The sequence below is a fragment of the Mesorhizobium sp. WSM4829 genome (assembly GCF_055811475.1).
Genome location: NZ_JBVVQJ010000001.1, coordinates 1 through 115,343, shown reverse-complemented (window position 1 = coordinate 115,343; position 115,343 = coordinate 1). Strand labels below are relative to the sequence as shown.

Annotated in this window: 71 protein-coding genes and 5 pseudogenes (1 of these 76 running past the window's edge); 42 read left to right on the top strand and 34 right to left on the bottom strand. The window is 61.1% G+C overall.

What is annotated here, in order from left to right:
• The 4 genes in view from AC0L17_RS00380 to AC0L17_RS00365 are tightly spaced (at most 56 nt apart) and all read left to right on the top strand, a layout consistent with a single transcriptional unit that may run on beyond the window.
• A protein-coding gene (locus AC0L17_RS00380; RefSeq protein WP_473514346.1) for a trypsin-like serine peptidase crosses the window boundary here: on the top strand, positions 1-1,490 show its 3' portion. Its footprint begins 139 nt before the window's first position; the window shows 1,490 of its 1,629 coding nt (coding positions 140-1,629); its start codon lies beyond the left edge, outside the window; its stop codon occupies positions 1,488-1,490.
• 56 nt (positions 1,491-1,546) lie between these two features.
• A complete protein-coding gene (locus AC0L17_RS00375) occupies positions 1,547-2,629 on the top strand; it encodes an AAA family ATPase (RefSeq protein ID WP_473514345.1) in 1,083 nt (360 codons plus the stop codon).
• Positions 2,629-6,906 carry a hypothetical protein gene (locus AC0L17_RS00370; protein WP_473514344.1) on the top strand — a complete coding sequence of 1,426 codons (4,278 nt, stop codon included), beginning with the start codon at positions 2,629-2,631 and terminating at the stop codon, positions 6,904-6,906. The genes AC0L17_RS00375 and AC0L17_RS00370 overlap by 1 nt, the downstream gene beginning before the upstream one ends.
• Positions 6,884-9,877: a hypothetical protein gene (locus tag AC0L17_RS00365; protein WP_473514343.1), complete on the top strand. Its 2,994-nt coding sequence runs from the start codon at positions 6,884-6,886 to the stop codon at positions 9,875-9,877. Before AC0L17_RS00370 ends, AC0L17_RS00365 begins: the two co-directional genes overlap by 23 nt.
• A 134-nt stretch (positions 9,878-10,011) precedes the next feature.
• On the opposite strand, the gene AC0L17_RS00360 is transcribed toward AC0L17_RS00365, so the two are convergent.
• Complete coding sequence (locus tag AC0L17_RS00360; RefSeq protein ID WP_473514342.1) at positions 10,012-11,646, bottom strand: hypothetical protein; 1,635 nt, start codon at positions 11,644-11,646, stop codon at positions 10,012-10,014.
• A gap of 171 nt (positions 11,647-11,817) precedes the next feature.
• On the opposite strand from AC0L17_RS00360, the gene AC0L17_RS00355 reads away from it, so the two are divergent.
• The 4 genes from AC0L17_RS00355 (at position 11,818) to AC0L17_RS00340 (ending at position 18,274) form a co-directional block, all read left to right on the top strand.
• Positions 11,818-14,601, top strand: coding sequence for a S8 family serine peptidase (locus AC0L17_RS00355; RefSeq protein WP_473514341.1), 2,784 nt, complete (start codon positions 11,818-11,820; stop codon positions 14,599-14,601).
• Positions 14,602-14,802: 201 nt separating this feature from the next.
• Entirely contained in the window at positions 14,803-16,047 is a 1,245-nt protein-coding gene (locus AC0L17_RS00350) for a DNA/RNA non-specific endonuclease (RefSeq protein ID WP_473514340.1), read from the top strand.
• Complete coding sequence (locus AC0L17_RS00345; protein WP_473514339.1) at positions 16,031-17,380, top strand: N-acetylmuramoyl-L-alanine amidase; 1,350 nt, start codon at positions 16,031-16,033, stop codon at positions 17,378-17,380. Before AC0L17_RS00350 ends, AC0L17_RS00345 begins: the two co-directional genes overlap by 17 nt.
• 147 nt (positions 17,381-17,527) lie before the next feature.
• Entirely contained in the window at positions 17,528-18,274 is a 747-nt protein-coding gene (locus tag AC0L17_RS00340) for a hypothetical protein (protein ID WP_473514338.1), read from the top strand.
• 336 nt (positions 18,275-18,610) lie between these two features.
• Here AC0L17_RS00340 and AC0L17_RS00335 read toward each other — a convergent pair.
• A pseudogene (locus AC0L17_RS00335) lies at positions 18,611-18,709 on the bottom strand (tetratricopeptide repeat protein); the annotation flags it as partial.
• A gap of 90 nt (positions 18,710-18,799) precedes the next feature.
• The gene (locus AC0L17_RS00330) at positions 18,800-18,997 is read right to left on the bottom strand and encodes a hypothetical protein (protein WP_473514337.1); all 198 of its coding nucleotides are present in this window, start codon (positions 18,995-18,997) and stop codon (positions 18,800-18,802) included.
• Positions 18,998-19,214: 217 nt separating this feature from the next.
• Between AC0L17_RS00330 and AC0L17_RS00325 the strand changes: the two genes are divergently transcribed.
• The 6 genes and pseudogenes from AC0L17_RS00325 to AC0L17_RS00300 all read left to right on the top strand — a co-directional run bounded on the left by AC0L17_RS00325 (position 19,215) and on the right by AC0L17_RS00300 (position 26,683).
• A complete protein-coding gene (locus AC0L17_RS00325; RefSeq protein ID WP_473514336.1) occupies positions 19,215-19,445 on the top strand; it encodes a hypothetical protein in 231 nt (76 codons plus the stop codon).
• A pseudogene (locus AC0L17_RS00320) lies at positions 19,376-19,915 on the top strand (transposase); the annotation flags it as partial. The gene AC0L17_RS00325 and the pseudogene AC0L17_RS00320, both read left to right, overlap by 70 nt.
• Positions 19,916-20,794: 879 nt before the next feature.
• A complete protein-coding gene (locus tag AC0L17_RS00315; protein WP_473514335.1) occupies positions 20,795-22,066 on the top strand; it encodes a hypothetical protein in 1,272 nt (423 codons plus the stop codon).
• Complete coding sequence (locus tag AC0L17_RS00310; RefSeq protein WP_473514334.1) at positions 22,020-23,783, top strand: pentapeptide repeat-containing protein; 1,764 nt, start codon at positions 22,020-22,022, stop codon at positions 23,781-23,783. Before AC0L17_RS00315 ends, AC0L17_RS00310 begins: the two co-directional genes overlap by 47 nt.
• 349 nt (positions 23,784-24,132) lie before the next feature.
• Positions 24,133-25,221, top strand: coding sequence for a trypsin-like serine peptidase (locus AC0L17_RS00305; protein ID WP_473514333.1), 1,089 nt, complete (start codon positions 24,133-24,135; stop codon positions 25,219-25,221).
• Positions 25,222-26,152: 931 nt separating this feature from the next.
• Entirely contained in the window at positions 26,153-26,683 is a 531-nt protein-coding gene (locus AC0L17_RS00300; protein WP_473514332.1) for a hypothetical protein, read from the top strand.
• 98 nt (positions 26,684-26,781) lie between these two features.
• Here the strand turns inward: AC0L17_RS00300 and AC0L17_RS00295 are convergent, their stop codons facing one another.
• Positions 26,782-27,318, bottom strand: a complete 537-nt coding sequence (locus AC0L17_RS00295; RefSeq protein ID WP_473514331.1) for a hypothetical protein — start codon at positions 27,316-27,318, stop codon at positions 26,782-26,784.
• A 79-nt stretch (positions 27,319-27,397) separates the two neighbouring features.
• On the opposite strand from AC0L17_RS00295, the gene AC0L17_RS00290 reads away from it, so the two are divergent.
• From AC0L17_RS00290 to AC0L17_RS00245, 10 genes are all read left to right on the top strand, one after another.
• Positions 27,398-27,778: a hypothetical protein gene (locus AC0L17_RS00290; RefSeq protein ID WP_473514330.1), complete on the top strand. Its 381-nt coding sequence runs from the start codon at positions 27,398-27,400 to the stop codon at positions 27,776-27,778.
• A 190-nt stretch (positions 27,779-27,968) separates the two neighbouring features.
• Positions 27,969-35,759, top strand: coding sequence for a SpvB/TcaC N-terminal domain-containing protein (locus AC0L17_RS00285; protein ID WP_473514329.1), 7,791 nt, complete (start codon positions 27,969-27,971; stop codon positions 35,757-35,759).
• Between the two features lie 75 nt (positions 35,760-35,834).
• On the top strand, positions 35,835-45,212 hold the full coding sequence (locus tag AC0L17_RS00280) for a Tc toxin subunit A-related protein (protein WP_473514328.1): 9,378 nt from the start codon (positions 35,835-35,837) through the stop codon (positions 45,210-45,212).
• A gap of 357 nt (positions 45,213-45,569) precedes the next feature.
• Entirely contained in the window at positions 45,570-46,049 is a 480-nt protein-coding gene (locus tag AC0L17_RS00275) for a hypothetical protein (protein WP_473514327.1), read from the top strand.
• 154 nt (positions 46,050-46,203) lie between these two features.
• Complete coding sequence (locus tag AC0L17_RS00270; RefSeq protein ID WP_473514326.1) at positions 46,204-47,475, top strand: metallophosphoesterase family protein; 1,272 nt, start codon at positions 46,204-46,206, stop codon at positions 47,473-47,475.
• A gap of 55 nt (positions 47,476-47,530) precedes the next feature.
• Positions 47,531-48,577 (top strand): esterase/lipase family protein, encoded by a 1,047-nt coding sequence (locus AC0L17_RS00265; protein ID WP_287291239.1) that lies wholly within the window; start codon positions 47,531-47,533, stop codon positions 48,575-48,577.
• Between the two features lie 10 nt (positions 48,578-48,587).
• Entirely contained in the window at positions 48,588-49,511 is a 924-nt protein-coding gene (locus tag AC0L17_RS00260; RefSeq protein ID WP_473514325.1) for an acetoacetate decarboxylase family protein, read from the top strand.
• Between the two features lie 109 nt (positions 49,512-49,620).
• Positions 49,621-50,592, top strand: coding sequence for an alpha/beta fold hydrolase (locus AC0L17_RS00255; protein ID WP_473514324.1), 972 nt, complete (start codon positions 49,621-49,623; stop codon positions 50,590-50,592).
• Positions 50,593-50,675: 83 nt separating this feature from the next.
• Complete coding sequence (locus tag AC0L17_RS00250) at positions 50,676-51,206, top strand: hypothetical protein (RefSeq protein WP_287291236.1); 531 nt, start codon at positions 50,676-50,678, stop codon at positions 51,204-51,206.
• The gene (locus AC0L17_RS00245) at positions 51,199-52,752 is read left to right on the top strand and encodes a patatin-like phospholipase family protein (protein WP_473514323.1); all 1,554 of its coding nucleotides are present in this window, start codon (positions 51,199-51,201) and stop codon (positions 52,750-52,752) included. Before AC0L17_RS00250 ends, AC0L17_RS00245 begins: the two co-directional genes overlap by 8 nt.
• Before the next feature lie 10 nt (positions 52,753-52,762).
• Here AC0L17_RS00245 and AC0L17_RS00240 read toward each other — a convergent pair whose 3' ends face one another.
• The 4 genes from AC0L17_RS00240 to AC0L17_RS00225 form a co-directional block, all read right to left on the bottom strand.
• Positions 52,763-55,147, bottom strand: a complete 2,385-nt coding sequence (locus tag AC0L17_RS00240) for a GMC family oxidoreductase N-terminal domain-containing protein (RefSeq protein WP_473514322.1) — start codon at positions 55,145-55,147, stop codon at positions 52,763-52,765.
• A 213-nt stretch (positions 55,148-55,360) separates the two neighbouring features.
• A complete protein-coding gene (locus tag AC0L17_RS00235) occupies positions 55,361-58,267 on the bottom strand; it encodes an ATP-binding protein (RefSeq protein ID WP_473514321.1) in 2,907 nt (968 codons plus the stop codon).
• Complete coding sequence (locus AC0L17_RS00230; RefSeq protein WP_473514320.1) at positions 58,264-59,352, bottom strand: hypothetical protein; 1,089 nt, start codon at positions 59,350-59,352, stop codon at positions 58,264-58,266. Before AC0L17_RS00230 ends, AC0L17_RS00235 begins: the two co-directional genes overlap by 4 nt.
• A 2-nt stretch (positions 59,353-59,354) precedes the next feature.
• The gene (locus AC0L17_RS00225) at positions 59,355-60,383 is read right to left on the bottom strand and encodes a trypsin-like peptidase domain-containing protein (RefSeq protein ID WP_473514595.1); all 1,029 of its coding nucleotides are present in this window, start codon (positions 60,381-60,383) and stop codon (positions 59,355-59,357) included.
• Positions 60,384-60,478: 95 nt separating this feature from the next.
• Here AC0L17_RS00225 and istB point away from each other — a divergent pair.
• Positions 60,479-61,204 (top strand): annotated as a pseudogene (gene istB / locus AC0L17_RS00220) (IS21-like element helper ATPase IstB); the annotation flags it as partial.
• Between the two features lie 30 nt (positions 61,205-61,234).
• Here the strand turns inward: istB and istA are convergent.
• The 4 genes and pseudogenes from istA to AC0L17_RS00200 form a co-directional block, all read right to left on the bottom strand.
• Positions 61,235-62,070 (bottom strand): annotated as a pseudogene (gene istA, locus AC0L17_RS00215) (IS21 family transposase); the annotation flags it as partial.
• Positions 62,071-62,221: 151 nt separating this feature from the next.
• Positions 62,222-63,350: pseudogene (locus tag AC0L17_RS00210) on the bottom strand (RHE_PE00001 family protein).
• Between the two features lie 457 nt (positions 63,351-63,807).
• Positions 63,808-64,569 (bottom strand): hypothetical protein, encoded by a 762-nt coding sequence (locus tag AC0L17_RS00205; protein WP_473514319.1) that lies wholly within the window; start codon positions 64,567-64,569, stop codon positions 63,808-63,810.
• Positions 64,570-64,682: 113 nt separating this feature from the next.
• The gene (locus AC0L17_RS00200) at positions 64,683-64,970 is read right to left on the bottom strand and encodes a hypothetical protein (RefSeq protein WP_473514318.1); all 288 of its coding nucleotides are present in this window, start codon (positions 64,968-64,970) and stop codon (positions 64,683-64,685) included.
• Between the two features lie 157 nt (positions 64,971-65,127).
• Between AC0L17_RS00200 and AC0L17_RS00195 the strand changes: the two genes are divergently transcribed.
• The gene (locus AC0L17_RS00195; protein WP_473514317.1) at positions 65,128-65,718 is read left to right on the top strand and encodes a hypothetical protein; all 591 of its coding nucleotides are present in this window, start codon (positions 65,128-65,130) and stop codon (positions 65,716-65,718) included.
• Positions 65,719-66,204: 486 nt separating this feature from the next.
• Here the strand turns inward: AC0L17_RS00195 and AC0L17_RS00190 are convergent, their stop codons facing one another.
• Positions 66,205-67,224, bottom strand: coding sequence for a PGN_0703 family putative restriction endonuclease (locus AC0L17_RS00190; RefSeq protein ID WP_473514316.1), 1,020 nt, complete (start codon positions 67,222-67,224; stop codon positions 66,205-66,207).
• 290 nt (positions 67,225-67,514) lie between these two features.
• Here AC0L17_RS00190 and AC0L17_RS00185 point away from each other — a divergent pair, with 290 nt between their 5' ends.
• Together AC0L17_RS00185 and AC0L17_RS00180 are read left to right on the top strand one after the other, a co-directional pair.
• Entirely contained in the window at positions 67,515-69,776 is a 2,262-nt protein-coding gene (locus tag AC0L17_RS00185) for a hypothetical protein (protein WP_473514315.1), read from the top strand.
• Positions 69,773-76,105: an AAA domain-containing protein gene (locus tag AC0L17_RS00180; protein ID WP_473514314.1), complete on the top strand. Its 6,333-nt coding sequence runs from the start codon at positions 69,773-69,775 to the stop codon at positions 76,103-76,105. The genes AC0L17_RS00185 and AC0L17_RS00180 overlap by 4 nt, the downstream gene beginning before the upstream one ends.
• On the opposite strand, the gene AC0L17_RS00175 is transcribed toward AC0L17_RS00180, so the two are convergent.
• The 13 genes from AC0L17_RS00175 to AC0L17_RS00115 all read right to left on the bottom strand — a co-directional run bounded on the left by AC0L17_RS00175 (position 76,088) and on the right by AC0L17_RS00115 (position 93,963).
• Positions 76,088-76,816, bottom strand: coding sequence for a hypothetical protein (locus tag AC0L17_RS00175; RefSeq protein WP_473514313.1), 729 nt, complete (start codon positions 76,814-76,816; stop codon positions 76,088-76,090). The two genes, AC0L17_RS00180 and AC0L17_RS00175, sit on opposite strands and share 18 nt — an antisense overlap.
• Positions 76,816-80,061: a hypothetical protein gene (locus tag AC0L17_RS00170; protein WP_473514312.1), complete on the bottom strand. Its 3,246-nt coding sequence runs from the start codon at positions 80,059-80,061 to the stop codon at positions 76,816-76,818. The genes AC0L17_RS00175 and AC0L17_RS00170 overlap by 1 nt, the downstream gene beginning before the upstream one ends.
• Positions 80,054-80,962 (bottom strand): hypothetical protein, encoded by a 909-nt coding sequence (locus tag AC0L17_RS00165; protein WP_473514311.1) that lies wholly within the window; start codon positions 80,960-80,962, stop codon positions 80,054-80,056. Before AC0L17_RS00165 ends, AC0L17_RS00170 begins: the two co-directional genes overlap by 8 nt.
• Positions 80,959-83,409 (bottom strand): helicase-related protein, encoded by a 2,451-nt coding sequence (locus AC0L17_RS00160; RefSeq protein WP_473514310.1) that lies wholly within the window; start codon positions 83,407-83,409, stop codon positions 80,959-80,961. Before AC0L17_RS00160 ends, AC0L17_RS00165 begins: the two co-directional genes overlap by 4 nt.
• 10 nt (positions 83,410-83,419) lie before the next feature.
• Positions 83,420-86,668, bottom strand: coding sequence for an SNF2-related protein (locus AC0L17_RS00155; RefSeq protein WP_473514309.1), 3,249 nt, complete (start codon positions 86,666-86,668; stop codon positions 83,420-83,422).
• A gap of 522 nt (positions 86,669-87,190) precedes the next feature.
• Complete coding sequence (locus AC0L17_RS00150; protein ID WP_473514307.1) at positions 87,191-87,757, bottom strand: VUT family protein; 567 nt, start codon at positions 87,755-87,757, stop codon at positions 87,191-87,193.
• Positions 87,750-88,487 carry a 7-cyano-7-deazaguanine synthase QueC gene (gene queC / locus AC0L17_RS00145; RefSeq protein ID WP_473514306.1) on the bottom strand — a complete coding sequence of 246 codons (738 nt, stop codon included), beginning with the start codon at positions 88,485-88,487 and terminating at the stop codon, positions 87,750-87,752. Before queC ends, AC0L17_RS00150 begins: the two co-directional genes overlap by 8 nt.
• The gene (locus AC0L17_RS00140) at positions 88,487-88,858 is read right to left on the bottom strand and encodes a 6-pyruvoyl trahydropterin synthase family protein (protein ID WP_473514305.1); all 372 of its coding nucleotides are present in this window, start codon (positions 88,856-88,858) and stop codon (positions 88,487-88,489) included. Before AC0L17_RS00140 ends, queC begins: the two co-directional genes overlap by 1 nt.
• Positions 88,858-89,490 carry a 7-carboxy-7-deazaguanine synthase gene (queE, locus tag AC0L17_RS00135; protein WP_473514304.1) on the bottom strand — a complete coding sequence of 211 codons (633 nt, stop codon included), beginning with the start codon at positions 89,488-89,490 and terminating at the stop codon, positions 88,858-88,860. The genes AC0L17_RS00140 and queE overlap by 1 nt, the downstream gene beginning before the upstream one ends.
• A gap of 6 nt (positions 89,491-89,496) precedes the next feature.
• Positions 89,497-90,585 carry a DGQHR domain-containing protein DpdB gene (gene dbpB, locus AC0L17_RS00130; RefSeq protein WP_473514303.1) on the bottom strand — a complete coding sequence of 363 codons (1,089 nt, stop codon included), beginning with the start codon at positions 90,583-90,585 and terminating at the stop codon, positions 89,497-89,499.
• A complete protein-coding gene (gene dpdA, locus AC0L17_RS00125) occupies positions 90,582-91,874 on the bottom strand; it encodes a tRNA-guanine transglycosylase DpdA (protein ID WP_473514302.1) in 1,293 nt (430 codons plus the stop codon). Before dpdA ends, dbpB (AC0L17_RS00130) begins: the two co-directional genes overlap by 4 nt.
• Positions 91,871-93,010, bottom strand: coding sequence for a DGQHR domain-containing protein DpdB (gene dbpB, locus AC0L17_RS00120; protein ID WP_473514301.1), 1,140 nt, complete (start codon positions 93,008-93,010; stop codon positions 91,871-91,873). The genes dpdA and dbpB (AC0L17_RS00120) overlap by 4 nt, the downstream gene beginning before the upstream one ends.
• On the bottom strand, positions 93,007-93,963 hold the full coding sequence (locus AC0L17_RS00115; protein WP_473514300.1) for a hypothetical protein: 957 nt from the start codon (positions 93,961-93,963) through the stop codon (positions 93,007-93,009). Before AC0L17_RS00115 ends, dbpB (AC0L17_RS00120) begins: the two co-directional genes overlap by 4 nt.
• 468 nt (positions 93,964-94,431) lie before the next feature.
• Here AC0L17_RS00115 and AC0L17_RS00110 point away from each other — a divergent pair, with 468 nt between their 5' ends.
• The 5 genes from AC0L17_RS00110 to AC0L17_RS00090 all read left to right on the top strand — a co-directional run bounded on the left by AC0L17_RS00110 (position 94,432) and on the right by AC0L17_RS00090 (position 96,959).
• A complete protein-coding gene (locus AC0L17_RS00110; RefSeq protein ID WP_473514299.1) occupies positions 94,432-95,172 on the top strand; it encodes a hypothetical protein in 741 nt (246 codons plus the stop codon).
• Between the two features lie 7 nt (positions 95,173-95,179).
• Positions 95,180-95,965: an HAD family hydrolase gene (locus tag AC0L17_RS00105; protein ID WP_473514298.1), complete on the top strand. Its 786-nt coding sequence runs from the start codon at positions 95,180-95,182 to the stop codon at positions 95,963-95,965.
• A 168-nt stretch (positions 95,966-96,133) separates the two neighbouring features.
• Positions 96,134-96,436 carry a hypothetical protein gene (locus AC0L17_RS00100; protein ID WP_473514297.1) on the top strand — a complete coding sequence of 101 codons (303 nt, stop codon included), beginning with the start codon at positions 96,134-96,136 and terminating at the stop codon, positions 96,434-96,436.
• Between the two features lie 8 nt (positions 96,437-96,444).
• Positions 96,445-96,828 (top strand): TIR domain-containing protein, encoded by a 384-nt coding sequence (locus AC0L17_RS00095; RefSeq protein ID WP_473514296.1) that lies wholly within the window; start codon positions 96,445-96,447, stop codon positions 96,826-96,828.
• A complete protein-coding gene (locus tag AC0L17_RS00090) occupies positions 96,828-96,959 on the top strand; it encodes a hypothetical protein (RefSeq protein WP_473514295.1) in 132 nt (43 codons plus the stop codon). Before AC0L17_RS00095 ends, AC0L17_RS00090 begins: the two co-directional genes overlap by 1 nt.
• Before the next feature lie 64 nt (positions 96,960-97,023).
• On the opposite strand, the gene AC0L17_RS00085 is transcribed toward AC0L17_RS00090, so the two are convergent.
• On the bottom strand, positions 97,024-97,668 hold the full coding sequence (locus AC0L17_RS00085; RefSeq protein WP_473514294.1) for a hypothetical protein: 645 nt from the start codon (positions 97,666-97,668) through the stop codon (positions 97,024-97,026).
• 355 nt (positions 97,669-98,023) lie between these two features.
• On the opposite strand from AC0L17_RS00085, the gene AC0L17_RS00080 reads away from it, so the two are divergent.
• Positions 98,024-98,386, top strand: a complete 363-nt coding sequence (locus tag AC0L17_RS00080) for a helix-turn-helix domain-containing protein (protein ID WP_473514594.1) — start codon at positions 98,024-98,026, stop codon at positions 98,384-98,386.
• 303 nt (positions 98,387-98,689) lie between these two features.
• Entirely contained in the window at positions 98,690-99,109 is a 420-nt protein-coding gene (locus AC0L17_RS00075) for a DMT family transporter (RefSeq protein WP_473514293.1), read from the top strand.
• A 106-nt stretch (positions 99,110-99,215) separates the two neighbouring features.
• On the opposite strand, the gene AC0L17_RS00070 is transcribed toward AC0L17_RS00075, so the two are convergent.
• From AC0L17_RS00070 to AC0L17_RS00040, 7 genes are all read right to left on the bottom strand, one after another.
• Positions 99,216-99,611 carry a hypothetical protein gene (locus AC0L17_RS00070; RefSeq protein ID WP_473514292.1) on the bottom strand — a complete coding sequence of 132 codons (396 nt, stop codon included), beginning with the start codon at positions 99,609-99,611 and terminating at the stop codon, positions 99,216-99,218.
• Between the two features lie 98 nt (positions 99,612-99,709).
• A complete protein-coding gene (locus AC0L17_RS00065) occupies positions 99,710-100,756 on the bottom strand; it encodes a tyrosine-type recombinase/integrase (protein ID WP_473514291.1) in 1,047 nt (348 codons plus the stop codon).
• Positions 100,753-102,477 (bottom strand): hypothetical protein, encoded by a 1,725-nt coding sequence (locus AC0L17_RS00060; protein WP_473514290.1) that lies wholly within the window; start codon positions 102,475-102,477, stop codon positions 100,753-100,755. Before AC0L17_RS00060 ends, AC0L17_RS00065 begins: the two co-directional genes overlap by 4 nt.
• A 1,057-nt stretch (positions 102,478-103,534) precedes the next feature.
• A complete protein-coding gene (locus AC0L17_RS00055; protein WP_473514289.1) occupies positions 103,535-103,864 on the bottom strand; it encodes a hypothetical protein in 330 nt (109 codons plus the stop codon).
• A gap of 404 nt (positions 103,865-104,268) precedes the next feature.
• Positions 104,269-105,273, bottom strand: coding sequence for a hypothetical protein (locus AC0L17_RS00050; protein WP_473514288.1), 1,005 nt, complete (start codon positions 105,271-105,273; stop codon positions 104,269-104,271).
• A gap of 46 nt (positions 105,274-105,319) precedes the next feature.
• Positions 105,320-109,165, bottom strand: a complete 3,846-nt coding sequence (locus tag AC0L17_RS00045) for a tetratricopeptide repeat protein (RefSeq protein WP_473514287.1) — start codon at positions 109,163-109,165, stop codon at positions 105,320-105,322.
• Between the two features lie 128 nt (positions 109,166-109,293).
• Complete coding sequence (locus AC0L17_RS00040; protein ID WP_473514286.1) at positions 109,294-110,724, bottom strand: LuxR C-terminal-related transcriptional regulator; 1,431 nt, start codon at positions 110,722-110,724, stop codon at positions 109,294-109,296.
• 164 nt (positions 110,725-110,888) lie between these two features.
• On the opposite strand from AC0L17_RS00040, the gene AC0L17_RS00035 reads away from it, so the two are divergent.
• From AC0L17_RS00035 to AC0L17_RS00005, 7 genes are all read left to right on the top strand, one after another.
• Positions 110,889-111,269, top strand: a complete 381-nt coding sequence (locus AC0L17_RS00035; RefSeq protein ID WP_473514285.1) for a hypothetical protein — start codon at positions 110,889-110,891, stop codon at positions 111,267-111,269.
• A 140-nt stretch (positions 111,270-111,409) separates the two neighbouring features.
• Positions 111,410-111,841 carry a hypothetical protein gene (locus AC0L17_RS00030; protein WP_473514284.1) on the top strand — a complete coding sequence of 144 codons (432 nt, stop codon included), beginning with the start codon at positions 111,410-111,412 and terminating at the stop codon, positions 111,839-111,841.
• Positions 111,828-112,202 carry a hypothetical protein gene (locus AC0L17_RS00025; RefSeq protein WP_473514283.1) on the top strand — a complete coding sequence of 125 codons (375 nt, stop codon included), beginning with the start codon at positions 111,828-111,830 and terminating at the stop codon, positions 112,200-112,202. Before AC0L17_RS00030 ends, AC0L17_RS00025 begins: the two co-directional genes overlap by 14 nt.
• Before the next feature lie 521 nt (positions 112,203-112,723).
• Positions 112,724-113,689, top strand: coding sequence for an ABC transporter substrate-binding protein (locus AC0L17_RS00020; protein WP_473514282.1), 966 nt, complete (start codon positions 112,724-112,726; stop codon positions 113,687-113,689).
• A complete protein-coding gene (locus AC0L17_RS00015; protein ID WP_287065731.1) occupies positions 113,686-114,378 on the top strand; it encodes a L,D-transpeptidase in 693 nt (230 codons plus the stop codon). Before AC0L17_RS00020 ends, AC0L17_RS00015 begins: the two co-directional genes overlap by 4 nt.
• Positions 114,379-114,544: 166 nt before the next feature.
• The gene (locus AC0L17_RS00010; protein WP_036263676.1) at positions 114,545-114,763 is read left to right on the top strand and encodes a hypothetical protein; all 219 of its coding nucleotides are present in this window, start codon (positions 114,545-114,547) and stop codon (positions 114,761-114,763) included.
• Between the two features lie 241 nt (positions 114,764-115,004).
• Positions 115,005-115,244, top strand: a complete 240-nt coding sequence (locus AC0L17_RS00005; protein WP_473514593.1) for a hypothetical protein — start codon at positions 115,005-115,007, stop codon at positions 115,242-115,244.
• The last annotated feature ends 99 nt before the right edge of the window (positions 115,245-115,343 follow it).

Genomic DNA, 115,343 nt, shown 5'->3' with positions numbered 1-115,343 from the left:
TCGGGCCCGATCTCGTCCTGACCAACTACCATGTCGTGGAGCGGCTTTTCCTGCCCGAGGGCACGCCCGGGGACGCCATCGTGCGCTTCGATTATCAGGAAAACAGCAACCTCAAGCTGGTCCCCCCGGGCCGCCCGGTGAAGCTTCACGCCGACTGGAGCCAGAACCTGCCCAAGAGCAGAAATGGCGAGGACGACGATAAGGACAAGGTGGACGGGTTCGATGCCAACCTCGTCGACTACGCTATCATCCGCCTGGCTGAGATGGTGGGCGACCAGGCCGTTGCAAACCCGGCCGACACTGTTGCGCCGCAACGCAGCTGGCTGACCATTCCCGACGCGCAGATCAACCTGGCGGAGGGCGACCCTATCCGCGTGCTGCAGCATCCGCTCGATGCCGCCCGCAAGGCCGCGATGCCGCGCCAGGTGAGCACCGGCAGGATCACGGCGATGCTGGAAGGCGGACTTCGCATGCGCCATACGGCAACCACCTTCGGCGGCTCTTCGGGCGGCGCCTGCCTCGACGCCGAGTTGAACCTGATCGGCCTGCATCAGGCGGGCAATGCGCGCGCCGAATGGAATCAGGCAATCCCCATCGCCGCGATCGTGCGCCACATGAAGGCGAACGACTTCGGCCATCTCGTCAACAAGCAGCCGCCGGCGCGCCGCGCTGGCGCGGCATCGGTCGAAACGATCACCGACACCGAAACGGCGCTCAAGGCCGAGCGCCGGCTGCGCAACGTCAAGCTCCTGATGGATCGCGACGAGCCCGAGATCAAAATCAACATCGCGCGCGAGAACAAGAAGCCCGGCCTCGTCCATCTGATCACCTGCCGCGGCGTCGACAACCACCCGAACTTTCTGGAAAGGCTGGCGCTGCTGCTGTCGCTGGAAGGTTTCGGCTTCGACGACGATCGGCGCAAGGCGGCGCTCAAGGGAGAAATGGGATCGAATGGCTTGCAGCCCTGGGCAAGGGGAACCCTGGCCTGGCCCAGCAGGGAGAACTCGCCGGCGCAGGCCTGGAGGGTGCTAGCCCAGCAGCTCGACGAGCATCTGCGGGCACGCCGGCGCATCATCCTGGGGTCGACCATCAGGATCGGCGACTGGGATTGGGAACGCGATCCGGCGCTGGTTGCCAGGCTTGCAACGCACCTACGCAAGGAGAAGACGCCGGCAGACCTCATGCAGATCTTCGTGGTCTGCAGCGACGCCGCGCTGCAGGGCATGGCGGACCAGTACAGGCCGATCCGCGAGAAATTGCGCAGGATCTGGGGCGACAAGCCCCCGCCGGGCTGCGGCGCGGCCATCGAGCTCACCGATATCGGTTTCAACGATCTGGGCAAATGGTGCGGCTCCCTGGAGGCGGTACTGGAGATCGACCCCGACAAGATCAGGAAGGCGGTGAGCCTGGCCCTGCCCGGCGAGCGGCGCCTGCCGATGCTGGCCGCCGAAGAGGAAGTCCTGAAGCAAGTCATTCCGCTTTTCAGGTAGAAATGAATGCCAGGGCCGCCCGGCCTTGCGGAACGAAACGACAGGAGGATGGCCCGATGTGGTTCAAGCGTTTCAAGGCGGACAAGCCGCAGGTGCCCCTCTTCGAGAACGGCCGCGAGGAGCCGCAGAAGGGCAGGAACTACATCTTCAACGACGACCTCGTCGCAGCGATAGACGTCGCTCTCGGGCTTGGCCGTCCGTTGCTGGTGTCGGGAGAGCCGGGCTGCGGCAAGACCGAGCTCGGCTATGCCATCGCCCGCCGGCTCGGCCTGTCGCGTGTGCATTTCTTCTCGACCAAATCGAACGCGGAAGCGCGCGATCTGTTCTACACTTACGACGCGATCGGCCGCTTTCGCCAGGCACAGGGCGACAAGGCCGACGACAGGTCGGCAGCCGATGTCGCCGACCATATCGAGTTCCAGGCGCTCGGCCGCGCCATCCTCGATGCTCACGAACCCGCCAATGTCGAACACCTGCTGCTCGGCAAGCGCCGTTACACGCTTCCGGAAAAGCCCAGCCAGTCGGTGGTGATCATCGACGAGATCGACAAGGCCTCGCGCGATTTCCCCAACGACGTGCTGCGCGAGATCGAGGACCTGACTTTCCGGGTGCCGGAGCTGTCGCAGCGCGTGGCGGAGGGAAAGCAGCCGGAGCCGAAGGGCAGCGTGCTGCCCGCCTGCCGTCCGATCGTGGTCATCACCTCCAACGAGGAAAGGCAATTGCCGGATGCCTTCCTGCGCCGCTGCATCTTCCATGAGATCGGCTTTCCGTCCGATGAAACATTGCGCGCCATCATCGCCAGCGGGCTGCAGAAGCGCTTCGGCAAGGACGAGCCGGGCGCATCCACGGAAGGCTCCGCCGGCGCCAAGCCAACCTATGAATTGCCGCCGGAGGATCGTGACCTGCTGGTCAAGCTGTTGACGCGATTCCGTAGCGAGCAGCTGGAAAAGCGGCCCGGCATATCGGAGGCGATCGACGCGGCTGCCCTGCTCGCCTGTCCCAAGGACAAGCACAAGCCGACCTTCCAGGAGCGGCTGCCGCACATTGCGCCGGCGCTCGCCAAGCTGAAGAACGACCGCACGAAACTGTCGCAGCTGATCGCCTCGCCAGTCTCGACCTGGGATACCAAGACGGCGTGATGGGCGAGCCGGGAGAAAACCTCACCAAACACCGCTTCAAGCCGAATGCGGTGCGCCTCGAAGCTTTTTTCCGGCGCTACGAAAACGAGCGTTTGTATTACGGCCTGGCGACGACGCTGCATCGCGTCTCGCCCCAGCAACGCATCGACGCGATGACTGCGATGCTCGGGCTCAACCGCGAGGGCTGGCTGAGCAACGGCACGGACGACGCGCAAAGCCTGTGGCTTCGCTATATGACGCCGGTGCTCGCCGAAACTCGGGAATCTGCCGCCGCCTTGTCCTACGCGCTCGATGCCGGATTGCCCGGCGCCTTCGAACCGCCTCTGGCGCTGCCGGATGACGATGAGGAGGAAGAGGCCGAAACGCCGAAAGAGGATAGGCACGACGATGATCAGCAGACCACGTCGGACGTCGGTAGTGACGGACCATCGGAAACGCGGGAAACCGAAGAACAGGCTTTGGCGCGAATGCGGCAATTGCGGCGCACCAGGCTGCGGGCGCTGGCCCTCCTGGCGCTCATCTTGCTGGCGATCACGCTCGCCACCGCGCTCCATTTCAACGGGGCCGATGCTCGGCTGCTCGCATGGCTTAACCCGCCCGCGCCGACATGCCCGCCGGACTGCACCGGCGGGGGTGGAGGAGGGCCGGGTCCTGTCCAGCCTTCACCGGAGCCACGGCCCGGTGGCGGGGGCGTGCCCCCTGCCGATCCGAACGACCCGGTGGGCGACGATTACAGGAGGGCGCTGGCGGTGACGATCGCCGCCGCCGCCCAGCACAACAACAACCTGACGCCGCGCGAGCTGGCGCAGGTCTATGCCGGGGAATCGGACGTCACCGACCGGCCCGAGATCTTCCTGGCGGCGATGATGAAGCGCTGGCCGGAGCCGGCCGACATTCCGATCCGGCGCAACGGCGCCAGCGGCTCGGTGCTGGGTCAATACGCGGCTGCCTTCGCCACGATCGAAACCGGCAATCCGGTCGCCATGCGCGATCTCGGCCGCAACGACGCGGAGGACCAACGGCTGGCCGGGCTGATCAGGACCTTCGCCGATGCAGCGCCATCGGACCAGCAGCCGCGCGCCTCGTCCAGCGAGACCTGGCCGCAATGGCTGCCCTATGCGGTTTTTGTCCTGCTCGTGCCGGCGCTGCTCATCGCGGTGAGGACGTTCCCTGCGGCCGTCGAGGCAAGCCTCGCCAATCCACCCGAGGGGCTGCGCGGCGCGATGTTCAGCCTGCCGCTCGACGACCGCCTGACAGCGCCCCTGCCCTCCGACCGCAAGCTGGCGCGCAACATCTCATGGCGCGAACCCGTCGAGGGGCGCCGCCTCCACGCCGAGCGCTCCATCCGGGCGACGCTAGCGCGCGGCGGCTTCCTCAGCATCGTCATGCGCAAGCGTTCCCTGCTTGCCGAATATGTGTTCCTGGTGAACCGGCGCAGGCTCAACGACCATGAGGCGGCCCGCGTCACCCGGCTGATCGAGACGCTGTCCAGCGCCGGAGCCATCGTCGCCACCTACGACTACGATCCGGATCCGCGCACGATCACGGCGCGCCAGCGCGACGAGAACGCGCCACGCAGGACCTTCGACCTGCGCGGCCTGCGCGAGCGCCACCCCGATGCCCGGCTGGTGCTGGTGACGGATGGCAGCGATCTGGTCGACTATTTCACACTCGACCCGCTGCCCTTCGTCGCCGCCACCCTTTCCGCTTGGCCGGGGCGCATGCTGCTGACGCCGGTCCCCATCGCGGAATGGGGCGAGCGCGAAATGAAGATCGCAAACGCGCTGGCCGCCCCGATCGGCCGGGCCACCGTCGCCGGCTTCCAGGAGCTGGCGCTGGTCTTCGGCGAACGCGGCCGGCCGCAACGGCGACGCACTTCATTGGCTGCCGGCGACCACAGCGACCTGAAGCGCACGGTCGCCTGGCTGGTCGACACGCGGCGACAACTGCGGGGCGGGCGGGAACCGGCGATGCGCCCGGCGGCGCTGCGGCTGGACGAGCCTTTCCTGCGCTCCGACCTGCCGCCGCCGCCGGAGATGGTCAATGCGCTGCTGCAGGACCTGCTTGGCTGGCTCGGACCGGACGGTTTCCACTGGCTCGCCGCCTGCGCGCACTATCCGGAGCTGCGCTTTACCGTGACGCTCTATGTCGGCCACAAGATCGAGGTCCAACGCGGCGGCGTCGCGGTGCCCCTCTACGATGAATCCCTGCTGGCGCAGCTCAGCCTGCTGCCCTGGTTCCGGGTGGGCCATATGCCGCCATGGCTGCGCCGCGCATTGCTGGATTCGCTCACCGACAAGGCCTTTGCAGGCGTCCAGCAGGCCGTGGCCGCCATGCTGGCGGGAAAACCGTTGCCCGGCGGCCGCCTTTTGCCGAAGGGGGCCAAGCTGCCGATCTGGCTGCCGGGCAATGCGGGACTGGAGATCCCACCGGATGCGGTGGTGGCCGATGTGCTGACGCCAGACCCCGATCCGCGCGCGCCGAAGCTCGACGACGCCACCCTTTCGACCGTGCTTGGACCGCACCGGCGGCATGCGTTCGTCATCCGCGCCGCCGCACTGGCCGGCGTAGCGGTGTGGTGCGCGGCGGCCTGGTGGTTGTGGCCGGACCCGCTGGCGGCGCCGCACGCGCCGGGCGCCTGGCTGCCGCTTGGCGCGCTGGTGCTCGCCACTGCGCTTGCCGCCGCCGGCTCGGCACTTTTCTTGCAGGGCCACCGCGTCCGGGCAGAACTTGCCGAGCGCGGCGCGCTGATCGCCGCGACAAAGGGCTTGCAAGGCCAATCCGCCGCGGCCGCGTCGGCCGAGGCTGCAACGCCGGGGCAGCCGCCCACCACACCGCCGCCTGAAGATGGTGGCACGACCGACGACATGCCAGACATCGATTTCGAGAAGCTGGATGGCGCCCAGATCCAAGCTATCGTCGAGGCCATCCGTCTGAGCTTCAACGAGGTCGAGCTCGATATGCTGCTGCGAAGATATCTCGACAAAAACCTTGCCGACCTTGCCATGCCGGGTCGCTGGCCAGATCGAGTGTTTATGGTTGTCGAGGAAAGTCAAAAGCAGAGGTTCGGCCGTCAGCTGATCGAGGCGATCGAGGCGGAGCGGCCGAATGCTCCGCGCATCACCGGCCTGCGCACCACGCTGGGGCTGGTGGCTCGCCCGGTACCGCCAGCCGAAGCGCCGGAGCCGGACCAGACAGCGCCGCGGCGGCACCCGGCCGGCGACATGCCCGACATCGATTTCGAGAGCCTGAATGGAGCCCAGATCGAAGCCGTCGTTGAGGCCATCAAGCTAAGCTTCGACGAAAGCCAACTCGCCATGTTGCTGCGCACGCGCCTCAACAGAGACCTTGCCGACCTTGCAGGGCCGGGTCGCTGGTCCGATCGAGTGGTCATGGTTGTCGAGGAAAGTCAAAGGCAGAAGTTCGGCCGTCCGCTGATCGAGGCGATCGAGGCGGAGCGGCCGGGCACGCCGCGCATCGCCGGCCTGCGCACCAGGCTCGGGCTGCTCGCGCGCCCGGTACCGCCGGCAGAACAGCCGGACCAAACACGCCGGCACCCGGCTCGCGACATGCCCGACCTCGATTTCGAGAACCTGAATGGCGCCCAGATCAAAGCTATCGTCGAGGCGATGACGATGAGTTTCGACAACGATCAGCTGGCTATGCTGCTCGACGGGCAGCTTGACAGGAACCTTGACGACATCGCTACCCGAGGCCCTTTGGAACACAGGGTGTTTCAGGTCGTGCAGGAGAGCCTGAAGCAGGGTTTCAGCAAACAGCTGATCGAGGCGATCGAGGCGGAGCGGCCGAATGCACCGCGCATCACCGGCCTGCGCACCACGCTTGGGCTGATGGCGCGCCCGGTGCCGCCGGCTGAACCGCCGCAGCCGGACCAGACAGCGCCGCGGCACCCGGCCGGCGACATGCCCGACATCGATTTCGAGAGCCTCAATGGCGCCCAGATCGAAGCCGTCGTTGATGCCATCAAGCTAAGCTTCGACGAAAACCAGCTCACCATGTTGCTGCGTACGCGCCTCGAGATAAACCTAGCCGACGTTGCCAGGCCCGGTCGCTGGCCCGATCGTGTGGCCATGGTTGTCGAGGAAAGTCAAAAGCAGAAGTTCGGCCGTCGGCTGATCGAGGCGATCGAGGTGGAGCGGCCGCGCTCGCCGCGCATGGCCGGCCTGCGTACCAGGCTGGGGCTGCTCGCGCACCCGCCGCCGGAAGATGGCGGCACGACCGATGAGGCTTCGCGTGCAGACCGATACAAATCCTGAGGCGGCGCCCGAAGCGGGCAAGCCGGAGCAACCGCTGGAAGAGCCGCAGGCGGTTTCCGCCGCGCTCCCGGCCAGCCCGAAACGCCGCCGCCCCGGCAGCCTCAAGCGCACGCTTTTTGCCGTCGCAGCCGTTGCGCTGATGCCGGTGCTGCTGGCCTTGGCTGCGCAGTTTTACCTGTCGCGCCTGCAGCTCGTCTTCGACGAGCGGGTGGTGCCGGCCGACGGCAGCACCGACCTGGTCACGGCGCTGCAATGGTCGCCTGATCCAGACGGCCCGCTTTACGTCGGCACGCGCGCCCAGGGTGTGCTGGCAATCTCCAGGGACGGCAGCGCTTCGACGCTTCGCGCTGCCGAGGCGCTCGACGAATTCCCGCCGCTGCCCATCCTTTCGTTCCAGGCCGCCGGCGCGGGGGTCCCGCCTTTCTGGTACCTGCACCAGCCGCTCGGCCTCGATTCCGGAAGCCTCGCGACGGTGTCCCCGCCAAGGCAGTTCGAGGTGTATCGCAAGCTCGTTGCCGTCGTGCCGGCAAACAATGGTTCGGCGGTGGTGGGACGTTATGACGACCGCGAAGGTCGCTTGCCGCCCCTCGCCCCGGCGCGCCTGTTTCTGTTGCGCGACCTCAACGGCCCAGTCGCCACGGAAGTCAGCGAGATCTTCGACATCGAGGATACTCGTGCGGTGGCGGCGCTGCCCGGCACCAGCACCGTCATTGCCGGCGACGGCCAGGGCAACGTCTTCGCCATCGACGCCTCGCAGCAGATTTCAGGCGTCAACCCCGACCAATATATCCGGCGCATAGGCGGGCACGATACTGCGATCGTCGAGATCGCCGTGTCGGCTGCCCCTGATCCCGGCGGCGCGCTTTTCACGACATTGGCGGCCAACCGCACGATCAAGATCTGGCGCCGCGCGATCGGCGACGGCAGCGACCTCCTGCCGCCCGGCGACTATGGCGCAACCGATGTGACATTGCCGGGATCGACATGGACCGAAGAGCCGGCGCTGCCGGAGGTCGAGGGCTTGATCGAGCTTCTGTCGATGAGCCACGACGGCAGGCGCCTGCTGGCGGCTCGCGATGTCGGACTCGCGCTCTACGATCTCCCGCTGCAAGGCTCGGGACAAGCACCGGTACAGAAAGCGGCTGACACTGCCGATCCGAGATTCTTGCGGCCTCCGGCGGTGCTTTCTCCGGATGGCAATCGCCTGCTGGCATTCGATGGGACTGATACACCCATCCTACTGCGCCTTTCTGATGTCGAGCTTGGAACTGTGGTGGTGGCGTTCGGCGAGGCAATCGATAGTTCGGTTCTCGCCAGCTTCCCCAACCTGAGGGGACAGCCCCTCACGCATCTAGCCTTCGACGCGGCCGGCGATCATTTCATCGCTGCCGGAGAGGACGGAACGGTTTTCGTGCAACCCGTCGCGTCGCCGGACGGCGCAACGGTGACGATCACGGAGTACGTCAAACAGAACCCCCAGGCCGCGATCAGCCCGGACGGCACGATCGTGGCGGTGTGCGACAGCAGCGGCGGAATCAACTTCCATTCCGCCAGCGACGGGCGCCTTTTGTCGCGACTTCAGTCCTCCAGCAGCGGGACAACGGGAGTGCCAGCCTTCGATGCGAGCGGTCGCAGGCTGCATGTCTACGATCCCGACACGACCTTGCTGACCACGTATTCGGTGCGTCGCGCCTTTGCGTTGAACGGGACATTTGAACCCCAGGGCCTAATACTGATCGACCCCGGCCGCCTAAATTACCTGAGCCCCGACGGACAACGATTCATTGCAAATCTCGGGATGGGACTGGCTATCGGCGACATCGAACGGCTGTTGCAACTCGGTAGCATTTCAGTTTCCCCCGACATCACTCAATGGGTCAGCGACTTCACTGCCCGTCGCATCGCCACGCTTGGCAGCACCCGTCAGATCCGGCTGTTCCGGGAATCCGATGACCTCTCGAAGGCCGGACCGATGCCGACCTTGCGCGAAGGCGCGCTGCATCTTTCGGCCGACGGAGGCGAGCTGTTTGTCGGCACGGCAGATGGGGACGTGCTGTTTGCCAAATTGACCGACTCCTCGCGGCTGTCCTTCCGGGTGCTCGATCGCATCCTGGACGGCCCGGTCCTGCAATTCGAACCCGGTCAAGGCGGAGACTCCATCATAAGCAGCAGTGCCGACGGCACCATCCGTGCGACTGGCATTTCCGTCGAAGCGGACCCTGCCCCCGGCGAGGCGGAACCGCGGCCGGACTCGCTGACCGAGGTCGTCGCCATCACCGGCCATGGCAGCCCGATCCAGGCGATGGCGCTGTCGCCCGACGGCCAGTTGCTCGCCACCGCCAGCCTCGACGGCCGGCTGCGCATCACCGATCTTGCCATGGCACGGCTCGTCAACCGGCTGCCGTTCTCCGCGCTGCCGGCCGGGCCGGCCGTCAAGAGCATGGTTGCACGACCACTCGTCAACTCACCATACGCGCCCGCCGCTGATGGATCTGCCGCCGCACCCGAGCCAGCCTGGCTGCAAATTGCCCGGGGCGAAATCGGCGTTCGGGAATCCGAGTCAGCCGAAAGCGGCACAAGGCTCCCCGAGAGCAACCCGAGGATCGAGGAGTATCACGCGTCGACGACTACGGGCCGCCAGCCCCAGACTGTCGCCTGGGGCTGTTCATTCATCAGCTGGGTTCTCCAGCAGGCCAACGTCGCAGGCAATCCGCGCAGTGCCCGTTGTGCCGACTATCTCGAATTTGGCGAGCCGTTGGCGGAGCCCGTCACGGGCGCCATCACCGTCCTCAGACCCGAATCTGCCTCGGAGGCAATATCTGCCGCAGCCGGCTTCGTGGTCAGCTCGGACGCTGACAACGTCACGCTCGTCATTGGCAATGTCAGCAATCAGGTGGGCCCGTTCAGTTTCCCGAAGGCGCAGGTGCTGGGCTATCGGTGGCCAGCCTCCCCGCCCCCTGCAGGAAACTGACGCGGGTTGCCACTGGCCGCCGGACACAAGGGAACAGGAGGATAGGCGACATCCATCGCTGAAGCGCGAGTACAACCCTACCCGCTTCGTCAACGTTGGCGTCGCGTTACCGTCGAAAGGACCCCCCTATTCCCCTACTGCTGCGCCGTCTGGCCGATCTTGCCGATCGACAGCCGTGTGCCGGCGCCGGCCAGCAATGCGAGGATGATGTCCTGGACGCTACCCCATGTCGTGTTGGTCGCCCACAGCACCATCACGCCGACGCTGGCGATACCGGCAAGCGCGATGGCGTTGGTGATGAAGTCCCAGGCCTTCCTGGAATCGGTGAGGTCGGCCAGCGTCGCGCCGGCTTCCGGCTGGAACGCCGTGTCCGACCACTCGAATTTCAGGCCGCTGCCAGCCTCCACGATTGCCGGCAACTCGACGGTGCCTTCCAGACCCTCCAGCCCGGAGCGGCTTGCCAGTTCCTTCGCCAGCCGACCGGCTTCCGCGATCGTCGCCGCATCCGGCGCCCGCGACTTGAGCGCCGTCACCTGCTTCTGCAGGTCTTGCAGGCTTTTCTTGTCCTCGTCGGTCGCTGCCTGCGCCAGCAGCGTGGCGATATCGCCGTCCAGCTTGGTTATGATCAGCGGCGCGATCGTCGCCGGCAGCTTTTCCAGCTTTTCGGCCGTCTCGTTCAGGGCCGTGGCTCGCGTCGTCGTTTGCGTGCCGTCGCCATCGGCGTTGAGCGGTTGCAACGCCTCCTTGCGCAGCGCCAGGGCGGCCTTCCACTCCGCGGTCTCGCCGGCGGCGCCCAGATATGCCACGGCCGGCGCCAGATCGACCACGGTCTTGTCGAAACGCTGCGCCGCCGCAAACAGCGGCTGGAAGCCGGCGAGTTCGGCGCTCAGCGTATTTGCCGCGGCAGTCACCGTCTCTTCCTTCCATTCGACAGCGACCAGCGCGGCTTCCAGGCGCTGCGCGAGCAGGCTGAAGACGCCTGCCGCCCCGTCCTTGGGCTCGGCGGCCCCCTGCAGCAGCGCGTCGGCGCGGTTGAGCAGATCGAGCCGCTCCCTGTATTCCGGCAGCTTGGCCGGATCGTCCTTACCGGCGAGGATGTCGCTGTCGAGCCCCTTCAGGTCGAGGGCCAGTTGCCTCACCCGCCTCGCCACCGCCACCTGGCCGGTCGAGGCGGCCAGGTGCAGCGCTTCCTCGCGCAGGCGCGCCGCCTCGATGCGCTTGTTGACGATCGGCCGCGCCGTGCCGCGCCAGTCCGTCACCGCCGCGCCCAGCGCCACGCCGAGCGCAATCACGACGCCGGCCCACCATGCCGAGGCGCGGATGTCGACGCTCACCGTCCTGACCGACTGCCCGCCATTCTTACCGGTCACCAGCACATCGAATGAATAGCTGCCCGGGGCCAGTCCGGGAGGAAGCTGGATATCGAACATGCATTGCTGCTTGGACTTGATTTTGGAGCAGCCATTGTTGGCCACCGAGGGCGCCTTCGGCGTTGCGGCCTGTGTCAAGGCTTCCGCGCCCCCGGAAAGGATCGGCCCCACGATGGGCGAGTCGGCCTCGACCTCATTCGCTGCCGCATTGCTGCCGGACAACCGGACCCGATGGGATGACGTCGTCGCAATGTCGGGAAAGGCAAGCTCGATGCGGGCCGGCTTCGGGGCCAGCAGGAAATCGGCCTCGAGAGCCTGCGCGGCGGCCTCGCCGGCGCCAGCTGCGGCGAGCGCCGCCAGCGACAGCAGTCCCACCCACCAACGCGATTTCGATTGCATCGACCCCTCCCCCGCGAAAGATCAAACAGGAATAAAATTGCCCGGTTTGGTTTTGACCGGTCAGGGATATGTTATCACCCCCAAGTATCGCGTCAAATCTAGACTTCCGGTCAAAACAGCGTCATGATGGCCGGGCACAAACAAAGTCCACGACTTCACGAGGGGGATGCGATGGGCAAGATCCGCGAGATCATCGAGGCGGCAACCAGGAAGGCCCGCAAGAACCCGGCCTCCGACGCGAGGTTTTGCCTGTTCGACACCGAGATCGACGCCGTTGCCGCCGCACTACGCGGCGACCTCGGCGACCTGCCGTTCTCGATCGAGTTCCGCTCGGCTGAGGAGCTGCTGCTGACGCTGCCCGGCCGGCGCTTCATCAGCGACGAGGCGGCGTTCCGCGCCGCCGACGCGCTGGTGGCGGCGCTGGCGCTCGATGCGGCCGAGCCGGAGATCTTCTACACCGCGATGCCCGTCGACCAGGCCGGTCCCCTGGAAGGCGTCGGCGAGCTTCTCGACTGCTGGGTGGGTGAGGAGAACGGGCTCGCCCCGCTCTGGGCGCTCGAGTCGATCAAGGCGCCGCAGGCCTGGGCCTATGCCCAGGCAAGCGGCCGGCCGGCGCGCGGCGAAGGGGTCGTTGTGGCGCAGCCCGACACCGGCATCACCAGGCATGCCGAGCTTGCCGGCATCACGCTGGTCGCCCCGCGCAACCTGCTCGGTGGCAAGAAGGACGATCCGACCGACCCGCTGGCCAAGCACGGTAATCCCGGCCACGGCACCTCGACCGCCAGCGTGGTCGCCGGCTCCGCGACCCTGCAGGTCTGCGGCAGCGCCCCACTCGCTAGGCTGATGCCGATCCGCGCGATAGAGAGCGTCGTGCGCCTCTCGCAGATCAAGGTGGCGCAGGCGATCGACCACGCCGTCAACAACGGCGCCCATGTCATCACCATGTCGCTGGGCGGCATCGCTTCGCTGTCGCTGTGGATGGCGCTGTCGCGCGCCGTCGATGCCGGCGTCATCGTCATGGCCGCGGCCGGCAATTGCGTGCGCGTGGTGGTGTGGCCGGCACGCTACGAGAAATGCCTCGGGGTCGGCGGCGTCGACAGCGGCGACCGGCGCTGGAAAGGCAGCTGCTACGGCCCCGAGGTCGACATCTCCGCTCCCGCCCAGAACGTCCATCGCGCTGCTGCGGCCGGCGGCGTCGGCCAGGGAGAAGGCACCAGCTATGCGGTCGCGCTAGTCGCCGGCGTGGCCGCCTGCTGGCTGGCCTTCCACGGCCGCTCCAACGTGGTCGCCGCCGCCAGGGCGCGTGGCGAGACGGTGCAGGACATGTTCCGCCGCCTCGTCAAGGCGACGGCGCGCGTGCCGGCAGGCGGCTGGGACAGCTACAACATGGGCGCCGGCATCATCGACGCCGAGGCGCTCCTGAAAGCGGGCTTCGACCTGGGGCTGGGCACCGAAAGCCCGACCGAGCCGACGGTGCCCGTCCCCGCGGAAGCTTCGGTCAGGAGCTTGGCGCTTGCCCGCAGCGGCCCCAAGGCGCTGAAGGCCAATCTCGACTGGCATGGACACGGCGCCGAGATCAGCCTGGCACTGCTGCGTGCCAGCAAGCTGCCGGCGCCGAAAGCCGAAACCAGGGAGCCGCCCGCGACGGGAGTACCGGAAGCGCCGGTGGAAGCGCAGGACGAAGCCGACGGGATCGAAGAGGCGGCAAGCGGCCTGGAAGGCTTTGCGGCTCCCGCCGTGCGGTGGGTGCGGCCGCAGCCGTCGAAGGGCCGCAAGGGCAAGCGCCTGCAATCGATCATCGCCAGGCGCGCCGCCGCCGAGGAAAGCGGCGGCCTGGAATCGGCAAATGTCGGCGGCGATGGCGATGGGCAGCCGCTCACCAGGCAAGGCGCCGACGCCACGCTGGACAGGGTGATGTCGCTCGCCGAGCAGATGCCGGCGCGCGAGATCCCCGACAAGGGGGCGTTCGTCGCCGCACTTCGGCTATTGAAGGAGCATGGCGGCTCGGCGCTCAGGAAGCTGGTCGAGGATCCCAATGCCGAAGCCGCGATGGCGCCCACTGACGAGCGCGCGCTGGAGGCGATCGTGATTGCCGACGGCTCGCGGCCGAGCTTCCTGGTCGAAAACGACCTGCCGCCGGAGAAGCATCCCTTCATGCTGAGCTGGGAAGATGAAATCGCCCGCGCGCGCCCGAAGCTCGCCCCCGTCTGCGCGGCGATCGGCAGGATCCAGCCCGAATTCGGGCATAACCGAAACTATATCGGCACTGGCAGCCTGGTCGACGCCCGCAAGGGCATCATCCTCACCAACTACCATGTCATGGATCAGGCGCGCGCCAGGCACGGCGTGCTGATGGACGAGAAGGACGGCAGGGTCGCCATCCATGGCTGGCTGGAGATCGACTTCGTCGGCGAGGCCGCCCGCGCCGACAGCAACCGTTTCAGGATAGTCGAGGCCTTGCTGCCCACTAGCGCCGGCCCCGGCTTTGGCCATCTCGACGCCGTCGCCATGCGCATCGAGCCCATCGACGGCGCCACCATGCCGCAGGCGCTCAAATTCGATGCCGAATTCCAGGTGTTCCAGCAGGCGCAGTCGACGACGCTCTGCACGATCGGCTTCCCCGGTCCGCCCAAACGCGAGCAGGGGCCCAAGAAGGATATCGATTGGGATTTCGTCATCCAGACACTGTTCGGCAGCCTGTTCGGCGTCAAGCGTCTGGCGCCGGGGCAAACGCTGCAGACCTTCGGCGCCGTACTGAAGGACCCGCTCAACATAACCTTCGGCCACGAGGCGACGTCGTTCGGCGGCGCGTCCGGCTCGCCGATGATCGCCTGGGAGGGCGCCGGCATGTCGGCCTTCGGCCTGCATTTCAGCGGCTTCACCGGCAGATCAAATTATGCCGTCGGCTTAAACAAGGTGGCGCCGGAGCTGCGTGCGGTGGGAGTGCCGCTTTGACGGGCATCGGCGACCGGCAAGCCACCAGAAGCAAAAGTCCGGAACGAGCGACATGCCCGCTGCTGCCGCTATCGAGCAGCGCCAGCGCGGTACGCGCGATGTCGCTCAGCGCGCCTTGCGAATGCTTGGCAAGGAAGAGCTCCCAGCCGCGCGCCGTGGCGATGCCCTCGGGCTTCTCGGACTCGATCTGCGTCAGCAGCAATGGTGTTTGCCGGCGAGGCGCCGGGCGGTGCAACGGAATGGTCGGGCTGGTGGCTGCGCGCCGACCAAGGCGAACCGCCGAGGCAGGATGCACGAGACGATGCACAGCCCGGGTCGGACGCGCAGACAGCCAGCAGGGCCGGCGGCGGTTCCGTTGTCTCTACGCAAGATGTGTCAGTGATCATTGACGTGCCGCTGCGGATCACGATTTCGTTGGGCACAACCGCGGTGAATGAAGCCATCGTCGAGGACATAACGGAGGCGTTGCGCGAGCCCACCCCTGACACGGATTATGTGAGCCGCACTGGATACGATCCCGGTTTCCTGGACGATCCGGACCAGGATAAAGCGCTAAAACCTGTCGAGGTGCCGATGCCGATAACAGCGGACGCCGCGGTGGGCAAAACGAAGTCGGGCGCTGACGCACTGCACTATCAGAACTCTTCCGTCATCATGCACGCTAAGCGCAGGCTCGCGCCCTTCGCGGCGAGCAACGTGACCAAGGCGCCGAAGCTGAAGAAGCCGGAAGCGGGCAAGGAATACACCCGGCGCGGCCTGAGCGGTCTGGGCAAGAACGACGAGGAACGCTGGTTCATCGATCCGCGACTCGACACGCAACTGCAGATACCCGACGCGTTCTTCACCAAGGACCGCAGGGCGTTCGACAAGGGCCACATCGTGCGCCGCGACCACGTCGCCAGGGGTCGGACCTATGCCGATCTCAAGCGGACGGATGGCGACACCTATCACGTCACCAATTGCTCGCCGCAAGTGGGCGGGTTCAATCGCTCCGCCAATGGCGATGACAATTGGGGGGATCTCGAAGACCACGTGCTGTCGGAAGTGGCGAACGAACGGCTCTGCGTGTTCGCTGGGCCGGTGCTGGATGACTCGGACGAGGTATTCTTCGGCGACGGCAGCACGAAGCTGCGGGCCAAGATCCCGTCCCGGTTCTGGAAGCTCATCGTGGCCCGCGTGGGCGAAGGGCTGGCCGCCTACGCCTTCCTTCTGGAACAGGACCTGAGTGACGTCGATTTCGAGTTTGCCGTTCCCGCGGAGTTCGCGCCTTTCATGCGGCGGATCTCGGAGTTGCAGGAGCTGGTCGGTGTTACCTTCGACACCGCGATCGTTGATGCCGATCAGTTCGACACGGTTCGCGGTGCGCGAGACGGCATTGCGAAACGACATCAAGCGGAAATAGAAATTTTGCGGAATTCGGGCGGATTGTGTGCCCTCCCGAACTGACGAGCCTGCCGGATGCACCAGCGGGCGAAGTCGAGCACTCGCACACGGCGAGGAAAAAATGGCTAAAGTAGTACTCGATCCCGGGCATGGCGGAACGACCAAGATCGGCGGTTCCAGCCCGAACAACGCAGTCGGCCCGACCGGCCTGCTGGAAAAAACGGTCACTTTGGATCTGGCGTTGCGCATAGAGAAGCTGCTCACCGCGCTTGGCCATACCGTCGTGCTGACCCGCAAGGCGGACAACAATCTCGGCTTGGCGGACAGGGCGCGGGCGGCGAAGTCAATTGCCGCTCCGGTGTTCGTGTCCATCCACCTGAACGGCTTCAACAACCGAACGCAAGGCACCGAGACGATCTGCGACACCAACCACAGTTCGCGTTCGGCGGATCTGTGCCGCGCCATGCAGAAGCGTCTGGTCGCAGCGACTGGGCACAATGACCGCAATGCCGGCCACCCTGGCGGCGTCAAGCGCCAGCCGCTCGGGGTTCTCAAGCAGGGGTCGCATCATGCATCGACGGCCTGCTGTCTCGTCGAAATCAGCTTCATGGACATCGCGGGCGAGGAGGCGCGGCTAAAGACGAAGCCTTACCTTGACAAGATTGCCAAGGCTCTGGCCGACGGCGTGAAGGATTACCTGGCTGGCGGAGATCTGGAATCAGCTGCCTCAGCCATGTTCGAAGACGGGTTCGATGCGGGCGGCGGAGAGCGGAAAGTGGTGAAGCTCACCAGCGAGGTGCTGGAGAGCGTTGCGCCGGCGCTCGAAGAGCTCTCGGCAAAAGCAGCGGCCAGCATGAACGACACGCGAGAATTCTCCAAAGTCGATATCGGTGAAGGATTCGATCCGGACACGATGTCCCTGGAATCCGCCGCGAGCGACCTTGAAGCTGCTGGATTCGACATCGCAGCGTTTCGCGCGTTCGTCGCCTCGCTGGGATTGCGCTACTTCAGCGCAGACGAGTTGCTCTTCATGGGCGCAAGCAACGCACCTGGCGAGCGCTGCGCGGGCAAGAACCATTTTCCAGAGAGGTCATTGTGGCCGAGCATTGGGCAGACCGCGAAGATGCTGGATGAGATCCGTCATCGCCTCGGCGCCAGATGCCGCATGCTCTCGGCGTACCGCAGCCCGGCCTACAACACCTGCATCGGCGGCGAGAGCGCCAGCCTGCACATGAAATTCAACGCGATCGATTTCCGCTGCGAGACGGCAAATGCGAACCAATGGCACGCAGTAGCGAAAGCGGTGCGCGCGAGCAGCCCGGCATTCAAAGGCGGCATCGGTAAATACCCGAGCTTCGTCCACATCGATACCCGCGGCTACATCGCCAACTGGTAACGCTGGAACGGCATGTGCTCGAGCTGCGCTACAGGCCCTAAAGGCCCATCTCTTCGGGTCGTCGCTCGAAAGCACTGAAGCTGCCGCGCAAGGCGTGATACTCTTCAGACCCTGACCAAACTCAAACTCTGAGACTGGAGACCATTGATGACAATCGACACGAGAGCATTTCTCGCGAGCGCCGACCTTGGAGACCTAACCGAGAGCTTTAGCGCCCTCGAGGGCACTGCGCTCAACCTCGACCAACTCCCGCCCGCAGTGGTCTCGGGAACCACGTTGATTGATTTTTCCCAGGTCCCTAGCCTGGCGGTGCGTGCCGGCGTCTCGCAGGCCATGCTTTTCGCAAGCCGCGTGGCAACCAAGGCGATAAAGCCGGGCGACGATGAAGATGACTGGCTTGCCGCCTACACCTCAAACCTAGCCCAGCTCGGATTCACCATCGCTGGTTCGGCGGTGACCAAATCGACCTTCAAAAAGACCGGGGTCGAAGTCCACAAGGCGATTATCCCCTTTCTTACCATTGCCTTCGGTGGCGCAGCCATCGGCCCAATCATCCTTGCCGGCCTCCAGAACCTGCAGCAGATGAACGAGCAGGCGCCGTGGATCACGCTCTTCGACAGCGAAACTCGCCGGTTCGACGCACAAGAGATGCATTTTGCAGCGGTAGGCGGCACCGATACAGACACCGTTGTCCGATACGCGATCGCCCGACTTCACCTGAAGAGCAAGATGACCAGCATTCTGTTCTTCAAACTCAGCAAGACGGAGGCCGAATTTGAAAGCGCGACCAAGACTATGAGCGCTAACAACAGCTTCCTCGCACTGCTGGAGCCCGAATTGCGCGCGAAGCTTGCTGGCCTCGCGACGAGCTTCATCGCCGGGGCAAACCTCTAGGCTCCAGAGACGAGGGCCAATCACTGGTCTTGTCGCCCGCAGATCGCCCGGTCCCAAGCCATAAAGGACCGCGGCTCTGCGTGCCTTTGCTGCCGCAGGATGCTGGGATCGGCTGGCAGCCGGCAAAGTAAGGGCAGCAACCTTGCCCGATCGGCGAAGCCCACGATTGCCACGGCCCAAGCCGATTTATCGCGACGCATTGTTTCGAAGAATGAGTCCGGCGCCAGCTCGCGTGGAACGATCGAGAAGCGCGTGGCCAATTTTTCGACTATTGGGCGAAGGAGACGGTCAGTGTCGTTGACGATCCGGCTGCAAAACAGCCTGCGCGAGCGATCGTTAGGCGGCCGCCAGATTGGGGTGGTCGGCCGGGAGTGTCTTCTCGCCGATGGCGACCGCCTTCTTGTATAGCGGCTCCGCTGCAGAGTAGTCACCGAGTTCCTGCGCTAGTCGGACTGCCCAATCTGTGTACTCGGCATTATCCGGGGCAAGCCGGACGGCTTTATCGAAATGAGTTCAGGCTTCCTGTCAGCGCACTTCCTGATAGGCGATGCGACCCCGCTCGAACGCTGCTCTAGCGACTAGCTCGATCGTCTGCTGTGCGCTGTCCTCGACCTCAGCAAACAGCGCGTCAGCCTGCTTCGTTTTGCCCTGCTTAAGTGCATCAAGAGCCTCTTGTAGCTTAGCATCAGGGACTTTGCCGCGCAGGGTTTCCAGCTCTCCCATCAGGCGCTTGAGCTCTGCTAGTCGCTCGTCGTAACTCTTCTCAAACGTTTCCGACCTGGCCCTGGACTGCCTGAAGCTCCCGCTCGATGGTCTTGCGCTGCTCTTCCGCCTTGCCCAACTCGGCCCTGGCCGCCTCGCGAAGCTCCTGCTCGCGTGCCTTCAGCCTTTGCTCATGCTGCTCAATCGTGTACGCGAGACATCGCGAAGGGAGGCACACATGGCCAAGCGATCCAAGTCCGAGGCTGCACAGGACGAGTGCGTCATCCCGCCACCTCTGCCCTTGGACGAGTTGGACAAGTTCCTGTTCAGACATTCGGCTGCGGAGACCTGGACCATTGCGGCTTATGTCGAGCGTGAGGCGCGCGGCGAGACGGTGCGGCACGCAAGGGCGTCGAACTGGTCGTGTACGACGATCATGCCGGACTGGTCGCGGCGATCGGCGAGGTGACCCCGGAAGCGGCATGGCAGCGCTGCTACGTGCACTTCCTCAGGAACGCGCTCGATCACCTGCCGCGCAAGCACGGCGACGACTGCCTGCAGGAACTCAGATGGCTTTACGACCGGCGCGATCTCACCGAGGCCAAGGCCGATCTCGCCGCAAGGCTTTCCAAATGGTCGGCCCGCTACCCGCGACTGACGACGTGGGTGGAGGAAACCATCGAAAACACGCTGACCTTCTTCCGTCTGCCGCGCCAGCACCACAAGCATCTGAAATCCACCAACATGCTCGAACGCCTCAACGAGGAAATCCGCCGGCGCACCTATCTCGAACGCATCTTTCCAAACTCACAGAGCTGCGTGCGCCTGGTCAGGGCGTTGGCTGTCGAAACCAACGAAAACTGGATGGAGGCCAACCTCTACATCAACATGGACGACCTGCGCGAGCACAAGAAACTCGCTCTGCGCCAAGCCGCATGACCAGCACCAGGGCCGCCCTTTTTGCAGAACTTGACGCACACAACCCGCATGACTGAGCAGGCCGTTCCAAACAGCGGGCAAACGCTTTCAGCCGCCGCACCTCGGCCACACGTTTCGGTCAGGCGCGAAGGGCGATTGATGATCGGGCTCAGCGCCTCCTCGACATCGAGCATCGGGAAGCGCCTACCCTCGAACAGGGCAAGTTCGATACCCCCTGCTGCCGGCGTCCTGGTCGACCTTCAAGGCTGTTTACGGGCGATCAGCTGAGTTTCAGCGGAGGGACGGCAATTGGTTTCCTGGTGACCGACATCAAGACTATGCAGGTCGTTGACGGCGACGCGCTCTTCCATTCGACGGGTAACGTCAAGTTCCCTACGGGGCGGTATTTGAATGCCAGCAACATTTGAGAGAATCAGTTGAGGGCAGACAAGACCCAAGCCTGGCGCAGCCAGATGCCGACTGACAGAATGCTATTCGTTTCGAGGCTGAGAACCGACCTGTGCAGAGCTGGAGTGCTACTCGAACGCAACAACCGCACCGAAGCAATAGAAAGAGTCCTCAGTGCTTATCGAACATTCCGGCCCTGGCAAAGGAGATCATTAACGGGCCTTTCTCTCGCCCAGAGAGGCCGAAACACCTTGCGCTCGTTTCGGAACGTAAGGACGAAGCTCGTCGGCGGTACCGTAGGCTATCAACCTCTTGAGAATACAGGGAGACGTAGGAGTGGAATGCACGGAGCAAATGACCTCGCAGCTGCCACTGAAGGCGAATCAAGACCTGAGGTTCGATGCTTAGCTTGTAGGTGTCTATTGCACGCCGATAGTCGGTGTGTCTAAGCTATCAATCCGTGCATTTCAACGCTGTTGCGAGAGCACACCCATGCCGATCATAGAAGCGCTGCGCGAAGATCTAATCAGCACACTAGGAAACGCGCTGTTGTCGAATAAGGAGATACAGCGTATCTACATCGCGGCAACAGGCGACGATCCGTACGCCGAAGTAACTGCCCCCGATCTGTCCCGAGCCGAACAGATCACAAAACTACTGGGTAAGCTGAAAGTTGACAATAGGGAGCACTGGCTCCTGATGAATGCAGTGTTCTACAAAAGAGAGGATGAAAGCCTGCGACGCAAGGTCGTGCTAGCATGCCCGGGTATGATGCAGGATCTCCCTCGCGTTAGGGAACAGGTTGACGCACTACTTGCCGCACTGAACGCTTTGGATATGTCGCGTATGTCAGCGCAAATAAGGATGCGTCAGGAGGTGGTCAAGGAATGTGGGGCGCGCATTGCAAGACTGTTCGCATATAAGAGCATGCACGAAGCCCTACACAGATTGCACATATGGCTGGTGTTTGGTCGACAGACCGATCCGGACGGAGGCATCAGAAGGCTAGAGCGGGCGCACCGGGACGCGAAAGTGGCCGCCGAGTTGCTCAATGAATACGCGGACGAGACGGCTCTCTGGTTGAACATCGCCGGGGTGCTCATTCCAGCCCTTGACGATTTGCGGGCGGGAGGTGCGCTATCAGATACTGCGCGTCACGATCTCTCGAGACGTGTACGGCTGCTCCTTGCCCAACTCAACGGGCGCGTTCTTACCTCGGCAGAAGAAATTACGCTTGACCCTTTGATTGCCGCTCCGATCTTTGAGGGCGGTCCGGCTGATGCAATAACTGCTTTGGATGGTATAAGACGAGTAAGGAGCGCATTCTTTGCTCTCAAGCCGACCGTCTTGGCCCAGGTGTTGAAGCATTCGCTTTGGCAGGGAGTTGAGAACGAGATGTCATTGCTGTTCGTCCTCTTGCCGAGCGCGAACATAGGTTCGGTTACCCGGCAATGGTTGTCAGTCAAGGCACACGTTCTCTGGTTGTCGGAGCGAGAAGCGAATAGGCGATGGGCCGCCCGCGTAAGGCAGCGCGCGGAGGACATAGACGATCAACTGACGAAGGAGATACTTGACAGCGAGGTCACCGCTTCATTCGCTATTTATAGGCTCCTAGGCAGCTTGTGGTTTGTGTTCATTGACAAGCGTCTGAAAGAGAACTGCGAAGACCTTCGCAGCATTAACAAGTTACTTGCGACGTTTATGAGCGATACGCCGCATGCACTGGACGAACTTCATGTCACAACATCACGGCCAGCCAGCTGAGCGGCAAACGCGTTTCCATAGCTTCACCGAGCTTCAGGACGCTCACGAGGCCTTGAAGGAATTTGTGATTAGGGCGCCGCCGCAAGCGTCGGAGAAGGTGCAAGAGTTCATCTTGCGGGCCTCTTTGACCGGTGAGATTATCCAGGACTCCGAAGACCGGCGGGCCGCCCAAGCGATCATCGACTATTGGTCGACCGAACTGGCAGGAATGCCCGGCTCCCGTGATTTGGCGACAAACGCGGTGAATCTTAACCCGGTTGATGTGTCGCTTGCTGTTAGCGAGCACGGCGAAGGCGTGGCCCTTCAACAACGGGAGACGCTAAGCCCCGAGACGCGCGAGAGGCTGCGTTTTGCGGCCCTAGCGCGGCTGTGGCGTGATTCCGAGAAGGAAGGGGGATTCTTGCTCGTCGGAAAGGCAATCTCACGAGCCGCCCCTTATCGTGACGATCCGGATATTAGTGATTTACTGCGGGCAAGCGAAAGAGCGATTACAAAGAAAAGATTGCAAATGGCCGTTGTTGCCTCGACCTGCATAGCGGCCTTGGCTTTGAGCTATTGGTGGGTATTTCCCTACCTGGCGAGGGCACGGGTTGAATACCTTCCTCACGCCCCTGACTTGGCTAGCAGAGAGGAGGCACTCTGGTCCCTTTCCTGGTGGGAGCGCCTAAGCCCGCCCGAAAAGGTAAGCGAACTTTATTTGTCGCGGGTCCCGGGGTTAAAGGGTGCAAGACTCGATGGAATACGTCTTTTCGGACCCGGTTTCTCAGAGACGGATTTGACCAATGTGAGTTTCGCCGACGCGATGTTACCGAACAGCGCCTTTATCGGAGTGCAGCTTGACAACACCGTTTTCAGCCGTGCGAACCTTCGGTATGCAAGTTTTCAAAGCGCGAGCATAGTATCAACATCGTTTCGAGACGCTGACCTGTATCTAGCGGATTTCAGCCGGGCTGAGCTTCTGGATGTAGATTTCTCGCGCGCAAATCTTAGGAGCGCGACTTTTTGGGGATCAGGACTAGATGATCGTACGATCATGAAGCTCACAGGTCCAGGTACAGCGTGGTGGCTAGCGCGAGGGTGGACCTCTTCCGTCCTACGAAAGTTGTTGATCGCCACAGAGACCGATCTGTCTGAACTCCGCCAATCAAAGGCCTTCATGAATGAAATCACGAGCGCCAATGAGCGGGCCGATCGCGCTAGCGCGGGTTCATCGGCTCAAGCCCTGGCCCTCAACTCGGTTGCGTGGACCCGAGCAACATGGGGGATTCTAGATTGTACGGACTTGCACGCCGGCGACGCAGCTGAGAATGATTGCTCCGGCGACAGTGGAACGAATTCTGCGCTCACCGCAGCACAGCAGGCGGTAGATCTCGAAAAGGCTGCTGGTGGCGACCCGTCGACAGTGGCCGACTATCAGGACACGTTGGGATATGTCTCCCTCCAGTCGGGAAACGCAGAAGCCGCGCTCACCCACCTCAGATCGGCAGTCGCTGTCCGGAACGAGAGTGGAGGAGTGAGGTTTAGGTACGCGATCTCGGAACTTGCAGCTGGCCAAATTAACCAGGCGCTTCGTGACTTGGAGACCGCGATGGTCACTTACAGCTATGTCCCCACCCACGAGCTTGTAACTCTGAGGAAATACCTGCAAGAGACTAGTTTTTTGGAGCGAATTCTCGAATACAATGATCGCAGAGCGGCACCATCCTTAAACCGGTAGGCTCGGCTTAGGGCCACCCTGGAATTGTCTAACACGGGCCTGTAGCGCTGCAGTCCGCGGCTGCGGGTCCGGAGGCTTCCAAAACGCCTGCCGCGAGACCGGTAGCCAACCCCACTATGACAGCAAGCACGACGAGCAGTTTATAGCCACTCATGTTCTAACTCCTATTAGAAATATTTTATCATGACGTGGAATTGGGTGCAATGGGGCGTTTGCTGTAGTAAAATGGCAAGGATAAAACTGTGCCCTCGGTGCAGACCGCTTATGCAACGAGCGCCGAAGCTCAGTGCGGCATGGGAAAGGGTTTAACGGGCCCTCGGTTGTGAGCGGAAGGGGGGAAGGGATCTTAATGAGGAAGCTGACGGAACAAGAGGCAAGTATGCTCCTGGAGCTTTTGTCGCCGGCTATCGACTTTCCACAGCTTGAAAGATACGTGTACAGGGCGACAGGCGACAGACTCTACGATGAATTCGTCGCGCCAGGTCTTCCAAAAAATGAAACGATCGAGAGGCTGATCGCAAAACTCGAATTTGGCCCTATTACAGATCGATTTTTGCGCGTCGTCTATATCGAAAAGCCGCTTTGGACAGATTTGCGTGCCTATATCGCTACTCTGTATCCCGACATCCCGGATAGGGCATCTCGCGAACCAATCCAGTTCGAGTTTCAAAAATCCGGCGTAACGGTGGACGCTGGAAGCGAGGGACCGGGCCTAGAACGCAATGTTAAACCATCTTTGAAGAGCCAAGAAACCGATATTTGGCTTGAAAAATTCGAGCGGATCAAACATCAAGTTTGCCGCATCGAAGCGGGCGATATAGGCTTGGGTACAGGATTTCTAGTGGGCCCAGGCGCCGTTCTTACAAATTGGCATGTTCTGCACGTTGCCCAAAAAGTTCGTGATGCCGGTCAGCTTGCCTGCAGGTTCGACTACCGCCGGCTCACAGCCGGGGGCGTTGATCCAGGCATCGTGTTCAAAGTCGACCGAGTGGCCGACGAACAACCCTGCAGTGCCGCCGAGCTGACAGACCTACCTGACCACCCGCCGCCCACAAACACGGAACTCGACTACGCACTTCTTTGTCTGCAATCCACAAACCTTGATCGCGGCTTTTTGAGCCTTGCCGATCCTCCGCCAATCGCACCCAGGACACCCCTGATTATTGTGCAGCACCCAAATGGCGATCCACTCCGTTTTGCAATTGATACCGAGGCTGTTATCGGCACCCGTCATGAGGGTCTTCGCCTACGCTATAGTACCAACACGGCACCTGGATCGTCGGGATCACCTTGTTTTACAATGGATTGGGATCTTATCGCACTTCACCACCTAGGAGATCCAGCCTTTGGACCACCGACATATAATCAGGGTGTGCCAATAGGTTTAATCCGTAAGAGCATCGAAAGACGGGGGTTCTTGGCATTACTTGGGCCATGAGCGTTGGGATCCTTTTATTTGGAGGAAACTCAGCAATTCGCTTGCCTATTGAATGGCAATCCCTTCCGGACTCTGCTACATCCGCGGGCCTGAAGGGCTTCTCATCGGACTCGCCCAAGAACTCAGCTGAGCGCAATACGACGACAATGACGAACGACGAGCACACCTCAAATCAAGATCGCAACTGTAATTCTAGGTTCCAAATCGGTCGGTAATTTGAAATTGCCTACCCTCTGTGCCTCTGTGCCACCGAGGGGAGTTGTCAATCTGGTTGGCTGTGCGGCTGTACACCCACGGTGTCTGACACAGTCTCGACGCACTGAGCCCCACGCCCTCCGAATCGTCCGTGCGTTGAATTGCGCAGGCGTCCAGCTTACTTTGCCAGGCTTGCATTTGACCTTCCTACCGGCGAGAGGCCAAGCTGCTCTGTGTCACAGTTAGGCACGAATACGCCACTCGGGCAAACATGCCAGCTGCGACTTAGCGGGAAGCGTTGTCGGTGCGAACCCGTTGGACGTGCCAGTCATGACGGGTTAATCTGTCGGTCTGCAAACCTTGCCGCCGACGAGACCGCTCCGATCGAAGGGAGCCTCTGATGATGCGCCTGCGCCTGCCGTCCGCCTTGACTGCGATCACCCTGGTGGCACCGCCTGCAGTGGCTCACGATTGGTCTTTCCACGGGATCCGTTACGTTGAGGAATGCTGCGGAATCAGCGATACCACAAGCTGGACTCTCTGCAGCGGCTACTCGGTTGCCTGGTGGCCACTTCGTCGTCATCAAGCAGGAGTGGCTCATTCCGCGAATCGCGTGCATTCCGGGCAACGTCGGCTGTGCTTCTTCGCGACGCCTGGTGCCGCCGAGAGAATCGGCACTGTGCTGGCTTCTCGCCGTTAGGCTTTGGGACGGCGTTGAAGAACGGAGGCCACTGAGATGGAAGACAAGATACTAGTTGCAGTAATAGCAGCGGTAGCGGCAATCGGTGGAAGCATTCTTGGTTACGTTGGCATTATTAGCACGCAGTGGCTCACGCAACGAAGTAAAATCGATGACGCTATACGGCTGGAGCGGTTGGGCCCGTATAAAGAGATTTGGGCATCAATGTCCATTATTCCGAAATGGCATAAGAACAATGACCTCAGTTACACAGGTATTAGAGACTTAAGCCAGAAACTTCGTGATTGGTATTTCACTAAAGGGGGAATCTATCTGTCGAAAGAGTCAATAGAAGACTATCGCGCGCTGCAGGAGCAAATTACCGAAATGGTAGAAGCCTCAGATAATTTGGAAAAATTACTCACTGACGAACACTACAGAGACCTCGTGGAATTGTGCCATGAGTTTCGGGGGGCATTAACTCGCGACATACTATCTCGAAAGCGGGTTTTTTTTGGGATGACGTTCAGCCGCCGCCGGTGGAAAAAAGTCCTTAAAAAGTCATTACCGCCAAACGCGGCTAGGTGATCCAAGCTCCAATTGATTGCGTATGTCGCGAAGGTGGACTTCCGCCTGCAGGTTCAGCGACTTTGGAGGTTGCCAGGCCTAACGGAGCCTATGACTGGTTACGAATCCGGTCCGAACCGCCGAGCGAAGCTGCCCAAGGCGGCGTTGATGGTGTCCCTATCATACGCGAAATGGGCTTCCCGATGGCAGTTCGGACAAAGAGCGACGCAGCTCCACATCCGATCGCTAACTCCGACGTCATCAATGTCCTGAGCCTTCCCGCCAAGGATAAGGGCGCTGTTGATGACAGCTATGATGACCTTCCGTTTGATTTTCAGAGCCTCGGGCGAACCGAAGCCGCTCCGGCCTCGCGAGTCCGGTCTGGTTATCCTCGCAATCCTCGGGTTCGAAAGGCAGTTCTCGATCGGGCCAATGGCCGCAGGATTTCTCGATGTCCACCACATTCTGGGCGTAGCAGCCGTGGCCGGTTCGTCCGGCTTTCGGTGATCGGAACCTCGCTCTATGCTAACGACGAGCATGTTACCTTTGTCGTATACGCTAAACCGCTCCTCGACGTCGTCAACTGTCACACCCATTCTTCGGGCTGCAACATACGTTGCAAGCTCAATCACCTGCTGCGCCTTCTCAAATGACATCGATCTTCACCAATCCGGGTGACAGCTATTGTCACGATCAGTGCTTACGGTTCTATTATGAGTTGGGTGGGGGAGTGAAATGAAACTGGAAGGCTCGGAGATTTTGCTTTCCGCATCGGACCTGATGCGGTTCATGGGCTGTAATCATGCGACCGCGATGGATCTCAGATACGCGAAGGGGGAACCTCTTCTCCCCGCCGAGGACACGGAGGATGCCAAGATCCTCCAGAAGCAGGGCGACGCCCACGAAGCGAAGTTTCTTGCCAAGCTGCATGCAGAAGGCCATCGCGTTATCGAGTTCGGCCGCGACCGGGATTTGCCAGCCGCTGCCAAGGAAACGCGTGCGGCGCTCTTTGCAGGCGCGGATGTCCTCTTCCAGGGCGCGTTCTTCGGGCTGCCCTGGGGCGGGTGGTCTGATTTTCTCATCAAGGTCGATAAGCCCTCGTTGCTGGGCGCCTAGCCGAAGTGCCCTCTGGCCAAGCAGCAATGTGGCGCCTCGTCGCTTAAAACTTATCGAAATAACATCAAGTTTTTTTTGGAGTTTAGTGACTACAGTACTACTGTTGATTCGTAGTAAATAAGGCTTCGTAGCAGTATCGGGACATAGGTGTTAGACTGTCATTTGTCTCCGCACTTGAGGGGGGGCAATCATGCGCAGCGACGATGGAATCGATTCTCGCAATGATTCGGACGGCGAGCCCCCCAAAGGTCTGGCCGGCATTATTCCCGAGCGGAAGACCGATCTAGAGCAGATCGACATTCCGCAATTGCAGTTGCCGAAGGGTGGCGGCGCACTCCGCGGCATCGACGAGAAATTTGCGGTCAACGCGTCGAACGGCACGGCCTCGCTAACTATCAGCCTGCCGCTGACGCCCAATCGCGACGCCTATACGCCGAAGGTCAATCTCACCTACTCCTCGGGCGGCGGCAACGGCCCGTTCGGCATGGGCTGGAGCCTGGGGCTCTCCTCGATCCAAAGGAAGACTGACACGCGGCTGCCGCGCTACCTCGCCGCGCCGGACGAAGATCTGTTCATGATCACCGGCGCGGAGGATCTGGTGCCGGAGCTCGAAGAGCATGGCCCCGGCGACTGGCAGCCGATCGACGGCGTCTTCAACGGCTATCGGGTGCGGCGCTATCGTCCCCGGATCGCCGGCGACTTCGCCCGGATCGAGCGGATCGCGCATGCCGTGCACGGAGAATACTGGAAGGTCACGGACCGCACCAACACGGTAACGATCTATGGCCGCAGCGCTGCAGCACGGGTCGCCGATCCAGAAGATGCCGCTCGGATCTTCCAATGGCTCCCAGAGTTCAGCTATGACAACAAGGGCAACTGGATCGCCTACGCCTACAAGGCGGAGAACGCCGACAACATGCCGGCGACCGCGACCGAGTCCAACCGCCTCAGCGGGCTCGCACCCTTCACGAATGCCTATCTCAAGCGCATCGCCTACGGCAACCACGCGCCCTACCATCCCGATCCCGCGCTGCATTACGATCCGTCGACGCCCGTCGATCAGGCGTTCCACTTCGAGGCGGTGTTCGACTATGGCGAGCATGACCCGCTTGCGCCCGATCCGCTCGAGACCCCGGGCCTGGCCTGGGGCTACCGCGCGGACGCATTCTCGAGTTTCCGCTCTGGGTTCGAAATCCGTACGGCGCGCCTGTGCCGGCGCGTGCTGATGTTCCATCATTTCCCGGACGAGGCGCTCGGCACCGGCGTGCTCGTACGGTCGCTCGATGCGACCTTCACTCCCGCGACAGTCAACGGCGTCGGGCAGGCAGCGGTCACCCATCTGACGGCGCTGGAGCAGGCAGGCTACATAAGGCGCGCCGACGGCAGCTATTCGCGCAAGGCGATTCCACCGCTCGGCTTCGAATACCAGCAGACCCTGTGGGACACGACCATCCGCTTCGCATCGCGCGACGAGATCGTCGATGCGCCGATCGGGCTGTCACCACCCTATCAGTTTGTCGATCTCTACGGCGAGGGAATTGCGGGCCTTCTGTCCGAGAGTGGCAGCGCCTGGATCTACAAGCACAATCGCGGAGATCGCACCGGCACGCGCCAGGTCGCATTCGAGCGCGGACGCATCCTGGCACCTCGGCCGAACATGTCGGGGTTCGCCACGAGCGAGGTCACGATCGAGGACCTCGACGCCTGCGGGGAAAAGCAGGTCGTCGTCAACGGACCGCAGGCCGGCGGGTATTTCGCACTCGGGCCCGACGATGCCTGGGAGGGATTCCGGCCATTCGAGCACGAGACCAACCTCGACTTCCGCGATCCTTCGATCCGGCGGATCGACCTCACCGGCGACGGCAAGCTAGGCATCCTCGTCGCCGAGGACGAGGCCTTCGTCTGGCGGGCCTCGGAAGGCAGGCGCGGATTCAAGGCTGCGGAACGGGTCCTAAAGGCGTTGGACGAAGAGCGCGGGCCGGCGGTGGTTTTCGCCGAGAGCCGGCAGACAATCTTCCTCGCCGACATGAACGGGGACGGGCTCACCGATCTCGTGCGGATCCGGAATGGGGAAATCTGCTACTGGCCCAACAAGGGGTTCGGGCGGTTCGGCGCCAAGGTGGCCATGTCGGCAGCGCCCGTTTTCGACGCTCCGGATCGCTTCGATCCGACGAAGCTCAGGCTTGCCGACATCAGCGGTAGCGGAGAGACGGATCTCATCTATGCGGGCGGAGACGTGGTGCGCGCTTGGCTCAACCAGGCAGGCAACGGGTGGAGTACGCCCACTGCACTCGACGCCCTGCCGCCGCTCAGCTTCGCCGACAATCTGCAGGTCGCGGACCTGATGGGACAGGGAACGCCGTGCCTTGCCTGGTCGTCGAGCCTGCCGAGCGAGACGCCGCTGCGCTACGTCGACCTCATGGGAGGGCGCAAGCCGCACCTCATGACACGCTATGTCAACAACATGGGCAAGGAGACGGTGCTCGAGTATCGAACCTCGACCCACTTCTATCTCGCCGACAAGGAAGCGGGCACGTCCTGGGTCACGCGCATGCCCTTCCCGGTGCATGTGGTTTCCCGGGAGATCATCACCGAGCACGTGACGGGAACGCGGCGGAGTTCGAGCTACAGCTACCACCACGGCTACTGGGACCCCGAGGAGCGCGAGTTCCGTGGGTTCGGGCGTGTCGACCGTCGCGACAGCGAAGATTACGACACCTGGAAGCTGGATGCGGCCGGAACGAGCCTCGAGCAGTCGCACGAGCTGTTCCAGGCGCCGATGCTCACGCGGACCTGGTACCACGTCGGCGCATGGGACCGGCAGGCGCGCATCCTCACCCAGTTCGAGGACGAGTATTGGCACCGCGTCTACGCACGGACGTTCCCCGCGGCGCCGCCGGTGGCAACCGAGCCGGCGCTGCCCGACGGGCGGATCGTGGCAGCACAGACAATCGCGGATTCGGGGCTGATCGCGCGGCTATCCGCGGAGGAACGGCGGGAGGCGCTGAGGGCCTGCAAGAGCCTCGTGCTGCGGCAGGAGGTGTTCGGACTCGACGCACCCGCGACGGGAACGACCGAGGCCGAGCTCCAGCGGCAAATGATCCCCTACGTGGTCGATGCACACACTTGCCATGTGCAGGTGCTGCAGCCCCGCGGACCCAATGCGAATGCAGCCTTTGCCGTCGCGGAGGACGAGGCGCTGCGGATCACCTACGAGCGGCGGCCGGACGATCCGCGGATCGAGCATGCGCTCAATCTTGCGCTCGACGATTTGGGCAACGTGCTGCAAAAGGCCAATGTCGCATATGGGCGCGACCCGGCGCGGGCGGCAGCCGCTGCAGACGTGTTTGCCACTGCCGTGACGGATTTTGCAGGGTACGATGAGGCGGCGCGGCTGCGAGGAGCGTTCGCCGATGCGCTCAGCCGTGCCGAGGCGGTGCAGACCCGCACCAATGTCGTCATCTCGCGCAACAGCTATACCAACGACATAGACCTGCCGGACACCTGGCGAACGCGCGCGCCGTCGACGGCCGAGACGTTCGAGATCAGTGGCCTGTTCCCGGCCGGAAGCATGTTCACGCTCACGGAATTGAGCGGCGTGCTCGACGACCCGGCGACCATCGACTTGCCGTTCGAGGCGCAGCCGGGGGCGGGCGTCTCGCGCCGGCGCATCGAGCATCAGCGGACATTCTATTACGACGAGGCGGCCGCCGCACCGCTGCCGCTCCACCAGATGGCCTCGCATGGGCTGGTCTACCAAGGGCAGGTCTGCGCGTTCGCGCCGAGTCTGCTGACGGCGCGCTACGGCTCCCGCATCGCCAATCCGGCGGCCCAGCTGCCGCCCGGCGGATACGTGTTCTCCAACGGCGATTGGTGGATACCCGCCGGCACCGTTCGCTACAGCCAGCCGGGCGAAACCATCGCCGACCTGCGCAACCGCTTCTACAAGCCGCTCGCGCATATAGACGCGTTCGGCGCGGAAACGCAGGTTCGCTACCACAAGGACTATTTCCTGTTCCTGGAGGAAACGACCGACGCCGTGGGCAACACGGTGCGGATCGAGGCCCATGATTTCCGATTGCTGACGCCGGTCGCGCTGCGCGACTCCAACGACAACCTCTCAGCCATCATCTCGGACGAGCTGGCGCTTGTGAAAGCGCAGGCCTTCCTCGGCAAGGACCTCGACGGCGACGGTGTCGCCGAGTTCGAAATGTCCGACGACTTGGCCGGGATTCTCTCCGACAGTGGCCCGGAAACCGCCCTGGTCGACGCACTGGTGACGGGCTCGGATTCAGTGGCGCTCGAGGGCCTTGCGCGCCAGCTCCTCGGGCATGCGACGATGCGGTTCGCCTACGACCTCAATGCGTGGCTGACGCGCGGCGGGCCGGCGGTCGCAGTCACGATCCTGCGGGAGCGGCACCATGCCGTCGATGCGAACTCGCCGATCCATCTGACCTACCAATATACCGACGGCTCCGGTGCGCTGGCGATGAGCAAGACCCAGGCCGAGCCGGGCGTGGCGCGCGAGGTGGTGATCAACCCGGCGGGCACGGTTGCGATCGTCGATACCGACACGGCGGCCCTGGTTCCGCCGCGGCTGCGCTGGGTCGGCACAGGGCGGCTGGTGCTCAACAACAAGGGCAATCCGGTACGGCGCTATGAGCCCTATTTCTCAGCGACGCCGGCATTCGAGACGCTGCCCGAGCTGGTCGCGACCGGCGTCACCGCAGAGCTGACCTATGATGCGCCGGGCCGGCTGATCCGCACCGACCTGCCCGACGGAACGTTCATGTGGAGCGAGTTCGATGCCTGGCAATCGGCCTCGCACGATCCCGGCGACACGGTGTTCGAGTCGAGCTGGCACGCTGAACGGGTGGGGCACCTGATCGATGCCGAACTCCTCGCACAGGGCCGCGACCCGGCGCGGGAGGCGGCGGCCGCCGCGCAGGCCGAGATCTATGCGAACACGCCGGCGACGCTGCTGCTCGATTCGCTGGCGCGTCCCGTGCTGTCGCTCGACCACAACGGATTCGATGCCGGCGGCCAGGCGCTGCTCTTTGCGACCACGGTGGTGCTCGACGTCGAGGGCAATGTGCGCGAGGTCATCGACGCACGCGGCAACAGCCCGATCGCCTATAGCTATGACCTTGCGGGTCGCCGCGTGGTGCAGACCAGCATGGATGCCGGCAGCCGCTGGATACTGCCCACGGTCACCGGCAAGCCGCTGACCAAGTGGGACCAGCGCGGCCACACGCTCGCTCACGCGTACGATGCCGCGCAGCGCCCGCTCGGCGAGCGGCTGCTCGGCGGCGATGGGCCGGCTCCAATCGATGTGATCGTAATGCATGCCGAATATGGCGAGGGCCTGCCGAACGACCGGCAAAGGGGCCTGCGCGGCAAGCTCTTCCGGCGCTGGGACACCGGCGGCATGGCGGAGTGGACAGCCTATGACGGCAAGGACAATCTGCTGGAGACGGCGCGACGTTTCACGGTCGACTACCGCGCCGTGGTCGACTGGTCGGGTAACCTCGATGCACCGCTCGAAGCCGAGACGCATGTCACGCGATACACCTACGACGCGCTGAACCGGGTCACGGCGACAACGGGGCCGGACGGCAGCCGGATCGTAAGACGGTACAATCCGGGCAATTTGCTTGAGATCGTCGAGGCGACGCCGGCAGGCGGGGCGGTCCAGCAGATCGTCACCGATATCGCTTACGACGCGCGCGGGCAGCGGCAGGCGATCGGCTACGGCAACGGGTCGCGAACGAGCTACCGGTACGATCCGCTGAACTTCCGCCTGATCGGCCTCGCGACCACCAAGGGCGACGGCACGCCGGCGCAGGACCTCGCCTACACGCACGACTGCGCAGGCAACCTGACGCATCAGGAAGACCGCGCCATCCCGGCGGTGTTCTTCGATAACACCAAGATCACGGCACTCACTGGATACGGCTACGACCCGCTCTACCGCCTCGTTTCGGCGGAAGGCCGGGAACATGCCGGCCAGCAGGCCAATGGCGATTTCGGCGCCTTCGACAACTGGACGGACGGGCCCTACCGCGTGCAGCACCAGCCTGGGGACCTGATGGCCTGGCGGGCTTACAGCCAGAGCTATGCGTATGACGTGGTGGGCAACATCCGGAGCCTTGCTCACGCTGCGCCAGGCGGCAGCTACACACGGCTCTACACCGACGAGTCTGCGACCAACCGGCTGGTCTCGACCCGCATCGGTGCCAATACCTACGCCTACGACCATCACCCGGCGCACGGCTTCATCCGCCAGATGCCGCATTTGCAGGTGATGGCGTTCAGCTTCCGCGACGAACTCGCGGCGACAGCGCAGCAGGCTGTGGCGGCCGGGACACCCGAGACGACCTACTATGTCTACGACTACGAAGGCATGCGCATTCGCAAGGTCACCGACCGGGCGGCCAATGCCGGCGTCGTGCCGGCGCGCAAGGACGAGCGGCTCTATCTCGGGGCTTTCGAGATATACCGCAGCCACGCCGGCGTCACCGCGGGCCTGGAGCGGCTCACGATCTCAGTGATGGACGACAAGTCTCGCGTCGCGATGATCGAAAGCCGCAATGCGGTCAACGACGGCACACCGGTCCGGGTCACGCGCTACCAGCTCTCCAACCACCTCGGCTCATCGGTGATGGAACTCGATGTGGCAGGCCGGACGCTGTCCTACGAGGAATACCATCCTTATGGGACCACTGCCTATCAGGCCACGGACTCCACGTTGAGGGTCGCGGCGCGGAGGTACCGTTACAGCGGCATGGAGCGGGACGAAGAGAGCGGGTTCTCCCACCACAACGCGCGCTACTATTGCCCGTGGATCGCGCGATGGACGGAGCCTGACCCGGCGGGGCTGGCAGACGGGATCAATGACTACCAATACGTCTCGAGCAACCCGATCCGGCTCGCGGATCCGAGCGGCCGCGACGGCTGGGACCGTTTCTGGGGTGGCGTCAAAATGGTGGGCGGCGCACTCGAGACCGCCGCGGGCGGGGCGCTGGTCGTGGCCGGCGTAGCGACCACCGAATTCGGTGTCGGTGTGGCGCTGATCGGCGCAGGCGCGTTCGTCACCGCGCATGGGGCGGACGTCACCGTCTCCGGCGCCCGCACCATGTGGAATGGCGAGCAGATCGACACTGCCACCTCGCAGGGGCTGCAGTACGTCGGCGTCAACCGAACCGCTGCGAACCTGACCGACGCAGGGATCAGCGTCGTGGGTTCCCTGGGCTCGAGTGCCCTCGTTAATGTCGGACGGACCCTTAGGGTCGTCGATACGGCGGCTGCGGCCGACGATGTGGTACAGGTCGCCGCGCGCACCAGCGGAGGAACCGCGACAGCCGTGGAGGGCGGACACAACCTGGTGCACCTCACAAGCGCAAGGGGGGCAGAGGGGATCGCCACCTCCGGCACGCTGGGTCTTGGTGGAACAACCTATGCCGGCCCGGTGTCGCTGGCGACCGCCCCTAATGTGCAGGTTGCCCTGAGGACGGGGCTTCTGCCGGCCCAGACCAGTCAGGTCATTCGAATCCCAGAGGCTGCCGCGGGCGCATTCCAGACGCCCACGGTCATCGGTCCGTTCACGGCATGGCAACGAGTGGCCGGGACCGTGCACACCACCGGGGCTGGCTCGATCAACCTTGCGACGGGGGTATTCACCCGCACAGGTCCGGCGACGAACCAGTTGGTCGTCCAGGGCCTCGACGTCGTGACGGTCTCGCTCGCCAGAGCAGCTCCGGAGGTCGCTCTGTCGGCAACTTCCACCTCATCTTCAATTCGGCCGCGAGTGAGCATCGCGCCGGATAGCGATGAGCCAGTGTCCTTGGGGCTTGCGGAGCCCGAACCGCAATACAGCACCAGCGAGCCGCTGCAGTCCTATTCCGATGACGCCTCCGAATACGGTGTCTGCGTGGAGGAAGGTTACTACGATACCGAAGAACAGGTCTGTTACGCCAACTGACTTTCAGTTGCACCTGCTGATTTCAACGGAAGCCTGCCCGGCACGGCCGGGTATTAAGCAGGAGAGGAAGTTGCCATGGACACGATTCTTTCCGGCCGTGTGGTCGCGATCGGCGCCCCAACGGGGCTGACGAATGCGCGGGTCGAGGCCTGGGACCCGGCGGGGCCGGGCCGGGTCGGTGAGGGACAGGTCAAGCGCGGCGGTGTGTTCTCGGTGGTGCTGCCTGAAAGCACAGTCATCATGCTGGCCGAGATGAAGCGGCCGGTCGAACTCCGCGTCGCCTATCAGGGCGCGCTGGTGCGGGTGGAGCCGCAGGTGACGTGGCGGCCGGGCGACAAGTCGGAAGGGCTGGAGCTCCACGCCGCGCTCGACCGCGACGGGCGCGAAGTCGATGGCGCGCGCTCGGTCTACGGGCAGGTGACGATCGGGCCAAGGAAACGGCCGGGGTCGGGCCTCGTGGTCCGGGCGTTCGACCGTGACTTGCGGGACGAGCAACTGCTCGGCGAGACGTGGACGGGCAAGGACGGCCGCTACGCAATCGGCTATCGCCGCGATGCGTTCGCGCGTGCCGAAAAGGACCATGCAGATCTCGTGGTGCGCGTCTACGACGGCAGCGGCAAAACCCCGGTGCACGAGCCGCGGGTCGAGGAGATCGTCTACAACGCCGGCGCCGAGCAGCGGGTCGACGTCCAGCTCGAGGCCGAAGTGCCGCAGGAGCAGAGCGAATATGAGCGGCTGCTCGAAATGCTGAAGCCGCTGCTTCTGAAGGTCGACCTGCTCGATCTCACCGAGACCCGCGAGACCCGCGACATCACCTTCCTTGCGCGCGAGACCGGCACGCCGCCGGCCAAGCTCGAACACCTCGTCCTCGCCCACCGCATGGCGCGTGAGATCGACGCCGATCCGGCGGTGTTCTACGCGCTGCTCAGGATGGACACGCTGATGTCCACGGAGCCGGTGCCCAACCGCCCGGTGCGGCTCGCGATCGGGATCAACGACGATCCCCACGGCGTGCTGCTGCAGGCGGCGCTGGTCGATCCCAAGGCCATCCGGGGTGACGTCGCGACCGCGGCCAAGACCGGGATCGTGCCGCCCGGCACGACCAGAAAGGTTCGGCCGGTGCTGGACGCCTTGGAGAAGCTCCGACCCGAAGCCGAGAAGGCCCAGACCGAGGAACTGCCGGGCAAGCTCACCGAGATCGCCGAGCGGCTCGCCAAGCAGCCGGACCGGGTGAAGAAGCTGGTCGACCTGCTGAGCGCGAAGGGCGACTTCTCGGCCTTCCTGGAAGGGGCGGTGACCGAGTTCTTCGACGATCGCCGGGATGACGGCGGTGGCGGGGGCGATGGTGGCGGTGGTGAGCCGACGCGGCCGGGAGGCACAAGGCTGGCCGCAGCGATCGGGCGTCGGCAAATCACGCTGGACACGATCGCCTCGGCCAGCGGGCTCACCGAGGCCAAGCTCGCCGGGCTGAAGCCCGCGGAGTGGCGCGATGCGGTGCGCAAGGCCGGTGCGTCCGAGGGCGTTGCCGATCTCCATGTGAAACGGCTTCAGCGCGAAGCGGAGGTACGGCAGCCGACGGCAGCGGTCCTCGCGCGGCTCCAGCGCGGCTCGATGAAGCTGCGCGCGACCGGTCCGGCGCTCGAGATTTTGAAGCGGCACAAGGATATCGACCTCAAGGGCACGAACCTCGACAAGTTCTTCGCCGACCACAAGCTCGGCAGCGATCAGGACCGCAAGGTGCTCGGCGACCTCAAGCGCGTGCAGCGGGTGATGAAGCTCGCGCCCGACCTCGACCGCACCGAGAAGCTGCTCGACCAGCGGATCGGCAGCGCGGCCGACGTCGTGGCAACCGGCAGGTCTCGCTTCATGTCCGAGATCGCGCCCAAGGCCGGGCTGGCGCCGACCGAGGCGAGAGCGGCCTACGAGCGTGCGCAGACGACGCACACCGCAGCGCTGATGATCGCCGGAGAGATCCAGAGCATGACCGCGGCATCGGCGGCGGCCGCGTCGGTGGGCGACCTGACCGCGCTCACGGCGGCGGCGGGCGTCGATTTCCCGAACCTCGCCTCGTTGTTCGGGCATGCCGACCAGTGCAAGTGCGGACACTGCCGCTCGGTGTTCTCGCCGGCGGCCTATCTCGTGGAGCTGCTCGAATTCCTCGACAAGCGCGACATGGTGGACCTGACGCAGACGCCGCCGGCTCATGTCAATTTGGCCAAGCAGATCTTCCTGTCGCGGCGCGGCGAGATCGCCGATCTCGACCTGAACTGCGAGAATGCCGAAACGCCGCTGCCCTACATCGACCTCGTCTGCGAACTGCTCGAGGCCGAGATCGCACCGGACCCGGGCGTGCCTCACAATGGTGCGGTCGCGGCCGGCGTTGCCCCGGCGGCACTGATCGCGACGCTGCGCGCGGCGGGCTGGGAGATCGGCGACCAGGCGATCGTGCAGCCGCCCGATATCAATGGCGACCTGATCCTGCGCGACACCGGCGTGACCGCCAAGCTCGTCAACCAGGGCGGCAATGCCTGGCTGGTGTTCCGGCTGCGCCAGACGCACGGCACGGCTGCCGATCTGAGTGCGGCGCCGGAATACGTCAATGCCGCTGCCTACACCGCGCTTGCTGGCGCCGACTATGCCTTCACGCTGCCCTTCGACCTGAACCATGTCGAGGCCGGCGCCTATTTCGAGCGGTTCGGGCTGCAGCGCGCGCAGCTCATGCGCGATTTCGCGACCGGCGGGGTACCGGCACCGCACGAGATCGCAGCCGAGGCGCTGGTGCTGACGGATGCGGCGCGGGCGTTGATCGCCACCCCGAATCCGGGCGGGCAGGGCGGAATCTGGGCGCTGCCGCAGGCCAACGTCGTCGCCACCATGACGGTGGTCAAGACCATGCTCGACAAGACCGGGCTCACCTATGAGGCGCTCGACCGGCTGCTGCAGATGCGGTTCATCGATCCAGGCGATACGATGTTCATCCGCCATCTCGACCTGAGCTGTGACCTCACCCAGAAGGAGGTGGCGGGGTTGAACGCGGCCGGGCTCGACCGCATCCACCGCTTCCTGCGCCTGCAGCGCTCGACAGGTTGGAGCGATGTCGTGCTCGACGAGGCGCTGATGCAGCCCAACCTCGGCAATGGCGCGCTCGATGATGCGGCGCTGGTCCGCATCGAGGCGCTGCAGCGGCTCGGCAAGCGCACCGGCATCCAGCCGACTGAGCTTACCGCCTGCTTCGGCGAGATCCGGCACACGCTTTTGACCGGCACGGAAGAAGTGCCGATCTACCACCGCATCTTCCTCAACAAGGCGACGCTCGGGCATATCGAGGCCGGCCTCAAGCCCGCGGCAATCGGGATCGGGGGAACGATCGCACCGCTCGCGACGGCGCTCGCGGCGACGCTGAAGCTCACGGCCGACAGTTTCGAGCGGCTGCGCGTCACCCTGACCGACGACCAGCTCACCTTCGCGAATCTCAGCCGACTCTATGCCGCGGCGCGGCTCTGCGACCGGCTAAAGCTTGGGGCATCCGATCTCCTGATCCTCATGGCGCGGACAGGGATCGATCCGTTCACGGCACCGGAGGACATGCTCGATTTCCTCGACGAGCTCGATCGGGCTCGCTCAGGCCCGGTCAAGATCGCGGACATGCCGTTCATGCTGGAGCATGCGGGCGACATGCTCGCCGTTCGCGAGACGACCGACGACAAGATCGCGGCGCTGCTCGCGAGCCTGCAGGCCAGCTACCAGACGGCGTTCGGCGAGACGCGTTCGGCGTTCAACGCCGACATGACGGCGGAGGAATTGCATGCGCCGGTCAAGGCGGCGCTGCTGCGCCTGCCGGGGCTCACCGAGGAAACGGCGAACACCGTGCTGAGGATGTACGATGCCGACTGGGTCGCGCCTCCCGATCCCGCGGCGGCCGCGACGCTGGCCGCGCTGCTCGGCATGTACTTCGACACTGCAGTACTTGCCGCGGCGCAAGCCGCGGTTGCCGGCGCGGCACCTGGAGCCGCGCTCGAAGCGGCCCGCATCGCCATGGCCGACACGCTACTATCGGCCATCGCGCTGCACCTCCATGCCCTTGCCAAGAGCACGGCGCTGGCCGACGCGCTCGCCGCCTTTTCGCGGCAGGACGTCGAGCTTGGGACCACGGTGCTGGGACGGGCGGTCCTCGACCAGCCTGGGCCGGCGACGCCGCTGCTCGCCGACCGTCTAACGGACGACGCGCTGATCGATACGGCCGGCGATCCGCCCACGGCACCTGCCATCACGGCCGCCGCGTTCCCGGACCAGTTCCGCGCCGTGCGGCTCCTGCACAAGCTGCTGCCGCTCGCCAGCGCGACCGGTCTTACGCTCGACGACCTGGGATGGGTGATGGACAATGCGCCAGGGATGGGCTGGATGCGGCTCGATTCCATTCCCTACGAGACCGGGCAGGCTGCAATCGCGCATGCGGGCTGGGACCGGCTGTCGCGCGTCATCGCGACGTTCGACGCCTTCCCGCCGACGCCGAACCCGGCCGATCCGGCCTTGCCTGTAACACTTGCCGCGACGCTCGAACTGGTGCTGCCGGGCAGTGCTGCGACGCGGGCCGAATGGCTCGACGCGGTGGCGCTGCTAACCGGGTACGACCGGCAGACGCTCGACGATCTCGATGCCCATTTCGCCTGGTCGGCCGCCAATCTCGACGCGTGGCGTCTGCCGGAGACGTGGGAAACGCTGCGGCGGTGCATGGAAGACCTGCGGGTGATGGGCGCGACGGTGGCCATGGCGCAATCCTATGTGCAGCCGGCCTTGACCGTGGCCGAGACGGCCTCGCTCAGGGTCGCGCTCAAGGCGCGCTATGCGGACTCGATCTGGCTAACGACGCTCACCGAGATCACCAACGCGATCCGGCCGAAGAAGCGCGACGCGCTCGTTGCCTTCCTGCTCGCCGAGCGGCCGCAATGGACGACGCCGACCGACCTTTTCGACCACTTCCTGATCGACGTCGAGATGGAAGCCAAGATGCCCTCCTCGCGCATCGTGCAGGCGCACGGAGCGCTCCAGCTCTTCGTCGAGCGCAGCCGCATGGGGCTTGAGCCGCAGACCGCCGCAGATACTGCGGACAAGGGCTGGGAACAGTGGATATGGATGCGCAACTACAGGGTCTGGGAGGCGAACCGCAAGGTTTTCGTCAATCCGGAGAATTGGATCGAGCCGGAGCTGCTGGACGACAAGTCGGCGCTATTCCAGGCGCTCGAGGACGAACTGCTGCAGAACGAGGTCAACGAGTTCACCACCGAGGACGGCTTTATTCGCTACCTTGAAGGTCTGGACGGAATCAGCTTCCTCGAGGTGATCGCGGTCTACCATCAGGCCGATATCCACACGATGCACGTGTTCGCCCGCACCAAAGGCGGGGACCCGGCGCAGTACTACCATCGCCGGTTCGAAAAGGAACGCTACTGGACCCCGTGGGCGCTGGTCGAGCTCGACATCACAAGCGACAGCCTGCTCGCCTTCGTGCGCAACAGCCGGCTGCACCTCGCCTGGCCGGTGATCAGCGAGGAAACCAATCCGAACCAGGACGTCACGACACCCGGCGTTTCGGAATCGTCCAGCAGCGGGCCGATGCAGCATCCCGAAGCGCGGCTGCGCATCCAGCTCGCGGTCAGCGAATATGCCAACGGGTTCTGGAAGCCGCGCAAGATCTCGCAGGATGCGGTGGTCTCGCCCCAAAGCTTCACGACGGATCACTACGAGCTCGACCGCAAGCGGTTCAACCTGCTCTACAACCAGTTCTCCGATCAGATCTGGCTGTTCCACACCGCGTTCGAGGGCGATTGGGAATACCACAACGTCGATGGCGTGTTCGACGTCACCGGATGCAAAGGCTATCCGGAGGTCCTGCCCAAGAACCAGATGTACTTGCCGGACTTCTACCCCGACTACAAGGACAGCCTCCTGCAACGGCAGCGCTATTTCGAGGTCGGCCAGGACAATGCCGATACCCTTGCAATCCGTAACATGATCACGTTCTGGGCGCATGTGGTCCGCTTCGACAAGACGCCGGGCTGGTTCCGCGTCACCCATCCGCACCAGTTCACGCTAATCGACCTCATCTATGTGCTGATCCAGATCTGGTTCGCTTATGCCTACCAAACGTCGATCGCGGTCTACGAGCGCTCGATCAAGCTGCCGCTCGGCACCTGGCTGCCATACTTCTTCGAGGACTCGGCACGCGCCTACGTGATCATCCCTGGCCTCTATTCGCGACGCGGAGAGCCCGAGGCGCGGCGGACCTTCTCGGATTTCCTGCAGCTTATCGAGGACATCATCGCGCTGGTCAGCAAATATGTGGCCAAACTCACCGCGACACCGGCGCCCAATCCTTCGGACGTGCTGGACGAGCTCGCGGTCGATCCCGCCTTCCTGCATGTACGCGACGAGATCGAGCTCTACGGCAAGCTGGAATTCGGCGAGCAGGTCAAGAACCTCTACCACCCGCTGATCTGCCCGCTGCGCGCCACGCTCTACAAGCACGGCGTCGGCGAGATGATGAAGCGCAAGAACCAGCTCCAGCAGACGGCATTCAAGTTCAAGACGACATTCGAGCCCAACCAGGCGGTGATCGTCGAACCATACCCGGTCGAGGATGTCGATTTCACCTCCGACGGCAGCTATAGCCTCTACAATTGGGAATTGTTTTTCCACGCGCCGCTGATGATCGCCAAGCGCCTCGCCTCCGAGCAGCGGTTCGAGGAGGCGATGACCTGGTACCATCGCATCTTCAACCCGACGGGGACGCTCGACGGTCCGGCGCCGCAGAAATACTGGGTGACCAAGCCGTTCTTCCTGACGACTGACCCGCAGTATGTTGCGCAGCGCATCGACAATCTGCTGACCAATGTCGCCGATCCTGCCAGCCCGGAGCGGGCAGACCTCGAATTCGCGATCGAGGAGTGGCGGACCAAGCCGTTTCGGCCGCACACGGTGGCGCGGTTCCGCACCGTCGCATACCAGCGCACGGTGGTGATGAGCTATATCGGCACGCTGATCGATTGGGGCGACTACCTGTTCCGCCAGGACACGATGGAAACCATCACCCAGGCAACGCAGATGTACATCCTCGCGGACAAGCTGTTGGGAGAAAGGCCGCGCATCGTCCCCTCGCCGGTCGAGGTCAGTGCGCAGACCTACTCGCAACTAGTCTCGGACCTCGATGCGTTCGGCAACGCGCTGGTCGAGCTCGAGAACTACCTGCCCGATCTCAGCATGCTGCCCGAGGAGGGAGCAGAGCTGCCGCCACCGCCCGTGACGCTCTCCAGCCTCTATTTCTGCGTGCCGCCCAACGAGAAGATGCTCGCCTACTGGGATAACGTGGAGGACCGCTTGTTCAAGATTCGCAACAGCCAGAACATCGAGGGGGTGGAGCGGATCCTCGCACTTTTCGCGCCGCCGATCGATCCCGGCATGCTGGTGCGGGCCGCGGCGGCCGGGCTCGACCTATCATCGATCCTTGCAGGCATGAACGCGCCGCTGCCGGCGTATCGGTTCCAGGTATTGGCCCGCAAGGCCACCGACCTCGCCGAAGAGGTCCGACAGCTCGGCAATGCCCTGCTCGGCGCGCTCGAGAAGAAGGATGCGGAGGTGCTGGGCCTGCTGCGCAACGACCTCGAGGTTAAGCTACTCAAGGCGCAGCGCGACCTCAAGGTCATGGAGATCGAGTCCGCCAAGGAGCAGATCGAGGTGATCAAGCGCACCCGCGAGGTCACCGAGGAGCGGCATAAATTTTATTCCGCGTTCGAGCGGATCAATTCCAAGGAGCAGCTCAATCTCGACAAGCTTGGAGAGGCTCAGACCTACCAGGACGCGGCCAGTGTCGTGCGGGCGACGGGCGCGGTGCTCGGCATCATTCCCGACTTCACGGTCGGCGCGCATGGCGCGGGCGGCTCGCCGGCGATCCACGCTACCTTCGGCGGCTCAACACTCGCAGCAGTGGCCGATGCCGCGGCCACCGTGCTCAATATCATCGGCGGCATCGCCTCCTACGAGGCCTCGCGCGCGGCCACGCTCGGCGGGTTCGACCGGCGCGCCGACGATGCCGGCCTCCAGGAACGGACGAGCGAGCGCGAGATGGTACAGTTCGACCAGCAGATCGTCGCGGCCGAGCTGCGCCGCGACATCGCACAGAAGGACCTTGCCGTCCATGACGTGCAGATCGAAAACGCGGAGAAGGTGTCGAAGACGCTGAGCGAGCGCTATACCAACTCCCAGCTCTACCAGTGGATGGTGAACGACACGACCTCGGTCTACTACCGCGCCTACCAGCTCGCCTACGACACGGCCAAGAAGGCCGAGCGCTGCTTCCAGCACGAGCTCGGCACCTCCGATGTGTTCCTGGCCTTCGGCTACTGGGACAGCCGCAAGAAGGGACTGCAGACCGCAAACAAGCTGCTGCACGATATCAAGCGCATGGAGGCACGGTATCTCGAGGTCAATCGCCGCGAGTACGAGCTCACCAAGCACGTTTCGCTGCGCCAGCTTGATCCGCTCGCGCTCGCTCGCTTCAAATCGACGGGTACCTGCGACTTCGAGATACCCGAAGCGCTGTACGACATGGATCATCCGGGCCACTACTTCCGGCGCATCCGCACCATCGCTGTGTCGATCCCCTGCGTTGCCGGTCCCTATTCCTCGGTGAGCGCGCGGCTGACCCAAGTCACCAACCGCTACCGCGCCTCGACCGCGCGCGCGGCGGGCGCCGGTACGCCCAAGGAGGAATATGAAGAGGCCGCCAGCAACGACACCCGCTTCGTCTATAATGTCGGGGCGAGCCAGTCGGTCGCGACCTCTTCCGGACAGAACGATGCCGGTCTGTTCCAGCTCGATTTCCGCGACGACCGCTACCTGCCGTTCGAAGGGACCGGTACGATCAGCGCTTGGCACCTCGAGCTGCCAGACCTCATCCGCCAGTTCGACTATTCGACGATCTCCGACGTGATCATCCACGTGCGCTATACAGCGCGCGAGGGAACCAGCATCCTTGAGGGACTGGCGGCTACGACGCTCAATGAGAAGCTGCAGGAGATGAAGCAGGGGCTGGGCAAGACGGGGCTCCACGTGGTCGTCGACCTCAAGCGGGACTACTTCAACGCTTGGCATGAGCTGAGATCGACGGGCGCAACCAACCTCACCATCTCCAGCGACCGACTTCCATACTTCGTCCAGCCGCTGGCGCCGGTGATCGGCGTGACGACGCTGCTGGCGAGCGTAGCAGGCGATCCGGCGAGCTTCACTGTGGGCGTCGACGGGACTAATGTGAATCTCAACCTGTCCGCGGACTGGGGCCTCAATCTCAACGACCACGCGGGTCTCGCGCTCGATACCCCAGTGGCGCTGACCGTGGTTCCCGCGCAGGTCGCCAACCTCGAGGAGCTGAGCCTGGTGCTGAAGGTCGACTTCCCGTGAGGGACCGCAACGGCGAGCCGCGGAAGGGGGCATGTCCGAACTGCGGCGCGCCGCTCACTCTCGAAAGGCGATGGTTCGGGCTCGTCCGCCGCTATCCCGATCATTGCGACCGTTGCGGCGCGACAGTTATGACCTGACGGGCGGGGTGTACGTGGTCAAGAACGGCGACGAGAGCGGCCCGAGGGCCTAACGCTGGAGGCCGGTGTCAGGAATGAAAGCAGTAGTCGCTTCTCGAATGTGCTTGCTGAGGCGAACGGTGCCTTTTCATCCAACCCGCGCCAGGAAGACACGGTCTGTGACATATGTCGCTTTGCAGTTACTATACAGTTCGCCTAAGAGCGCTTGGTGGGGGAAGCGATGAAGCGGTACGAGAGCGACTACGCCAATCGCGACGCCGAAAAGCGGCGGCTTCGCATCTACGCTACCGATCCAATGAGTGGGCGCCGAGCCCCGTACAGGATTGCGATCGAGGTCGACAACGAGCCCGATCTGATGCCGGGGCCGCGTGGATCGGTCATCGAGGTCCACGACTATGATGCGTGGAATAATCAGTACTATGCCAGCGTGAACCTAAATGAGCCCGCACTGCTGATGGAGGGAGGTCTGCCGCCGAGCGAGTCAGACCCCAGATTTCACCAGCAGATGGTCTATGCCGTTACGACGAAGGTCATCGATAGCGCCAGAAGAGCACTCGGCCGCCCGATCACATTCTATCGCAGCGAGCGCCGCCCGATACTCCGGCTGTTCCCCCACGCCTTCTTCGGTCGAAACGCGTTCTTCGACCCCAAGCTCAACGCCATCCTGTTTGGCTATTTCCGCGCCGGAGAGTTGCCTTAGCGTCACGCCCTGTGCAAGTCTGTGGGGAAACGCACAGACTTGCCGGAGAGGCGGGTGCAGACTTGAACGCCGATCCGAACAAGACCTATGATTGACTTCGAGCGCGGGATTTTAACCCTCGGGCAGGTTGTAAGAGGGGGATGGGAGGAGGACCATGGCGGAACGCTTGCAATCCGAGACGGCGGTGCCGGTCGTCACGCTGCGCTCTCTGGAGGGTGCCAAGAACATGGGATCGGGCTTGGAGGCTGCTTTTGATCCGGAGACAAAAAAGGTTGTCGACCGCTACAACAGCGCTCTCGAAAAGCTCCGTGAGGAAACCGCCAAGACCAGCGCCGACGTTCTGATCACGGTACCAGACCGCGACGCCTCGATGCTCCAGAGCCGCATGGCCGAAGACGCAGAGGTGGGACGGCCGCTCCCTTCAGGCGGGCTTGAGGCGCAGTTCGGCGAAGGCCTGACCGGCGGCGACATCTGGGGATGGGCGAAGAGCGTCTTCGATCACGTCAGAGAGGATAATTGGCATTCGATCGTCCGTCCGCCGGACGACAAAGTCGGCGCGATCGCCGACAAAGCTCGTGTCGCGGCGCTTGCCGATTGGGGGACCAACCTTTACGGCGCGCCCGCTTCCGCTGCCTCCATCAAAAAGGCGGGCGGCTACGAGTTGCTGCTCCATCTCGGCGACATCTATTATTCGGGGACGAAGAAGGAATCGAAGAAGCGCTTTATCGACGCCTGGCCGACCGGCGCAGGGAAGGTCAGCCGTGCGCTCAACGGCAATCACGAAATGTATTCAGGCGGATTTGCCTACTTCGACGACATCCTTCCGCACTTCAGCCAGCCGTCCAGCTATTTCGCGCTTCAGAATGCCAACTGGCTGCTGGTCGGGCTCGATACAGCGCACACCGATAATCATGATATCGATGAACAGCAACTCGCCTGGCTCAAATCGGTCATGCAGAAGAAGGGACAGCGAAAAGCCATCCTGTTCTCTCACCACCAGCCCTTCTCTCGTCTCGACAAGCAGGGACCGGGGCTTCAGGCGGCCCTTGCCGGCCTATTCCAGCAGCAGGCTATCACCGCCTGGTACTGGGGCCATGAGCACGATTGCATCATTTACGACAGGCATGCGCAGTCCGGCATGCTCGGACGCTGCATCGGCAACGGCGGCATTCCTTCTCCGCGGAAATCAATCGTGAGGAATGCTCCGACCGAGCGGCCACTCGACGCTGTTGCCTGGAAGCGGCTGTCGCAAAACGAGGATGCTCCGGCCTGCCTCGTGCTCGACGGTGAGAACCCGCTCGTGAAGGGCGATGAGAAAAAATTCGGTCCGCACGGTTACCTCACGCTGGAATTTGACGGCCCGAACCTGACCGAGCGCATTCACCTCCCCGACGGCACGGAGATTTTTGCCGGGCCAGTGACGTGAAGCAAGACGCCATCATCGATCGTGTCGCGTTCGGTTTTGATCGGATGAACCGATCATGAGCAATGGGAACGGACGCCCCGCCTATCAGGAACGCGTGATACATTTCGCGGCGGGTGACGGGTTTCCCCTCAACCTCATTAATGTGCGGGGCGACAGCGCCCCGACGCGGGGGCCGGTGCTCCTAGTCCATGGCGCCGGCGTTCGCGCCAGCATCTTTCGCGCGCCGGTCGAGGTTACGCTGGTCGATGCTCTCGTCGCGGAGGGCTACGATGTGTGGCTGGAGAATTGGCGCGCCAGCATCGACCTTCCGCCCAATCTGTGGACGCTCGACCAGGCCGCTTTGCACGATCACCCGCGCGCCGTGCAAAGAATCGTCGAAGAGACCGGCCAGAGCGAGATCAAGGCCGTCATCCATTGCCAGGGCTCCACGAGCTTCATGATGTCGGCGGTGGCCGGGCTGGTGCCGGAGGTCAAGGCGATCGTCAGCAACGCCGTGTCGCTGCACCCGGTGCTGCCGAGCTGGTCGGTCAGCAAGCTGCGCTATGCCATTCCGACTTTTCAGCCGATCCTGCCCTACCTCAATCCGCAATGGGGCGATTCCGCCCCGGGCTTCCTTCCGAAGCTCGTAGCGCAGGCCGTGAAACTCACCCATCACGAATGCGATAATCCCGTCTGCAAGATGGTGAGCTTCGTCTACGGCACCGGTTTTCCGGCGCTCTGGGAGCACGCGAATCTGAACGACGCGACGCATCGCTGGCTCAACGCCGAATTCGGCATGGTCCCCATGACGTTCTTCCGGCACATCGAGCGCTGCGAGCGGAACGGAAGCCTGGTCAACGTCATCGAAACCGATCGGCTGCCGAAGTCCTACACCGATCAAGCGCCGCGCACCGATGCGCGGTTCTCGTTCCTCGCGGGCGCGCTCAACAAGTGTTTTCTCCCGGAGAGCCAGCAGCGCACATTCGATCATTTCGAAAAACACGCGCCGGGCCGTCATTTCCTGCACGTGTTTCCCGGCTACAGCCACCTAGACATCTTCATGGGGAAGAACGCCGGGCGGGACATTTTTCCGACCATCCTTCAGGAATTGGCAGCGAGCTGAGGGGGCGAGGATGGGCAAACCGAGAAGGATAGAACAGCAGACCGGCCGCTACGCACTGGTCGACGGCATTTCCTTCCAGATGCCGATCAGTTCGGAGGACACACCGGGGCTCATGGCCGCCTACACCATCGATGCCGATAGAGCGAAGGCGTTGATGCCGGGAAACGAGCTGCATCCGTTGCGCATCTGGAAGCGGGATCGCGCGCTGCTGATCATCGCTGTCGTCGATTACCGGATCACCGATATCGGCAAGTACATCGAGTTCAGCATAGGCATCCCGTGCACGCACGGCGCGCGACCCGGCCCACCGCTGCTGCCCGCAGTCTTTCAGAAGCTCTACGGGACGGGCCAGTATGTGATCGACCTGCCGGTCAGCACCGAGATTTCGGTCAAAGGGGGGAAAGGCATCTGGGGGATGCCGAAACATCAGGCGAATCTCGATTTCCTGATCGGCCCGGACAGCGTCAGCAGCCAGTACGACAAGGACGGCGAGCTGGTGGTCAAGATCGAGATTGCGCGCCCGGCCAAGACGTGGATCCCTGGGTCCTTCAGCGGCGCCAATTACTGCCAGTTTCGCGGCATGCTGATGAAGTCGTATGTGCACTTTAAGGGTAAGTTCGGGTTCCTGGCCTTCAGGCGCGCGCGTGCCAAGCTGACGCTTGGGACGCACCCGCGTGCACAGCAGCTGAAAGAGCTCGACATCAGCTCCGATCCATTCCTTGTCTCCTACTTCCCGAGTACGCGCGGTACTTTGGACGACCATTTCGAGAGCTGGTTCCTCAGCTCGGAATCCCCGGATCAGAATCCCGGTGAGGGCCTGGAGAGCGTCTACCATCTCGGCCAGGACAAGGACTGGCTGCCGCCGCCATCGGCGGATGCGGGAGAACCGCTCAACGTCGGCTCCGCGGCGCCGGCGCGCACAGTGCGGCGCTGAGCAGGTCGTGGCGGCGCAAGAGCTTTTCGATCCCGATTCCCCGCCGCGGGCTCGGCGCCCGTTGCGCGCGGGCGCGCCAAGTCTCCATCCATTCAGTTCGAGGGATGGGGTGGAGCTGCGGCTCACTCGATATAACGGCGGCTCGCGCGGACCTGTGCTCCTCTCGCACTGCATCGGCGTGTCGAGCTCGATGTATTCGCTCGATACGATCGAAACCAATCTCGTCGAGCATTTGGTGGAGCACGGTTTCGACGTGTGGCTGCTCGATCACCGGCTGAGCATCGAGCTGCCGGCCTCCAAACTTCCCTCGACGCTCGACGACGTGGCAGCGAAGGATTATCCGGCGGCCGTTGCCGCCGTGCTCGAGCTCAGCGGATCTCCCAGCCTCCAGGTCGTCTGCCATGGCGTCGGCAGCTCCACCTTCACCATGGCGATGCTGGCGGGTCTGCAGGGTGTTCGGGCGGCAGTCTGCTCACAGGTGTCGACGGACCTTCTCGTCACGCCGGGCAACCGGGTCAAGGCAAAGCTTCGCATGCCGGAGGCGTTGCAGTTGCTTGGCGCGGACGCAGTCACGGCCTATACGGATCGAAAGGCGGCTTGGGGGAGCCGTCTCTACAATTCTCTCCTCAGCCATTCCCCGATGGGAGCCGAGGAAGACTGCCGCAGCCCGGTATGCAAGCGCATAACGGCTATCTACGGCCATCTCTACGAGCACGATCAGCTCAGCGCGGCGACGCATGCCAACCTGCACGAATTCTTTGGCCGCGTGAACCTGACCGCTCTCCGCCAGCTGTCGCTGCTGTCGCGGGCTGGCCATCTCGTCAACGCTTCCGGCGAGGAGGCCTACCTGCCACACCTCAAGCGCATGGCGATCCCCGTAGCGCTGCTGCATGGCGGCGAAAACACCTGCGTCCTGCCGCGAAGCACCGAGCTGACGCTGGAACGGCTCGCCGCCGAAAACGGCGCGGCGCTCTATAAGCGGCATGTCATTCCAAACTACGGCCATGTCGACTGCATGCTCGGCGAGAACGCCGCCCAAGATGTTTTTCCTCTTGTGACTGAACACCTCGCCAGCACCTAGAGGGCTAGAGTTTTCGTTTCGTACGGGCGGCGCGATGCTTGCTGCATTTGCTTCGACCGAACGATTGGATGGGAGCGACTATCATGGCTGCCAGATATTCCGTCGAAGAATCCAAGGGCATCCACATACGGCTGCAGAGGCTCGGCCTGCCGGCCCTCGACGAGCTGTTTCGCTCAGGAAAAGTGCCGAACTTCGAGGACATCAAGGGAGAAACGTCCGGCGCCTGGCTGGCGAAGCCGGCCCGCGACTATTGGTGGGCCGACTGGTTCATCAAGGTGTTTCTCGCCAGCCCCTGGGCAAGGTGGACGGGAAAGGTCTTTTTGACGCGGTTCGACCGAAAACTGCATGGCCGCGGTGCCAATCTGTTCAGCAACAGGATTCGACCGGTCCGCTACAGGCTCGAGACTTTTATCAAGCGAGCCGAGGTGGACGAGAACGACTGCCTGACGCTGAGATACCCGTTCGGCTCGATCATGTACGGCCTGATCGACGACGTGCGGCAGATCGAGGACGGCGTTCTTCTCGGACAGATGCACTACAAATTCCCATGGCAACGTGGCCGCATCTTCATCGGCTACTTCGTCCTCTGCGTTCTCGGCAAGAATCATGAGTGAGGTGCACGGCGCGGCGTCGCCCGGTCGCGCGGGGCCGAGGCGCGCGTTGATCCTGTCGGGGGGCGGTATCCGGCTGTCGTACCAGGCTGGTGCATTCCGGGCTCTCTTCGAGGCCGGGCTCCGCTTCCAGCATTTTGACGCGACCTCGGGCGGCAGCCTCACCCAGGCGATGCTGCTTTGCGGCCTCCATCCGAACGAGATCTGCGATCGCTGGCGGTCACTGCCGATTGCGGCAACTTTGTCGCCGCTCGCCGTGGAGCAGTATCTCCGGCTGCCCAATCTCGAGGCGCTTGTCGATGCAGACAATTTCCGCGCTGTCATCCTGCCGCATCTCGGCATCGACATCGAACGACTGCGCTCGGCGCAGGGCGTCGACGCTACGTTCAACGTCCTCGACTACAAAGCAAAGTCGGTTCGCGTCGTCGATCACCAGAGCATTACCACCGATCTTCTGATCGCCGGTCTTTCGCTACCCGGCGTCTACCCGCCGCTCCGCACCGACGGTGAGATTCTTCTCGATACCGGTTTCGTCCAGGACGCAAATCTCATTGAGCCTATCCGAAGGGGTGCGGATGAGTTGTGGCTGCTGTGGGCGCTGAACAATACGCCGCAGTACAAGGGTGGGATGTTCAACATCTACATGCAGATGCTGGAGATGGGCGCTAATGGGGCGCTGAACATAGCGCTGGAAAGGATCAGAGACTTGAACGAGCGGATCGCCGCCGGCGACCGCCCGTTTGGACGCGAGACGCCCGTGCGACTGCACGTCATCCGGCCGCGATATGCGCTGCCATACGACACCGACCTCTACTTCGGGCGGACGGACAGCGCCTCGCTCATCGACCTCGGCTATGCGGATGCGGCCGAGTATCTCGCCGGCTTCACGGAATCCGGCTCGCCTCTCGACCCTTCGGTCACGCAGATGTCGAGCCCGACCCGCGATGTCGCGTTCCGCGAGAGCCTGAGCGGCCCATTTTCGCGTGGAGAGACCGATGCCCGCGCCGGGGAGAGCAGGGGCAAGAGCGAGGGCGCCGAGCTCGCGCTGCACGCAAGCATCCACATTGACGACGTCGATCGCTTCATTGCCGACCCGTCCTATTCTGGCCGTCTCACCGGCCGGATCGATCACCCCGTCTTCGGAGAGAATGTCCCTGCCAAGCACGGCAGGTTCAAGATTCTCTCGGCGGGCGGCGATCCGGCCATCAAGTCGATCGTCTACGCGCTCAGCTTCGAGCATGAGGGCGAAGACCTGCACCTCGTCGGACGGAAGGAGGTGCGGGTTGGCGGGGGCTCCGACCTTGGGGCGGATATGAGCACCCTCCACGTGCACCTGCACAAAGGACGCGACGCCTTGGGACCCGTCATCGGCGCGGGTGTGCTGAAGCTTGCGCCGGGCGACCTGGCGAAGCTGGTGCTGAGCATCCGTTCTCCGGGCGCGCCTTCGCTCGCAGATGGCCTCGCGGTAACGGCGAAGTTCGGTCACTTCTTTCTTGGCGAGATCTACGACCGTGCGGTGCGAAAACCGTGGTGGAAAGTCTGGCGCTGACCTTCCGCGCTTAGAACGGCGAGCTGCCGTACACCTCAAAAATCACGCCGGCGAAGAAGCGGCCGAAGCGCGCCTGGGCTTCCGCTTTCTCTCCAAGAGTCTTTGCGTTGCTGATTTCGACGGTGGTCATCTGCCTGGCGAAATCGGTTGGCCTGATTTTTAGAATACCGCGGCCGACGATCGGAGCCCCGGCGTCGCCGCCCTCGCGCAGAGTGATGTAAAGCGTCGTGGTGTCGTCCCAGACATCGGGGCCGAATTCGTCACGGATGCGCTTGAAGCCTTCGAAGAAATAGACTTTTCCGTCCGATGCCCGCAGGCGCATGCGGTACGACATGCGCTTCGCCGCCGCGTCTTCTGCGTCCTTGATGAAGAGGTTGAAGGTTCCTTCCGTCGCGGTTAGGAACTCGGCGCTAAGCGCAGGAGCGGTCACGGTTCCGACCATGCGTGCGGCGTGCGCGTCGTCCTCGATCAGGGCGTCGAGGTCGTCGGCGACGACGGTCAGCGTGAAGGCGAAGGGCGAGTTCGACCGCCTTCCCTCCCTGAAAGCGCGATCATAATCCTCGTCCTGCACTGCGTTCGACCAAAAACCCTGCATCGTCTCGGTAAAGCTGATGCCGATCTTTGCGTCTTGCGCCGCCGGCGGCCTGGACGGCAGCGTGTAGTCGATCTGCCAGCCTCGGTCGGCGGCGATCTTCGCGAGATTGCGTTCGCTCAGCGCGGTAATCGTGTAGAGCGGATTGACGCCCAGGCTTAAGGGGATGATCGAGCCGTCGAGCACGTATAGGCCTGCGTGAACCGCCGTGCCCTGCGCCCCGGCAAAGACCCGACCGTCGCCGTCGACCGCTCCGCCCTCGGCGCTCTCCGCCATGCGGCAGCCTCCGAGCGGATGCACGGTCACCAGCCGCTGGTCGAAGAGATCGTTCCAGATCGGGTTGTTGATGTAGGTGCCGCCGAGCGCCCGGGTTCCCTCTTCGAGACGTTTTTCGATTTTTCTGAAAACCTCCTGCTTGCCCACGCCCGGCCATTCGACGCGAATGCGGTCGTCGACGAGCCGCAGCCGGCCGTTGGCATCGTCGTGAGCCATCACGAGAAAGGTGAGCGTGTTGTTGAGGGCCCCCGCGTAGGCGCCGCGCACAAGGCTTTCGAACTCGCGGGCTCGTTCCGCTACAGTGTCGCCCTCATCGGTATCGCGGCCGATGTGCTTGCTGCCGGCGGCGAAGCTCCCCGGCAGCATCGCGGCGAGCGCGCCGGGCAGGACGCCTTCCTCGATCACCATGCCGTCCTGCAGGACGTCCGTCCCGCGCAAGTCGATCAGGCCGGTGATGCAGGGTCCGACAAATCCAATGTCCTGAGGGTCATGCGCGCCATGTCCGATGGCGCGGATCTCGCGGTCGCAATTGTAAGCGAAGGCCAGCGCGTCGCCGTTGCCGGTGAACCCCGCGCCGACCTGATCCGACAGGGGGAGGCCTGCAGCCTTTGAGCGCAGCAGGATCTCGGGGCTGCCGAGCGCGCCGGCGGCAAGAACGACGAGATCGGCGGTAACGCTCAGGGTCGGCGCGTCGAACGCTTCGCGGCCAAGGCCGAGAAGCTGATAGTGGACACGCCACTTTCCGTCGCCGCTCTGCTCGATCCGCCGGACGCACAGCTCGGTGTAGATTTCGGCGCCATGATTGCGGGCGTCCGGGAGATAATTCATCAGCGTGGAGTTTTTTGCGCCATCGTTGCTGCCGGTCACGTCGTCGCCATTGCCGTTGCTGGCATTCTGCCAGACGCCGACATGGTTCACGCCGGATTTGAAGGTGACGTTGATCGGCGGCCGGCTGAAGACGCCTGGCGGCGCGGTCCCGTCGCGGACAAGGGCGGCGGCCATGGCCTCGAGCGCCTGCAGCTTCGGCAGCGCGGGGAAATTCTGCGGATAGGGCGCAGGCTTCAGCATCTCGTTAGCCCGAAGGAACCCTTGTTCCAGCGGGCCGGCTACGTCGTCGCGCACCGTCTTCGGCCAGCGGGGATCGTCGAAGATGCGCGGATCCGGCTTCAGCGAGACCGAGGCATTGATGAGAGATGTGCCGCCAAGACCGCAGCCAAGCACGACGTTGATGTCGTCGTTCTGGCGGACATCGAACAAGCCGGTGCGGGGCCCGGCATGCCCAAGCGGCGTATCGAGCTGCAACTCGCGCGTCGCCGCCAGCATGGTCGACGGATACTCGCCAGGACGAATCTCCCGCCCGCGCTCCAGCACGCAGACCTTTCGGCCCGCCCGGGCAAGGCGCGAGGCTGCTACGCCGCCGCCGTATCCCGAGCCGACCACCACCGCGTCGTAGTGGTCCTTGATGTTGGCCGCCGGGGAGGAGAGCCGATCGGCGTGCGAGGAGCCTTCTGAACGGGTAGGGTTCATCGGAGCGTACCTCTCTTGCTCATTGCCCTGTTCGGTGCAGCATTAGCGCTCTGTAGTTGCATTCGATCACAACTGACGCAATTTTGGAAGGAGCGGCAATCTACGGCGCTGTCTCCTGCGGGACGGCTGCATCGAGGAGGCCGTGCGCCCGCAATCGGCGGGCGTCGAAGCCAAGCCTCCCGGCGTTTGACAACGGATCGAAGTGTCCGAAGCCTATCGAGCGCCGGCCTTTGTTGCCGGCGTTTCCTGCGACTCGGGCGCCGCAGCTACGTCCTTGAAGTAGCGGTCTATCCAGGGTGTCACTTCGCCCGCTATGCCATATTCGGTGTCGTTGCGTGACAGTTCCGCCAAGGCATTGCCGAGCTGACTATTCGAGGTGCTCGCCAGCCATGTCTTCCAGGACGAGGACGGTGCGTCCGGCGCCGGGATGGATTCGTTGGCGCCCGCAAATATGGCGCGCACGGATTGTGCGGATATGCTGTCGCCCCCTGCAATCCTCGCGATCAGTTCGGCCAGGTCGTCGCTTAGGACCGGAGACAGGCGTTCGACGCCCAGCCGCCGCAGAACGGCCCGCTTGATACTCTCGTCTCCGCTTGCGGCGGCGAGCGCGCGCAGGGTCGGAGCGGTCGTAAGGTTGTCGAGAGCCCCCCACCTCAACAGTCCCTGTGTCACCGCCACCAGCGACGGCCCAGTGTACTGGAGAGTGGCGGCGACCCCACCTTGCAATCTCGACCGGACTGCGGCGATGCGAAAAAGCCTTTCTGCCTGACCAAGCCGAGTGGCCGCTTCTGTCGCTACGTTGAGCCAATTCGTGGCGCTCTCTGTGTCACCCATCGCTTCGCATGCACGAGCGGCCAGGTGGGCGTTCTCGAATATCGTTTCGGTGTCGCCGACCTCGCGGGCCGATTCTACGCCTCTTTCCGCGACCGCCGACGCTTCCGGAAAAGCTGCAACCCCCATCAGCGCCTCCGCTTCTTGTCGAAAGAGGGGACTTGCGGTGGTGCGCGTTTCTCGTTCCCGCAGAAATTTCAGGGCCGTCCCAAACTCGCCCTGCTGCAGCAGTATCGAGACCCGTGTCGCCGTAGCGCGCTCCCACTGGGCGAGGTTGGCAACTTCCAAAGCCGCCTTGTCAGGCGTCAGGCCAAGTTTGAGGCTGAGCGCAACTCTCGCTTCCGGGGCTCCCGCCCAGCCGCGTCGCGGCTCGAAATCTTCCATCGCCTCGCGCAGTCGGTCAGCGACATCGTCGCGCCAGCGCTTTTCGAAGCCTTCGATGTCGCTCAGCCGCAGACGATGGTAGAGTTCCTCCGCCCGGGATATGGCATCATCGAATTGGGAGTGAAAATTGACGGCTTCTTGATCGATGGCGCGCACCACGGTGCGGCCGACCTCGCGCTCGAGGGCAGGAAGCATCAACCGGCGAACGTCAGGTCGGTGACGGAGTAGTCCGCCCGGTTCACGCTGGACGAGAGATACTTGCCTGGCGAATTCGCCAAACAGCCCTTGGGCTTGCTCATCGCTCGTGACTTTCAGATCGCAGATCTCGGACAACACGTCCTTGATGATAGAGGGAGACAATCGACGAAGAACCAGTCCGGGCTTGGCAAGCTTCCGACGCGGCCCGGGAGGGATGTGGTCCAGGATTCGATTGTACAGAAACGCTGCGTCTTTGGTGTAAAGCGCAATGCCGAAGATGCGCGGGGAGCGCACCGCGTCGATGCCGTGTTCGGCCAGAAGTTGCGCCGTCAGAGCAAGGGCCAGCGGGGTGCGCTCGACCGACCGCACAGCCAATGAGATTGCCGCCTGGTCTCTGGCCAGCTCGGGTTTGTCGACGAGCATGGCCGCGAGGAAGCGTTCTCCGGACGCCAAGTCGAACTCCGTGAGCGCAATCGGATCGGTCGGAAACTGATCAGGATCGGGCAAGGCTCGACCGGAAAGGATTGGGCGGAGCTGCGGGATGCCTCGCTGCAATTGAGAGAGCGTCTCTCGCATAAGATAGATTGTAGCGTCGCCCAGCGACTGGGCGATTTCAAAGGTGTCGACGATGAAGGGGAGGTTTCGCGCGGCATTGTCGCGGACAAAGTCGCAAAACCGCTCGATTACATCGCGCGGCGCCGCCACATGAACAGACTGCGCCTCCTCTGCCGGACCGATGTTGCGACTGACGGCATCCAGATCATCGGCCAGTTTCTGCGCGGCCGCCGATCTTGACGGCAGCTGCACCCGCAGCTGCCGCGCCGCCTCCGCCAGGAGCGTGGTGGGCTTCCTGGGGTCGAGGTGCGGCCGATCAAGGTCGAGAAACACGAACGGTATGTCAAGGTCGGCGAGTTCCAGGCCGAATCGCGCGACCAACGTCGACTTTCCCACTCCGCCGATACCGTGAATAAAAAGCGGTGGGTCAGGTTCTGAGTTGCCGCCGAAATTCGGAACGATACTGGCCGCAAAATCGGAAATCGCCTTCCTGCCTCTGCCGATCGCGCTGCCCTGAACTACGTCGCCGAGGTAACCCCTCAGCCGATCAAGCTCCGCTTCCCGGCCGACGAAATTCTTCGCCAGATGCCGCAGCGGAGCAACCAGATCCTCCCGCGCCAGCCTGGCCCGAACCGGCGCCGGTGCCGGCAAGTCATCGACGATTCCTTGCATCCAGTCGATGACGACGAGAAGCGAAGCAAGCTCATCGCGATCGAGCTTCTCGACGAGAATGCTTTCGTTCCTCACCACGCTCACCAACATTCTTTGGATCGGGTCGGCGGTGGAAAACGGGATGTCCTCGAGTATCTCATTCATGGCAGCGCGCGTGCCCATCCTTTTGAGCGCGGCGCGCCGTGCATCATTCTGCAGGCGGCGGCGAGGGCCCTCCTTGGTGGGAACGATCTCGCTGGCAGCCAAGACAGCGGCGAGATCCCCGTCCTCTACAGTAGCCACTTCGCCCGGCTTGAGAATGTCGCGCGGATCGAACCAGGAAAGCAGAGCGGCGCGCCGCTCCAGTAGGTCCTGCCGCTCAGACTTCTCGGACACCTCTGCTTTGTCGGCTGTGCTGGCCCTCAGCAGCCAGTCTGCATCAATAATTTCGGCTCGCTTCTCAGGCGACCGGTGCTGCCGCTGGCGGATTTCCATGCTCATACAGTGGGCGCCTTCATGATGTCATCAAGCTTGTCGCGGATTTTCTGCGGCAAGCCGATCATGAATGGGCGTGGGTATGGCGGCTGCTGCCCGGCGAACACGTCATTCACCAGGTTGGTCAAGGCCTGATCGTCCAAATCCCGATTGAGGACTGCCAGAGCACGGTCAATGTAATCGAACAGCAGAGTAGGGTTCGGCTGAACCACATCGTCCGACTCCAACTTTCCCGGCCCAAATGTCGTCGACGGCGCGCGCGGAAATCCAATCAGTATGACGCGCAAATCCTGCAGCCGTCCGTCCGCGGCGGCAAGCGCCAGCTCCTCGACAAAATCAATGATGCTTGGCGAGACATCCTTGTCCAGATGGTCGAAAATGAGCACGGTCGGCACGACCGGAACGTCCGACAATTCGCGCGCAATAGCCAATTCGTCAACGATACGACGCCCAATTCGAGGCTCGCTCGTATCCAACGGCGGCACATTGAAGTTAGCGATCTTGAGCGAGTTGACGACAGTGCGGGCGACTGCGACGCCGTCTCGCGTCAGCGCCGATGCCATGAGATCGACCGCGATCGGCCTGAACCGGGGCGGCGGGGCCTCGCGGCAAAGGCGGCGAACAAGCGGCAGGGAGAAAGTCTTCCCGCTGTCTGTCGGGCCGGTCATCACGACGGCCCGCAGCGGGTGGTTAGGGTTGAGCAGACTGGGTAAGATTGTGGTGGAGAGAATATCGCGATCGACAAACGGATGTCCGTCGATAATCAGGCGCGCCTTCGAGAGTTCCTCGAAGCCTGCCGGTTGCGGCGCAACCGGGGCAGCAAGCATCAGATCGATGGCTGCTACTACCAGCGGACGCGCGTCGGCTTTCAGCGCATCCAAGAAAAGATCCAGTGCCGCCGATTGGTTGAGGTCGCTAAGAACATCGTTAAGGGTAACCTCGAAGTTTGCGCCAGACGTAACGTATCGATCAAATTCTACTGAGAGAAGGGATAGCATCATCTTTATCTGATTCTGTCCGGCCAGTTGTGGATAGCCGCCAACAATTGCGGTAGTGAGTCCTGTAATCTGTGAAAGAGTAAAGGTTTTCATGGCTAATGCACCGGCAGGACTGCTCCATCTTTGTTGAGAGTGGATGCAATAAGCTGAAGCGGGATAGCGGTATTGCGACCGCCCAATCCGCCGTTGTGCAACCCGACGACTTTCAGGTCCATCGAAAGACAAGGTGAGCCGGACGATCCTCTTTGCGTAGTCGCCGTGTGGCGCAGCCGCGTGCCGCTCGGGTTCGGCTTGTCGAATGCACCGAGGCATATTTGCAAGCTCGCACCAAGCGGGTGCTGCAGGACGACGATCGGATGGAGGGCCTGGCCCGCGGCGATGTCTTTTATGCGTACATGACCGCGCTCCGGACCGCCACTCGTGTCCTTGCCGACGGGTTCCGCCAGACGCACAAGCGCAAAATCGAGCTGCGCAAGAGTGGGTTCTCCGGCAGCCCCACCCCATTCGCTCCCGCCGGGTTGGCTCTTTGCGACCAGCCAGTCCCCTGCCGCCGTCGTCGCAACGCGTCCGGGTTGAGCGCCGATGGCGTCGAAGCGCATCTGGACCTTTGCCGGTTCGGGCGTTCCGGGCGCTTTGACTCCGTGCAGAACGTGGTAGTTGGTAAGTACAAGGTCGTCGGCCACCAGAAAGCCGGTTCCAAGGCTTGCCTGGTCCGCTTCGCGCTCGACGCGGCAGACCCAACGATAGGAGTTGGTCAGCCGCACTCCCCATTCATCGGCTGGCGTGTAATCGAGTTCGTCAAGGATCATTGCCTCCAGACGGCTCTTCGACTCGGCTGACGATGTCTTCAACCATGTCATCTCCAGTTCTGCGAGCTTCGCGTTGCCGGGGTTTGCCCGGCGCGCCGCCCCGATGACGTCCACGATCTTGCCGCGGGCATTTTCCTGGATGATGACATTGTGGATCGCAGTTTCTCCACCTGCATGGATCGCTCCGACGTAAGCGACGTCGATATCTACTGTGAACAGCGCGGCCGCCAGTTGCTGAACCCCGTTAAAACCCGGAAACGCCGCTATCAGGGCCGCTCGCAGTTCTGCCTCTTGTAGGTGGGTAAGCTGCAGCATCGACAACTGAGCCTCGTCGGATGTGTCGTACCCACGATACTATTTGTGCTTGCCAAGATATTCAACTACAGCGTGGCGGTTATTTCTCGCTGCATCGCGGTCGGCCAGGAAGTCACCGTCGCGAGTCCGAGGCTGCACTGCCGCCCCGGAAGACCCTCGACAGCTTCGCCTTCGACGCCGTGCCAATGGTCTCCAAGGGCCAGGTGATGGCGATCGCCGCCGGCGACAGCTGGCTCGCAAAGGGCGCCAACATCCTGTTGTTTGGCCCGCCCGGCGGCGGAAAGAGCCATCTCGCCGCGGCCATCGGCCTCGCCCTGATCGAGAACGGCTGGCGCGTGCTGTTCACCCGCACGACCGATCTCGTCCAGAAGCTTCAGGTCGCGCGGCGGGAGCTCCAGCTCGAATCCGCCATCGCAAAGCTCGACAAGTTCGATCTGCTCATCCTCGACGATCTGGCTTACGTCACTAAGGACCAGGCCGAAACGAGCGTGCTCTTCGAACTCATCTGCGCAAGATATGAGCGGCACTCCATCATGATCACCGCCAATCAGCCCTTCGGAGAATGGAACAGGGTCTTTCCGGACCCCGCAATGACCCTCGCCGCGGTGGACCGACTTGATCATCACGCAACGATCTTCGAGATGAATATCGAAAGCTACCGGCGCAGATCCGCCATGGAAGCCAAACGCCAGCGCGGCAGGCCCGCCTCCTACGCGACAATCAAACACACGCACGAACTTGTCGCGGAGCGACAATCAGAAAACGACGAAAGCCTTGCCAGCGACAATCAGCATGACAATTTGCCCGTGACTGCGCTATAGCGCATCCGGCCATGCGAGGTCTGGGCCTGCCCAGAGCTCCTTGCAGCGGTGTTCCAGCCAATCATTCACGCATTCAGCGTTGGGAAGCGCGGGATAGGCTGCCACAGTCGATGACGGGCATCCTGGACGTTCTTCTCGACCTGACCCTTCTCCCAGCCCGAAGCTGGATTGCAGAACTCCGGCTCGAAGAGATAGTGGCTCGCCATGGCCAGGAAGCGGACATTGACGTCGCGATCCTTGCCGCGGCCGACCTTGTCAATCGCAGTCCTCATGTTGTCGTAGATACCGCGCCGGGGGACGCCTCCGAACACACGGAAGGCGTGATTGTGGGCGTCGAACAGCATCTCATGCGTCTGCAGAAGATAGGCCCGCACGATGAAGGCCTGGCTGTAGCTCAGCTTCGTATGGGCGACCTGCAGCTTGGTGCGCTCATTGCCGATGATTGCCAAATCCTCGGACCAGTCGAACTGGAATGCCTCGCCGGGTTCGAACGCCAGCGGCACGAATGTTCCGCGACCTGATGTCTGCAGGTCACGCTGCCGGTTCACCTTCCACTCCCGGGCAAAGGCCGCGACCCGATTGTAGGAGCCGTCATAGCCAAGGCTCATCAGCTCGGCATGCAATTGCCTCAACGTCCGCTTCTGCTTGCACGCCTTGTTGGCCTCCGTCTTCAGCCAGGCAGCCAACCGGTCGGCAAACGGATCCAGCTTGCTCGGTCGATCCGGCACCTTGAACTTCGGCTTCACGCCATCGGAACGAAGGTACTTGCGGATGGTGTTCCGGGACAGGCCTGTCCTGCGGCAAATCTCCCGGATCGATAGATGGTCTCGAAAATGCCAGCGTCGGATCACGCTCAGTAACGCCATGTCGATCACTCCATAGCCCCCGCTGAAAATACGCAGGGCAAGGTTCAAACACGGGTCAATTCTCGATGGAAATATCCCATTCCAACGGGTCAGTTCTCAGTGGAAATCAACAGTTGTGGGTTTCACCCGTATGTCGATCAGAACCTCGGTCTCAAATCAGCCCCCACGCACGAAACCGCCCCCTGCCCGTCATTTCGCGCAGGCTGAGCTCGCCGACGAGGTTGAGCGCCCCCTGTTTTGTCACCTTTAGCCGGTCCTGGATCATGCCGGTGGAGACGATCGGGCGGGTCAGCACCAGCTCGACCAAATCGGGCAGCCTTGAGCTGGCGCGACGTTGCTTGAGCCGCCGCTCCATCTGGCTTTTGGCCAGCATCAGCCGATCGTGCTCCTTCAGGCCCGCCAGTGCTGCTTCCTGGATGGCGTCGACAAACGCCAACAATCGGTCGCCGCGATGGCGCGCCCGTCGCCGCTCGCGCGGAATGGTTTTGGCGCTGAGGTGCAGGCAGGCGAGATGGTGGGCGGCTATGCCTTCTTGCCGCAGCAGCGCGGCGCAAAACAGCGGCCCGAGCCAGGCGGGGTGCTGCAGCACTTCGATCTCGGTCCAGGCATCGAGCAGCATCGCCGCGCGCAGGACGACCGGCAGCTCCCGCGTTTCCGCGAGGACAGCCTGCCATTCGGCCAGCCGTTCTTCTTCATTCCAGTCGAGATCGTAGACCAGGTCCGGCCGGTCACGCAGCGACGTTTTCTGTTTTCGAGCAGGCACCTCGGCGCCGCTCAAAATCTTCGATCACCGCGCCAGCACGGCGTCGATCTCGGCGAATTCTTGGGCCAGTGGATCCAGCTCCTGCGCCTCAATCGCCCCATCAGTTTCCACCTCAGAAGCCAATACCCCCTGCCCTTCCGGCTTTTTTGTCCTGCCGCCGCCGGCATGGCGCCGCCGCGTCCCGTAAGCTGCCTCAGCCCCTCCCGGCCGAGCGGCCAGTCGGGTGCGTGGCCAAAAATATGGCGGCGAGCGCGGAGCACGGCATGCGCGCGGGTGAGCTCGTGAGTCGGCGTGCGGATGTCCATGTGGGCATCGTGCAGGACGAGATCCTCGAGGTGGACGAGCTCGCCTTCGAGCCAGAGCGCGGCGGCCGCGGCGGCGAGTGTTGGCGCTCGACAAAACCGTCGCGCACGGGCGAGCGGGCCAGTCGCTCGTCGAGGCGCGCCAAAACCGCGGTCGCCTTCGCGAGCGGTCCGATCAGGGCTTCCAGAGGCAGAGTGTCGAGCGCGTAAGCCATTGATTTCACGGTAGCCGATTCGCGTTGGTCAAGCTAGTTGGCCTTTACTTAGACTTTCCGGGGATTTTCTGCCGGACAAAAGACACTATCGATAATGACCTCTTATCGATACTTAGATAATACCGTCAGATAACTCGATTATTGTTTTGTCGTTTCTTGCGACACCGACCCCCTCAAAAACAAAAAGTGCGTTTCCGACCATCGCCTTTGGGGCGAGTTCGTTGCACGGATCCTAGATCCAACCGCCGTCCACGATAAATTCCTGCGACGCGCACAACGCGCTGTGCGATTGGAAAGCGAGCGGTGGTACTCACGCACTTCCGGTGCCGGACTTGGCATGCAATCCCGTGATATCGCTTATAGCGCACTCAGCATGAGGAGAGCTTGTCTGGCATCGGGACTCATCTGAAAGGTGTCCGGGTTGCGCGCGTAACGTAGGGCGATAAGCCTCGTAAGGTCACGCTGCAACAGTACCCGCTTTGCTTCCTCTTGAATGAGGCTCGACGCAGCAGTGACGAGCACCTGCCGGCGCTCGAGCCCTATAGGCATCATTAAGCGGCTGCTCCCGTCCGACGTTCGAGCGGAATCGAACGATGGAGGGCGCACCAGCGGCGGCCACGCCCTCCACCTTCTGCATTTCGACTAGGAGCAGACCATCGGCCCACGGATGGGCAAAGTAGCGAATAGCCTGTGCGGTCCCTCTGGTCATCCTAAGGTGCTGACCAGCCTCAACCAGCAAGGACCAAAAGGCAGACAGCCGTTTTTGAGCCGCGGTGAAGTTGGGATAGGCTTCGCGAGACCGCTTAAGTATCCGCTCGTGAAGATGCGTTGTAGTCGCGGCGGGTTCGACACTGGAGACGAACCAGAGTTCGTCGTGACGGAAGAGGAAGGTGTGAAAGTATGCTCCTACGAAAACACCGTCTTCCATCGGCGCAGTCTTGGCGCTGTAAATTGTCAATCCGCTAGCGTTTCGGGCCTTGCTGAGGCTTCTGACCTCCGAAACGCTGATCTCGAAGTCGACCATGGTACGGCGGAGGTGCGCCTCCACATCGCGCACAGCAAATCTGTGCTCAGTCGCCCTGAGCCTACCGTCCCGGTACCGCGCCAAGGCCGTCACTAGGATGTCATTGGGAAGCGCTGCAATGCCGGAACGGCTTATATTGAGGGCCTGCACTTGACGCTCAACTTCCTCAGCGAACTTCTTGTCGACCCGTCTCAAATTTCGCCTCCATGGTTCCCTTTGACCCTATGGAGTTTGAGGCTAGAGCTGCCTCCGCGCCGGCCACGTGTCCGGAATTGCCTCGGCTTGCAACTTCGTGCGGGGAACATTGATCAGTTCCATGACCTGATGGTGCGGGACTTGTCCTCCGGCCAACCCGCACAACATGCTGTCGTCGCCGCCTCGTCGGCTTCCATCCAGATTGCCGCAGCTTGGTCCTCGTCCTCGGTTGGCTGGTCGTCTTCCGGAAAGCCTTTGATATCCCACCCTTCCAACGCGAACAGCCCTTCCGCGCCTTGCGAAGCCGTAATGCCGGCCCGCGCGAAGACAGCTTCGGCCGCAGCGATACCGCGTGCCAGTTCTTCGGACGCCGCACCTTCAATGTTTAAGCGAAGTTCCATGGTTCGCCTCCTATGGCCTATCTCTGCCAATGTGAACAAAATGAGAACAAAGAGTCAAGCGCGCCCTTGACGGGAGAGGAATATGTTCCTTATTTCAGCGTGATCTGGAGCAGCGAAGGACCATGGCTCGGCGTCAATCGCGCTGGCCGGCGAAGCTATGGCAAAAACAGCGGAAGACAATTTTCGGATAGAGGTTTGGGATCGCGAAGAGCAGGCCTTATCCGAAACCATTTCGCGTTCCCCCGATTCAACGGTGAGTCAGGCGGCTTGGCAGGCCGCCATCCGACGCCGTCCAGGCATGATGCTGATCCACTACAACAGTCGACATGTGATGGAGAAAATCCTGACACCAGGCGAATTGAAGATCCCACTGCAGACCATCATCGACGGCAGCGTTCACGCCGGCCTCGACGTGGCGCTCGGAGATCTTCGCGAGTGGCATGTGTTGCGAGCCTGGTGCAGATCCTGTTCGCACCATGCAACGGTAAGCCTGCCGGGCTCATCAAGCGCTATGGAAAAGACGCTCTGTTCAGTTCGGTCGAGCGAGCGCTTTTCTGCACGAGCTGTGACAGAGGCGGGCCTGTCAGGCTGGAAATTCACAAGCTGCCACGCAATTGAGGGAGTTGAAGGGATGCAAGATCCGATCGATTTCTTCCAGGCCAACTCGGCGCTGGCGTTGGCCCTCCCCTATCGCATCGTCGCCGATCAGCGGCCGGACTGTCGAGACCCGGAACTGCGCGCGATCTAGGCGGTCGGCTTCCATCTTGACGCAAAAACATGCGGACCGCCGCGGACGGGGACAGTCGGTCCCGCGTCCCGTCCTGCGGCCGGCGCTATGCTGACGCTCCTACGGCTGTCCCGTTCACCGCCCGCGGCGGGGGCGAATTTCCTCCGTCCTGCGCGCGACAACGGTCGCTGTTGCGGACGCGCGCAGGACTGCGGTTTATACGCCGTCTTTCTTAGAGACCCGATGGTCGCCGGCGCGGAGATCAACGAGGCGGCGGCGCGTCGTTTGGAAAACCCAATGTAGGACGGCGTCATCGCACCTATGCGCTCCCGTCGTTTTCGATCTCCTCCTCAATGGTACGGACCGGGATAGGCGTTCGTCTCCAGCCATTCCCGCAATACAATCTGTATGAGGTCGGATCGGCCACTTTCGTCTCAGCGCTGATCTGATGAGCGGGAAGGGTTGCAGTCCTGGAAACGCAGCTCTTCTCGGGCCCGATCATACTCCCTAGACCACAGCCCTCGTTTCTGCTGTATCAATCAGGAAGGTGTAGCGGCTGCGAAGGTAGTTAGCCCAGGCATCATCTGCGGGAGCGTCGGCTAGAAGCGGCAGAAACAGCGATTCAGTCGAGCGGCTGATGAAGTCGTCAGGATTCGCGAGTACCGCGCGAAAGACGATGAAGGCGTCATCGGTGCCTAGCTCGTTTGCGATTGCTAACAGGGCCGGAGCCTTGACGCGGCGAACATTCCTGTTGCCAGCTGGCGCAATGTGAAGCAGACGAACGCGCTCGGCTGGATCGAGTGAATCCTGCTCCATGCGCCGGGCAAACATCTGCTGGCGCAGAAGTTGGTAAAAGGGATGAAAGAAGAAATCCTCGAGCGCCAGACCCCTGTTGGCTCGGAGCGGTCCGATAGGTTCAAAGGCGAGCGCCTTATATCGTTCTTGACGAGTCGCGTTCCCGTAAGCTCTGCCTTCCAACGGCGACTTAGGCAGCCTATTGCTGATCGCGCCCGCGTCGTCTTCGGTGTACTTCCACTCGATCAACAACGCCTCCTCGCGTCCGTCCCTCTCGAAGCGAACCAATGCGTCGACGCTGGTGACATTTGCGCCGCGCGTCGGCAAACCTCGTTTCGGCCATTCGTTCAGATAGTTCTGCGCGCCAAGCCATTCGAAGTCGACGAACAGAGGAGTTGAGTTTCTGTCCTTTGAGACCTGCAGCATGCTTGGAAGGCCGCCGCCAATCGCCTGCTGGACGAAGCGCGCCAATATGTCCGGACGTGTCGCCAGCGGGAAAAGAAAATTCACGCAGCAGATTTGCGAGGATAGCGCATGGTTAGAATGCTGGTGCCAGCTGATGTTCTTGTCGGCGAAATAACCAAGCGCGTCTTGAGCTGCCGGCGACAAGTTCGCGCCAAGATATGCCTTCTGAAGGCGATACGATGAACCGTTGAACCCTATTTGCCCCACCGGCAAGGTGGCGAAGAAAGCAGTCTGCCTCGCCAGCTCGGCAATCTTAAATGTCGCCATGAATCCTTCCCCCAAATTTACGGGCACGAAATCCCGAGACTCTTGCTGCAGCTGTTGGCCGCCATTTCACTCTGGACGACCACCTCTCACTCTGATGTGGCTAACACCTCCGACCTACATAGATCCATTCCGCCAAAGACCAAAGTCGGGCTGCGTTGAGGAAACAGCCTCGCACCGCGAGCGATGGTAGATCGACAACAGCGACGTAGACTCGAGACAATTGGCATTGCGATGGGAAAAGTGTCTTGTGAGCTTCGTGCGTGCGATTCGAAGAAGTATGGATCATCACAATGGCAGGTCTCAGCGCAACTACGGTTAAGTCTTGGTTCCAATATCGCTGCGAGCGCAAGACACGTTATGACATGATGACGCGTGTTGAGCGCGATAGCGCTACTATCGTTAAGGAGGAAAGCGGTGCCGCCTGGGCTATCCAGGGAGACAAGTTCGAAGAGAGCGTGCTCATGCGCGTTCGCGCCGAGCAGTCACTGCTGGCGCCAGCTCCCGAACAGGACAGGCTCGGCCAAGCCGAGACCATTGCGTTTTTGCAGGGAAGGACCCCACAGAAAGTAGCAACCCAGTTGGGGCTCGAACAGGGACCGTCGTTTCGTGCCGCGCTCGGCCTGCCCGACAACATCTTGATTAACCGCTCCTATACTGACCTGGTTTTTCGCGATGCTCGGCCCGACGGCACCGTCTTCCGCATCGTCGATATCAAGGCGACCAGGAATTCCACGCCGTTTCACAAGACGCAGGTGGCCTTCTATGCGAAGCTGCTCCAAGGTATGCTCGCCGATCTCGGTATTGACGCAAAGGTCGATCCGATTGGAGCGGTGTGGCATATCCGCGATGGCACGCGAATCATCGAGGGTCTGACTGAACCGGCCCTGTTTGCGCTGAAACCTTACCTCCGACTCGTCGACGAATTTCTCCGCCGCGATGTGCCGCGAATTGCCGCGAAAAAAGTCAGCACCGGCTTTGACGAGACCTTCTTCCACATCTATTTCAAATGCGAACAGTGCGACTATCTGGGCCATTGCCGCAAGTCGATTGAGCGGGCCAATCCGGCTGACGACGATGTTTCCGCAGTCCCGGGCGTCTCGCATGAAGGGAAGTTAGCGCTGCGCGCGCGTGGCCTACGAACCGTCGGGCAACTGGCCGCAGCTGGCGGGATCGGAGCCAACGGTCCAACGAGTTGGTCGCTGCAGCGCCGCAGCGATACGATCGTCGCACGCGCAGGTGCGATCCTCGCCGGTGAAGTCCGCCAACTGCCCGACGTTATGAGTTATCTAATGCCACCGCGGATCGACCGCGCCTTTTTTCTGCTCGCTGACCATGACGCGGTCGAGGATAACCTCGTCACGCTGGCATACGCACGACGTGGGGGTGAACCCCGGTCGATCGTGCGGATAATTGATCAGAGCAGTGGCGAGGCCGAGCGCCAAGCACTAGTTGATGTCTTTGGTGGCCTAATCAAAGATCTCTCCGACGTCGATGCGCACAACGCTGCGGCTGATCCCAACGATCAGCTCCAGGCGCACATCTTCATCTACGAGCCAGCCGAGGCCAAGGCGATTCAGTCTGCGATTGGCCGACATTTGAATGACCCGTTGATCCGAGCGGGCCTGCTACACGCGGTTCGTCTGTTTCCACCTGACGACGTCGTACCGGAGCCTGAGTTCAAGGGTGCGCATCACCTACCAGCTACTGCGCTTCGATCGGTGATAGAGCAACTTTACGCCCTGCCGTCTAAGGTCTCCTACGATCTACGACAAGTTACCGAAAGCCTGCACAAAGCTGGGCGGATCGATACCGCCTATCAACCGACCGGACCGTTCCGCCGTGACTTTTCTTCCTTGCTGGCTATGGAGGTGATCCGATCATTGCGAGAAGGCCGACGTGACGCGATCCGACCCGAACAGGTCGAGCAAGATGTGCGAGCACGGCTCGACGCCATTGCCAAAATAGTCGACTGGCTGACGCGCGAGAATGCAGCCGCTGCTCAGCCTTTCCTGCGGCTCGACAAGCAGCCATTCCGCTTTCAGTCGACCCTCAACCCGCTCAACGCCGACGATCTCGACCTCCTACATGCCTATGAATTGCTGGATTCGCGCAGCACTCTCCTGGAGACGCTTGTCCGTCTCGCCCAGCCAGCGCGCGTCCGACAACAGCGCGGCGAATGTCTTGCCGGTCTGACACTCGAAACCGAAGGCAGGTTTCCCAACGGCCGACGCTGGCTTCGATTCTCGATTCCCCCTGAAAGTCGGGATGCTGAAATCTCCCCTGACGACATCGGCCTGATCCTAACGGACGATAATCCCGACCTTCGGCTAAACCCGGCCGGCTGGCGAGCACTAGAGATTCGCTTCAACCACGGCGAGCATGGCTCACTGTTTGTCAGCATGTCGGCCAAACAATATGACTCATCGATAATGGCGAGCCTGCGACGCAGGACAGGCCCCAAGGGCTGGTGCATCGACAAGACTCACCGGGACATTAATGGTCCGAGGGTCCAGAATTATCTGCTGAAACTAGCTGGCGGAGGCCAGTCGTGACCGCCGACGCCATCCTCCGCTTCCTGCGCGATCCGCTCGATTTCGCAGGCGATTCCGTTGATGCCGACATTTGGGAGCAGGGCTTCGCCGAAATCGCGCTGCCGCTGACTGAAGCCGCCGGCCAACCGCTCCGCCGAGCGCAGATCGAGGCGTGGCATGGGCTTGCTACCGCCCGCGTGGGGCTGATTCTCGGACCTCCCGGTACCGGCAAGACCCACGCGCTGGCCTGGATGGCGGCCGCCTATCTCGAAGTCCGACGCCGTGCTGGCTTGCCGTGTCGCATCCTTGTCTCCGCTTTCACTCGCAATGCGATCATCAACCTGCTTGAGGCGATTGCGAAACGCTGCCAGCAGTTGGAAGCACCACCCCGCATCGCCTTTGTTGGGCGCGAACCTTCCGTACCTCTAGCGGCGGGGGTGGAGCATCGCGAAGTGGACGATGCCGCAGATCTCTTGACCGAAGACTATGCTGTGATGGGCACGACGGTCTGGGGACTCAATCGGCTGATCGATGCTCAGGGAGGGTTCACGGGCTCGTTCTTCCATTTGACCTGCATCGATGAAGCCTCGCAGATGGTGTTGAGCCATGGCCTCATGGCGATCGCGGGCATGGCGGAAAATGGGCGTGTCCTCGTCGCCGGTGACAATAAGCAGTTGCCCCCGATTCGGGTTGAGCACGACCATGATATCGACGGACGGCGGCTAGGATCTTCGCTTTATGCCTTCCTTCAGGCCGCAGGCGTTCCCGAATTTCCGTTCGACGAGACGTTCCGGCTCAACGAACCGCTGACCCGCTTCCCGCGTGATCGCTTCTATGAGCAGCGCTACCAAAGCGTTGTACCCGATCATCGCCTCGCGCTTACCGAAGATTGGGAGAAAGGCCTCGAGGACTGGGAACGTGTCGCACTCGATCCAGAATATCCGATCTGCGTGCTGATCCACGACGGCCCGCCGACTGGATCATCGAATCAGTTCGAGGCGATGATCGCGTCAAGGCTTGGACGCGCGCTGTTCAACCGGCAGCCCGCAACTGCCGATGGCGCCGACGGTGCGGAGAAATGGCAGCATCGCCTTGCCATCGTCAGTCCTCACCGAGCCCAAAATGCGCTGATTCGCAACATGATGGCACAAGGACCGGAGGGCGTTGGCGCTGTCGTCGAGACTGTCGACCGCATCCAGGGCCGTGAACGTGATGCACTTGTTGTCAGCTACACGGTCGCCGATCCCGAGTTCGCGCTGGCCGAAGCCGAATTCATCTTCAGTCCCGAACGGCTCAACGTCACTGTGACCCGCGCGCGGGCCAAGCTCATTCTCATCATTTCGCGACGCCTGCTCGAGGTCGTACCTTCGGATGAGGAACTGGTCGATAAGGCCGAAACGCTACGCGAGTTCATCTTCCGGGCCCGCTATGCCGATAGCGTCAAGCTGCCCGCACCCGATCATAGCCAGATCAATGTCGATATCTGCGTACTGCCTTTTGACGATGAAGCACCTCTTCCCAAGATAGAGGCACCCCAGCGACCGCGCCAGCAGGACCTGGACCCGCTCACACCGGCGCATCTTCGGATCCTCGAAGAGGTCCACAAGATAGCAGGCGGCAATAAAAAGTGGGGAACGGTCGCCGATTACGCACTCGCGCGCTCGATGCGCAGGGACGCCGCGGAAATCTTCCCGACGCTTAGGTTGCTCCAGCGACATGGGCTTGTCGGACTCGAGCGTGTGTCCGGCAATCGGCCCTTCTGGAGTATCCGTCGGCTCACCAATCCGCGTCTGCTCTACGCGATCGACGGCGAAGACTTCACGGATCGGGTCGAAGAGGCGATCATGCTTGCGGGCAGCGGCCGTCGCGGCGCGCTCTACGCCCGTGTGCGCGACGCGTTCGACTGGTTGGGCGCGGGGGGGGAGGACCTCTTTAAACCTGAGCTCGACAGGCTCCAAGCCGGGGCCGCGGTCCAATATGAGATGCACAACGACAGGCTCTATGTGTCGCGCGTGCGGCCGGAGCACCCAACCGACGATCCTGCTTACCAGTCGCTCGCCGAAGTTCTTGAGACCGCCGATTATGTGCTTCTCAACCATCTTGAGGATATGGAAGCTCGCAGGATCAATTTCGGCGTATTCGAAGAGTGGCACGCGCCGATCGATCTCGCGCGTGACCTCAGCGCGTCCCTTGGAGACGTTTCGGAATCGCTTAGGCGGCTCAGCCTTCACGGGTTGGTGTTGATCGCCGATGAGGGACGCGTCCGCAGTCGGATGGCCGAGATGGCCCGCGTCGTCCGCTACTCGAAGCAGCGCTTCCGCAAGAACGATGCCGCCGATCGTCCCTACCTCGTCAGGGGGCTCAAGGTCGAGCTGCGTAATCGCGAGAAGCCGGAGTATGATGCGCCGCTCGAACAGACTGTTGCCGCTGTTGAAGCCACTCACGGAGCAGACAGCGATTCTGCGCGGGCGGTTGGTCTGGTCGCAGCCATGCTGCGCGCTGCCTGGAATTCGCCCACGCCGAAGCTTGCGGGCTTCCAGGCGCGAGCGCTGACAGCGATTTTCGATGCCTGGGACGGTGAGGGCGCAGAACGCTTCGTGATCGCCGCCGATACCGGTTCTGGCAAGACCGAGGCGGCCTGCCTTCCAATTATCGCCGGTGCAACGGTCGATCTTCTGCGGGGCAGTGGCGGCACGCGCGCGATTCTCGTCTATCCACGAATACGTCTCGCTGCCAATCAGGCGCAGCGTCTTGTGCGCTATCTCGCGGCGCTCAACGGGATCGATGGCGCGCCGCCGCTCACTCTTGGTCTTCAAAATGGCGCCGTCCCAGAAAATTGGGAACTCGCCGACAAAGAGGCGTGGCTCCCGACCGGCCGAACCGGCGAATATCAATTCCCCTTCTTCATGTGCCCTGACCCGAGCTGTGGTTCGCCGTTGACGCTCACCGCAGAAGACGGCGCGGCGGGTGCCGACCGGTTGGGCTGTAAGGCGTGCGGCTGGCATTTCAATGGCTGGATCGGGACCAAACGGGGCCTTCGCATTGCGCCGCCGAGCCTGTTTCTGCCCACGACCGAGTCGCTCCATCAATGGCTCAACGACAGCCGCTACGGGCCATTGTTCGGCGATGGTGGGGTCGCTCCGCGGTGCATTCTTGCCGACGAGATCCATCTCTACACCCACATCCAGGGCGCTCAGATCGGCTATGGCCTACGACGCCTGCTCGCACGGTGCGCTCTCAATGGCTCGGCGCCTATCGCCGTCGGCATGAGCGCCACCCTTGGCCGCCCTGCCCATGTCTGGCACCAGCTTGTTGGCGGGGATGCGCCGCTACTCATCGAACCTCGATCAAACGAGCGCAGACGCAATCCCAAGGGCCGCGAATATTTCTACTTCGTCCAGCCTGAAGTCGAATCGCGCAACCGAGATGTGGCTGGTGCTTCGACTACCATTCAAGCGACCATGGCGCTCAGCCACAACATGCATCGACGTCATGGCGACGAAGGGGGCTTCCGCGGCATCGTCTTCGTCGATTCGATCGACAAGCTGAAGCGCCTCCACGGCAATTATATGGACGCCGAGGAAGGACAGAACCTGGCGAGCCTCCGGACGCGACTCTATCCCGATCACCCGGCAACAGGCCTGCCACGGCGGCAATGCTGTGGCGATCCGCTCGGTTGCGACCTATTTCGTGACGGCGAGTGCTGGATCTTCGCCGCGACCGATCAGCGTCAATGGGCCGCGAGCGGGCCCTATGTCCCTGGCAATCCTCTCACCGTGGCGCGCTTTCCGGTCTATTCGGGCAGCTCGGCGCAGATCGAAACCGAAATACAGCGGAGCGATTTGGTCTTCTCCACTGCCTCGCTCGAGGTCGGCTACGACGATCCTGACATGGCGTTTGTCTACCAGCATTATGCGCCGACCAACCTTGCCAGCTTCGTGCAACGCAAGGGCCGCGGCGGGCGCGGTAATGATGACCGGCCCGTTACGGGCGTTACCCTTTCAATCTACTCCTCACGCGACACTTGGTATTATCGCCGGCCGGCCGCGCTTCTCGACAGCCGCGGCTTCGAGGTTCCACTCAACCTTGCCAACCCCATAGTCTCGCGCGGACAGTTGGCGACCCTGATCCTCGATCTCGTTGCGCGGCGCGAGGGTCTGGCCCTCCCGGCAGCGCGCGCCGATGGCAGTTTCGAGCCTGCGATCATCACCGAATTCGCCGAGACCTGTGTCAAGTTGTTTGATGATGACCCCTTTGTGCGCTTCGGCTACGCTGGCGCCGAAGCGTTCCTCGCGGATCTTCATGGACGCTTTGGAGGATTTGAGGACGACGAGCCGGCGCGCGAACGCCGGGCGCGCGTAGCCTGGGTCCCTAAGACGCTGTTCGGCGCGACCGATATGCCTAGCATCGGTATCCGCGTGCCGGTGCACGGCGGCAATCCCATCATCAGGTCCGAGGACATCACGCTCGGTCTCTCCGCTGCCGCGCCCGGAAACGCCACGCGGCGGTGGGGGGCGAATGAGGTCCATTGGCGCGCTCCGCGTCAGGGCGGCGCGCCGTTCCTCAATGCCCAGGAACAGGCGGCCGCGGAGCACATCCAATTGGGCTCGGCGGCCGACATCATGGCCGAACTGCCGATCGACGCGCGCGAGGATCTCGGCGAATATGCCCTGGCCGGGACAGTACTGCGCCCCACCGCGCTCAGTGTCGACCTTATCGGCTTGCTGCGCGGTGGGGCCTGGACGCCGATCGTCGAATGGGACACGCAATCTTCGACCGCCAAGCTGATCCCGGACAATGTCGATCCAAAGGCTGCGCTCGATATCCGAAGCACCGGCGCGCTCCGCGGTTTTCCGACCCTGCGGAGTGACCGTGAGGCGGTTTCGGTGGACACAGGCACACTTGCGCCGATCGTCGCCGAAATCGGCGCTTATGTTGGGAGCAACACGCGCGGGTCCGGTCTCCATATCGCGCGCCTTTACTGGGGTGCCGATGCCGAGGTCCGCATCGTCGAACAGGCCGATCCGATCGGCGTCTCCCAGACTTTCACGGACGCCAAGGGCCAGCACGCCCAGTTCGTCGGCTACGTCATGGAAAGCGAAGGCGTGAGGTTCGCTCTTCGATCAGATGCAATTGACCAGTTTCTCGATGCCGAGATGGCGCGACTTGCCGGGGCGTCCGCCGAGCAGCGCTGGCATCGGAACCAGATGCTGCGCTACGTCGTGCAGCGGCGCGCTCGCAACGCTGGGATCAACGGCTATGAGGCGCGCCGTGCCGCTGAACTGGTGGTCGCTGCGGCGGACAATCCAGCGTTATCCGTTGATGTCGCCAAGCTCCTCAAAATGTGGAGCGATACTGCGCTCGGCAATCTCTTCAAGCGAACGTATCGGGAGGCGCTCTCGAGTCATCCACTTCTTAGCGAACGACGTATCGACCGTCTGATCGCGACCTTGGCCGGCACGCGCTTCAACGAACTTCTGCGCCATGTGATCGAGGTCCAAAAGTCAGATGATCATTTGCGCCAGTTCCTACGCAGTCAGTTGGTCCACAGCATCGCTGTCCGTTTACGGCAGAGCTTCGTGCTTCATGGCCGAGGCGAGGAACGACGCATCGTCGCGCACGTCAAACTGCCGATCCAGTTCGGCAGACGCGCCGAGGACGTCATCACCATCGTCGAGAATGGTGTCGGCGGTGATGGCACAACGCGGACCTTCATCATGCAAGCCGAGGACGCGTTCAGCGACTTCATGGGCGGATTTGCGGAGGGCTGTCCCAACGCGGCCGAGGACGCGCTCATCGAGGCGGCGCACGCGCATCGTGAGCATCATGCCAATTGGCGCGGTCTCGATCCGCGCCGGCCGGAGACGTTAGAAGAGATCGGCCGCGGTCTCGGCATCGACTTCAATGAGGCCGAAGCTCCGTCCCCTCAGCAGTTGTTGCGGCTTCTGTATGCGATCGAGGCGATCGGCGGCCAACAGGTGGCCCTCTACGATCTCTGGCAAGAGGTGATGGCAACAAAGGGCGCGCTCGCCACTACCCTTGGACGCGAGCCTGATGCGTGGGAGATTGCAAGCGCGGCGTGCAAGGGAGCCGTCGATGGCATCTATGCTACCCTTGGGCAAATGTTGTCCGCTTATGGCCAGATAGAAGGTGTGGCCCAGGAAGGCAGCCTGTCGCCGAGCGAGCGGCTTGCCGACCAGGTCTATCGCGTCAGCGGCAGGCTTTGCTTCGACGGCTGTCTCGCGTGTCTCCATGGTGATAGCGACCTGATGCCCTCCGGGCTCGCCGATGTGGCAGTCAGCCGCGGTCTGCTGGCGCGGTTCATGAGAGCTTCACGCGCCTCGGGCTGAAACAGTGAACAGCGCCAAGGCCTTGTGATCCTTGATCCAGGCGAGAACATCGTCGGTCAGATCGGACAGCCGGACCGGGCCCGCCGCGACGGCGACAAGGAAGGTTGCAATCGGTGGAGCTACGCCAGCGGTTAGCAGACGATCGGCAAGCTCGGACGCTTCCGCGACGAGTTTGTTGCGCTCGGCGACACGTGTATAGGCGGCGCGCGAATTGTCTTCGAGGCTCACGGCTCGCTGAGCCAGCTTAGTAAGTTCTCGGCCCAGCGGTTCAACACCAGGTATGCTCGTGAGAATCTCGCCAAGCGCAGCTTGTCCGCCCAACGCATCGCGAACGGCATTCCTCCACGCGCTTTCTACGGTGGTCTCGATCTTGTCGACCAGCAAGGGCAGTTGGGTCAGTCCAACTTGATTGACGGTATCCAACGCCTCGATGGTCGGCTGTTCCCCTAGCACGCGACCCATCCTGATGATGGTCGTTAAAGTCGGGCCGACCTCCAGTCTAAGGCTTTCGAGATCGCCGTCGCTGGCGCCAACGAGGGTACTCAAGCCCTCCAGCAGTTCCGGATATCGCTTGAACCGTTCCGCCGACGCGGTAGCCTTTTGCAACGCGGTGCCAAGGCGAGCGCGCTGCTTCGCAGCCTCAATCCTCGGAAGGAGGTCGATCAAGGCATTGAGCGGTGCGAGTTGGGTGTCTTCAGATCCGTCCGCCATTAGGTAACCTCATCGAGCTTCGCTTGCAGCGCTTCGCCTGCATCGGCGAGCCGATTACCGAAGGCCTCGACGACAGACAAATCCCCGTCGGTCTGATTTCCCTCTACGTACGCACGCGCATATTTGTACGCAGCTTCGATCGCAGCTTCGGCTTGGTCGAGCGTTTCGAGCGCCGGACGCAGCGATGCTATGGGCACATCGAGAATATAAGCCAGTCGGTCGGCGTCCGCCTCGAAGGCTGGTTCGTCAGCCAAAAGATAGTTGGCGAGCCGTTCCCAGTTGGCATTGCTCTCATCGAGGAGGCCGAGTTCTTCCAGCCTGGCACGCGCCTTCACATAGTCCTGGCGCTCCACTGGTGCGGCTTGCACCAGCGCAGTTACCGTTCGCTCCAGCGCATCATCGACTCGTTTGATATGATGACTGAGGCTCGACTGGCGCAGCAAGTTCAAGGTGCGATGCTTCCGCTGCGCTAAGCTCTTGCTCTCGCGTTCGGGGATGTATCTAAGCTGCGTATCGGTTTGCCGCGCAAGATCGACGAGCTTGCCGATCTCATCGAGCCCTTTCGAGAATTCTGCCTTGGAGGGAAGTGCGATAGTTCGCAGCGAAGATTTGAGCGACTGGAGCGATGCGGCGACCGCCCCAGCATTTATCAACGGTGCACCGGTACCGAGCGGCAAGAGCAGGAGTTGCCGGAGCATCGCTCTGAATTTGTCATGCCAATAACTGGTGGCGCGAACGAGTTCGCCCCAGGATTCAACTCGATCGTCGGGCATGCTTCGCGGTTCCTGCTCATCCGATAGCAGTTCCTGTAGTTGCTCTTCGAGCGGCGCCAAAGGAGAGACCGTGCCGCGAAGCCAAGCTCTGGCCAGCAACAATTGCGCCATCGTTCCGGAGATCGACCAGGCATCCTCCTCCTGCCCCAGACGGCGCTTAATCTGCAGGGATGTGAGTTCGGCCAGCCGGCGCAGCAGCCGGGCGACAGCCCGTCGGTTGCTCTCCTGTTGAACTGGCTGCAAATCGGTACCGAGACGTGTCGTAAGATAAGCCTCGAGCCCGCGGCTCGCCCAATCCTCACGCGGTATCACGAAATGACGGGCATCGGTCCGACCCGAGCCTTCGAGTTTCACCGCATCCTTGGTGAAAATCCGCTCCCATAGTCCGGGAGCCGGATCCGCCAACAGTTCACGAACGTCGGCCATCAACTCGCTGAGAAGCAGTTCCCAGACGCTCGGATCGCTGATCGGCTTTCCATCGCGCCATGTCTGAGCCTGCTCTACTAGCGATCTAAGCCGAGCCTGCGACACTGTCTGCGGGCCACCGAGTTGGCGTGGCGAGGGGGAAGCAGGGACTTTGCCGATGGACGACAGTACCGGCTTGGCCGTTGAAGGTTCGGCGTCAGTGTCCGACAGTTCAGTTTCCGGAGGTGGTGGCGGACCAGATGGCTTGGGCGGATGCGGGGTATCGCCTGCGTCAACCTCGAGCCCATCGCCGAGCCAGGGCAAACCAAAGCTGTCGAAAATGCCTTCGTTGACGTCGGCGACCGACTTCGTCCCGTTTGCATCTTCGGTCACCCGAATTTCAGGCGATCGATCTCCCCAGAGCATAGTTAGCCGCCGAAACTGCATTCGCCGCATCGGATCGGCCTCGGCCGCATCGATGATCTGCGCGAGAAATCCGCTCGGATGAAGCGATCGCTCCGGCATCCACTCAGAGAACTCGATTTCCATCGGCGGAAAGTGACCGGCGTCGAGACGTGCCGGATAGAGCAGAACAGGTGACAATACGCCTTGGATCATACCGCGTGGCGTTTGAAGGCTCTGGGTTCCCTTCGGGTCTTCAAGCAGGCGGAACATGTTGGTAACGGCATTGGCGTTGAACGGAAACAGGCCGATGCCGCCGACGGAGCCGAATGCGGTAAAGCAGGCTTCGCGGCCTTCGCAACTCCCGCACTTGTTCGGGATCGTGTCGGGGTTCGCACCGGCGATGTGCCAAACTTGGAGATCCTCCCGAGCAATCCGTACCGCCCGCAGATAACGGGACGCGAACTCCGTTTGCGCGTCGGTCTCTGATAGCTGGATAGTCTCTTGAAAGCCCCCCTGTTGGCGCACCCGCCCGAGCCGGAGGAGATGCGTGATGCGGCCGCCATAATTTCCCTGAATGCCACTCAGATAGAGCGGCGTCATACCAACAACCGAGACCATATCGCAGACGTCGTCCCGCGTGCGGGCATCGACGACGAGCGAGTCGATCAATTGGCCGTCTATACCCTCCCAACTCGTGACGTCCTCGAGAAGGAGCACGAGCCGACGCTGCTCCTTCAGCAGTTCCTTACGGAGCTTAAAGAACATATCACGCAGTCCATCCGCGGTGAGGCCGAGGATGTGCTGAACCGCGAAATTGCGGCGCAAGTTGAGCGCCTCGAGCAGGCGACGGGCCTGCGGAATGTCGAGCGTATCGTCGAGCGCAAGATCCTGAGCCGACGTACCGGCGGCGCGTGATGGTGCAAACCTGTCGCATTCGCGCTTGAGCGTGCGCATTAGCATCAGGGCTTTGGGTGGAAGACCCTCGACCGCAAATTGCACTTTGGCTAGATCAGCGACGTCGTAAAGGTTGAAACTGGCCGACGCTGAATTGCGCTGTCCGCCGTCGCCCGACATTACTTTGAGGATGCGCTCAGGCCCGCCCCATTTCTCCTGCACGATCGGGTGGCCAATCAGCCGTTCTAGCTCCCAAGTGCCACACCATTCCTCGTCACCTATCGGGCTTTCGAAGAATTTCGGGCTCAGCGAAGCGGCGAGGTTGGCATGGAACAGCTTCACACGACCATCGAACGACGCTTCAACACTTTGGACCATATTCTCGAACAGATGCGCATACCGCTCGCCGAGTTGATGCCTAAGCTGGCGCAACGTGCCGATGAGGCTTCCGTCGGCTCGTTCGATGAGCATCACCAAGTCGTCTTTGTTCCATTTGACGTCTAGCCATCGGATCAGATGCGATTTTCCGGCGCCCGGCTCGCCCTCGACGATGCAGAAGGCGTAGCGCGTTTCTGGGTTCGATAAATCGGCGAGTAGGGCCGCATCGGTCGGCTCCAACCTGTCTCCGGTCGTGGTCGAAATCTGAAAATCGCGTATCGGCTGATGGACGACGAGGAATTCTGCTTCATTGTTCGCCAGTGCTACAGATCGCAGTACCGCATGCGCGCGATCTTCCGTCCAGCAAGCTTTGTGCATAGCTTCAGACATGAGCAGCCGCCATCTCCAAGGTCACCGTTTTGATCCTTTTGACCGCATGCGGCTCCTGTGTGAGCGCATAAGTCTGTTTAGTGTCGCCTATGGCGTCGAGGGTCACGCGTTTATCGTCATGAAGATCGCGCAAAGCGCCGCTTAAGACGCGCGACAGCTTGCGCTCGAGCGGCGCAAGGCGAGCCAACTCCGCTGAGGCTTTGAAGAGTCGGCCGCCGTCAAGGTAGGGCATTCGCTCAGCCACTATAGCCATGAACGGCTCGATAGACACGAGGCCCGACATCGCCTTTTCTGCACAAACTCGCGCGAGTTCACGTTCCAGTCGCTGGACGGGGTAGGGATAGAGATCGCCCTTTGGCATCGGCAGCCCAAGTCCGAGAAAGATCATCCAGCGCTTCCAGGGCGAGGATTTCGTCGCGTTGAAACGATTGTTGCTCTCGCCACCATCATCGCCGGAGCCGGGGCGGACGGCATTGTTAATGCGCTGAGCCCGGTCCTTTGCAGTAACCTCCAGCCAACCGGTGCTTTGCTCCACCTCGGTGAGCACGACCATGGCCGCATAGGCTTCCAGAACGATCGAGTCTGCATGGTCCCATTCGAGTCCAACCAATCGATCGTGAACCACATCGGCAAACCCCTCGAGTGAAGCCGGGACAGGGCCGGCAAGCCGGTACTGGTTCTGAGCAGGGTTATCAATCATGCCAAGACTGTTCGCCGCGCCGATCAATTGCCGGATGTTAATGTGTTCGCTCTCCGAACCGCGTTGCTCGACACCACGCATGGTGGGTTTGAGCCATCTCACAATACTGTCAAAGCTGAGCTGCCCATCCTGGGCGTCCAGCAGTCGGAGGAGCGCATAGATGCGTTGCGGAGAGTAGTTTGTGTCGCTCAGCAAGCTCATCGGTACGACATTCCCTTGGCAAAGCCATCTAATGCGGCCTGGGCGATCGGCGCGCTGCTCGAGACGATATTGGCGATGGGCTTCCCTCGCACCATGATGTGCGAAGCTGCGACGATAACAAGGCGTTGCTCAGGGTTGAGGTTGCTCCATACCTCCACACGATCGATCAGGCGATCGACGCGGTTCGAATCCTGGATGATGAGCGCTGTTGGCATCAGTGCCGGCCGCCAATCGCCTAAAATGTCGTCATGGCTGCTCACAAATCCATAGGCGCAACTAGTTGCGGCGAGCCGCCCGGCGAACCTGTCGGCGTGATGGGCAGGCACGATGAACTGCTCGATGCCTGCGTCGACCAAACCTTCGATCAACTTTGTTTCGATTGTTCCATCATCACTGGCGGGTTGGAGTATTGAAATGCCGGGCCGGAGACTGCTCTGCCCATGTGCTTCTTGCCAGCGCCGATCGAGACCTTCGAAGCGGATCTCGGCGACCTTGGGTGGGTGGATATTGTGTCGTTTGCAATAGGCGCAGCGACCACAAGGCGGAACCAGCGGATTGCCTGCTTCGACCAGCTCGAAAACGGCGGCTAAGACACAGGTTTCGGGTCTGAAGACCGCCGCCTTGAACCGGTCGAGATCTGCAAGCGCCGCAGCGCGTTCTCCCGCACGCACCGCGCTGATGCGGTCCCAATAGATGTCCTCATCACCCGCTGCAAGGAGCACGGGCTCGCGGACATCCACATGCCAGACTGGAACATCGCCACGGCTTTCAGTAGCCAAGATCGAGATCGCACCGGCACGCTGGAGCATGTTGAGTAGGCTGCGATTCCAGTCGCGATTGTAGTCGGTATCGCCCGTCGGCAGTCCGTCGTGCGCCGCGTCCAGAGGAACTACGAGGCGGTGATACCCATTAACGATCGTGCTTCCCCCAATTTGCTCAGCGGCACGAACAATCGCGCGCCAGCGCTTCCGCATCATATCGGGCCTCAACCAACTCCCCGACCAGAGCTTCCTCGCTTGACGCCAATCGCCTGCTTTGCCACGTTCGTCAGTCCAGAGCATGAGCGCCAAGGCCTGGTTGCCGTCGCGCGCCGCCCTGCCGATCTCCTGATAGTAACGCGACGGTGATTCCGGCACGCAGGCATGGACCACAGCGCGGACATCATCTTTGTCGATCCCCATGCCGAAGGCGGAAGTCGCAACGACCAGATCGATCTCGCCGTCGCGCCAGTCAGTCACTATCTTGAGACGGGTGGCGCCGTCATCGAGTTGCCCTGTGAATAGGGCCAGGCGCTCATAACCACGGGCTGCGATTGATCGGTGTAGCGCCTCGGCATGCTTGACCAGCGTCGTGTAAATGATTGCCGGCCGTGGAAGTTGATCAACGAGCTTCACAATCAGTGCGTCGCGCTCCTCAGCTGTCTCAATCCTCGCGTGAACAAGATCGAACTCATACCGCGCAACTTTGGCTTCTACCGTGAGTAGTTCCGCCGTGCCGTATGCGCGCATCAACTCCGCCCGCGCAGCGTCGTTGACGGTTGCCGAAAGCAATACGGTTCGTAGCATCGGATTGGCATGGCGTAGCGCCTCTACGAGCCCAGGCAGGCGTTGGAAGTCGGGGCGGAAGGATCGCCCCCACGACTCGACGATATGCGCCTCATCTATAAAGAAAGTGGTCAGGTGCGCATCAAGCCCGGGCAGCTTCGTCTCGGGGGCGCGGGCGGCCTCAATCAAAAGGTCGCGGGCACCGCTCAGCGCAACTTCAGGCGAAAGCACCAAGACGGGCACGTCGCCGCGCGCGAAGCTGTCGTAGACAGATTTGCGGGTCTCTGCACTTTGTCCCCCATGAACGCACGCGCTGCCTTCGAGGCCGGCAATTACGCGCAGGCTCTCGACATGCGCGAGAGCGAGCGCCACGGTCGGCACTATCACGACACAGCAGGTCCCGGGCTTCTGAGCCAAACCGGGCACTAGCTGGAAAAGTAAGCTTTTGCCGGCTCCGGTGGGTAACGTGGCGAGCAGAGTCGATGCATTGGGCATGGTCGCCAAGGCGCGGATCGCGGCCTTCTGGGTCGGAGCCCGATAGTGATCGAACGCGGAGTGCCGGAGCAGGAGCGCATCCGCCGATGCACTCGGATAAGTTTGCCGCGTTGTTGGATCGAGCCTGAGAACATCGCCAAGCCGGTCTACTGGCAACCCATCGAGCGTATCCTCAATGATAATCGCAGAACCGCTAACGTCCGTTATCCGCTTCAATCCGAAACGCGCGAGAATGTCCAAATCCTCAGGGCGGATTTCGGCGGCGCTCGTCTCGCAATCGAGATAGCCGCCATGCAATCTGCAGAGCTCGCGCAGCATGGCGCCGCGATCGCCAGCGCCCACGCTGGCATTGAACGCGTCACAAGCACATTTGCGCGCATGTTCATACCAGGGACGCTCCGCCGTCATCGCTGGCCGCTTAGACAAGAGCCACCAGGGCGAGGCCGAGTAGGTCTACCCGCGGCTCCCGCAACGATCGTACCAGCGTTTCGCGTGCAGCGATCGCGGCGCGGTGTTTCGCGGCCATCTCCTCGTCTCTGGCATTGTCTGCTTGCCAGCGTAAATAGCCGACTTCCGCCCGGAGACTCATTTCGAGCAACTCGGCCCGTTCGCCGACGGTGCCAGCGCGCCGTTTCTGGATCGATGAAAGCGCGGCCGGGACTGCTCGGTCGATCGCGGACCAGAGTTGCGGCAAATAGGTTAGTCCGTTGATCGTGCCCGGTTCGATCGGCTTTAGCTTTAGATCACTCTGCGGGTGGTCGAGCAGCGAACGCAGGCCGGCGTGGGCCACGACCTCGTGGCGAGCGCCGCGATTGTCCCAGATAAGCATGATCTCGGCGATGACCTCGGGCCAGAGCAATGAACGTGCACGGGCGGCAAGACCGGCACCGATGTCATGCCCTTCCCAGAGACGCTGGTCGAGCACGCTCCGTCCGAGGACTTGGAGCAAAATTGTGCCGCGATGTTTGGCGAAGCCCTCGAGCATAAACGCGCTCACGCGGCTGTTCCGCCCGTGCTCAGCTTCGAAGACCATTGCGTCGATGACGTCGTGCCCCGGAGCGAAATATTGAAGGTCTTCGCGTGCGAGTGCAGTCGATCGCTCGAACGTTCCACGGACCAGCCGACTCTCGCTGTCGGCACCGGCGCCGATTTTCAGACGGTTGCTGCCGATGTTGAGCGAGCCATTGGACCAGCGAAATTCGGTACTCCCATCCTCAAGTCCTTTTGCCTGGATACCAAGCCCGGCCGCCCAACGCCGAATCTCGCTCGCGGTCTCAGACCCGTCCAAGCCCTCCTCAATCTGCGCTGCGAGCGCTACCGAACGGTCGAGTTGAGGCTTGGTCGCATCAAGCGATAGATCAAACGCTTCATCGCTGGCACTCAACGCAGCAACAACCTCTTGGCGCAGATCAATAGCAATCCCTCGCAAGGACGCGCCGCCCTGGCCGTAAGCGGCAAGCATTTTGCGTTGCAACTTGGGAAGCACGAATTCGAGACCGCCGATCGTTCGGTCAAAGACCTGGAATACATCGCGGTGGGTCTCGAGCAAGGCCCGTTCCGTGTCCGTTGCGGGTTCAAACACCACCGAGAGAACTGGTCGGTCGCTCGGACGTCCTATCCGATCAAGCCGTCCGATACGCTGCTCTAATCGTGCGCACGACGCCGGTAGGTCGAAATGGACGACCGCCGAGGCATTCTGAAAATTGCGGCCCTCGCCACCGAGTTCATCCGAAACCAGCACACGGCAGCGCTGGTCGTGCTGGAAGCGGAACGCAGTCTTCGAAAGATCGCCTTCGTCGATACCGCAATGGAATCGCGCAACGGCGGCTCTGCCGAAACGAGTCTCCAGCGTTTCAGCGAGCTTATCGGCAGACGTGGCGTCCTGGACAAACACCAGCACCTGGTTCGCCGGATCGACGAGATGCGTCCCGAGCCAGTCACCCAGCGCATCGGCGCGACAGCAACTACCTTCTTCGTGCCAGGCGTGTGCCAGCGCCCGGGCGGTTCGAAGCCAGACAGCCTCGCCAGGTAGCGCGGGGAGTCCCCGCAACAGGTCCGAGAGTATGGCAGGTTCGTCATTCGGTCCGGCGTCAACGGCAATCCGACCGATCGGGTCCAGGGTTTCGCCGCTAGGGTTTTTTTCGAGAACCTCTTTTCGCTCATTAAGGAACCGGAGCGTGGAAGCGGAGGAGGATAAGCAAAAGCGTTGATAGAGCGCGCGAGTAGCGATACCGGCGGGGTCCTCCGCTGCGGGCAATTCTTCGATGTGACTGAGGAAGATTGCCTCAGTCTGGGTTGGCGAGCAGGGAATCTCGATCAGTTCGCGGGCCGGCCATGCGCCGCTATCACTGCCGAGGGTTGCGCGCCTCGTTCGGATGATCCGGTGATCAAGCCGATGAAACTCCTGGACATAAGCAATGACTTCGAGCGCCGCGTCTGCCTCGCCAGCACACATGCGCGTCAGCAATCCGTCAAAGAAGGAATCGCCGACGATCAAATCAGTCCATTCGTCTGCGATAAACGCGACCTCGTCGGGGTTGAGCGTTCGGCCTTCGCTCGCAGTGGCGTCGATCAGCTTACGGGTGAAGTTGAGCCGATCCCAGATTGCGCTCTGCCGATCGTACTTGGCTTGCAAGGCCTCTGCAGGCTTTCCGCGATAGGCGTCAGGTGCTACCAGCGCCAGCATGCCTATTAGCCCGTTTATATCCCGTTTTGAGGGGGTCGCCGAGAGAAGCAGCAAGCCGTCCGTCTGCTCTGCCAACCGCTCCAGGACCGGATAAAGAATGCTCCCAGGCGGGATTTGATGCGCCTCGTCGATCACGATCATGTCCCAGCGCCTTGAAGTGACGAGATCGACAAGCTTGGGATGAGCCTCAAGCGCCGTTGTGGCAACAATCAGGCGCGTGCCAGCGACGATGCTCGCGAGCGAGGCGCGACTCTCTTCGGCTACACGCGTACAATCGATGTGCTGGTAGGCGCGGGCGCCGAAACGGAGATAAGTCTCGGTCAGCCATTGCCGCGACATTGAACCAGGTGCGACGACCAGCACGCTAAATTCAGCGCGTTCGGCTTGGAGTGCTTGGATGATGAGGCCAGCCTCGATTGTCTTACCAAGTCCGACCTCGTCGGCAAGTATGAAACGTGGGGTGCGATCGAACATCACGCGCCGCGCCGCATAGATTTGATGACCCAGAGGGAAGATACGAGCGCCGAGCATTGCCGGAAAACCGCCCGACGCGGCATACCAACGTGCATAGAGATCGGCAATCGACCAGCGCGCCATAAAGCTCTTCGGCGTATCCCAGCGATAGGTTTTGAGAAGCTGAAGTGGGTCGGCGCTATCGCTGACCGGCATGATATGCCCTTCCCAGAGTTCAAATACCCCATCGTCGGAACGAATACGGTATATGAATCCGCCGTCCTCCCGCTGAACCAGAAGTTCGAGCACCTCTCCGACTGCAGTCTGCCCGGTAGGGGTACGGAAGCGGACCGGCGTTGCTTCACTCAAACGCGCACGGTTGATCGGTGTCGTGCGCGCAATAGTCCTCGTGCCCTCGCCGCTAAAATGTACGACTGCGCGACCAAGCTCATCGTACTTATGTAATTTGCCGACGCCCAATTGGCCAAGCGCCAGCACGTTCACCAGACTACCGACGGGTGCGTTCATGGTCCCAGCGGGCAGAACTTTGCGCTACCGACTAGCCATTCGGTCATCCCCAACCCTCCCGTTCAACCCCACGACGAACATACCTACCTTGGCAGGAATTTACAGACTTTTGCCGGACGATGCTAAGCCCGCAAGGACATATTCGGTGTTTATCAACCACTATAACAACACTGACCGCCGCACATCTGCGCGAGAGTAAATGATTTCTGCAGCAAGTATACTTGGCGATCCAGATTCTTGCGATCTGCAGACCGTCTCCGGGCGGTTGCGATATCAGGTTCATAGGTGGGCGCGCGCAGGCGTCTCACCGAAACGACGCAGCGATCAGATTGAATGCTCTCGGCGCGCGAGAGGCTAAAGAGCGATCGCTTACCCTTTCGATCGCCCCATCCCATCCTGGTGTTGGTCCAAGGCGCCCGCGATCGCGGCGCGACGGTGAAGGCAGGGCTTTGTTGGATTTCTGACCAGGGTGGCTTGCCTTGCAGCGGCTTTATGCAGGTACCGATCGCAGGTTTCCAGATTTCAAGCCGGCATAAGGCCAAGCCGACGATCGCGCGCGCGCAGCAATGCCAAGAACGGAAGGGCGACCAACACCATCCAGGCCTTACCCACGACCTGTCCCGCCAAGAATTCAACGGAGCCGAAGGCGAGGCCGAGAAACACGATGCTGTCGATAATAAGCCCCACAATGCTGCTTGCGACGGCGGCGCGGATGAATCCGCGGCGCTGCAGCGGAGTGTAGACCGCTAAGTCAGCAATTTCCGACAACAGAAAAGCGACAGTGGAAGCGACGACCAACGCTGGCGGCGCAAAACTCGCGGACAACAAGGCGCCGATCGCAATTGCGGCAACCGCCCAAATTATTCCAAGTCGCCGCTGCACAAGGTCGCGCAGCACCAAGGCGAGGCCGACCGCCAACACCCCGCTAGGAGCTTCAAGTCCGGGCGCCACAGGAATCAGACATGGACCATTCGGTACACAGGTTGTCCCGACATTTCCGATTAACCAGTTCGCTAACGGGATACATCCAGCAAAGCACAAAGCGAACGCAATTCCTTCCGTCTTACGGAGGCGATCGATCTCAGCCATGGGCTAGTTCCTGCGTCAGCGGTAGCGTTGCTGGTCGCGTGGCGAACTGCCGATATCCCTTCGCGCGCAACTCGCATGCCGGGCACACGCCGCAGCCTCGGCCCCACTCATGGATATTCCCCACGTCCCCATGGTAGCATGTCAGAGTGCTAGTGCGGATCAAGTTCACCAAGGCGCGCCCACCGAGTTCTTCGGCAAGGGCCCACGTCTGTGCCTTGTCTATCCACATAAGCGGAGTTTCGAGAACGAAACGGCTCTCCATACCAAGGTTGAGAGCGACCTGAAGCGCCTTCACCGTATCGTCACGGCAATCCGGATATCCGGAAAAGTCTGTTTCGCAGACGCCAGTCACTACGTGCTTGAGACCTCGACGATAGGCGACAGCAGCTGCAAACGTGAGGAAGATAATGTTCCGCCCAGGCACGAAAGTGTTCGGCAACCCGGATTCGGTTGCCGCTATCTCAACGTCGCGCGTCAACGCGGTCTCGCTTATCTCGCCAAGCACAGATAGATCGAGCACCCGATCCTCACCGAGTTTGGCAGCCCATTTCGGAAAATGACTTTCCAAGCTCGCCCGGAATTCACCTCGAGCGTCGAGTTCGGCTCGATGCCGCTGCCGATAGTCGAATCCAATCGTCTCCACATGCTCAAACCGATCGAGAGCCCAGGCCAAACATGTAGCGGAATCTTGACCGCCAGAAAAAAGTACAAGCGCCGTTGCATTTGACATTATTGAGTGTCCGTACCGTAGAAACTACAGGCTCCCGTGTCGCTATCGCGTCTTACGGTCACTCGCCATAAGTTCGGACAGATGGGCGCGACTTTCCGCCAGATCCACGACGAAAGGTTTTCCATTGTCGCGGGTCCAAGGTCGTTAATCTCGTCCAGAAAGCGGTGGTCGAGACCATCGCGAGCTTCTTCGAGGGCCTGATCGAGGAGCCCTAGATCGATGACCATGCCGCTTTCCGGATCAGGACGGCCGCGAACGACTACTTCTGCTCGGTAGGAATGGCCATGAATCCTGCGGCTCGGCTCGACTTCAACCTGACGTTGGAGCGTGTGTGCTGCGTCGAAGCGAAACTCCTTGCTCAGTTCGTACATTATCGGATCCCCATGAATTTGTGAGTTTGGAGAGATAGACGCCAGTGCGGATGCTGCAGGCAATAGGCTATCGCCGCCGCCGTATTTGTTTCGACCATAGGACCGTCGAGAGGCTGCAGAAGAAAATGGTCAAATGCGAGATTCTCAAAGGTCGCAGGATCCAGGCCGACTTGCGGAAACACCAGTTTCAGTTCATTTCCCACAGTTTGTGCCAAGGTGGTGGCGCCTTTGGGGCTAACGGTGATCCAGTCAATCTTATCGGGGGCGGCCAGCGTGCCATTGGTCTCTAAGGCAATTTCGAACCCGTGGTCGTGGAGTGCGGACACAAGTTCATCCCCAACCTGCAGGAGCGGTTCGCCGCCTGTGAGAACGACGAAACGTTCGGACGTACCACCGCCCCACATATTCTCGATCGCGATCGCCAAAGAGGATGAATCATTGAACCGTCCACCACCAATGCCATTGACGCCGACGAAATCGGTGTCACAAAAATTGCAGGCGGCTTTCGCTCGGTCGCGCTCTCGCCCGCTCCATAGATTACAACCGGCAAATCGGCAGAAAACGGCCGGCCGCCCAGTGTGGCGACCTTCGCCCTGCAACGAATAAAACATCTCTTTGACTGCGTAACTCATAGCTCTTCACGCTGCCTGTGCGGATTCGGCCAGACGCCGCTTAAGGATCTGAACTAAGTGAAGTGATAATTGGCGGACATCGGACGGAACGTTCTGGAGTCCATTCCAACGTCGGCGCTCAGCACCGAATTCCCACTCGCCCTCGCTCCAAGCGGTCTTTCCTTTTAGCAGCCGTAAGCCATTCGCGAATTCGTCGCGTGTGGCAGCGCCGGTAACGCTGTTGAGAAAGTCCATGACATACCCGAGCGCGACAATGCCCGTGCCGTGAATCAACCGAGACGTCTTGGGCGTTTTACCGGCCCAATCGTCTGCGAAGACGTGTTGCACCGCATGGTAGAACTCGCTCATCATCGTGACGCCCTGATCAAGCAAAAGCTCATCTTCACCGGCATAAAGGCGCAGGGCTCCATCACTTAGAGAATTCATGATTACGCGCTGCAGAACCGTGTCTCGGATGACCCCCTTTGGATTGGTTTGCTGCTTGATCAAACCTCTCAGCGACGACCCCTTGCGATAATTGAGCGCCTCAGTAGCAAGCGCCGCTTGCGACCGGCTCGACATGCGGTGCGGCAGGTCTCCCACTTTGGGGAGCAGTTCGTAAACCAGGGCCTTTGGTAGCGGGCGCGTGTTATTCACGAGGATGAACTGTTTTTGCAACTCCTCCTCTGTCTCACAGAGGAAACCCGATACGAGCACCTCGAAGTCGCGGCCCTGCAGTTCCGAAAGCGCCGTAAAGCGTTGTTGTCCATCAACGATCCAGCCGGGCGGGCCATTGGACGTATCTATGACCAGTTGGCAGAGGCGACTTTCCGCGCTCGTCGCCGGCTCTACCCAAGCGTGACCCATGAAGGCGACCACGATAGCATTGGGCAAGATCGAGTTCGGCTTCTCGAGATAATCACGGATTTCGCGAATGTGACCCGCGATCTGCGGCCGCTGAAAACCTTGGAGCGCGCCGCCGTCATCGCGACCCGCACGCTCTATTCGAGCAATACGTGCAACTTCCGCAGCATTCGCAATGAAGGTGAATACCGTCAGTTTCTCGCTCTGAACCGGCGCCAGCGCGTCAAACCGAAGAAAATGTTGCTTGTTCATATGCTCTCTCGCCGGAATTCGCTTAAATGGGTGTGAAAGACGTGGAGGTTGTGGATGCCGCGTCGCTTGTTGCGATTTGAGGTGCGGAAGATCACGGCCTCCACGCCGCTCTCCCGACAAACTCGGCAACTACATCGCTCCCAGGGACGATCGCCAAGGGTGTGGGCGTAGACCTTGCGCTGTCGGGTTGCGGCGTCGGCACGGCGGCTTGGTGACGCCTCGTCGTGCCAATTCAGGGCCGCCCAATAGTCCATCACGGCATCAAGGCTTTGATCCAGGGTCGCACCACCGTCGGCGTAAGCGCGCACGCCGCGAAGTGCGGCGTCTTCAAGGCGCCTCGCATCTTCCTGGTTGAGGCTCCCTTCCAGCGCCTTATGCTTGAGCTTGTTGTTCTGGGTGGCCTGCGGAATACGAATTGCAGTGTAGTACGAGAGGTCGCCGTCGGGCGTCCGCACCCAGTAATTCTTCCGGGCATCCTTGAAGGCGCGCAAGAGCGGTGACGTCGTGTCGAAACTGGTTACGCGGTACTGTTCCAGTACGGCCAGTTCCTCGATTTTCCCGAAACCGAGAAGATGCAGTCGAACCCGGTCGGGGAGAGCATCACGCAGAGCTTGTAAGACTCGGCGAATCTGATCGATCCTCAACGGCACGGTGCCGCCGATCGCTAAATAGTCGTATCCCATGCTGGCCAGGTTGCGGGCAGCTTGCGCCATACTCTCAGCCGACCAACCTTGTATAACCCCCATCGGTGTGAAGCCTGGGCCTATGCTCTTGGCGGATTTGTAGAACTCAGTCGCGTTCTGCAGCGTGATTTCGTAGCGACGGCGCACATCATCTGACACGTCGTCCAGGGCCCGCGTCATCCCAAGGTCATCAAAGTCGAAGATAAGGTGATCGGGCGAACATCCATGCGTGAAACCGGCATCAGCATAGAATTCCGCTGTGTCGTCGGCCTTGTAGGGCGGTTCCGGCAGGTTCCGATAGGTGAAGGCGCCGCAGTCGCCTATCAACAAGCTTCCCGGAAATCGATCGATCGGATAGCGGAGAAATCGTCGAGCGCCCTCGCGACGAAAGCGCATTAACTGAGCTTCTGAATATTTCCCTGGCTGGCGAGCATCGCCGACGATGCCGCGGGAAACCAGGATACCGTCATACGGTGCCTGTTCTAGGAATTCGTGTGGGTACTGGTCATCGCGGTGAACCGATCGGCCCGCGCCGTTGCGATCAGCAACAAAGTCATACTCTGGATCGATCGTATCAACGCTGTCAGCGAAAACGAATTGCATCATGCCACCTTTGCAAAGGCATGCATGTGGTCAAGGCGCGCTAGATGCCCAGACAACAATTTAATGTCGCGTCCAACGTTCTGAATCTCATTCCAGTCGCGCTGCAACTCCGCCCACCTGCCGTTGGTCCAGCGACAATATGGAGCGATGCGCGTCAGCGACTCAGTCGCGTGTAGCAGCAGGTCCGTACCAGGAGCAGCGCGCGACATCATGCGATCCATCAAAAGACTCATCGCCTCGATGCCGGCAGAGTGCATTAGCCGGCTTTCGGTCGGTGGGCGGCCCCACGCCTCAGGAAAGACGCGGCGCACAGCAGTCCAGTAAGCGACAAGCGTACGGTACATTGCATCGACATCGGCGGGATATTCGGGGGTCGCCTTGTACGGTGCGAGGGCGCCAAGAGCGCTGTTGATACTGTTCCGAATCGCCTTGATCAACGCTGAATCCGTGATCACCGCGATCCGAGAATCTTCAGAAAGCCTTTTGATCAGGCCTTGGAAGGGAGAACCAGGAGAGGTTTGAAGGAGATTGACGAGCTCGCTCGGGATTTTTCGAGACGACAAGTCACGCGGAAAGGCTGTGTCCACTTCTGGGAGCAATTCGTTGATTAGCCGAGGATCGAGCGGTTTGGCTTTGTTGACCAAGATGAACTGTTCGCGATGAACGGACAGTTCCTCCGACACAAAGGCGACGACGGGAACCGGAAAGCTCTTGTTCTGAGCTTGCGACAGGGCAATCGAACGCTGCTGGCCGTCGACAATCCAAGCCGCTTTTGAGCCGTCGTTTGGAAGCGGAATTCGCAGTGTCCCGGCCTCGCACGACCTTATGTCGCCGCCCGGCTTTTCGCCCCGCGTCTGAGTGAACCGCGCGCGCGGCGAAAGTGCGAGAATGATAGCGTTTGGGAACAGTACGGGCCCCTGATCAAGAAAATCCGTGATCGCTTGAACGTGGCTCTTAATGCCTTTGCGCTGAAATCCCTGCAAGGAGCCGTCGCCGTCGCGGTGGACGCGGCTGATCTCCGCAAATTTGAGAAGATCGGCGCCGGCAACAAAGAATGCATAGACAGCCTTGTCGGCCTGTTCGGTACGGACGGCGCGAACAGCAAGCATTGCTTCGTTGGTCCTTCGCGGCCGGGTCATGCTGCTTCCTTTTGCTCCATGGCAGTCCGGTAGAGACGACTGAACCGCGATTGCTCGCACGCAACCCCCTCTTCATCGCGAAGCGCGCGGAGGATTCGTGCAATACCTGATTGCGTATGAAGTCGTGCCAAAATTAGCTGGATAATCTCCGCGTCGTTGCGGCGCGGCCGGCGCGCGCGTTCGGGGGGCGTCACCGCGCTCATTGCCGCCTCCACGGCTGCATAGTCGGCATCCCGGTCATATGAGCCGCCGTTGATCGCCATCAACCGAGCAAAGTGGAGCAAGGCTCGTTGAGAAAAGTCGGCTCGAGTACCTGGCAGGATCCTATCCAACCGATCGTCATACGGCACAAGCGATGGGCGGAGTGCGGCCGGCAAGGCCGGAGCAAGAGACGCGCCGAAGATTCGCAATCGTGCCAAAGCGTGAGGGTCCAGTTCACTGAGGCTATTGCCTACCATCTCAGCATAAGGACGGGTGAGTGCTATCAGCACCCGCCCCGAACTTTGGCCGAACACATCGGTCCACTGATCCGAATGCGGACCTGACAGCAGGCTTGAAAACCAAGCGCCGACATCGAATTCACTTGAGATCCGGGCGGCGACAGACTCCGCGTATCCACTGGAGACGGTGAGGCCATAGAGGGGGACTTGCCGCTCGGCGGCCACCAGTCCCAATCCGGCAGAAATGATGTAGAGTCTGGCCTCGGCGATTTTTGCTGCTTGGGTGGCAAGCCCAAACCCCCGGCCCGCATAAAGTGCGCCGGCGGGGCCACCGGGCGGCAACGTCCGTATCTTTTCTGTCCAAGCATTCTGGATGATCTGCTGCGAACCAATCGGCAACGAAACTGGGGTTGCTACTAAAGGTGGACGCACCTTTTTTCGAAGCGTGCAAATAGTGACGACCACGGTAGCGGGTTCTCTCGGGATATCTTCAGTCGGGCGATCGTTTGCCATCAATTTCCGCGATATCTGCGTCTCAAACGACCTTGGATGGCTCGTCTTAAGTCATGGAAAATCTATATGTAGCGTGCCGAGCGTGGCGCTCTACAATCTGCAGACCGTAGCATGGCTCTCGTTGGATAGCTACACTAAGCGGAGCACGTTTGCAATTTTATGTACCGAAAACTGCGGACCATCCCGAAAGTTCGCGGTTCAGTGACCGCAGTTTTTGTCCCGTCGGCTCGTGGCCGACGGGGATGACCGGTGGTCTGCGAAGGCTAATTGCCTAGTTTTGAGCACCATAGAAGCTCCCACGGAAGGTGGCCCGCGAGACTTGGCGATGAGTCGTGTATCTGATACTTCCGGGTGCGTGCGCCTCTTAGCGAGCGAGTTGCAGCGCATGTGACGAGCGTCGCCTGCGAGTTCGAAGGGCCATCGGTCCGGACGATTGTGCACCGCTTAAGCAACGGCAGGAGCCTCATGATGAGCCAGAGTTTCAAACAGCCCGGCAAGACCGAACGCGATGCCGGCATCTCTGCGTTAATCAAGCGAATGAACGACTGGACAATTCCAGAAAAAGCGGTCGATAGGGTCCACGAAGCAGCGCGAGCAAGCCTGAACGAAGTGAAAGCTTTGACGGAGTATGAGGACGGAAAAGTCTCACGACTACTAACTGTCATCGCTTTTCTAAGCGCTGTTGTTGGAGCGGTTTTTACCCGTTTCGCGACCGACTATGCTTGGCCGGGACTGAACAACATCAGCCCAAGCGCAGAGTGGCTATTGCCCACATCGACCTACTTCACATTCTTCATATACGCTGTGGTTGTAACTTGGTCTGTGTTTACGGCTCTCAACGCAATTCGTCCAACCTTTAACGTTCCTGCAACATGGAAAGGGCACGGCGCCACTGGCCTCCCTCCTTCAATGGTCTTTTACAAGGGTATGCTCGATGTGTCCGCGCCAAAATGGGGGGAAGCGTTTGAAACGTTGGCAGGCGAAGAAGGTACGGACCTCAAGCGTTACTATGCGAAATGCTATGTCATAGAAGCATATCTTGTTGCCGAGAAAGTCGCCCAGAAGCTCGCGGCCATCAACCCTTGTGTCAACGCGCTGCGAGCGGCGATGGTAATATTGATGGTGTTTTTCGTCTTGTTCGCGGCCACCATAGCGTTTGTGGACCCGGCCCACTCTGGCGCCGTGCCCCCTTCACTGCTCACCAACTGATCGACTAGTGGTGATTGTGCAAAAACACCTATTTACCGACGCCGATAATACGCTTTGGGATACCAACGCGGTGTTTGCTGCCGCGCAACTCGGCCTCCTGCGTGCCGTCGAAACCGTCACCGGCCTGAAAGCACCTGAAGCCGAGGATCAAGGTCTTGCCTTTCTCCGTGATGTCGATCAGCGCATCGCGGCTGCGCACTCCCTTCGCCTTGGTTATCCTCCGCATATGCTCGCGCAAGCATTGGCTTTTGCGTTAAACGGAAGCTCTGCGACGCAGGCGGCAGGCCGCGCCGTCGGCAATTCAAATTCGAATCCTGATTTCGATAACGCGGTTGCGTTGCACATCGAGAAGCTCCGCGAACGGCCAGTCTTGCGCTGCGGCGTACGGGAAGGGCTCGAGGCAATTGCGAATGCGGGTGTGCCAATCACAGTCGTAACCGAAGATAAGTTCGATCGCTGCCGTGCTCTCATCGAAGCGCACGGTCTTATCCATTTGATCGCCGATGTTGTATCAATCCGAAAGACTCCCGATGCCTACACTGACTTGCAACAACCGCTGGCGGCGACCCATGCATTTATGGTTGGCGATCAACCTGATCGCGACATCGCCGCCGCGGCGCTGGCCGGATTTGAAACGATCTACTTCCCTAGTGCCTTCCTACCTTTTTGGAACACCGACGTGGAAGTACGCCCCGATCACAAAATCACGCGCTTCGACGAAATCATTCCGCTTGTTTTGAGTTCTGACAAAGGAGCCTGGGCCATCGATTCTCATCGCAAGGTCGTGAAATAGGGCGATGCTCTCGCGCCCGCGGGTCTTCCGATTACCGCAGGGCGGAAATCGCCGACGCGACTTTCAGGAGATCGGGGCGTGCCACGGTCCTTTCGATAGAACGGGGTGGCCATAGAGCATTCCAATAGCCGGATCGGCCGCTTCCGGCCCGATCTCTTGGCGCAGGGAATGCCAGACAGGTTCCTGTTCGAGATCAAGCCCGACGTCACGGCCTCGGACATCCAGTGTGCAATCGGCCAGCTTCAACTGTACGAACACCTCGGAGGGCAGCCGTGCAGGAAAGTGATGGTGCTGCCAGAGGCCCCTTCGCCGGACGTCGCCGGCGCACTTCAGGCGCTTGCCATCGAGGTGGTGCATTTCGAAAAGCAGGGGGCTTCGGTCCGCTTCGACGATTCAGCGCTGCGCAAGCTCATGATCAAATCGCGCAGGCGAGCCAACGGCGGGAAATCCGTTGTTGACCAGAACAGCTAGAAGCACAGGTGGCGGCGCTGCCGACGGATTGCGACTATGCGATGAATGCATCTGAGCTATCGAGAGTGACACGATTGGAGGGCAGTAAAAATGACCGGTGGACGACTCCACTTCGATGCTTCTTGTCCTACTCCGCGCAAGCTCGTGCGGCTGCCGACATTGTCGCCGCGATGCTCGAATCCCTTGGTGTCGACACCTTCCGTGACGTCAATATCGCGTTGGGGCAGCATATTGCGACGACGATCAGAAGTGTTCTCGAGCGGGCGGACTTCGTGCGCCTTGTCCTCGCAGGCCCATCGCGATCCCATTATCCGAGTTTCGAGACTGGCTTGGCTCTTGGTCTTGGCAAACCGATCATTGGCGACGCGGTCGACTTCTTCAGGATTTGCTGATGATCCGCGCCAAGCCTGGTGAAATCACCGCAATGCTCCCGGATCACCGTCACCGTCGCTTACTGGGTGGCGGCTTTCACTGCTTCACGCTCGACACCGTCAGGGCCAGTGCGTTCGAGGACTACACATGACGGGATCCACTTCGAGAAACCGGGCAGGGGTGCCGGAAGGCTACTTTCGGAATGCCGGCCAGCGTCACGCGCGCCGCATCAATCGGATCAATCGGACTGACGGATGTGCATCCGCCAACTCAATCGGTGCGATGTTCAAGCCTGCTAAACTGGCGGCTCCATCCTGATCAGTGACGAGTGTGATCGCCTCGTGGCTATTCAGGAGTTCGGCGATCGGAGAGAAGAGGGACGTTGAGTGTCCGAGCTTTTCCGCTGCGATCCATTCTTGCAGATGGCCGCGCTTGACCCTGCCTCTTACAACATTGTCCACGAGGAATAAGTCTAGGTCGTCATATTCAGGAGCACCCACGAGGTTCCCGAACCAAGCACTCTCGAGTATTGATGACATAGATGCCGACACGTCGAGGGCGACTGCGCTGCTGGTGGTAAGCGCGCTGGTGGCGGTCGCATAGATGATCGGTTCTCCCACCACGCTGCGGACCAATTGGCGGAATCTTGCCTTAGTGGCCGGCTCATCTGGGTTGAAGTGCCCTAGGACCGTGCAGCGGTCCTTCTCGGCGCCCCAAAGCCCTGAGTAGTCGCCCGCGGCGGGACCATAGTTTACCAGCACGATCTTGGCATTGGGGTGCGCGTTGGCGTAGTCCGCGAGCGCAGCGCCAAAATTGGCCGTGAACTCCTTTTTGTAGTGCTTCACTTCGACGACAAGCACACACGCAGCTTCCGGGCCTCTCGTCCAGATGCCGTAGTCCGGTTGCGCGGCCTTTTTTCGGGACTTGCCGATGGGGTTACTGAGGGGACTCCTACGCTCGGAGTAAAGACTGAGCAGCGGACGTGAGCTTTCAACATCTGCTAGCCGCCACTCGGCGAACGCAAAGCGAAGGGCTCCGTCATCGTGGTTGATGGTGACGTCATGGTCTTCAAGGGCATCGAAGATCTGTGTCGCTACCCAGACACCGTAAAGTTCGTAGCGTCGTTTCCATGCGGGAAGAGAAAGGATCCGCTCAAGCGATTTGACGTCAATTGTTGAACTGAAACGCTTTCTCCCAAAGGCCGCATATGTCCGGGTGAGTTCGCTCCCGAACGCCGATGTTGTGTCTTCAGGCTCGGCAAGGAGAACCTATGGCGGCCTGAAAACGCCTTCGGAGAAGGCTACCGGAGGTTTAGCGCCCTGGCAGGAAAGGCGAACAAAGGAACTACTCTTGGACAGCATCCAGTCCGATCGGTCTCTGGCGGATTTGGCCGATGCTTGCGGTTTATCAGCAAGGCATTTTACGCGGGCGTTCAAGGCAACAACTGGGCAGCCGCCCCATCGTTGGTTGTTGAAACGGCGCGTGGAGCTCGCCAAGGATCTTCTGGAGACAACGGTTGAGAGTATCGCAATGATCGGACTTGCCTGCGGGTTCGCTGAATGTTGGAACCACCCCTAGTGACTGGCGACGTAAACGCCGGCACTAAACAGGGTGATTTTGTCCGCCATCACGACTTAGCGAGGTGGACTAGCTGTCGTTGCTATCGAGGCTGTCGGTCCGAGGTCTGGATGAGAGATTGTGTTGCGACACAGCCAATCCTTCTCCAGGAGTGGCGGATGCCTTCGGATGCAGCGGTCGACGATCACAGTCACTGCCATTGAAAGGGCGAAATTCGGCCTGTCGCATAAATTCGCTCCACACTTTGTGACTTGGAAGCCGGCAAAGGCCACCTACAATAGTAAAAAAGCGGATGGGTAAGCGGTGCAACTTTTCCCGATGCTGGGATTGGCTCTGCTTGGCGTCGGAGCAGGGGTTATCGTGGTTGTTCAGCAAGTTCTTGTCGCAAGTCTCAGGGCCAGCCTGGGATCGGCGTCGCCATGGGCAGCACTGATCAGCTATGTTGGCGGAACGCTGACGATGATCCTCGTCATCTTTACTGATGCAAGAGCATTGGATATTGACAACCGGCGTCGCGAAAAGCTCGTGGCCTCGTTGACGGCCGGCGTGTTCGGCGTCATCTACATCGTTCTGGCGATTGTCCTAATACCGAAGCTAGGGCGCCACCGTTGTGGCGCTGATCGTCGCCGGACAGTTGCTGGCGTCCTTGGCACCTTTGCTTGTTCGCTAACCCAGTGTCCGGTTTCGGGGGGCAGCGTCACCGTTCTGGACGACCGACATTAGGCGCGTTCCTGACATTCAATCTGTGACTGGCATCGGTCAGAGGAGGGCTTACCAAGAGGCTTTAGTGCCATTCATCAGAAATCTGGGAGAGCAGCGAAGAGCCAGCTCACTCCTTCATCACAAACATCGGGTTCCGATGGCTGTATTTATCATCTGCGTCGGCCCATGCGTTCCAATCGATCCGGATCGGAAGATTTTCATCGTGTGCATCCCAAACTGTAATCTCCCAGGTTGGGTGCATTGATCGGCAATGCCGGGCGTGCACCTCAGCATCGTGCCTGCCGTCGACATTGAACTGCAGGCCGAGCGCGGCGTCGCTGATGATGTCCGTCCACCAGAAGCGGACGCGCGTTGACGACCAATTCATGAACAGGCTTGTTTCGGTGAGGCCGACAAGTCCGTTCTCACCGGGGCGACGCGCCAGAACGATCGCACCGTTGAACTTTGGTCGTTTTCGCTTCCACGACAATATATTCATATTCGTCATTTGATTTCCGTTCATCGACGTAGCTCCGCTTTCGCGGGGCTCTGGCCCCGCGAAAGATGATTTCCAGTTTCGGTTTCGGATGCCGCCGCTCAATCAGCGGCCAGCTTTCTATATCAGGGTGCGGACTGCCCGCGCCCCGCAAGGATCGCCGCCAGTTCTCGACCCGCAATGCGGGACTGAGCGCCGTCGATGTAGTGCTTTTCGGTCATGGCGAATGACCGATGACCGAGGAGGTCCTTTGCTACCCGGATATTCTCGGGGTCGGCGACCGCTATGAAGGTGGCAGCAGCATTGCGGAAACGATGGGGACTTACAGAAAAACCTAGAGCCAGACTCGTCCATTTGATGATGCGCCTCCTGATCATCTTGTCCGTCATAGCGCGCCCTTCGTAGGGCCATAGGCTGTGATGGTGGTCTGCCCCTGGGAACTCGCAACGGATTTGCTGAAGAAAGATGTCCATGTAGCGGGAGAGGCGATCTGACAGCTCGTACTCTTGCGCCGTGTTGGTCTTGGTGAACTCCGGAGGAACCGTGAGGCACCATCGCTGACCGACCCGAATGACGTGCTCCCCGATCTGCAGGCGCGAGAAGGCGCCCCTGCGCATGGGAGCTTCCACCAGCGTTGCGATCAGCAGTCCATCACGATAACCGACGGCGCAGCTCTTCGTTAGGCGACCTAAAGCACTAGCCTTAGCCAGAGAACGATCCATCAACCGCAAGCCGATGGCGTTAAGTTCCGAGCTAAAGACTTGGGGATGCTTCATTGGCACCGCCGTTTTCCCAATCCGGCGAAAGATGCGGTATAGCCACTGCCAGTCACGATCCGGACAGAGCGCCCGGATCGTATAGAAGAGCCGTGCAACGGAATGCGCTATCGTCGTCTCTCGGCAGTTTTCACGCAGGTACCCAACGTATTCCTCAACCCGCAGTCGATCGACGCGCTCGCCGGGCGGGCGCTCAAGGGAATCGGGAAAGGCGTTGGAGAGGAAGCCTAGCCACAGACTGTAGCTGGCCTTCCTCCCGTATTTGGTTGATGGGGCCAGGGAAGACGACGGCCCACCGTCGAAGAGACCGACGCTTTCGAACGCACGCACGAAGAGTTGCCTGTCCTGCAAGGGCCAAGCTTCAAACGGCATGCCGCGGTTGAGGTGGCGTGTCACTGCTCCCTCGCTTTATTCTGGCGTGCGCCCTTGGCCTTGGCCAGGTTGGCATGGTGCTCGTGCAGCGCTTTGTCCAAGAGCGCGTGGTGGTGCCGCCCGGCGCGGCGGGTATCCAAACCCGCGTAGAAGGTGGCGGTCGTCTCCACCTTTTTGTGGCCAAGCAGGTGTTGGACCAGCACGTGCGCGCCCGGGCTGGAGTCCAAGATAAACTTGGCCGCCAGATGCCGGAACGCGTGTGGGTTCATGTGGATGCCGACATACTGTTTCAAATAGCGCTGCACGAGATAGCGTACCGCGGCGAAACCTTTGACGCTCCCATCGACATTCGAGAACAGGTGCTTCGGACGGTAGCCGATTACTGCCGGTGCGATGATATCGCGATACTCGATGAGCCGCATCGCGAGCCGCGGTGGAATGTCGAACTCGACGCTGGTGCCCGTTTTCGTCTCCTCTGCCGATAGGAGCAGAGTCGAACTCCCCCCTTCGCGCAGAAAAAGATGCTCTTCGAAGGCCAAGGCTGTCAGGTTGCCGAGGCGAACCGGCAGGAACATCAAGAGTTCAACCCCTAGGGCACCTTGAGCTTCAGCCAGCCGCCAGCCAGACCTTCTTTGGCTTGTCTGAACGTCCTGCCACATTCTGTCTGGCGCGGTCAGAAAGCGGTTGTGGAGCTGCGGATCATTGAACCGCATGACCAGCAACCTGTTTTTCCGACTCATCTCGAAAATCGGCTTAGGCAACCTGTCGGCCGCGGCCTTCAGTCTCGCCAAACTCTCTTGATCGACCTTGACCCAATCCCGCGCTATTTGGATCAAGTTCTGTGCCAGGAAGAAGTTCTCGTAGGAGGGTTGTCCTTTTACGGCTTCGTGTCGCGTGTCCATGATGCATTTGAACGCGTCGATGCTTATCAAATCGGCAAGGCTACGGATTGATGAGACATCTGTCCCCGCCTGCACCAACGTGCTGGCCGCCAGGTGGACTCTCTGGAAGTAAGTATCGAGAGTTGTTTGCTTCAGCCTCCTTTCGCGAGCATCATCGGCGAATACATCCTCGCCGTGAGCCCAAGCTGCGTAGTCTGCCCAATCTTGGGCGAAACTCTGTGGGAAGGTTTCCAACGAGACTCTGTTGCGGCGCAGCCGAGAAACCGGAACGTTGACCTTCTGCAGGCCTTTGTCGGGGAACATGTCCCCGATCAGGTTCCACGTCTTCGCCATGCCGCGACGCACGCGGTATTGGTTCGGACGCAGCGACGCTTGCGTCATATCGGCCATCACGCGCTCAATGACGTTGGAGTTAACCTCGTGTGGGGCAATGCCTGCACGGTTGCACCAGTTGACCAGCCGGGAGAGGCTGTTCTGCTGCGCTGGAAGCCTCAGTTTGTTCCAGAGCTCGGCCCATTCCGGTGACTTAGGGCGCCGCTTGGCGTGGTGTGCGAAAATGCCGGAAACGAGCTCGCTCTTTGCCAGCGCACTCAGGCACAGGCTTTTCACATTGGCAAATGTCTTGGGCCTGATCCCAAGCGCCGCCGGTTCCATCCGCCCGTAGAGGTCCCGAAGGTCAGCAACGCTGGCAGGTATGTTCTTGAGGTTCCGGCCGGACCATTTTTCGAGGCTGCGTAGGGCGGACTCGAATTCTTGGCGCTTCAGCAAAGGAATCCCTGGGTCGGACAGAACGGCCGTAAGCACCTGATCCATTTTCAGTGCCGGGGTGAAGATCATATTCATCGTACTAGCTCCTATTTTATGCGTTGACGAAGCAACAACCGGTTCCCGGCTGTTGCGGTTAGGAGCAGATTTCGGGAATACCTTCTTCTACGAAACACACGTAGTTGTATAAGAAGGTAACCCTCGTGGCTCAGACGGTGTGACAAGCAAATTGGCTTTGTCTATTTCCGTCCTCTCGACCCGAAGCATCGACTTCGAGACGCCGCCATTTGTCTCTGCTCATGCATACATAGAAGCGCATAACTCCAATCTGTACAAGGTACTCTTGCAATAACGGTTAATATTAAGGTTAATTCCTATCGTTAATTTCCCAGCTGTCTCAGTATACCTTGGACGATTTATTGAATCTTGCGTCAATATTACTAAGACAATAGGACGAGCCCCTGTGTGCCGTTAAAAAATCTCTCTCAAACGAGTGGTCATAAGAAAATGGAACCCCGTAAGACACTTTCCACATACGAGTTCGTAGAAAGGTCTCTAGGCACGCCGGGTGAACTGGCGGGCGTGCTCAGGCCCGTTGCTGCGATCCGCTTGTGTCACCAAAATCCAAGCCAGGGTACCGCTGCTGCGGCTTTTCATTGGGGCCAGAGACAAATTGCAAAGTCTTTATCGAATGTCGATGCGTCTTATTGCCAGGATGGCCTGGGATACCTATATAGATACGTCTATAGAATTGAACGTTATGTATAGAATTTCTTGATGCCGTTTTGAGATATAGATTGATAGTTGGATCGAGGTTTATATTGGTACCTCGCAATCTGCGAGGAGCTGAAGTCACTAGCGGAAAGCGCCTCAGAAGAGTTACTATATTGAAAAATTCGGCGATGAATCTTCAGGGTCCCCGGATCAGAATATCGTGCGACCGTACATCAGCCGAAGCTCGTGGCGAGCAGATCCCTAACCAGAGCAGAGATTTGACACTTTCCGGTCAATCCCGAAGGCTCACCTCAATCGACGCTTCTGCCCCCAACGGCGACCCCTTTCTCGATGAAAGCGCAATTCGGACAGGTTGTGCGAACAACCCCCACTGTTCGTAGGCGATGTGATTTGCACAATGCTAATGCGCCGTTTCCGGTGGGACGGCATTTGGCGCGTCGGTCACTACGGCATTTGCAAGTGAGGGGGTAAATGCCGCCATGAGAGATTTGTGGGTCAGCATGTTCGAGGAAGGCCATTGAATATCGTGACGCCGACGAGTCAATTCACAGCGCCACCGGTGGTCAGACCACACGTACACTTCGCCGTAGGCACTAGCGTCGCGCCAGTCCGTCAACCCCAATCCGTCGGAATGCTCGCCAATCCAAACCTCCAACGGCCAAGCCGAATAAGGGACGTTCATTGAGATTAGTAATATCGGCTTTGCAAACTCATAGAGCGTGATTGCCATTATTGAAACTCGAAGAAGGATTCTCAGGGCCCCCGGCGGCTCGAATCGAATTCGCTACTAGCTCGTGGATGCGATTGCGGAGTCGCAGTTCGAAGCCCATTGCCCTTCCATCCAGAGTAGACCCGATGAAGAGCATTGTTTGACCCGTTCCTGACCTTTAAGCTCTGCGCCTTAGACGTCCGCAGTTGCAGCAACTACGGCCATCGCGATTGGCATTCCGCTGTCTTTCGGTCGCGTAGGTCGTTCTCGACAAACAGGAGCCAGGCGGCTCGGAAATACGAAATACGCGCCGCCGCGCAGAGGAACGGTAGAGCATCACCGCCGTCCGGCCAGAGGAACAAAGGCCCGTTAAACGCACTCGCGCTTCTACCATGGCTGAATGAACTCCGGCGGAAACCTGATGGTCAGGTGTAGAGCTCAAGGTCGCTGAATTCTGGAAATGCCGATCGCTGTTCCTTTCGGTCTTGGCCAGAAGCGAAACTGCGTGACTGCTCCGATCCGAAAATGTCGCGCGCCTTCTTGACCAGCCGCTGGCCATCTGAGGGAACTAGGTCGGGACTTGTCCGACACTGCCGCTCGAATTGGGCGAGGAGGTTGCCAGCGTCGTTATATTGCGCACCATCAAACGCTTTTTTCATAGCCTCCCAAGTGACTTTGAGGTCAGGAATAAGCATCCAGTCTGGGCGCTGCAAACCCATCTCAATGGCGAAGATGAAGTAAGGGAAGGCACCAAATGATCCACCGCTTTCGTGGATCAGGCGGAAGTCGTGTGGGTCGACTCTAAGGTGGTCGAGTACGACAGCACCCTTTGGTGCGCGCATTGCAAGGTAGTAGCCAGCCTCGAGAGTCGTAAACTCCCTCTCGTATCCGATCTCGAGTTGGCTGGCGTTTGCAGTTCCAAAGAGAAGATCCGCGCCTTTGCGCAGCGGTTCTATGTAGGGTTTCGCGGCAGCTAGGAACGCCACCCCGGCAGTGTCGGCAAGGCTCGTCAAAAGCTCAAGATAGGGAGCAGCCAAATCGGCCGCCTTAACCGAGAACAGCGCGATTGTGAGGTCGAGCTGGCCGCGATACGGAAAAGGTCCTAAAAGCACCCTATCAATCGAGACTATTCTGTCGATCTCCGCAGGATTGAGCTCCTTCATGTTTGCCGGAGTAAGAACTGTTTGATGTTCAATGCGGCCCTGCGCCTCATGTAGGAATGTTACTCGACTGTTAATGCAACTATGGAAGTTGCTGGTCCATCGACGAACATCGACAATACGCGCCGCTTTGATACGGATTGTGATGTAGTTGGTGTCGGGTTCAACGAGTACGGGTCGAGGCGCACCGTGCTTTTCACTGAGGGGCGCAATGATAAAGTCTTCTGCTCTCTCTCGTGCCACCTGTTTCAGCCAGTCCATAATATGCATTGAAGAACCTCTGAAATGATGAGGATGGTCAAATTCTTGTTATATTTTATTTCAAATCCCTCTCAAGTCGTTTCGCAAGCTCGACAAGGTCATGTCCCGAAAATGTGGCAACACTGTATGGGATACTGGAGCCATCCGCGGAACGGATCTTGGATGCCTCCATGAAGGCGGCTTCGGCCTCCTCGAAGTGGAGTTGCGCTCCCGCGACATCGGAAAGCCCGTCATAGACCAAGGCCATGTTCGCGCGATCTCCAAGAGCGATGTAAATTTCCAGCGCCTTTTTGAAGAGGGTTTCAGCGTCCTTGAGGCGGCGCTGATCGTTCGATACTAACGAAGCATGGGTTCGATAGACATTAGCGACTGCGTAGCGATCCCCCATGGCCACAAAGGTCTCCAGCGCCTTTTTCAAGGTCTCCTCAGCCTCCATAAGGCGACCTTGCCCTCGTGCCATTACCACCGCTAGATCCTGGTAGGTGACTGCGGCGGCGTGTCGATCGTTGGCTGCGACGTACATTTCGATCGCTTTCTTCATTGCCGCCTCGGCCTCTTCAAAGCGGTGCCGCATGTACGCCAATGAGCCAAGTTCTTTGTAAGTGCCAGCCGCGAGATGGCGATCGCCAAAGGAAATGTGGATCTCTAGCGCCTTCTTGTAGTGAACCTCGGCTTCGTCAAGGCGTAGCCGATCGACCGCTATCCCGCCCAAATTGTGATATGTGCGGCCGGCGGCGTGTAGATCTTCGAAGGCGACGTAGATCTCCAGAGCGTTTCTATATGCAATCTCAGCTTCATCGAAACGCTGCATGTTATGTGCAACACTGCCTAGCGTGTGATAAGTATTGGCGGCGCTGTATTGATCATCTACCGCAAGCTTGAACTCAAGCGCCTTGTTTAACACTGTCTCGGCGTCCTCAAAGCGACGCTGCTCCAGCAACAGCATACCCAACTGGTGGTAGGTTTTGGCGGCGCTGCCTTGATCGCGGAGCGCCAGCTTAGCCGTGATCGCCTGATCATAGGCGAGCCTGGCCTCCTCGTAGCGGCGTTGTCCCTGCGCCACCAGCCCTAGTTGGTGATAAATACGGGCGCGGCCCAAAGTCGGGTTATGGGGATCTTCGGTTTTATCAAGAGTTGCCAAGAGCTTTTCAAAACTCGTCCTGGCACCATCGAACTCCCTTATGGACAGTTTGCTGCAGCCAAGTTGATAAAGTGCGTTGCGGCAAAGGGCCAGGCGCTGAATCGTATCGGCTTCAGGTGGCAGGCGATCGAGTTGCCCGAGCAACCATTCACTGAGTTCAATAACCCCCCGGTTGTCCTCGAGATCATGAAGATGTTGGCACATCACGTCATAGCACCAACTAGACGGCGCTTGTTGTTGCTCGAAAGCGAGGCGGAGGGCGGCGCTGAGATTAGCGTACTCTCGGTCAACCAAGATCCTCGAAAACCGTCGATCAACATCGCTCTTGGATGTCTGAAGTTCGGACATGTTTCTAGCGAAGGCGTGATAAAGCGAGCTAAAGCTACGCTGGATGGCAGTGCGCTGGTCTGCGTCGTCCGCGAGGGACAAGCGGCGTGCGAGAAACCAACTGAGTGTTGGTTGTGGTCGCAACAGACTCTTGTCGGTTGCATCGTACTGAATGAGACCGAGCTCACGTGTGGCCTCAAGTACATCACCCAAGCGCTCAAGCGGCAACCCGATGAGAGCCGGCTCCTTGGCCAGTTGAGTCTTGTAAAAGTCAACTAGCTTTGCATCGATGATCCCCGTGAAGGGAGAGATGCATGTAAGAAGGACCTGGGCCTCATGATCGAGATGACCGTAGCTGTAGTCGATGCACGCGACCAGATTGTGCGTCCGCGCTGATGCAAGATCGGAATTGGGCTCGTTGTCGAAGTCGGTCAAGCCCTTGCGCAGATCGTCAAGTACCTCGGCAGGCGTCTTCACATCGAGATGTGACAGTACAACTTGGATGGCCAGCGGGTAGCCTGCGAGGAGCGCCATCAGATCCTTAAATGCATCCTCCTGGCGTCGGTGTTGGGCGCCGACGCGGCGCAGCACAGCATCCGCCAGGTCGGAAGCTGCCTCGTGGTCGAGGCCACCAAGGCGAAAAATATTGTCGCGGAAGGTGCCAGGGGCAAGCCAGTTCTCCTCACCCCGCGAACCAAAGAGGACCAGCGTCGCCCCGCCGGAGAGCGCGCCGAGAAAGCTCCGAAGCTCCTGGCGTGCCGTCTCGTCCAGACTGTGCGGGATCGCCAGTGGTGCCGCCGTAACACTCTCCAAATTGTCGAAGATGAGAAGGTGACGCTTAGCACGAAGTGCGGTAGCCACAGCGTTTTCCTGCACTGCTTCGCTCATCGTGTCGAAGGTTCGCGCCGCGTCCGCCGGGAGTACACTCAGCGCTAGCTGTCTGAGGATCTGCGACCGGGTCCAGGCGCGTTCGTCCCAGCCGAAATAGAAGCTGCGCGCAACCAAGCCGGTGAATTCCCACCAGTGCGCCAGATGTTTTAGAAGCGTCGACTTGCCGCTGCCGCCCATGCCTTGAACAAGCAGTAGGTTGCGAGATGTCAATAGAGATGTCTCGATCTGCAATACTTCGAGATCACGGCCGACAAAACCGTACTCGAGCTCGGGTTCGGGCGACCGACACGCCTTTCCTCTGTACCAAAGCTCGGCTTCGCTGGGTGTAAAGTCTCGGAAAGCCAGCCTAGGCTCGCGGTTCTGATAAACTACCGGCAAAAGCCAGTCCTCAAGCTCGATCATCTCGTTAAATGCGGCGCGCCGGGTCTTGGAAGCCTGAAGGCCACGGCGGCTTGCGAGGACCGCCGCGCTGACAGGGCGGCCGGCAAACAACTCGCCATAGAGGACTGGGATGATTCGCTCAGCAGCGCTAACCGTTACCGACCAGGCCATGGCCAAAACGCATTGCGTTCCAGCCTCGAGGAGGCGCGCCGCAAGACTGCTCTCCTCTACCCCGATCTGCTTGCCTGACTGGCACGCATTAAGAATGGCGATGGGGATCTTGTGCTTGATCAAAAGCGACGTAAGTTCGCTCGCCTCGGCGAGGCCGGAAGAATCGCCAGGTGCTGGCTCAAAGCTCAAGAAGGCTTTCACGCCGTCATAGCGAGGAATGTTGCCGCGGCCCCAGCGGCTTCCAAAAGTCAACCCATCAGCTGGCACGGGCGCCGTTTGCCGCTTCTCGAATTCGGCATGGGTCAGAAGCCCGCCATGTAGGTCGAAGTGGATAGCGTGATAGAAACCAGTTCCGCAATCCCTAGTCGTGGCCTCCAGCTCCTGTGCGAGCGCCTGCCATGTTCCTGGTCGTACTAGATTAACCTCGACCCGCAATTGCGCTTGGCGCAGCGCTTCAACAAGCGGTCGAGTTATGGTCCGGTAGCCGACATCGTACGCTCCAGCAGGCCGGGCTGTCACTACAAGCAGGTTTAGCGTGGGCGAATCGCGGACTCTCGCCTCGACCGGCGGAGGCGCTGCGGAGCCCCGTCGGATGATCGGCGCGTCAAGCGCGAAAGGGCGCGGCAGCCGCGGATCCTTGAGCGCCTCCCAATGCAGTGCCTGGAAAGAGGGCGAGCCAATAATAGCAATGGCAAATCGGTCCGGATAGGCACGCGCCTTGAGCATCCCATAGGCCTCACGCACAGCATCGCCGGTGACAATTTGTTGGAACAATGCCTCGCCATAGTTGTTGATGCTTTCTCCGACGAGCCGCGCCCGCACACTATCCGTGAATGGAAAACGTAGATGTTCCTCGAAGTACCAATCGAGCTCCGCCTCCTGATGAACATCGAACGGAGGAGCAATCGTGACTGGATGATCGTAGCCGTCTATCCTAAGCACCGCGCCATTGGCTCGGCTTAAGTCCTCTCTTATCTCGATCAGTTCCATTGCTAGTCTCCAGGAAAATAGGCGACAGAAAGAACTAAGTTCCTAAGAGCCGCCGTTCGCACTCTGAACCGTAACGTCCCCCTTGGTTCGAACAACTCGCAGGAGTCGCCAAGTACGAAAGCGGATGTCTACGCTAGCCCGGCAGCGCTCGCCCCCTCCCGAATGGCAGCAAGCGCAGGCGGATTCGTCACAGGAAACGTCCGGATAAAACCATCCACGCTGAACCCGCGAAAGTTTCGGCTGAGGCTACCCGCGATCTTCCTGGCTGCATCCATTTCGGCGAGCATGGCATGCGCCATTGCACGGAACAGCAGGGTGATCGGCGATCCCGTCGGGGCCAGTTCAAGTGCGGACAGGCACTCTCTATGCCGCCCGACAACAAAACTGCATCGTCCCAGGATGATATATTTGCAGGAGTTGCGCGGATTGAGACTAAGCGCTCGTTTTGCCAGTTCGTATGCCAGATCAGGATCGCCTACAACGAGCGTTCGGCTTCCCGCGAGCATGGCCAGCGTATCGGCGTCGTTCGGCGCTGCCGCCAAGGCACAGGCCTGCTCTTCCGCCGCACCGTCAATATCTCCTTGCAGGGCGAGAAGTTCGCCCACGCAAAGCCGGATGTAGCTATCAGAAGGATCCAGTGCCAGTGCCTGATGCAGGCATGATTTCCAAAGCTCTATCGAGGTCGATGGGTCATTGGTGTACCCATTGCATGCCTCCATCGCATGCGCATCTCCCAATATAGCCCAAGCCCTTGCAAGGCCTGCATCCAGTCCGACCGCTCTAGACAGAAGCCCGATAGCTCTCCGGTTTGCGTCACGGTTGAACTTGACGCTCTCCGTTGCCCCAAGCAGATAACAATCATAAGCAGATAGCTCAACGGGTGGTCTTCTTCGGCTCGTTTCCCGGCGATGGCGGGCGACTTTGCCATCAACGCCAGCGATGGCATTGATCACGCTGTCGATGACGTTGTCCTGGCTGGAGAACAGGTTTTCCATAGCTAGGTCATATCGTGCGGCCCAGAGAGCAATTCCTTGCCGACTCTCGACAAGGCGGACACTGATTCGTACCTGATGTGTGGTTGCTTGCACGCTCCCATCCAAGACGTAGTCAGCCGGCAACGGCTGCCCGTCCGACGCTAGTTGCCTTGCTGAAACTGCCCACCCGCCATCGACAACGCTGAGGTCGGAGTATCGGGCAAGATCCACGATTAGGTCGGTCGAAAGACCGTGGGCAAGACGCGTCCAGGGGTCATCCGCGCTCAGGTTCTCGAAGGGAAGCACCAACAACACAGGCCGGTCGCGGGCACCAGGCCCGTCAGTATCGGGGGGTCGGCCACTGGCCGAATGTAACGCTGCGATCAAGTTAGCGAGCGCCACCTTGTTGTGGATGCCCAACTTGCGATAAATCGCTGAAAGATGCGTGCGGACGGTAGTCGGTGCAATGAACAAGGACCCGCTGATCTGGCGGTAGCTCATTCCCTGCGCAAACTTGGTTGCGACCAGGCGCTCTCGATCTGAGAGTTGCGATATCCTGCCGACAAGTGGGTTGTCGTCAAGCACTGGCACTTCTCCGTCTGCGGCCGAGCGTCTCTCCGTTCCTCATCAAATTACTACAACTGCGACTGTGAGAATACAGCATTTGCTGGATTCCGCTCTGGGCAGCCCGGGCCCATCTTAAGCAACCGCTAGCCCTGGTGTCTCAACAGCGTGTTCGGGAGGAAGCGATGAGAACGTCGTCCTTCGTGCTGGCCGCACTCGTGCTCACTGCCGCGGCCACGCCGAGCGTGTCAGAGGATACAACCCCCAGGCCAAAAACGATCTCGGAAGATGCTCTGAGACTTGCCAGTGCCGAGGCATATTTTGCTCTTCTCCGTCGGGCGCAGGCCAATGGTTGGCGCTACTCATTGATCGCCACTCAGAAAGGTCAAATACGCCACTTCGAGGAACTGAAATTACAACTCCTCGATCGAGGCTATACGATTATCTCTGGCCAACCAAGGCGCTTTCAACGCTGTTTCGCAAGTTCGCATGCCACCACAGCGGTTGAAGAATGTCCTCTCCAACCTCATGTGCAGACCCTTGTCAGACCGCAATTGAACGACTGAAACGAGTCGACACCGGTCGGAACGCGAAGGGCGGCTCTAGAGAAGCGCCGGGAAGGTCGGCAATTGGCGCGACCGAGCCGGCCGAAGAATTCGGTTCTGCCGTACAGCCACGGAGGGTTCTACGTCGCGGTTGGGTGGTGATGCGCAAGGCGATCGCCTGGGCCTCCATCGACAAGGACGGATCGCCTCAACAGCAGATGACGCAGGCGCCTAATCTCGTCTCGCGACAGGGCAGCGATCCACATGTCGTCTACGACAAAGCAAATGCCGATGGGATTGTCCTTGAGAACCTGGGCACTGAGCGCCTCTGGCTTGCGCTCAAGCCGATCTGGCCAGAAGATCGCCCGCACCTATCGATCGCCGAAATCGCCGATTGGTTTGCGGCTTATGTCTATCTGCCAAAGGTGCGCGATAGGTCGTACTGGAGGGCTCGATTCGCGATGCCGTTGCGAAAATTCGATCCACAGTTCGGTTATGCCGATGGCTTCGACGAGGGGACGGGAAAGTACCATAAGCTAATCTGGGCCAAAAACCTCCCGAATTCCTCCTCCGACGGCGATGATCGTCCGTGAAGCCGAGGCGCAGAAGCAACTAAAGGACGAAGGCGTGGCGGTGCCGCAGCCAGAGCCAGGGTCATTGCCTGGTTGTCCGCCCCAGCCGGGCGGTCTCGATCCTCGCGTGACGCCATCGTCCGCGCCGAGCAAGCCTCGCTTCTATGGCTCTGTCGAGCTCGATATGTCCTGTCAAATCGTTCGACGCGATCCTCAACGCTGTGGTGATGGAGCTTCAGCCACACACAGTGCGAAAGTGAAGCTGACGCTCGAAATCGTAGCGGAAGCCAGCGATGGATTTGCCGATGGCAAAGTTAGCGTCGTTCGCGACAACGCACGGCAGCTCAAATTCAAGTCAGAATCGACCGGTTTTGAAGAGTGATCGTTCTATTCGGCCATTCGACATGCCAACGCTTTGCCTGTAACAGAATCTGTGATAGTCGAGTCCTTGACTGTGGCTAAGTTGATTAGCAAAATCAGCAGGTTATGGTGTCACCAAATTTAGAGGTGTGAGTCCTCTTCTGGGCACCAATCCCTTTGTAAGCTCTTGATTTCCTGGAAACCTTAGGTTTCCGGGTCATCAGCTGTTACACAAAGGTGCTGTCGCCTTGCGAATGACCTCACCCAACAAGGCGTTCTGATACGCCCCCTGGTTCGTAAGGCGCATGCCTGCGGACATCTCTGAGGTTGGCGCGCGGCGGCCGCGGTTGTGAGCATCTTCCCATACGGAATGTCATCGAGTAGCGTGCAGGGGCGGCATGTGACGGCGCTCTCCTTGGCGAATGCACTGCTGCACCTTCAGCAGCTGCCGTCAGAAGATGGGGCTGGTGTCACAACCCGGTGCTTGCCGTGACAGATTGTTCTCGTCCCGGTTCTTTTCGGCACCGAAACGAGGGGAAAGAAATGCACAACCGATTTCGGCGGTGCCTGCGGAGAATGTCGCTGGCGGCATTGACGATGCTGGCGGTTCCGGTCCACGCGGCTGATCTCGTCATTGCAATGCCGAACTGGCCGTCGGGCCAGGCGACGGCAAACATTCTCAAGGTCAGCCTGAAGCAACATTTCGGGCTCGATGCCGATGTGCGCGAGATGGGGACGCTCATTGCCTTTGCCGGCCTCGATTCGGGCGAGGTGGATATTCATCCCGAAATCTGGCTGCCCAACCTAGACAATCTGGTGAAGAAGTATGTCGACGGCGCGGGCACGGTAGCCATCAGTCCCATCGGTGTGCCGGCATGGCAGGGCATATGCGCCACCCGCGAAACTGCCGACAAATTTGGCATCCGCGACATTTCGGATCTCACCGACCCGCGCAAAACCGCCGCGTTGGACACGGATCGGGACGGACGCGGAGAACTCTGGATTGGCGCCGAGGGTTGGTCCTCGACGGCGATCGAGCGTGTCCGCGCCAACAGCTATGGCTACGCCGAGACAATGACATTGCTGGAGACGCCGGAGGATGTCGGAATGGCGGCTGTCGATGCCGCGGTTGCCACGGCTCATCCGATGGTGTTTGCCTGCTATGCGCCGCATCACGTGTTTGAACTGCACGAAATTGTCCGGCTTGCCGAGCCGCCTTTTGACCCGGCAAAGTGGAAGATCGTGCTGCCTTCCGAGGACCCGCTCTGGGTCTCGAAGTCCAGCGCGCCGGTGTCATGGGATACGGCACATTTCCACATCGCTTACGCCACCTCGCTGCGCAAGAAATATCCTGAGGTGGTCGCGTTCCTGGAACGGGTCGCCCTCAAGTCCGAGGACGCCACCAAGATGAGTTATGCGCTCCAGGTGGAGCGCCAGGATCCTTACGAGTACGCCAAACAATGGGTCGCCGCGCAGGGCGCTCGGGTGCAAGGGTGGGCAAATCCATGACCGGAAAGCTGACGATCGCGGGACGCACCGCTCTCCAGCGGCGCTGCCTGACGGCAATTGTCGCGGTAGCGCTCGGTCTTGTCGCGGTGGCGGCGCTGGCTGCCGGAACCCAGGTTTTCGATCCGAAAACCCGCAAATGGGTGGACTATGACCGCGCCAAGGCGCGCAAATACTATGCCGCGCATAATCAAGTGCCAGAGGCGTTTCGCCCGCAGATGGTCAAGTTCCGCACCGCGGAAGCGCCCGGTACGATCATCATCGACGGCAACCAGCATTTTCTCTACCTTGTGCAGCCGGGTCAGCGCGCCATGCGCTACGGGATTGGCGTCGGCCGGGAAGGCTTTGGATGGGCCGGAATCGTGCGCGTCGGCCGCATGGCGGAATGGCCGACCTGGACGCCGCCGGCCGAAATGGTCGCTCGCGATCCGAATGCTGTCAAACATGCGGGAGGCATGCCGGGAGGGCCCGACAACCCGCTCGGCGCCAGGGCGCTCTATCTGTATGAGCGCGACCAGGACACGATCTACCGGATACACGGTACGCCGGAGCCGTGGACGATCGGGCTCGACGTATCATCAGGCTGCATCCGGATGCGGAACGACGACATCACCGACCTGGCATCGCGCGTCAAGGTTGGGGCCAAGGTCATCGTTCTCATGCAGGGGGCGGCACTTTACAAGGGCGTTTGAAGCCGGGGTGTTTGAAGCCGGGGTGTGTGAAGCGGCATTCGGAGAGGGACAAGCAATGTCGGCAAAACCTGCAGTGAGAACTTCGATCCGGGCAACAGCAATTGGGTTCCTGGCGGGGGCCTTGAGCGCGTGCGTCAGCACGCCGCCGCCGCCGCCTCAGGACCAGATGTCCAGGACCCAGGTCGAGACGGCCCCGGCCGACCTTCAGCTGCTTTGCGCCGACGCAGCCGCCAAGGCGAGCGGTGCCGACAGCAGCAAAATACTTCCGGTTTCGTCGAGCAAGATCGATTCCACAACCTATCGGGTCGAACTCGATGCCAGCGGCAAGAAGACAAGCTGCCTTGTCGATACCGAAGGCAATGTCAAATCCGTTCAGCCCACCTGATCCGCTCTGGTCGAAGGATTTTGCGGCGATCTGACGATTGCCGTGAACGTGGCGTCGGCTTCGGACGTGACGATTGGTGGCGACCAGCCGCGGCGAGGTTCAGACACTAGGAGAAAAAGCCCGGCCGACGGCAGCGTGTCTCAACCCAGCGGCATCATCGCGATTGGCAGGTTCGGGCATTCGCTGTACCATTCCTGCGCCGGTCGGCGAAATTGCGCGTTCCGGCAACGGAGAAACGTCCATGTTACGATCAATTTCGCTCGCGGTTTTCCTGGCGGTCGTTCCTGCGGCAGCCTTTGCAAATTCATGCCCGACCATCATGGCCGCGATCGACGCGGCGTTGCCGACCGCGACGCTGGCCGAGGCCGACATGAACAAAGTCAAGGAACTGCGCGCCCAAGGCGAGAAATTGCACGCCGCCGGCGATCATGCAGGGTCGGAGACTGCGCTCAACCAAGCCAAGTCGATGCTCGGCATATAAATGCTCCCCCTTCTCCCCCTGTGAGGGCTTTGCACAGAATCGGATTGGTGATTCCGTGGGCAAGGAAGAGAGGGAGATGATTCGGATGATCGATCGTGT

What these genes read in the sequence shown, in the direction of transcription:
- AC0L17_RS00375 (WP_473514345.1), top strand. Translation starts at nt 1,547, where the DNA reads ATGTGGTTCAAGCGTTTCAAGGCGGACAAGCCGCAGGTGCCCCTCTTC.
- AC0L17_RS00370 (WP_473514344.1), top strand. Translation starts at nt 2,629, where the DNA reads ATGGGCGAGCCGGGAGAAAACCTCACCAAACACCGCTTCAAGCCGAAT.
- AC0L17_RS00360 (WP_473514342.1), bottom strand. Translation starts at nt 11,646, where the DNA reads ATGCAATCGAAATCGCGTTGGTGGGTGGGACTGCTGTCGCTGGCGGCG.
- AC0L17_RS00355 (WP_473514341.1), top strand. Translation starts at nt 11,818, where the DNA reads ATGGGCAAGATCCGCGAGATCATCGAGGCGGCAACCAGGAAGGCCCGC.
- AC0L17_RS00350 (WP_473514340.1), top strand. Translation starts at nt 14,803, where the DNA reads ATGGTGTTTGCCGGCGAGGCGCCGGGCGGTGCAACGGAATGGTCGGGC.
- AC0L17_RS00340 (WP_473514338.1), top strand. Translation starts at nt 17,528, where the DNA reads ATGACAATCGACACGAGAGCATTTCTCGCGAGCGCCGACCTTGGAGAC.
- AC0L17_RS00330 (WP_473514337.1), bottom strand. Translation starts at nt 18,997, where the DNA reads ATGGGAGAGCTGGAAACCCTGCGCGGCAAAGTCCCTGATGCTAAGCTA.
- AC0L17_RS00325 (WP_473514336.1), top strand. Translation starts at nt 19,215, where the DNA reads ATGGCCAAGCGATCCAAGTCCGAGGCTGCACAGGACGAGTGCGTCATC.
- AC0L17_RS00315 (WP_473514335.1), top strand. Translation starts at nt 20,795, where the DNA reads ATGCCGATCATAGAAGCGCTGCGCGAAGATCTAATCAGCACACTAGGA.
- AC0L17_RS00310 (WP_473514334.1), top strand. Translation starts at nt 22,020, where the DNA reads ATGCACTGGACGAACTTCATGTCACAACATCACGGCCAGCCAGCTGAG.
- AC0L17_RS00305 (WP_473514333.1), top strand. Translation starts at nt 24,133, where the DNA reads ATGAGGAAGCTGACGGAACAAGAGGCAAGTATGCTCCTGGAGCTTTTG.
- AC0L17_RS00300 (WP_473514332.1), top strand. Translation starts at nt 26,153, where the DNA reads ATGGAAGACAAGATACTAGTTGCAGTAATAGCAGCGGTAGCGGCAATC.
- AC0L17_RS00295 (WP_473514331.1), bottom strand. Translation starts at nt 27,318, where the DNA reads ATGTCATTTGAGAAGGCGCAGCAGGTGATTGAGCTTGCAACGTATGTT.
- AC0L17_RS00290 (WP_473514330.1), top strand. Translation starts at nt 27,398, where the DNA reads ATGAAACTGGAAGGCTCGGAGATTTTGCTTTCCGCATCGGACCTGATG.
- AC0L17_RS00285 (WP_473514329.1), top strand. Translation starts at nt 27,969, where the DNA reads ATGCGCAGCGACGATGGAATCGATTCTCGCAATGATTCGGACGGCGAG.
- AC0L17_RS00280 (WP_473514328.1), top strand. Translation starts at nt 35,835, where the DNA reads ATGGACACGATTCTTTCCGGCCGTGTGGTCGCGATCGGCGCCCCAACG.
- AC0L17_RS00275 (WP_473514327.1), top strand. Translation starts at nt 45,570, where the DNA reads ATGAAGCGGTACGAGAGCGACTACGCCAATCGCGACGCCGAAAAGCGG.
- AC0L17_RS00270 (WP_473514326.1), top strand. Translation starts at nt 46,204, where the DNA reads ATGGCGGAACGCTTGCAATCCGAGACGGCGGTGCCGGTCGTCACGCTG.
- AC0L17_RS00265 (WP_287291239.1), top strand. Translation starts at nt 47,531, where the DNA reads ATGAGCAATGGGAACGGACGCCCCGCCTATCAGGAACGCGTGATACAT.
- AC0L17_RS00260 (WP_473514325.1), top strand. Translation starts at nt 48,588, where the DNA reads ATGGGCAAACCGAGAAGGATAGAACAGCAGACCGGCCGCTACGCACTG.
- AC0L17_RS00250 (WP_287291236.1), top strand. Translation starts at nt 50,676, where the DNA reads ATGGCTGCCAGATATTCCGTCGAAGAATCCAAGGGCATCCACATACGG.
- AC0L17_RS00245 (WP_473514323.1), top strand. Translation starts at nt 51,199, where the DNA reads ATGAGTGAGGTGCACGGCGCGGCGTCGCCCGGTCGCGCGGGGCCGAGG.
- AC0L17_RS00240 (WP_473514322.1), bottom strand. Translation starts at nt 55,147, where the DNA reads ATGAACCCTACCCGTTCAGAAGGCTCCTCGCACGCCGATCGGCTCTCC.
- AC0L17_RS00235 (WP_473514321.1), bottom strand. Translation starts at nt 58,267, where the DNA reads ATGAGCATGGAAATCCGCCAGCGGCAGCACCGGTCGCCTGAGAAGCGA.
- AC0L17_RS00230 (WP_473514320.1), bottom strand. Translation starts at nt 59,352, where the DNA reads ATGAAAACCTTTACTCTTTCACAGATTACAGGACTCACTACCGCAATT.
- AC0L17_RS00225 (WP_473514595.1), bottom strand. Translation starts at nt 60,383, where the DNA reads ATGCTGCAGCTTACCCACCTACAAGAGGCAGAACTGCGAGCGGCCCTG.
- AC0L17_RS00200 (WP_473514318.1), bottom strand. Translation starts at nt 64,970, where the DNA reads ATGGAACTTCGCTTAAACATTGAAGGTGCGGCGTCCGAAGAACTGGCA.
- AC0L17_RS00195 (WP_473514317.1), top strand. Translation starts at nt 65,128, where the DNA reads ATGGCAAAAACAGCGGAAGACAATTTTCGGATAGAGGTTTGGGATCGC.
- AC0L17_RS00190 (WP_473514316.1), bottom strand. Translation starts at nt 67,224, where the DNA reads ATGGCGACATTTAAGATTGCCGAGCTGGCGAGGCAGACTGCTTTCTTC.
- AC0L17_RS00185 (WP_473514315.1), top strand. Translation starts at nt 67,515, where the DNA reads ATGGCAGGTCTCAGCGCAACTACGGTTAAGTCTTGGTTCCAATATCGC.
- AC0L17_RS00175 (WP_473514313.1), bottom strand. Translation starts at nt 76,816, where the DNA reads ATGGCGGACGGATCTGAAGACACCCAACTCGCACCGCTCAATGCCTTG.
- AC0L17_RS00170 (WP_473514312.1), bottom strand. Translation starts at nt 80,061, where the DNA reads ATGTCTGAAGCTATGCACAAAGCTTGCTGGACGGAAGATCGCGCGCAT.
- AC0L17_RS00165 (WP_473514311.1), bottom strand. Translation starts at nt 80,962, where the DNA reads ATGAGCTTGCTGAGCGACACAAACTACTCTCCGCAACGCATCTATGCG.
- AC0L17_RS00160 (WP_473514310.1), bottom strand. Translation starts at nt 83,409, where the DNA reads ATGACGGCGGAGCGTCCCTGGTATGAACATGCGCGCAAATGTGCTTGT.
- AC0L17_RS00155 (WP_473514309.1), bottom strand. Translation starts at nt 86,668, where the DNA reads ATGAACGCACCCGTCGGTAGTCTGGTGAACGTGCTGGCGCTTGGCCAA.
- AC0L17_RS00150 (WP_473514307.1), bottom strand. Translation starts at nt 87,757, where the DNA reads ATGGCTGAGATCGATCGCCTCCGTAAGACGGAAGGAATTGCGTTCGCT.
- queC (WP_473514306.1), bottom strand. Translation starts at nt 88,487, where the DNA reads ATGTCAAATGCAACGGCGCTTGTACTTTTTTCTGGCGGTCAAGATTCC.
- AC0L17_RS00140 (WP_473514305.1), bottom strand. Translation starts at nt 88,858, where the DNA reads ATGTACGAACTGAGCAAGGAGTTTCGCTTCGACGCAGCACACACGCTC.
- queE (WP_473514304.1), bottom strand. Translation starts at nt 89,490, where the DNA reads ATGAGTTACGCAGTCAAAGAGATGTTTTATTCGTTGCAGGGCGAAGGT.
- dbpB (WP_473514303.1), bottom strand. Translation starts at nt 90,585, where the DNA reads ATGAACAAGCAACATTTTCTTCGGTTTGACGCGCTGGCGCCGGTTCAG.
- dpdA (WP_473514302.1), bottom strand. Translation starts at nt 91,874, where the DNA reads ATGATGCAATTCGTTTTCGCTGACAGCGTTGATACGATCGATCCAGAG.
- dbpB (WP_473514301.1), bottom strand. Translation starts at nt 93,010, where the DNA reads ATGACCCGGCCGCGAAGGACCAACGAAGCAATGCTTGCTGTTCGCGCC.
- AC0L17_RS00115 (WP_473514300.1), bottom strand. Translation starts at nt 93,963, where the DNA reads ATGGCAAACGATCGCCCGACTGAAGATATCCCGAGAGAACCCGCTACC.
- AC0L17_RS00110 (WP_473514299.1), top strand. Translation starts at nt 94,432, where the DNA reads ATGAGCCAGAGTTTCAAACAGCCCGGCAAGACCGAACGCGATGCCGGC.
- AC0L17_RS00100 (WP_473514297.1), top strand. Translation starts at nt 96,134, where the DNA reads ATGCCAGACAGGTTCCTGTTCGAGATCAAGCCCGACGTCACGGCCTCG.
- AC0L17_RS00090 (WP_473514295.1), top strand. Translation starts at nt 96,828, where the DNA reads ATGATCCGCGCCAAGCCTGGTGAAATCACCGCAATGCTCCCGGATCAC.
- AC0L17_RS00070 (WP_473514292.1), bottom strand. Translation starts at nt 99,611, where the DNA reads ATGAACGGAAATCAAATGACGAATATGAATATATTGTCGTGGAAGCGA.
- AC0L17_RS00060 (WP_473514290.1), bottom strand. Translation starts at nt 102,477, where the DNA reads ATGAATATGATCTTCACCCCGGCACTGAAAATGGATCAGGTGCTTACG.
- AC0L17_RS00055 (WP_473514289.1), bottom strand. Translation starts at nt 103,864, where the DNA reads ATGGCAATCACGCTCTATGAGTTTGCAAAGCCGATATTACTAATCTCA.
- AC0L17_RS00050 (WP_473514288.1), bottom strand. Translation starts at nt 105,273, where the DNA reads ATGCATATTATGGACTGGCTGAAACAGGTGGCACGAGAGAGAGCAGAA.
- AC0L17_RS00045 (WP_473514287.1), bottom strand. Translation starts at nt 109,165, where the DNA reads ATGGAACTGATCGAGATAAGAGAGGACTTAAGCCGAGCCAATGGCGCG.
- AC0L17_RS00035 (WP_473514285.1), top strand. Translation starts at nt 110,889, where the DNA reads ATGAGAACGTCGTCCTTCGTGCTGGCCGCACTCGTGCTCACTGCCGCG.
- AC0L17_RS00030 (WP_473514284.1), top strand. Translation starts at nt 111,410, where the DNA reads ATGCGCAAGGCGATCGCCTGGGCCTCCATCGACAAGGACGGATCGCCT.
- AC0L17_RS00025 (WP_473514283.1), top strand. Translation starts at nt 111,828, where the DNA reads ATGATCGTCCGTGAAGCCGAGGCGCAGAAGCAACTAAAGGACGAAGGC.
- AC0L17_RS00020 (WP_473514282.1), top strand. Translation starts at nt 112,724, where the DNA reads ATGCACAACCGATTTCGGCGGTGCCTGCGGAGAATGTCGCTGGCGGCA.
- AC0L17_RS00015 (WP_287065731.1), top strand. Translation starts at nt 113,686, where the DNA reads ATGACCGGAAAGCTGACGATCGCGGGACGCACCGCTCTCCAGCGGCGC.
- AC0L17_RS00010 (WP_036263676.1), top strand. Translation starts at nt 114,545, where the DNA reads ATGTCCAGGACCCAGGTCGAGACGGCCCCGGCCGACCTTCAGCTGCTT.
- AC0L17_RS00005 (WP_473514593.1), top strand. Translation starts at nt 115,005, where the DNA reads ATGTTACGATCAATTTCGCTCGCGGTTTTCCTGGCGGTCGTTCCTGCG.